We start from the raw sequence: 112,827 nt of genomic DNA, 5'->3' as shown, positions 1-112,827 counted from the left end.
CCTCCGCCTCGCTCGACGATCTCGCCGAGCCGGTCGATCTGCGGCAGACGCCGGCGGATATCGTGGCCCTGTCCTTTACAGACAGCGACCTTGCTGGCCTTGCGGCCGCATGGAAGGCGGATGCCGCCCGCCTGCCCTCGATGCGGCTGGCGGCGCTGCGCGACCTGCGCCATCCCATGTCGGTCGACCTCTGGATCGACCGTGTGGCGCGCCACGCCAAAATCATCCTTGTCCGCATCCTCGGCGGCTACGACTGGTGGCGCTACGGCTGCGACCAGCTTGCCTCGACAGCCCGCGAACGCGGCATCAAGCTGGCTTTGCTTCCGGGTGAAAGCCACGACGAGGACCTCAGACTGATCGAAGCCTCAACGCTGCCGCGTGAGGAATTGGACGCGCTGCTCGGCTATTTCCGCGAGGGTGGCCCGGCCAATATGAGCGCGCTGGTTCAGCGATTGGCAGGCTTGGCTGGAGGGGAAGCAACGGTTTCGGCGCCGGTTGCAGTGCCGAAGGCCGGATTTTACGAGCCTGGGCGCGGAGTTGTGGAACGACTGGATCTTTCAAACGCCGGCGTTGACAACGTCAACGCTCGTGTTATCCCCATCCTGTTCTATCGCTCGATGCTGCTCGCCGCCGACGTCGCGCCCATCGACGCGCTTTTTGAAGCGCTCCGCCAGCGCGGCATCGCCCCGATCCCCATCTTCGTCTCCAGCCTGAAAGACCCGACCTCCCTCGCCTTCGTCGAAACCGCGCTGGCCACGCTAAACCCCGCCGCCATCATCACCGCGACCGCCTTCGCCTCCGGCGCCGAGCCCGGCGTCGAAACCCTGTTCGACCGCGCCGGCGTGCCCGTCTTCCAGGTCATCGTCGCCACCACCCGCCGCGATGTCTGGGAAAACAATCAGCGCGGCCTGGCACCCGCCGACCTTGCCATGCATGTCGTGCTGCCCGAACTTGATGGCCGCATCCTCGCCGGAGCGATTTCCTTCAAGGGCGAGAGCGAGGTTGATCCCGCGCTCGGCCATCGCGCTTTCTCCAACCGGCCCGAACCGGATCGTGTGGCGCAGGTGGCAGACCGTGTCGCTGCGTTCATTCGCCTGCAGGAGACGCCCCGCGCCGGGCGCAAGCTCGCCATCCTGATCCCGGATTATCCAAGCGCGCCTGGCCGCACCGGCTATGCCGTCGGTCTCGACGTGCCGTCCAGTGTGCTTGCCATGCTGCATGACCTCAGCGAACAGGGCTATGTGGTTGAGGGGATTCCGCAATCGCCGCGCGAGTTGTTGGATTTACTGGAGCGGGGCGATGGTGGGTTGGGGCTGGACGACTATCTGAGCTTCTCGAAGGAATTGCCGGTTGAGGCAATGACTGCCGTCGAAGCTGCGTGGGGGAAGGCAAAAGACGAGACAGGGTTGCGCGAGGCCCCCCTCTCTGTCCTGCCGGACTCGGCCCTTCGCTGTCGCTCCGGGCGTTCGTCGCTCGGAAAGCCAAGCAATTGGCTTTCCGTCCGCTGCGCGGACCGTTCCTCACCCCCCTCAAGGGGGGAGATTGGCAGTTCCGCTGCAGGCTCTCTTCTTACAACGCTTGAGATTGGCGAAGGCGCAGATAACAGCTCAATCTCCCCCCTTGTGGGGGGTGAGGAACGGTCCGCGCAGCGGACGGAAAGCCAATTGCTTGGCTTTCCGAGCGACGAACGCCCGGAGCGACAGCGAAGGGCCGAGTCCGGCAGGACAGAGGGGGGCGCCTCGCGCCAGCCTTCGCTATCATGCAAGAAACACTTCCCCTTCCGCGCCGCCACCTTCGGCAACATCACCGTCGCCCTCGCCCCCGATCGCGGCCGCTCCGCCGACCGCCGCGCGGACTACCACGACCCGACGCTCCCCCCGCGCCATGCCCTGCTCGCTTTCGGCCTGTGGCTGCGCAAGTCCCTCGGCATCCACGCCCTGATCCATGTCGGTGCGCACGGCACACTGGAATGGCTGCCTGGCAAGACGGTTGCCCTCTCGCAAAGCTGCTTCCCCGAGATCGTCACCGGTGGATTACCCGTCATCTATCCCTTCATCGTCTCCAATCCTGGCGAGGCCGCGCAGGCCAAGCGGCGCATCGCCGCCGTCACGCTTGGCCATCTGCCACCACCGCTGACCGGCGCTGGGCTGGACGAAAACCAGCACAAACTTGAACGCCTGGTCGACGAATACGCCCAGGCCGACGGCCTCGACCGCCGCCGCCGCGACCGACTGGCGAAACTGATTGTCGAGACTGCGCAAAAGACAGGCCTCGCTTCTGAAGCCGGCGTCGCCACGACCGACGCGCCCGACGAAGCGCTGCGCCGCATCGATGCCTGGCTCTGCGACCTCAAGGATTTCGCCGTCAAGGATGGGCTGCACATCTATGGCCGGGCGCCCGATGACGAACCCGACGCAATGCGTCGGCAAAGCGCCGAGGCTGAAAAGTCGGCCCTGCTGGCCGCGCTCGATGGACGCCACGTCAAGGCCGGTCCGGCCGGCGCGCCGGCGCGTGGCCGCTCCGATGTGCTGCCCACCGGCCGCAATCTATTCACCTCGGACCCGCGCACCATGCCGACGCCGACCGCCTATGATCTGGGCAAGGCAGCGGCGGAAGAAGTGGTGCGCGGCTATATGCAATCGCATGGCGACTGGCCACGCTCGCTGGTCATCGACCTCTGGGGCTCGGCCTCGCTGCGCACCGGCGGCGAGGAGATCGCGCAAGGCTTGGCGCTGATGGGGTGCCGGCCGCAATGGGATGCCGCCACCGGCCGCATCACCGGCATCGAGGTGCTACCGCCGGCCACGCTCGGCCGCCCGCGCGTCGATGTCACCTGGCGCATTTCGGGCCTGTTCCGCGATATGTTCCCGACCCAGATCGCGCTGATCGATACCGCCGCCAACGCCGTTGCCGCGCGCGACGAGGAGGATTCGGAAAACCCGCTCGCGGCCAAAACCCGCGCCGACGGCAAGATCAGCCCGCGCATCTTCGGCACCTCGCCCGGCACTTACGGCGCCGGCGTCGAGGATCTTTTGTCGAGCGGCGACTGGGCCGCGCGCGAAGAGATCGGCCGCGCCTATCTCGACGCCACCTCGCACGCCTATGGCGGTGCTGGCGGCGAAGGAATCGCCTCCCCCGGCGCCTTTGAAACCCGCATCGCCGAGGCCGATCTGCTCGTCCACACCGGCGACGATCCTGGCCGCGATATCCTGGAAGGCTCCGCCGACGTCGCTTTCATAGGCGGCTTTTCGGCCGCTCTTGCGGCGCTGGGCCGGAATGCCGACGTCATCGTGCTCGACACGACGGACCCGCAAAAGCCCAAGCCACGCTCGGTCAGCGAAGCCGTATCGCGGGTGGTGCGGGCGCGCGCGGTCAATGCCCGCTTCATATCTGGCCAGATGCGGCACGGCCCGCGCGGCGCCTCTGAATTCGCCGAAACGGTCGACCGGCTCATCGGCTTCGCCGAAACCACCCATGCCATATCGGGCACACTGATCGAGGCCGTGCACGACGCCTATGTCGGCGATCCCCTGGTCCGCGCCTTCATCCTGCGCGAGAATCCTGCCGCGGCGAAAGTCATTGCCGAGCGTTTCCTGTCGGCGCGCCGACGCGGCCTGTGGCATCCCCTACGCAATTCCATCGACGACGATCTTGCCGCGCTGATTGCCGAAGCCGAGGCGCTCGGGGTCGCGGCATGAACGCCGTTTCAAGGCGCGGCGCCTGCCCGGCTTTGTCGGCGCCGATGCAGACGGGCGATGGCCTGCTGGTGCGGCTCAACCCGGTCGCCGGAGGCTTATCGCCCAAGCTTTTGATCGGACTGGCCGAATCCGCCTTGCGCCATGGCAACGGCATCATGGAGGTGACCGCACGTGGCAGCCTGCAGATACGCGGGCTGACCGGGGAAAGTGCCCCGCTGCTGGCCGCGGAGGTCGATGCGCTGGGCATTGCCGTGCGCACCGGCGTGCCGGTCGAGACCGGGCCGCTGGCGGGCATTGACCCGCAGGAGATCGCCGATCCGCGGCCGCTGGCTGAGCGGATCAGGGTGGCGGTCGAGGAAGGCGGGCTGGTGCAACGGCTCGGGCCGAAGGTTTCGGTTGTTGTGGATGGTGGCGGGCAGCTGACGCTGGATGCGGTGACGGCCGATATCAGGCTGAAGGCGGCGCAGAGCGACGAAGGCGTTCTGTGGATTGTATCTGTCGCCGGTGACGGCCAAAGCGCGAAACGGCTTACGACGGTTGAGGACGATGCAGCGCGCGATATCACTGTCGCTGCTCTTCGAATGGTTGCCGAGAAGGGCCGCGATGCCCATGCGCGTGATTTGCCCGAGAGGCAACTGGCGTCTCTCGCAGGATGGCTTTTGACAGGTTTGCGCGAGGCGCCCCCCTCTGTCCTGCCGGACATCTCCCCCACTTGGGGGGAGATTGCTCATTCACGCTCGGCCTCGCCAATTTCCACTGCTGAAGAGAGAAAGCTGAGGCCAGAACTGCCAATCTCCCCCCTTGTGGGGGAGATGTCCGGCAGGACAGAGGGGGGCGCCTCGCGCAACCCTATCGGCCTTTTCCCCTTAGCCGGCGACACTTTCACCCTCGGCATCGCTCTCCCCTACGGTAGCATGCCGGCCGAAAACATCATCGGCCTCGCGCAGAGCGCCCTCACCCTTGGCACAACTGAAATCCGCCTCGCCCCAGGTCGCGCCCTGCTTTTCCTTGGCCAACCTGCCTCCGCAAACTACCCCCTCCAACACACCGCCACCACCCTCGGCTTCGTCACCTCCCCCGCCGACCCGCGCACCCGCATTGCCGCCTGCCCCGGCACCCCTGCCTGCGCCTCCGGCCACATCGCCACGCGCGACGTCGCCGAAACGATCGCTGTCGAAAACGCCGACATTCTCGACTTCACCCTGCACATTTCCGGCTGTGCCAAGGGCTGCGCACACCCCGGCCCGGCAGCGCTCACAATCGTCGGCGGCGAAAATGGAGCCGGACTTGTCGTGAACGCGACGGCAAAGGCCCTTCCTGCCGGCTACAGGCCGGGCTATGACGCCGCGCGCGGTGTCAGTCGCGTCGCGGCGGTGATCCGCAGCGCACGATATCAAGGCGAGACCGCAGCCCACTGCCTGACAAGGCTCGGGCCGGAGGCCATCGCCGAGGCTTACCGACAGGCCCAAACCGAAAAACGGAAATGAGCATGGCCGCCTACGACTACATCCACGACGGCACGGCGATCTACGAGCGCTCCTTCGCCATCATCCGCGCCGAGGCCGACCTCTCGCGTTTCTCGGAAGCCGAAGCCGATGTCGCCATCCGCATGATCCATGCTTGCGGCCAGGTCGAAGCATCAAGCCATTTCGTGTTCTCCCCCGATTTCGTTGCTGCCGCCCGCACCGCTTTGGCGGCCGGCGCGCCGATCTTCTGCGACGCCGAAATGGTCTCGCATGGCGTCACCCGCGCCCGCCTGACGGCCGGCAACGAGGTGATCTGCACCTTACGCGACCCGCGCACGTCTGAAATCGCCAAAGCGATCGGCAACACCCGCTCCGCCGCAGCGATCGACCTGTGGGGCGAGCGCATGGCTGGCTCCGTCGTCGCCATTGGCAACGCGCCGACAGCACTGTTCTATCTCTTGGAAAAGCTGCGTGACGGCGCGCCGAAACCGGCGGCCATCATCGGCATGCCGGTCGGGTTCGTCGGCGCTGCCGAATCCAAGGATGCGCTGGCCGAGAATTCCTACGGCGTGCCCTATGCCATCGTGCGTGGCCGGCTTGGCGGCAGCGCGATGACCGCCGCCGCGCTCAATTCCCTGGCGAGGCCGGGCCTGTGAACGCGCTTCCGAAAGGCCGCCTCGTCGGCGTCGGCACTGGTCCCGGCGACCCCGAACTGTTGACGCTGAAGGCCGCACGGGCCCTGGCCGAGGCCGATGTCGTTGCCTATTTCGCCAAGCGCGGCAACAACAGCAATGCGCGCGCCATCGTCGAAGCACGCTTCCGGTCGGACATGCTGGAATTGCCGCTGCTCTACCCCGTCACGACCGAAATCGACAAGGATCACGACGACTACCGCTCGCAGATAACCGGTTTCTATGAAGAGTCGGCCGAGAGGGTGGCCGAACACCTCGAAGCCGGCAGGATGGTTGCCGTCCTGTCCGAGGGCGACCCGCTTTTCTATGGCTCCTACATGCATCTGCATGTCCGCCTCGCCCATCGTTTCCCGACCGAAGTCATTCCCGGCGTCACCGCCATGTCGGGCTGCTGGTCGCAGACCGGTGTGCCGATCGTCCAGGGCGACGACGTGCTGACGGTTTTGCCCGGCACGATGAGCGAGTTCGAGCTGACGCGGCGGCTCGCCGATACCGATGCCGCCGTCATCATGAAGGTCGGCCGCAACCTGCCCAAGATCAGGCGGGCCTTGGAGGCCACCGGCAAGCTGGCGCGCGCCGTCTATGTCGAGCGCGGCACCATGGCCGGCAGCGTCTCGATGAAGCTCGCCGACAAGCCGGACGACAAGGCGCCCTACTTCGCCATCGTGCTGGTCGCCGGCTGGTCCGGCCGGCCGGGCGTGCTGGGAGCGCCGGCATGAGCGGCCGCCTCACAGTCATTGGGCTTGGGCCTGGCAATGCCGATCAGGTCACGCCGGAAGCCAGCCGGGCTGTTGCGGAAGCAAAGTTCTTCTATGGCTACAAGCCCTATCTTGACCGGCTTGAACTGCGTCCAGACCAGACTCGCGTCGCCTCGGACAATCGCGAGGAACTCGCCCGTTCCAAGGACGCGCTGACAAAGGCAGCCGAGGGCCATGACGTCGCCGTCGTCTCCGGTGGTGATCCCGGTGTCTTCGCCATGGCGGCGGCGGTTTGTGAGGCAATCGAGGCCGGTCCGGCCGAATGGCGCGCGGTCGATGTCGCTGTTGTGCCCGGCATCACCGCCATGCTGGCAGTCGCTGCCCGCATCGGCGCGCCGCTCGGCCATGATTTCTGCGCCATCTCGCTGTCCGACAATCTGAAGCCGTGGGATTTGATCGAGTTGCGCCTCTTGGCAGCGGCCGGTGCCGGCTTCGTCATCGCGCTCTACAACCCGATCAGCAAGGCACGGCCCTGGCAGCTTGGCCGTGCCTTCGAATGCCTGACCGCGATCCTGCCCGGCACCACGCCGGTCATCTTCGGCCGCGCCGCCGGCCGTCCGGACGAACGCATCGAAATCTATCTGCTGGCCGATGTCGATGCTGAAAAGGCCGACATGGCGACCTGCATCATCATCGGTTCTCCGGAAACCCGGATCATCAAGCGTGGCGACAGACCGGCACTGGTCTACACGCCGCGCTCGGCGGCGGGCTCGGCGAAATGATCGACCATCGCGGCCAGCGCATCGACGGTTTCAGCCGAGGGCACGTCCGGCAGATCGGGCCTGCGGACCATGATCAGGTCGATGCCAAGCGCCCGCGCAGCTGCAATCTTGCCGTAGGTCGCCGCGCCGCCGCTGTTCTTGGACACGACGACATCGATGCGGTGGTTTTCGAGCAGCGTGCGTTCGTCGTCCTCGCGAAACGGCCCGCGCGACAGCAGATAGTCGGCATCGGGCACCGCCACCTTCGGCTCGACAGGATCGACGCTGCGAATGAGATAATGGTGCTGCGGTGCGGCTTCGAACGCGGCGACCTCTTGCCGTCCCAGTGCCAGGAAAACGCGGCGCGGCACCGCTCCAAGCGCCTGCACGGCCTCGCCTGTTGTGTCGACTTCAGTCCAGCGATCCCCTTCGACGGGCTCCCAGCCGGGGCGCCGCAAGGCGAAAATCGGCGCGCCCGCCATGCGCGCGGCTTGCGCCGCATTGGCCGATATTCGCGCCGCATAGGGATGCGTGGCGTCGATCAGCAGGTCGATGCGCATGTCGTTGAGATAGGCCGCCAGCCCGCCAGCACCGCCAAAGCCGCCGACCCTTGTCGGCACGTTCTGGGCGATCGGGTTTTCCGTACGACCGGCCAGCGACAGCGTAACCGAGCAATCGGCACGCGCGGCCAACCTTCCAGCAAGTTGCCGGGCTTCCGTGGTGCCGCCGAGGATCAGAATGCGGTGGGTCATCATGCCTGCTGAGGGTCCGCGCAGCGCCAACCAGAGATGGCTCACCATCGTCGGCATCGGCGAGGACGGTTTAGCCGGTCTCGGCGACGAGGCCAAGCAACGGATCGCCGAAGCGGAGTTCATCTTCGGTGGCAAGCGGCATCTGGCGCTCGTCGCGTCCTTCGCCAAGGGTAAGCCCTGTCCCTGGCCGGTCCCTTTCGATGCCGAGATGCGCGGTGTATTGGCGCTTGCCGGCAGCAAAGTCTGCGTGCTCGCCTCCGGCGATCCCTTCTTCCACGGCGTCGGCACCACCCTCGCCCGCAAGGTCAAGCCGCGGGACATGCATGTCATCCCGGCACCATCAGCCGTCTCGCTGGCGGCGGCCCGCCTGGGTTGGGCGCTACAGGATATCGAGATCGTCTCGCTGCATGGCCGTCCGCTCGATCTGATCCGGCCCCTGCTGCAGCCGAATGCGCGCATCCTGGCCCTGACATCCGATGCTGAAGCACCCGCAGCAATTGCCCACCTGCTCACCGAACTCGACTTTGGCGCGTCGCGGCTGACGATCCTTGAGGCCCTTGGCGGCCCAAAAGAGAACCAGCGCTCCGCCCGCGCCGACGCCTTCGATTTCGAAAACATCAATCCGCTCAACGTGCTGGCGATAGAAATTGATTCTAGCCCGCAGGCACGGGTGCTGCCGCTCACGGCAGGACTTGCCGACCACCTCTTCGACCATGACGGCCAGATCACCAAGCGCGAAATACGCGCCGTCACGCTTTCGGCGCTGGCCCCGAGGCGCGGCGAGTTGCTGTGGGATATCGGCGCCGGCTCCGGCTCCATCGGCATCGAATGGATGCTCGCCCACCCCTCGATGCGCACGATTGCCATCGAGGCCGATCCAACCCGTGCTACCCGCATCAGTCACAACGCTTCAACCTGTGGCGTTCCCGGCCTTGTGGTGGTGGAAGGCAGCGCGCCCAAGGCGCTCGCCGGGTTGGACACGCCGGATGCGATCTTCATCGGCGGCGGCGGCGGCGACACCGGCGTGTTGAAGGCCGCCATCAAGGCGCTGCGCCCTGGTGGCCGTCTCGTCGCCAATGCGGTGACGCTGGAGATGGAAGGCCTGCTTCTCGCCCAGCATACGAAACTGGGCGGTGATCTCACGCGGATAAACATCTCCCGCGCTTCGCCGGTTGGTTCGATGCAGGCCTGGCGGCCTGCTATGCCGATCACCCAATGGACATGGGTGAAGCCATGATGGTGGCTGGCATCGGCAGCCGAAAGGGTGTGAGCGTTGAAGACGTGCTCGTGGCAATAGAAACCGCGCTCGAAGCGCATGGGCTGGCGATGACGGCGCTTTCAGCCCTGGCTACCGCCACGCTCAAGAAGGATGAGGAAGCGATCGCCGCGGCTGGCCGCACGCTGAACCTTCCCGTCATCATCGTCGATGACGCAGCGCTTCAGGCCGCCTCGCCGCGCACGCTCAGCAGCTCCAACCTCTCACAGAAACGGGCAGGCACACCATCGGTTTCCGAAGCATCCGCCCTTGCAGTCGCTGGCGCCGGTGCAAAACTGCTTGGCCCGCGCACCGTACTCGGTCCGGTCACCTGCGCCATCGCCATCAGCGGAGATGCCGAATGACTGTCCATTTCATCGGCGCCGGTCCGGGCGCCGCCGACCTCATCACGCTGCGCGGCGCCAGGCTTCTGGCAAGCTGCCCGGTCTGTCTCCATGCCGGTTCGATCGTCGCGCCCGAATTGCTGCAACATTGCGCGCCGGGAACAAAATTGATTGACACCGCGCCGATGTCGCTCGACGAGATCGAAGCCGCATATCTGGACGCTCATAAGGCTGGCCATGATGTCGCGCGCCTGCATTCCGGCGACCTGTCGGTGTGGAGCGCGGTTGCCGAGCAGATCCGCCGGCTGGAAAAGCATGGGATTCCCTACACGCTGACGCCGGGCGTGCCTTCTTTTGCCGCCGCGGCCGCAGCCCTTCGCCGCGAACTGACCATTCCCGAGGTCGCTCAGAGCCTGGTGCTGACCCGAATCTCCGGACGTGCTTCAAAAATGCCGCCCGGCGAAACGCTGGCCGGCTTCGGCCGCACCGGCGCCACGCTTGCCATTCATCTGGCCATCCACGCCATCGACCGCGTCGTTGCCGAGCTGACGCCGCACTATGGCAGCGATTGCCCAGTGGCGATCGTCTTCCGCGCCTCCTGGCCGGATGAGCGCGTGCTGACCGGCACGCTGGCGACCATCGAGGCGTTGTTGGCCGCCGACCCGATGGAGCGCACGGCGATCATCTTCGTCGGCCGTTCGCTGGCCGCGGAAGATTTTGGCGAGAGTTCATTGTACGACGCCCACTATCAGCGGCGTTTTCGCGGACGGGACGGATTGTGAGCGGCAGCACCACAAACAAAGGCGAAAACGCCACGCTCGAACGGGCTCTGTCGCGGCTGAACTTCAAACCGCGCCGGCTTGAGTCGGGCCATGTCTGGCTGGCCGGCGCCGGTCCCGGCGACCCCGGCTGCCTGACGCTCGAAGTACTGGCGGCGCTGACTGAGGCGGACGCGCTGGTCTACGACGCGCTGGTCTCGCCGGATGTCGTCGCCGTTGCCGAAAATGCCGAGCTGTTCTTTGCCGGCAAGCGCGGCGGAAAGCCGTCGATGAAGCAGGACGACATCACCGCGCTGCTGGTCCGGCTGGCGCGAGACGGCCGCCGCGTCATCAGGCTGAAGGGCGGCGACCCCTATATTTTCGGCCGTGGCGGTGAAGAGGCCTTGGCGCTGGCGCGTGAAGCTATTCCGTTTCGCGTGCTGCCCGGCCTGACCTCGGGGCTCAGCGCGCTCGCCGCCACCGGTATCCCGGCTACCATGCGCGGCATCAACAAAGCGGTGATCCTGGCGACCGGCCATGCCGCCGGCACCGATGACGACATCGACTGGGGCGCGATCGCCCGCACAGGCCAGCCCGTCGTGGTCTATATGGGCATGGCCAACCTTCCCCTGATTGCCACGGCATTGCTCGACGGCGGGCTGGCGTCATCGACGCCTGCAGCGGTCATCGTCGCCGCGACCACGCCGCAGGAACGAATCGTCGTCGCCACGCTCGCCACTATTGCCGGGGAGGCTGCAGCAGCAGGCCTCGCCTCACCAGCACTGATCGTCGTCGGCGGCATTGTGGCCATGCGCGCGGCACTGGCGGGGGAGGCATGACCGCCCGCGCGATCATCATCGGCGCGCCGCGCTCCGGCTCGGGCAAGACCAGCGTCACCATCGGCATTTTGCGCGCGCTCACCCGGCGCGGGTTAAAGGTGCGCGGCGCCAAATCGGGTCCCGACTATATCGATCCCGGCTTCCACACCGCCGCCACCGGCCTGTCCGGCGTCAATCTCGACAGCTGGGCGATGCCGCCATCGCTGCTCAACGCACTCGCCGCCCAACAGGCAGACGACACCGATTTCGTCATCCTCGAAAGCGCCATGGGCCTGTTCGACGGCATTCCCTCGGCTCCCGGCCGCACAGGCTCTGCCGCCGACCTCGCCCGGCTCTACGGCCTGCCGGTGCTGCTGGTGCTCGACGTATCAGGCCAATCGACCACGGCGGCCGCCGTCGCCAAGGGTTTTGCCACTTACGATCCGGATGTGCGCATGGCCGGCGTCGTGCTCAACCGGCTGGGCAGCGAGCGCCACCGCCGGCTGTCTGGCGACGCCATCGAGGCGATCGGCCTGCCCGTCGTCGGCGCCATCCTGCGTGACCCCACCCTGAACCTGCCCGAGCGCCATCTCGGCCTTGTCCAGGCCGGCGAATATGATGACCTCATGGCGCATCTCGACCGGCTGGCCGACATGGCGGAAAAGTCGCTCGACCTCGATGCCATCATGGCACTGGGGACGCCCCTCGCTCCGGCGGCAGGCGGCTTCGCCGACGCGCTGCAACCACCGGGTCAACGCATCGCATTGGCCGAGGATGCCGCCTTCACCTTCCTCTACCCGCATGTCACCGCTTACTGGCGCAAGGCCGGCGCGGAACTTGTCCCGTTCTCACCCATCGCCGATGAAACGCCCGACCAGGATTGCGATGTCTGCTGGCTGCCCGGCGGCTATCCCGAGCTTCACGCCGGCAAGCTCGCCGCCGCTGCGAATTTCCATGCCGGAATGGGGAATTTCGCCGCGACGAAACCGATCCATGGCGAGTGCGGCGGCTTCATGGTGCTTGGCGAAGCGTTGGAGGATGCCTCTGGCGAAACGCATCGCATGCTCGGCCTGCTCGGTCATTCCACAAGCTTTGCCAAGCGCAAGATGAATCTCGGCTATCGCGAGGCACGGCTGCGCGCCGACTGCCCGCTGGGCCTGCAGGGCGCGCTCATTCGCGGCCATGAATTCCACTATGCGCAGATGACAGCCACCGGCAATGACGAGCCGCTGGCCGACCTCGCCGATGGCCAGGGCAATCCGATCGGCGCTTCCGGCTACCGGCGCGGCCATGTTAGTGGCACTTTCTTCCATGCCATTGCGAGGGGCTAGAGCTAGATGCCGAAAACTGGCAATCGATTTTCGGAGATCATGCTCAAGCTCCGGAGCTTGACCCTTTCGCCTCGCCAAATCCTCGACGATGTGGCGCTCTGCCTCGTGTTCTTCACCACGCTGCCGCTCCCCGTCTTCGATTTTCGCGGCCGCAGCCTCGCCGCCGCGATCTGGGCGGCACCCATCGCCGGTCTTCTCGTCGGCCTGATCGGCGCCATCGTCTTTGCCACGGCGGAACGGTTTGGCCTTGCCATGGCGCCGGCCGCCGCCCTTGCCCTTGTGGCAACCGTGCTCACCACCGGCTGCCTGCATGAGGACGGACTGTCCGATGTCGCCGACGGTTTTGGCGGCGGCAAATCACGTGGCCGCAAGCTAGACATCATGCGCGACAGCCGCATCGGCGCCTATGGCGCCATGGCGCTGGCGCTGTCGCTGCTGATCCGCTGGAGCGCGCTGTCGCAACTGGTCGACCCGACGCAAGCCCTTTTCGCTCTCGTAGCCGCCCACACGGCTTCGCGTGGCGCGCTCGGCGCCTTCATGCATCTCTTGCCTCCGGCGCGCGACGACGGCCTCTCGGCCGGCGCCGGCACCGTCTCGCTTGAAACGGCAATCGCCGGCGCCGTGCTTGGCGCGATACCGCTCCTCCTGCTTGGGCCCGGCGGCGCAATCGCCGCGCTCATCCTGCTTGGCCTGCTGTTTGCCGCCTACCATGCCCTTTGCCTCAACCAGATCGGTGGCCAGACTGGCGACACGATCGGCGCCTTGCAGCAAGTGAGCGAAATCGCCGTGCTGCTCGTCGCTACAGTCGCGCTTTCCTAACCCACTTGACCTGATTCCCTTCCGGAGACCTTGCCCCCATGCCCTTCAAATCCCTTGATGAACTGCGCGCCGCGTGCCTCGATCTGCCCGCCGGCAGCGATACCGCTGCAAAGGCGGTTGCCAACCGCCAGGACACGTTGACCAAGCCGCAAGGCAGCCTCGGCCGGCTGGAGACCATCGCCGCCTGGCTGGCGCGCTGGCAGGGCCGCGACATGCCCAAACTCGACCGGGTGAAAGTGTTCGTCTTCGCCGGTAACCACGGCGTCACCGCGCAAGGCGTGTCGGCCTTCCCCTCCGAAGTCACCGTGCAGATGGTGGCGAATTTCGCCGGTGGCGGTGCGGCCATCAACCAGCTCGCCCGCATCGCCGGCGCCGAACTGGACGTTATCCCGCTCGACCTCGACCATCCCACGGGCGATTTCACCCAAGTGCCGGCGATGGATGAAAAGGCCTTCCTCGCCGCTGTCTCGGCCGGCTATGACGCCGTGACTGATGATCTCGACCTGATCTGCTTTGGCGAAATGGGCATCGGCAACACCACGCCGGCTGCGGCCATTTCAGCAGCGCTGTTTGGCGGTGGCGCGGAAAAATGGACCGGCCGCGGCACCGGCGTCGACGATGCCGGCCTGAAGCGCAAGGTGGTCGCCATTGAAGCCGGTCTCAAGCGCCATGCCGCTGCCCTTGCCGATCCGCTGGGCATTGCCGCTGCCCTCGGCGGCCGCGAACTCGCCGCCATTTTCGGCGCGACGCTCGCCGCCCGTCATCTTGGGATACCCGTGCTGCTCGACGGCTTCGTCTGCACCGCCGCCGCCGCACCGCTGGCCAAGCTGCACCCGACCGGCCTCGCCCACACCATCGCGGCCCATGTCTCGGCCGAATCGGGCCATCGCGGCCTGCTCGAAGCGCTTGGCATGCCGCCGCTGCTCGATCTCGGCATGCGGCTCGGCGAAGGCTCCGGCGCCTGCCTCGCCGTCAACATCGTCCGCTCGGCGCTGGAGTGCCACACACGTATGGCAAGTTTTGCCGAGGCTGGGGTGTCGGATAAGTAATCAGGGGATTTTCCGGCGGTGCAGTGGAAAAAGACTGCCCCTCAAAGACGATAGCTATTGTTTCCCCCGATCCTCCAATAGACTTGCGGGATGAGAAAGCTTCAGCCAGTCGCTGCTGCCGTAAGTATAGCTACAATATGTGCCGGTGCACTCTGGCGCAGCGGATACTCCACCTACGGGCCGATCGACACCGGGATCCTGGTCCTTTTCCTGATTTTCTTCTGGTGGCTCATCAGCGATTTTTCAGCAGGAAAGGCCGGCGGCGACGTCGACGGACGCCGCAGCGCAAACGATGGCATCGCTTTTCGATTCGGCAGGTTTCTGGGCCGCGTTTTTGGGCGCGGAAACAGCCGCCTTTGAACGCCGATGGCTCACCTCGAATGAGCCGCATCGGTTTCCCGATTTCAGGGTCTTTCCACCAATTTTCGAAGAATTTGGTGGGTGCGCACAGGATTGAACTGTGGACCCGCTGATTAAGAGTCAGCTGCTCTACCAACTGAGCTACGCACCCACTCGGCCGGCAAAAACCGGCGTTGGCGGGCATATAGCCGCCACCATCCGTCATGTCTAGCCCTGCCAGAGTCATTTCCCGACAAATCGCTTTCAGCCCATCGCGATCAGACGAAAAGCTTGCCTTCCGCCACCTTCACCGCGTGGCCGCCAATGCGCGCCGAGGCCAGTTTTCCGCCCTGAACGGTCAGTTCGAGGCGAATGCGCGACGGCCGGCCCATCTCCAGGCCCTGTTCGATCCACAGCTGTGAAATGCCATCGGTCGGGCCATCGAAATGCATGATGGCGCCGGCAAAGGCGGCCGCAGCCGAACCCGTCGCCGGATCCTCATAGGACGGCGTGCCGGGCACGATCATGCGGACATGGAACGCGCTTTCGTGGTTCACTGTCTCGCGGCAATAGACATAGGGGCTGGCGAAGGCCCATTCGCTCTTGCGCGGCGCCAATTCCGACCACGCCTGGTTGTCCAGCCGGATGCGGCTTGCTGCTTCAAGATTGGCGACCGGAATCGTCACATAGGGCACGCCGGCCGACCAGAATGACACGCGGTGATTCTCGAAACCGATTTCGTGTGGCGCCAGGCCAAGGGCTGCACCGATTGCCTGCGGATCGGCCTCCAGCTTCAGCGGCTCCGGCAGTTTCGCCAGATCGAATTCGGCGAAGGTGGCGCCATCGTGTTTGCTGACGGCGCAACGCACAGGCCCGATGTTTTCCTCCAGCACGAAGATGCCGGCGGCGCCCTCTTCCGCAAGCTCGGCCAGCGCAATAGCCGCGCCGACGGTCGGATGGCCAGCGAACGGCATTTCATAGTCGGGCGTGAAGATGCGGATGCGGTTTTTATGCTTGGGATTGTCCGGCGGCAGCACAAAGACCGATTCGGACAGGTTGAATTCGCGTGCAATGGCTTGCATCGCGGCCGTGTCCAATCCATCGCAATCCAACACCACGGCCAGTGGGTTTCCGGCCAGTCGCTCGGTCGTAAACACATCGTAAAGCAAGTAATTCCGGGTTTTCATTCCTGCCTCAATCTCAACATGGGCGAAATTTAATTTGATATTCGAACCATCAAGCCTGATCTGTGCACAGATAGGGACATTGCGCATCATAGGGGTCTGGCGTGGACCAGATTGTCAATCTGCCAAAGACGGAATCGGATTCCGCCATCGAGACGGCGCTCGGCCTCGATAAACAGGGGCGGAGCAAGACGCGCCGCCGTGGCTGGTTCTATGCATTGCTGACCCTGATCGTGCTTGCTACCGGTCTAGGCCTCTATCAGTGGTATGCGGGCACGCCCGCCAGGATCGATTACACCACAACGCCGGCCGCCAAGGCCGACCTCACCGTCCAGGTCTCGGCGACCGGCACGCTGCAGCCGCTCACCCAGGTCGACATATCAAGCGAACTGTCCGGCATCATCCGCTCGGTCTCCGCCGAAGAGAACCAGCAGGTCAAGAAGGGCGACGTGCTGGCGACGCTTGATACGGTGAAACTCGAGGTCCAGATCGAACGCGCCGAGGCATCCGCCAAGGGCGCCGCTGCCAATGTCGAAGACGCGACGGTGACGCTGGCCGAGAACGAAAGCGCGCTGGTACGCGCGGCGGCCCTGACCAAGCGCGGCATGGCGACTGACCAGTCGCTCGAAGCGGCGACCGCGACGCGTGACCGCGCCAAGGCGGCGCTCGACAGTGCGCAGGCCAATCTCGCCATCGCCCAGGCCGACCTCAAGGCGCAGCAGACCGACCTTGCCAAGAGCACGATCTATGCACCGATCGACGGCATCGTTTTGACCCGTTCGGTCGACCCCGGCCAGACGGTCGCCTCCTCGCTGCAGGCGCCGGTGCTGTTCATCATCGCGGCGGATCTGAGGAACATGGAACTGGTGGCGGCGGTCGACGAAGCCGACATCGGTGCGGTCAAATCAGGCCAGCACGCCCGCTTCACCGTCGACGCCTTCCCGGAGCGGCCGTTCGATGCCGAGATCCGCGACATCTCCTATGCCTCGGTCACGACAGACGGCGTCGTCACCTACAATGCGCGGCTGGAGGTCGACAACAACGAGCTCTTGCTGCGGCCCGGTATGACCGCGACGGTTGCGGTCGTCACGAGGGAAGCCAAGGGCGTGCTCACGGTCCCCTCCTCCGCCTTCCGCTACCGCCCGGCACAGCAGGCGGCGCGCGGCTGGAGCTTGAGCGACCTGTTCACGGGCCGCATGGGCCGTCCCAATCGCCAGCGCCCGGTCGCGCCACCAACCGATGGCTCGCGCACGCTCTATGTGCTGGAGAACGGCCGGCCGCATCCGGTCAACGTCAAGGTCGGCTCGACCGATGGCGAGCTGACCGAGATCACCTCCGGTCTCGACGAAGGCGCACAGGTCATCACGGCCTCGCAGCTGCGGAGCTGAGGCCGTGGCTGCGGGCGCGCCTCTCATTACCTTCGACAAGGTCTGGAAGAGCTACGGCCAGGGCGAGGCCCGGGTTCATGCTCTGGCCGGCGTCGACCTTACCATCAAGCGCGGCGAATTCGTCGCCATCATGGGCCCGTCCGGCTCGGGAAAATCGACGGCGATGAACATCATCGGCTGCCTCGACACGCCGACGGCCGGAACCTATTCCTTCATGGGCATCGATGCCGGCAGGCTCGACCGCAACCGCCGCGCAATGCTGCGCAATCTCTATGTCGGCTTCGTCTTCCAGGGCTACAATCTGCTGGCACGCACCACGGCGGCCGAAAATGTCGAACTGCCGCTGATCTATCGTGGCGTGGCGAGCCGCGAGCGCCGCGACCTCGCCATGCAGGCGCTCGCCCAGGTCGGTCTTGTCGGCCGCGAGCATCATACGCCCGCAGAACTCTCCGGCGGCCAGCAGCAGCGCGTGGCGATCGCGCGCGCCATCGTCACCCGGCCGACGCTGCTTGTTGCCGACGAGCCGACCGGTAATCTCGACACTGCCCGGACCCACGAGATCATGGAGTTGCTGACAAAGCTCAACACCGAGCTTGGCCTGACCATCGCCATGGTCACGCATGAGGCCGACGTCGCCTTCTATGCCGAGCGCACCATTCGCTTCCTCGACGGCCACGTCGCCTCGGACACCATGAAGGTAGAGCTGGCATGATCTGGGAAACCGTCCGCCTTTCTCTGCGTTCCATCCGCCGCAACGTGCTGCGCTCGTTCCTGACGCTGCTCGGCATCGTCATCGGCGTTGCCGCCGTCATTGCCATGCTCACCATCGGCTCCGGCACGACAGAAAAGGTCAAGGCCGACATTTCCAAGCTTGGCAGCAATTTGCTGGTTGTCAGGTCAGGCCGCCCGGCCGGCCCCGGTGGTCCAGGCGGACTTGATCAGGTGGTGCGGCCGCTGGCCGAAAAAGACCTCGAAGCCCTGGTTGCGCATCTGACCGGGGCGCGCGCCATTTCGCCGGCTTCGCAAAAGCAGGTGCGCGTCATCTTCGGCACCGAGAGCCTGACCTCGGGCGTCACCGGCACCGACAGCGCCTATCTCGACGCGCGCGACTGGAAGCTGGTTTCGGGCCGCCCGTTCAGCGATTCCGAAACCCGCTCGGGCACCGGCGTGTGCCTGATCGGCGAGACGGTGCGCCAGCAATTCTTCGGTGCCGGCGATCCCGAAGGCGAAATCATCCGCGTCAACCGCACCTCCTGCAAGATCATCGGTCTGCTCGAGCCCAAGGGCTATACCGGCTTCGGCCAGGACCAGGACAATGTCGTCTTGATGCCGCTGCACGCCTATCAGCGGCGCATCGCCGGCAACCGCGACATCGACAACATCTACATCGCCGCCGACGACCGCACGCCGACCAGCGAATTGCAGCCACGCGTCGAGGACATTTTGCGCGATGCACGCCGTATAACGCCGGACCGCGAGAGCGATTTCGGCATCCGCGACATGACCCAGATCGCCGACGCCATGGCCAGCGCCACCACCACCATGACCGGCATGCTGGGCGCGGTCGCCGGCGTCAGCCTTTTGGTCGGCGGCATCGGCATCATGAACATCATGCTGGTCTCGGTCACCGAGCGCACCCGCGAGATCGGCATCCGGCTCGCCATCGGCGCGCATGAAAAGCACATCCTTATCCAGTTCCTGGTCGAGGCGACGGTGCTGTCGCTGCTCGGCGGCATCATCGGCATCCTGATCGGTCTGGCGCTGGCCGGCCTCGCCTCGCTGACGCTGACGATACCCTTTGCGCCGAGCCCGGCCGTCATTCTGCTGGCCGTCGGCTTCTCCGCGCTGATCGGCATGGTGTTCGGCTTCTTCCCGGCAATGCGTGGCGCCAGGCTCAACCCGATCGACGCGCTGCGGCACGAGTGATGCCAGCAAAGCTAGCGACTGGACAAACAGACGTGTGAGCTCACGTGATTGATCATACGTCACCCCTGGTGGACTCGAGATTGAAAAGAACCCGCTCGAGTACAAATTCATCGTTTTCGACGACGAAATTTGCGCTATCAGATCCAAAACCCCAGTGCTCTGGTGCGCCAGCTACCAACTCTTGGCCATCGACGGTCGTGAACGCCGGTAAAGCCCACACCGTGTCCCTCGGCATGCCTCTGAGAGCTTCGCCACTGTAGCAATAGGCGAAGCCGCGGTTTCGTCCGTCATCAATATCGATATTTGTTGTGTTTATTGACCGAAGAGCCTCATAAGCCGCCAGCCTCGCGGTCTGCTCCAACGGCCATTTGTCCTGCCTTAAAGACGTGTCCGCCGGATAGAAAGCGGCCGCCCCCTCAATACTGCCTCTCAGCCCTACCAATTGTGTCCCGTCGCGGCGCAGTGCGCCGAAATCTGGCTGCCAAAAGCCACCATTCAACCCTAGTGTCAGTCCGTCGTCGCGCGTCTGCTTCTGCGCCTTTTTCCGCGCTTCGCGGATTTCGCTCGCGTAGGCGGCTTGGGTGGTCTCGTCCAGGAGAGTCTGGGAGATAGTCCAGTATTGGACAGCGTTCGCTGGGCGGTATTTGCGCACAATCTCCCGCTCCGGCTCGGTCAGTTTCCAGCGGGAAAAAGCGTAACAGCTTCGTCCAAACGCCGGATAGGTCCTTGTGAGGCCAAGAAGTGCGAGCTGATGGTCATTCTGCACCGAATGATACTGGCTGCGCGTGATGATGTTCTGCGGACCAGTGGCACGGAAGGTGTCGAACTCGGCGCGCGTCGCTCGCTCGACCGTCGCTTTGTCGAAGCGCAGCACCGATTTCGGACTGCGATAGGCGTCGTCCGTCATATAGCCAATACCGAACGCCACGGTGTCGGCATTGTCATAAACAACCATCACCGGCAGGAAATCCGCGGGCACGCCTCCATTCTCCGTCGTGTCACCGCGGCAGGCGTCGGGGGCACGCACCACTACTGCCTTGCCGTCGCTCATGCGCTGACCCCACACAGTCGGGATCAGTCCAGCCTCATAGGTTGAGGAATTGTCCTTGTAGTGAACGTTGAGGACGTTGCAGCCGACGACGACGTCGTAGTGCTGCTGTTCGCCCTCATAGGCAAAGTCTACCTTCAGCCGGAAATAGGTGCCTCGATCGACAATGACCTTGTCCGTGTTGGACGGGAGGCGACCGGTCAGAAGCTGACCACTCGTCGTCAAGGTCGCCCAGAGGACGCCAAGCACCACAAGACCACCAAAGACTAAGGCAAGCTTTCGCAACGCACCCCTCGCAACCGCCGCATGGTTCGCGATAGTTCGCCTCTTCTCGTTAATTCCCTGTGAGCAGCACTGCCAAAAGTGGCAAGCCGTATCTGTGGCAGTCATTCTGCAGGCCGTCGGCTTATGCGCGCTTTATCCTGGCGGGGATCAGGGACCCTTGCCACCGGCCCCGGCGGGGAAGGATTTGTCCGCCAGGCAACCACTCATCCAATCGGCATCGGCAACGGTTTCCGACGCCTCCGGGTCAAGTTTCAGCTCCGGCTTGCCGGGCGCTTCGCCCTTGGTGGCATCCTGCGTCATGTCCCAGCCTCCATCGGCGGCTGTCTTGTCGATAGTCTCGTCGGGGCATGTTTTGACTCCGTCATTGCCGAAGCCACATTTTGCGCGCGTCTGCGCCCGGCCGTCGACGATATCGACCACGGTGCGGGTGGTCTGCGACGTGTAGGAGGCAAAATCGTTGGTCTCGGTGCAGACCCTGTCGCCATTTTGCCGGCTCATGCTGCCGAAGCAGTTGTAGGTATAGTCGTTCGGGTGCTGCCGGTCGGGAATGAAAGTGCAACTGGACGAGAACCCAGCCAAAGGTCCCGTCCCGCTGGCGCCGAGCGCCTTGCGCTGCGCGAGCGCGCCGGCGACGAAGGCGGGCTTACCCTCAGACGTCTTCTTGAGGAAGGCTGTGCGGTCCTGCGTCACGCCGGTCAGCACTTTGGCCCAGCTCGGCGGGGCGGAATCGTCATCGGTGCCTCCGCCTTCGAGAGTGGCCGGATCATTGATGCCGCTGTCCCGCGCCTTGATCCAGCGGCGCTGGCTCTCGATCAGCGCGGCGTGGATTTCCGGATCGTCGACGGCACGCAACAGTTTCGCATAGGCCGCGCTCATGTCGTCATCGGCCCGGCGCAAGGCCTTGCTGCCGCAGATCTGGTGTTCGACCCGCCGTGGTTGCCTTGGTGCAGTCGAACGCAAAGGCCGGTGCCGTCAGGGCACACAGAGCGGCGGTCGCAAGCAGAAGCAATCTCATGGGCGATATCCAGCAATCAACGGGGTGGCTGGCGGTGTTTCACATGGCCGGTGCAGGCCCTGCAAGGCCAGCGGGTTTACCTTGGGAATACAACCGTCATTTTTGTGGTAGAGCAGGCGAAACCACGCGCGTTGAAACGGGACCGAACCGCCAGCCCAGATTCACGGCAAGTCCCGCAAAGACGATCAGCACCAGCCCGCGCCTGGCCCGCAACGTCAGGCAATCAAGTCACCGTAGCCGGGATTATTCCATTCCCGCAAAATGCCACTCGACCAGCGGCTTCATATGCGGCGCCAGACCGTCCGGCAGGTCTGTGACATGGCGGATGATCACAGGCGCCTCGATCTCCGGATCGACCTCCGCCGCGACGAAGGCGATGATGCGTTGCGCAATCTCATCGGCCGTTCCATCGACTTGATAGCGGCGGAAGATGACGGTGCCGGTCGTGGTCGAGAGCGCATGCCAGTGCGGGCCGCGCCTGACCGCGGACAGGTCAAGGCCTGTCTCTTCGCGCACCTCGCGGATCATGTTGAAATCGACATCGACCAGACCGTCGCGGAAATCGATCGGTTCGAAGGAGCCGGCGGCGAAATAGACGCTGCCGGCACCCACCGTGTGGGAGCCCATGCGGATCGCCACCAGCGCGTTGTCGCCAGCCACCAGCATGGCATGGCCATAGGCATGTTCGGCGCCTGAATTTGCGCGCTGCTTACGCCACAGCATGAAGGTGGAGTAGCTAACGGCGTGGCAGCGACCAACCAGGCGCCGGTCGCGCCAGGCAAGTGCGGACAACAGCACCACGGTACCGTCAAACAGCGCCGGATTGACTGCGATCTCCTGCCGCCAGTTCTCGGCGATCGCTTCCGCATTATCTAGCGCGAAAGGATGCGGGCCGGGATCGAGCCGGACGTCGATGGCATCGACCGGCAGGATGACATTGCGCGGCAGGTCGAAGCTCATGCGCGTCAAGCCATGTCCAGCGTGATCGCCACCGGGCAATGGTCGGATGCCTTCGGCCGGTCCCAGCCGGCGCGCGGGAAACGCTCGACCTCCTGGCCCGGCGGAAAGATCGTCCGCCAGGGCTGGCCGTTGCGGATGATGTCGGGAACGGCGGTGGCATTCCTGGCCGCCAGCCCCTTGGACAACAGGATGTAGTCGAGCTGGCACAGATGCCGCTCTTGCGGCCCGCGCGTGTGATAAAAACTCCAGCGGTTCATTTCCGGTCGCCGCTCGACGACGTTTTCGCAGAAGCCGCCCGCCGTCAGCACGTTGATGCAGGACTGGGCTTCGTCGACCACCTCGAAACGGTAACCATCGAATTCGTCGCCGGCGACCTTCACGCGCTGCCGGTAATCGTTCATGTCGCCGCAGATCGCCCAGCTTTTGTCGGCGGCATGCTCCCCGCCGAAGCGCTCCTCGATGATGCGGCGCACGGCCTGTGCCTCGGCGTTGCGGACCGGCATCGTCGCCTCGCGTCCGTCGAGCCCGTTGCGGGGAGAACCCATCGACTTGAAATGCACGAGGTAAAGCGTCAGCGGCACGCCGCCGACGGTGATGTCGACTTCCAGGCAGTCGCGCCGGAAGATGCGTTCATTGGACTGGTTGCCGAGCGCCTCGAGTTCCGGCGTGTGCAGCCCTAACTGCTCGTAGGTGACGTAGGCATGGCTGGTCATGCGCACGAATTCGATCGGCTGTCCCTGCGCCGTCTCGTTGCGCATCATCACGGCAACGTCGATGCCGCGCGAATCATTGCCTGACGTGGTGTATTTCTGCCGGTAGCCCTGCCCCACCATCTTGAACAGATAGCCGTACTCGAAGGCCTTCAGGGCCTCGATGTTGTCGACCTCCTGCATGCAGATGATGTCGGCCCGGGTGGCGGCGATCGCCAGCGCCGTCAATTGCCGCGTGTCGTCGGACTGCGCGATGGCGCGGGCCTGCTCCAGCATCTTGTACTCGGCCTCGCTCTGGATATCGAACAGCGCCAGCGTGCGATCCTCGTTGAGCTGGTTGCGATAGCCAGAAAAATCGAACCTGTTCATCAGGTTCTCGACATTGAAGGTGGCAAGGCGCAGCGACATGTCCCGACCTTTGCCCGCATGCGCGTGAGAACACAAGATCGCAGGACCACACGCTGAGATCAACTGGTCCTGACGGTGTTCGCGTCATGGTTGACGGAACCTTTCCGTTCATCCGTCGTTCAGATGCAAACCCCCACAGTGAGCCCATTCCAGGGTAGGCGTGGGGCCCGTAACTCTTGGAGAGTGCAAATGAACTCGCTCTTTTCTTCCACTATAAAGTCCGGGCTGATAGCGCTTGGCATCGTCTCCGGGATCACGGCACCGTCCGCCGCCGGGCCGATCATGCAGCCAAACCTGTCGGTTCCCGCCAGCACTGCGGCACTAACGGTCACGCCGGTGCGCGATGGATGGGCTGGTGGCAATAACCGCCCGGCCAACAATGACGACTGGAGATGGCGCCGGTCAGGCAACTGGAACGGTGGTCGGCACTGGAATGGTGGGGGCAACTGGAACGGCGGGGGAGACAACTGGCGCTGGCGCCATGGCCGCCGCCACTATCACGGTGGCTATGACGATGGTGCCGCCGCAGTCCTGGGCCTTGGGCTGGGGCTCGGTCTTGGCAGCATGTACAATAACAACTACTACAATGACGGCTACTATGCGCCGCCGCCGCGCCGCTATTATCGCGCCGGGCGCATTTCGAGCGCCCATGTTCAGTGGTGCTACAATCGTTACCGGTCGTATCGGTCCTGGGACAACACGTTCCAGCCTTACAACGGTCCGCGTCAGCAGTGCTATTCGCCTTACAGCTGAGCGATGGCCGACTGATCGAAATGAAAACGGCGCCACGTGGCGCCGTTTTTGTTGCTGGTTGTCGAGAGCGAACTTCGCTTAGTTCTTGGCCTTGTCGACCAGCTTGTTCTTGGAAATCCACGGCATCATGGCGCGCAGCTTGGCGCCGACTTCCTCGATCTGGTGGCTGTCATTGTTGCGCCGGATGCCCTTGAAGCGCGACATGCCGGCGCGGTATTCCTGCATCCATTCCGAGGTGAACTTGCCCGTCTGGATGTCCTTCAGCACGCGCTTCATCTCGGCCTTGGTCTCGGCGGTGATAATGCGCGGGCCCGAGACATACTCGCCCCATTCGGCGGTGTTCGAGATCGAGTAGTTCATGTTGGCGATGCCGCCTTCATAGATCAGGTCGACGATCAGCTTGACCTCGTGCAGGCACTCGAAATAGGCCATTTCGGGCGCGTAGCCGGCTTCCACCAGCGTCTCGAAACCGGCGCGGATCAGTTCGACCAGGCCGCCGCACAGCACGACCTGCTCGCCGAACAGGTCGGTCTCGCATTCCTCACGGAAATTGGTCTCGATGATGCCCGAACGACCGCCGCCGACGCCGCAGGCGTAGGACAGCGCCAGATCGAGCGCATTGCCCGAGGCGTCCTGGTTGACGGCGACCAGGCACGGCACGCCGCCGCCCTTCTGGTATTCGCCGCGCACCGTGTGGCCCGGGCCCTTCGGCGCGATCATGACGACGTCGACCGTCGACTTCGGCTCGATCAGGCCGAAATGCACGTTGAGGCCGTGCGCGAAGGCAATCGCTGCACCATCGCGAATGTTCGGCGCGATTTCATTCTTGTAGATGTCGGCCTGCAATTCGTCGGGCGTCGCCATCATCATCAGGTCGGCCCATTTGGCGGCATCCGCCACGCTCATCACCTTGAGGCCGTCAGCCTCGACCTTCTTGGCGGTCGCCGAGCCGGCCTTGAGACCGATGGCGATCTCCTTGGCGCCGGAATCCTTGAGGTTGAGCGCATGCGCCCTGCCCTGGCTGCCATAGCCGATGATGGCGACCTTCTTGCCCTTGATCAGGTTGAGATCGGCATCACGATCGTAATAGACGCGCATTTTACTTCCTTCCCGTTTTATGAATCAGAGGCCTTGCGGCCGGTTTTTGCTCCGTAAAGAGCGAGAAACTGCTGCGTCGCGCGGACGGCATCGCCGCCGATCGTCGCCTCAGTCAATTCCAGCCGGTCACCCAACAGCAGACGGATCTGCACGTCGCGGGCGACCAGCCCGAAAAAGCTACGGAACGCCGTCTCGGCATCCGTAAAGTCCAGGAGCCCGGCATGGCGTCCGGCCTCGAGCACCGGCTTCAGCCGCCTCGCCAGCGCGAAACGGCCATTCTCCAGCACGACGGCGCCAAGGTTGTCCTTGCCCGATCCGGCATGGCCGATCGCTACCCGGTTCAGCGCGATCGAGGTGTCGCTCGAAATCACTTTCAGCCAGTCGGAAGCGAAGCCTTCAAGGCTGGCCGTCAGTGAGGCAAGATCGAGGCCCTTGCCATCGACAGGCACCACACGAACCTTGGAGGCCTGCCACTGCACCGTGGCCGTCAGCAGCCCGTCGCGGTCGCCGAACCATTTGTAGAGCGTTTCCTTCGAGCAGCTGGCCCGACGCGCCACGGCGGTCATGGTCAGCTGATCGCCCTCCTCGACCAGCAGTCGCAGCACTGCGTCCAGAACGGCCTTCTGCCGCTCCGTAAGCGCTTCGCTGTTGTCGATATCGGCGTTGGCCTGCAACACGCTCGGTTCCTGTTCGATGGATACAGTCGCCGTCCATTGGAAGCGTACCGTACGTTACGGTTCGGCATATTGCGCAATCTGACAACCGGCGCAAGGGGAAAAGTAGAAATATGTGGCGGCAGAAGGCGACGGTGCGCAACAGACGCTCAGTGCTGATCAGCCTCAATCGCCCGCAGGCGGATGGCGCAGCCGGCCGAGCAGCGCCGACACCGTGTTCAGCTCAGCCGTTGAAAGTTTGGCGCCAACCAATTCCGCGATCGACCTTCCATAGACGGCCCACATCCGGCGGCGAGTCTCTCGTCCCTTGGCCGAGATGCGGATGGTCTGGCCGCGACCGTCATCGGCCACCCGCAATTTTTCGACCAGTCCGTCGGCCTCGAGCCGGGCCAGCAGCCGCGAGATGTTGTATTGCGCAAACAAGGTGCGCTCGGTCAGTTGAAACGGGCGCAACCCGCCCTCGCCCGCCTCGGCAAGCTCGTGCAGCACATCATACCAGGCAAGCGGCGGCAGGCCGCCCTGCTTCAATGCATCTTCGGCACTCTCCACCATTTGGCGCGACACGCGCATCAGGCGGGCCCAGGCCTTGATGGCTTCCGGCGAAGGCGTGGCTTTTTCGGTCATGGCTTACCCTAGGCGATAGATGCAGATGCATCAAGCTTGACGATCAATGCACATGCATCTACATAGATGCAATTGCATCAATAACCGAAAGGCAAAACCATGAAACATGAAATCTGCAAGGTTGCCGATATCCCGCAAACGGGCAGCCTGATCGCCCCGTTCTTCGGCCGAGAGATCCATGTCTATCGCAGTGGCGAGCGCATCCGCGCCGCCGCCAATGTCTGCCTGCATTTCGGTGGGCCGCTCGACTGCAAGGACGGCAGACTGGTCTGCCAATGGCACGGCGCCGCTTTCGACATGGCATCGGGCGATCGTCTCGACGGCCCGGCTCCCAAGGGTTCTCGCCTGATGTTCCTGTCGACGCGCGTCGATGACGGCGCGTTGAACTATGTCTGGGGAGAGTGAGATGACCGACAAGCTCATCCTCGTCAGCCATCCGCTCTGCCCCTATGTCCAGCGCGCGGCGATCTCGCTGACCGAGAAAGGCGTGCCGTTCGAGCGCGTCGACATCGACCTCGCCAACAAGCCTGTGTGGTTCAAGGCCATTTCGCCGCTTGGCAAGGTGCCGCTGCTGCGCGTCCAGCGAGACGGCGAGGAAACGACGATCTTTGAATCCGCGGTCATCCTCGAATTCCTTGAAGAGACACAGGCCAATCCGCTCCATCCTGCCGATCCCTATGCCCGCGCCCGGCATCGCGCCTGGATCGAGTTCGGCTCGGCCACCCTCAATGCCATCGGCCGCTTCTATTCGGCGTCGTCGGAGGCGGCCTTCCTCGCCGAGTCCAGCGCGCTGGCGGACATGTTTGGCCGCCTTGAGGCGCAACTGGCGGACGATGCCCTGCCGGGCGGTCCATGGTTCGGCGGCGACAGCTTCTCGCTCGTCGATGCGGTGTTCGGGCCTGTTTTCAGATATCTCGACGCCTTCGACAAGATCGGCGATTTCTCCATCCTGGACGGCAAGCCGCGCGTCCAGGCCTGGCGGAAAGCGTTGAATGATCGTGCGTCGATCAGTGATGCCGTGCGGCCCGATTATCCGCAGCGCCTGCATGCTTTCCTGCAAGCGAAGGCATCATTTGTGTCGAGCCTCATCCGCGATCAAGCAGGACCATCTGCATTGGCACGAACAGCTTGAACTCAGATAGCGGGCGAACACCCGCTTTGAGGGGTCTCAGTTCTCGAACATGACAAAGGCTGCCCAGACCCGCGGGTCCTGGGCGCCTGATATCTTGCCGTCACGAGCATCGCGGCGGGTCTGGCGCAACGCCTCCGGATAGGTCTGGCCGGCGGCAAGACGCCTGTAGAAGCCGACCATGAAGGCTGCGGTTCCGGCATCGTCCACCGGCCATAATGTCAGCAGCGAGCGCTTCGCGCCGGCAATGTCGATGGCCGTCGGCAGGCCGCGCAAACCACCGACGAATGTCTCCTGGCCGCGGGCTGTCTCGCAGGCGGACAGGACAAGCAGGTCGAGGCCCGACAGCTTCCAGCTCATCAGTTCCATGCCGTAGAGCCGGCCGTCATCATCATCGCGTTTCATCGACTGCCGGTCTCCCGACTGCGACAGCACGACCTGGCTCTGCCAAAGCGCATTCACCGCGCCCACACCACCCTCTTTCTCATCACGGTAGGCGCCATGGGTGGCCAGATGCGCAATCGTCGCCTGCTCCATATCCATTCGCAGCGTTCGCTCGCTGGCCGCCTTTCCGGTCAGCATTTCGACCGAATAGTCATCGCCGCGCAGGATCGAGGCGATGGCGTCGACCTCCTTGGCTGTGCCCGGCAGCGGCTCCGCCCCCTTTTCCGAACCTCGCGCATAGTCCAGGCCGCCGGCCAGCAAGGCTTTGCCGGTCTTGGGAAAACTCTGATCGACGCCCGCATTCAACAGCGATTCCGGCCGCGTCAGCATACGCACGACGAAACGGTCATCGAGCGTCGCGCCCTTGTCGTCCTGCAGCAAAGGGAATGGCACTGAAAACAATTTGCCGTCCGGCACCACGAACAGCGTGTCGGCGCCACCAAGCGACGGTTCCAGCGGTGCGATCAGACCGGCATAAAGCCCGGAGAATGTGGCGTTCAGATCGATCAATGTCACGGCGCCGCGTTCCTGCGCGGAACGCGTCGACCTCAGATTTGCCATGCGTGTTTCGTGCGCAGCCGGGATGAGCCGGCGCGGATCGCCGAGATCGTAGAGACGCGGCTCCTGGTCCTTGCGTGTGACGGTCGCATAGAGCCGTTCGTCTTCCAGCGGATCGTCACTCTCGCGGTCCGCGCGCCATTTGCGGGTGATGAAGTAGTCGATCAGCGCCTCGTTGGGCTTCAGCAGCAGGCTGGCCGAGGGCAGCGGCTTGTCCACCACGCTCTGGCTGAAACTGTATTTGGCCATGACTCTGGCGGTCGCCTTTTCGTATGCCGCCTGAACCTGTTCCGGCTGCACCACACCTGGATCATCGGAACTGTCACCGCTGGAAGCCGCCTCCTGATAGGCCAATGACAGCCGGATCCCGGTCTGGATCAAATTCCGTGTCTCCGTGTCGTTCGGAGCGATCAGGCGGGACAGTCTGCGCAACAGATCGCGTTTCTCATTCTCAAGCGTCGGCCAGCGGCGCACGGCTTCGGCAAACGCCGGCACCACCGAAGCATTGTCTTTTGCGAGGCGCGCATAGTCGTACAGCATGTCGTCTGCCAGGGCGCGGCTGGCCTCGGCGACAACAGGGTTACCGGCCGTGCTGACCTGGAACCAATTCCAGCGCAGCATGTCATCGTCGAGAGCCACGAAATCGGCGGCCGCTGCCGCCGGATTTGTCTTCGCCTTGAGATTGGCCATTGCCTGACGTGCTGCAAAGGTCAGCGGGTGCACCACGCCGTATGTTGTTTCGGCGATGCTCTGGGCTCGCTCGAGTTGGCTCATGCTATTTTTGGTGTCGCCTCCGGCTGCGAAATGCGCGGCGAGCACGTTGGCGATCTTGATTGCCAGTATTTCGGGATAGCTGGGATCGTTGGTCAGTTGTTGCAGCCGTGCCAACGTCGGGTCGTCGAGGGGTTGAGAACCGGAGACAACCTTCGTGTAGAGCAGCCAAGCGTCTGCTTGCTCGACCAGATTGCCTTCCTGTTTCAGGACAACGGCAATGTCGCGGTTCTGTTGGAAGTGGCGCAAGGCCTCATCATATTTCCCCAGGTCCAGATAGTCCTGCGCCGTGTTGTTGGCGCTGACCAAAACGTTGAAGTGGTTTGGCCCGTAATAGCCGATCCGCTTTTCCAGAACGGCCAGATCATACTGCAAGGCGCGTGTCGGAGCCCCCATCTGGCGCAGCATGTCGGCCAGATTGTTCTGCAGCTTCCAGATGAAACGATCGTCGGCACCGGTTACCTGCCCGGCCAATTTCAGATTGCGCTGCTCGATATTGATAGCCGAAGCGATTTGACCGAATGCGGCGACCCCGGTCGCCAGCACATCGTTGGCATACATGAGTTCGTGGGAATCCTTGCCATGGTAATGGGCGTACAGATTGGTTGCTGTCGCACACATGGACACGAAGCCCTGATAGTCCTTCTCGGCCTGCTTCAGCATCGCGTAGTTGAGGTAGAAATCGCCGCGCTTCTCGATATCCTGCTGCATCGCCCTGGTTTTCAGGCCTTCGGCAAAAATCTCCTCGGCGTTGTCGAGGATTTGATTGTTGAGGAAAGTTGCGCCGGCGTTCGAGTAGCTTTCCACGGTAAACTCGTAGAGGTCGCTTCTGGCGGCGTCGAGCAGCGTTGCCCGCAATTGCGCGTAGCCTTCATCGAAGCGTCCGGCATCCATCATCAGCTTGTAGGCCGCATCGATGCGAGCTTTCAGCGCTGCTTCACTTTCCACCGGCTGCTGCTGTCCTGCCCGGCTGGTCGTCTGGGCCTGTGCCTTCGCCAGGGGAAGGGCGACAACCAAGGTCGCCAGCGCCAAAGCCGCGACGCGCGTCAGGCCTCGCGGTCTTCTGGCTATGGGCATAACTGCGTTCACGCGGATGGGTCCAAGACGAATGCTCTACGATGCGGTCGTATCATGACCCTGATCTTGTCCGAAATCCCACCGCGCTTCCCGAAGTCCTGCTCGTCTGAACGGATCGATCACCGTGCCGGCGACCATCGAGGCGAGAAACTGCGGGGTTGGCGGAATTTTCGCGATGGTCGCCACCAGCCTGTCGCGCATGAAGGGTAGTGCCACCGAATCCGACTGGTAGAACGGCGTGAACGCCAGCGACAGCGTCTGGAAGACACGCACGTGCCACCGCCGTGCCTTCGCATAGGTTTCAAGCGCTGCCTCGACACTTTGCGTGCGCGCCAGCGCATGGCTGAGCGCCGCGGCGTCGAGCAGCGCCATATTCGCCCCTTGCCCGAGCTGCGGGCTGGTCGAATGCGCGGCATCGCCGATGACGGCCAGTCTCCGGCCAATTGGCAGCTTCATCGTATGGTGACCGTAACGCGCCAGCGAAAGCTGGTCGAAACTGTCGATCTGGTTGACGAACGCCTCGCTTTGCGGCCACAGCCGGACAACGCGCGCCTTCCAGGCGTCGATACGTTGGGCGCGAACCGCCTCGGCATCATCAGGCTTGAGGCTCCAGAAGAAGGCCGCCATTTTCTCGGCACCGGGCTCCGGCCGGCCGATCGGCAGCACGCCGATCATCACGCTGGCCTTGTCGTAGCGCTGCGAAAGCGCGTGCTCGTCAAAGCCCTCGCCGCGCCAATCGAGCGATGCCCAGAACGCGCCATAGGTGAGCGGGCGCGGTGCACCAGCGCCGATCACACATTGCCGCAGTTTCGAGCGCGAACCGCTGGCGTCGACGACCAGATCGAACGGCCCTGCCCTTCGTCCGTTGCCACAAATCAGCGTCGCGCGCTCGCCGGCCTCCATGGTCTCGATCTCGACGCCGGTCTCGATGGCGATCGCCTCACGTTGCGCGGCGCGAAAGAGCACACCGAACAGAGCCGCCCGGTGCACCGCCAGGCCAAAGCGGTTGCCGCGTTGCGCATCATAGCGGACGTCGAGCACGGTGCGCCCGGTCGAGGCATCGGCGCCATGCAGGCGATCGATGCGCGCGCCCAGCGCCAGTATGTCGGCGAGCAGGCCGAGATCGGCCAGCACCGTCAGCCCGGTCGGTTGCAGGATCAGCCCTGAGCCGACCGGCTTGGGCTCCTCGAAACGTTCGAACACGGTGACGTTGTGCCCGGCGCGCTTGAGATAAAGCGCCATGGCCAAGCCCGCCGGGCCAGCGCCAGCAATCGCGATGTCGTAGGAAATGCGCATGCCCCCAAAGCCGAACTGGCCGGGACAATCCTTCAGCACTGGGACAAAATCAAGCCGTGGCCATAGCCGCGTCCGGCCTATGCCTGCACGGCGTCAAAACTGGCTCTTGCGGCGCGTACCGAGGCATGGTTGTTCTCCGCCCATTGCAGGAGATGCTGCAAGGCGCTGAACATCGAGCGCCCGAGGTCGGTCAGGCTGTATTCGACGCTCGGCGGCTTGGTCGGGAACACTTCGCGATGCACATAGCCGTCGCGCTGCAGGTCGTAGAGCGTCTGGGTCAGCATGCGTTGTGAGATGTCGGGGACCAGCCGACGCAATTCGCCGAAGCGATAGGGCTGCTCGGCCAGCGCCGCCATCAGCAGCGAACTCCATTTGCCGCTGAAGCCTTGGATGACATCGCGGACCGGACAATCGGAAAGGTTGCCGCCATCGGTCATGGCTTTGTAGACCTCAAGCTTGGATCTCAGTTTGACGATCGAGCTGTCCATGGCTGGTTCCCTGCCTGTGCCTACCTCCCGAAAAACTGCCTCCTTTACGGCATCGGGTCAATTCCTATTTTAGTGCTGGTCTCTTTTTGAGACCGCCGCCCGAACCGCCTTTCCCCGTAACGTCAGGATCTTCCATGACCGCAACTCTTCTCGTCACCGGTGCATCCGGCCAGCTCGGCCGCAGCGTCATCAACCATTTGCTGGACACCTTCAAAGTGCCGGCCGCGAAGATCATCGCCACCACCCGCACGCCGGCCAACCTGGCCGACCTCGCGGCGCGCGGCGTCACCGTCCGCGAGGCCGATTTCGACGACCAGGCTTCACTTGCCAAAGCCTTCGCCGGCGCCGAGCGCGTGCTGATCATCTCGACCAATGAACTGGCGATCCAGGGCAAGCGGCGCCAGCAGCAGCTGGCCGCGGTCGCGGCTGCCAAGCAGGCGGGTGTTGGCCATATCCACTACACTTCGATGCCCAACACCGAGCCGGGTTCGGCGGTTGCCTTCGCTCCCGATCACTACGACACCGAACAGGCGATCAAGGCGAGCGGCATTCCCTACACGATCTTCCGCAATGGCTGGTACGACGAGAACCTGTTCATGGCCGTGCCGCAGATCCTCGCATCGGGCCATTGGTATACGTCGGCGGGCGACGGCGCCATTTCGTATGGCGCGCGTGACGACTACGCAGCGGCCATAGCCGCGGGGCTGGCCTCGGACGCCAGCGACAGTACGACCTACACGCTGACTGGCCCCAAGGCCTACACGACAGCCGAAGTCGCGGCACTCATCACCGAGGTCACCGGCAAGTCGATCCAGATCGTCCAGCTTTCCGACGAAGCTCTGACTGAAGGGATCAAGGCAGCTGGGCTTCCCGAGCCGATCGCCAAGGTTCTGGTATCCTTCGATGCCGCAACGCGCGCCGGCGACCTTGGCATGGTGACGGATTCTGTCGAAAAGCTCTCCGGCCGCAAGTCGGTGCAGTTGAAGCAGTTCCTCGAAACCAACAAGGCGGCCCTGCTGGGCTGAAATCCGCGCGGCGGGCAGTCTTCTTCCCGCCGCGCTACTTCTTGAGCAGGCCGAGCCTCACCAGGCTTTCGCCGGTGGCAGCCAGCGCATCTTCGCGCGATCGCGGCGCCCAGCCGAGCATGCGCACCGCCTTGGCGTTGGTGGCGTTCTTGACCTTGCCCAGTTCCGGCACGAGCTGCGCGACTTCCGGGTTGAACAATCCGACGATCCGCACCAGCCAATCGGGAAGCTGCCGCAGCTTGACGCGCGCCGCCGCATCGCCGAGCCGCGTTTTCAAGGCCTGGGCGATCTCCCGCACCGTCATGAAATCACCTGACACCGCCAGGAAACGCTCGCCTTTGGCGGCCGGATTGGTCATGGCGCGCACATGCAAATCGGCCACGTCGCGTGCATCGACGACGCCGAAGGACAGGCGCGGCAGGCCCGGCATGGCGCCATTCATCATGCGCTGGACAAATTCGGTGGAGGTCGAATGGTCGGACCCGAGCACCGGCCCGAAGATGCCGACCGGATTGACGACCGCCAACTCCAGCGCACCGCCTTCGGCGGCAATGAAGTCCCAGGCGGCGCGCTCGGCAAGCGTCTTCGACTTGACGTACGCACTGACCCTGGCCGTCGGATCGGTCCAGCTCTCCTCGGTGAACGGCCGTCCGTCCGGCGGCATCTTGCCATAGCCGATGGCCGCGAAGGACGAGGTCAGCACGACGCGCTTGACCTTGGCGTCTCGTGCGGCTCGAAGCACCCGCAACGCACCCTCACGGGCCGGGACGATCAGGTCGTCCTCATGCTTGGGCACGCCGGGCGGAAATGGCGAGGCGACATGCAGGACATAGTCACAGCCGGCGACCGCTTGCGGCCAGCCGGCGTCGCTCATCAGATCGGCGATGGCAAAGGACAGCCTGTCGCCAGGTTCCACACCGCCGGCCTTCAGCATGGCCAGGACATCGGCTTCACGTTTGGCCGAGCGCACCGTCGTGCGCACCCGAAAACCCGCCTTCAAGAGCTCGAGGATACAGTGGGCGCCGAGGAAGCCCGATCCGCCAGTGACAAGCACCAATTCGCTGCTCATGCCCGCCTCCTGCTAAGTCGAGGCGATCAAGCCGATCAAATCGCCACCTGCGTGCCGATTTCTACCACACGCCCGGTCGGTATCTGGAAATATTCGGTCGCGTCCGACGCGGTACGCGCCAGGCCGATGAACAGCTTGTCCTGCCACACTGGCATGCCTGAATTGGGCGATGCCTTGAGCGAGCGCCGCGACAGGAAGAACGATGTCGTCATGATGTCGAACTTCCAGCCCTGCTTGCGGCAGATCGCCAGCGCACGCGGTATGTTGGGCTGTTCCATGTAGCCGAAGGTCAGCGTCACCCGCATGAACAGCTCGTTGACCGTCTCCATCTTGACCCGTTCGCTGTCCGGCACCACCGGCTGCGGCGCCGTCACCACGGAGAGGATGACGTTCTGCTCGTGCAGCACCTTGTAGTGCTTCAGGCTGTGCATCAGCGCGGTTGGTGCACTCAAGGGATCGCTGGTCAGGAACACCGCGGTGCCGGACACCAGCTGCGGCTTCTTCTTCAACAGATTGGCGGCGAGGAAATCGAGCGGGATCTCGTTGCGGCGGGTCTTGTCAAAGAGGTAGCGGCTGCCGCGCACCCAGGTCCACATGCCGAGCACGATGGTGAAGGCCACCGCCAGCGACGCCCAGCCGCCTTCGAACACCTTGACGATGTTGGAGGCGAAGAAGCCGATATCGATGAACGTGAATAGCGCGGTGAGCGGGATCGCCACCGACAGCTTCCATTTCCAGATACGTGTCATGACGACATAGAGCAGTACCGTGGTCACCAGCATGTTGCCGGTCACCGAGATCCCGTAGGCGGAGGCGAGCTTGCTGGACTCTCCGAAGCCGACCACCAGCATCATCACCACCAGCGCCAGCAACAGGTTGACGCGTGGCATGTAGATCTGGCCGGACTGTTTTTCGGACGTATGCAGAATCTCAAGCCGCGGCAGCATGTTGAGCTGCACCGCCTGGCGGGTCAGCGAAAAGGCACCCGAGATCACCGCCTGGCTGGCGATGACGGTCGCCGCGGTCGCCAGCACGACCATCGGGATCAGCGCCCAGCCCTCGTTCATCTCGAAGAACGGATGGCCGACCACGCCGTTCTTGGCCAGAACGAAGGCACCTTGTCCGGCATAGTTCAAAAGCAGACAGGGAAACACGATCGACAGCCAGGCCAGCACGATCGGCTTGCGGCCGAAATGGCCGAGGTCGGCATAGAGCGCCTCCGCACCGGTCACTGCAAGGAAGATGGCGCCGATGGTGACGAAGGCGACGTCGGGCGAATGGATCAGGAATGCGACGATATAGTGCGGGCTGATCGCCCACAGGATTTCCGGATCAGCGATGATGTGCTTGAGACCGGAGAGGCCGATGGCCAGGAACCAGATCGCGGTCACCGGACCGAAGACCAGCCCCACCCCGCCCGTGCCGAAGCGCTGCACAGCAAACACCATGGCGAGAATGACCAGGGTCAGCGGCACGACATAGGGCTGGAAGGCAGGGGTGACGACATTCATGCCCTCGACCGCCGACAACACCGAAATCGCCGGCGTGATGACCGCATCGCCGAAAAACAGCGAAGCGCCGACGATGCCGATGCCCAGGATGATCGCCGAGCGCTTTGGGAAACTGCCCCGCGCCAACGCCATCAGCGACAGCACGCCGCCCTCGCCACGGTTGTCGGCGCGCAACACGAACATGATGTATTTAATGGTGACGATGATCGTCAGCGACCAGATGATCAGCGACAGCACGCCGAGGATATCGCCGCGATCCGCGACGGTGCCATGGGACGACGCCACCAGCGCCTCGCGAAAGGCATAGATCGGGCTGGTGCCGATATCCCCATAGACCACACCGAGCGCGCCCAGCATCAGCACCTTGGTGCTATGCTGTTCGATTTCCGGATGGCTCGATTGTTCGACGGGTTCTGCCTCACTACCAGCATTGGCAAGGGCCATGGACGACACTCCGATAAGCGCGCGGTGCTCTACGCTTGCTGCAATGCAATATCAAGTGCCGTCGCGTGATGGCTCCCATGCCGGCAACGCTAGGCTCCTTGGGAAATGGCCTTTATCCAACGGCTGCAGGGCTGAATTAACCGCTACGGCAGCCTGACAACACCCGTGAGACTGCCGTATCCACCTTAAATAGCAACTTGCGTACCGATTTCCACGACACGCCCGGTCGGGATCTGGAAATATTCTGTCGCGTCGGCCGCGGTGCGGGCCAGGCCGATGAACAGCCGATCCTGCCACACCGGCATGCCGGAATTGGGCGATGCCTTGAGCGAGCGCCGCGACAGGAAGAACGATGTCGTCATGATGTCGAACTTCCAGCCCTGCTTGCGGCAGATCGCCAGCGCGCGCGGTATGTTGGGCTGCTCCATGTAGCCGAAGGTCAGCGTCACCCGCATGAACAGCTCGTTGACCGTCTCCATCTTGACCCGCTCGCTGTCCGGCACCACCGGCTGCGGCGCGGTCACAACGGAGAGGATGACGTTCTGCTCGTGCAGCACCTTGTAGTGCTTGAGGCTGTGCATCAGCGCAGTCGGCGCGCTCAAGGGATCGCTGGTCAGGAACACCGCGGTGCCGGAAACCAAATGCGGCTTCTTCTTCAGCAGATTGGCGGCGAGGAAATCGAGCGGGATCTCGTTGCGGCGGGTCTTGTCGAAGAGATAGCGGGTGCCGCGTATCCAGGTTCCCATGATCAGCCCCATAAGGCAGGCAACGGTGATCGATACCCAGCCGCCTTCGAAGATCTTCACGATGTTTGCCAGGAAGAAGCCGCTGTCGATGACGCCAAACAGCAAGGTCAGCGGCAGAGCGAGCGCCAGGCTCCATTTCCACAATTTGCGCATGACCACGAACAGCAGGATGGTGGTCATCAGCATCTCGCCCGTCACCGAGATGCCATAAGCGGACGCCAGCGAGCTCGAACTGCCGAAACCGACGACCAGCAGCATCACCCCCAGGGCGATGAGCAGGTTGACGCGCGGCATGTAGATCTGGCCGAGTTGCATTTCGGACGTATGCTGCACTTCGATGCGTGGCAGAAGGTTCAGCTGCACCGCCTGGCGGGTCAGCGAAAAAGCGCCCGAGATGACCGCCTGGCTGGCGATGACGGTCGCGGCCGTTGCCAGTCCCACCATCGGCATCAGCGCCCAGTCGGGCAGCATCTGGAAGAATGGATTGGTTGGCCTGCCGTCATTGGCGAGCACAAAGGCGCCCTGCCCGAAATAGTTGAGCAACAGGCAGGGAAACACCACTGAAAACCAGGCCAGCACGATCGGCTTGCGTCCAAAATGGCCGAGATCGACATAGAGCGCCTCGGCACCGGTCACCGCCAGAAACACAGCGCCGACAGTGACAAAAGCGGCCGTGGGTGTGCTGGCGAGATAGGCGACCGCGTAATAGGGGTTGATGGCAGCAGGATCGATGGGTCGTCCATCAGGTGGTAGAGCCCCGCGACGCCGATGGCCAGGAACCAAAGCGCCGTCACCGGCCCGAACACCGCCGCCACCTTTCCCGTACCGAAGCGTTGCACCGAAAACAGGACGGCCAGGATGATCAGCGTGATCGGCACGACATAGGCGTCCAGTGTCGGGGTCACCACCTTGAGGCCTTCGACCGCCGACAGCACCGAGATGGCCGGTGTTATGATCGAATCACCGAAAAAAAGGGCCGCGCCGCAAAGGCCGATCGCCAGGATGAGGCGCGCGCCTCTGGGATAGGCGCTGCGCGCCAGCGACATCAGCGACAGCGTACCGCCTTCGCCCTTGTTGTCAGCACGAAGCACGAAGGCGACATATTTTACGGTCACGATGATCGTCAGCGCCCAGACAATCAGCGACAGCACGCCAAGCACGTGAATGCGCGTATCGATGCCGGGCGAAGCATGAAGCGCTTCGCGGAAGGCATAGATCGGGCTGGTGCCGATGTCGCCATAAACGACACCGAGCGCGCCCAGCATCAGAACCTTGGTGCTCTGTTGTTCGGCTCTGGAATGGCTTGATTGCTCGACGGTTTCTGCCTCGCTAACGCGACTGGCAAGGTCCATGGACCACTCCCCGGCAAGCGCGCGGTGCTTCATGCATGCTGCGATGCGGTATCAATTGCACGCTATGGCCGCCATACCTGCAAAGCGAAGCTATACCCCCTACCAGCCGCACGCCTTGAGAAACCGACGCACCGTGCCGGCCATGCCATACTCCAACGCGTCGGCTGTCAACCCATGTCCGATCGACACTTCGGCCAATGCCGGAATGCGCTTCGCCAGATCGGGCAGATTGCCCACCGTCAGATCGTGCCCGGCATTGACCTGGAGGCCGAAGGCAAATGCCGCATCGGCCGTTTTCCCCAATCTTTCCAGTTCCTTGGCGGCTTTTGCGGAATCGGAATGATAGCTCCCATAAGGGCCGGTATAGAGTTCGATCCGGTCGGCCCCTGTGTCGCGCGCGGCCGCCATGCCGGCAGGATCGGCATCGGAAAACAGTGACACGCGAAAACCACCCTTCTTCAGACGCTTGACGATCGGTGTCAGGAACGCCGCGTCAGTGATGAAGTTCCAGCCATGGTCGGAGGTTGCCTGTGCCGGATCATCTGGCACCAGCGTCACCTGCTCGGGCTGATGCCTTTCCACAAGCGCCAGAAAATCCTCGCTTGGGTAGCCCTCGATGTTGAATTCCGCCTGCGGAAATTCATCGTCGATCAGCGCCCGGATCAAGGGCAGGTCGGAATGCCGGGTGTGACGCTCATCGGGGCGCGGATGGACGGTCAGCCCATGCGCTCCGGCGGCAAGTGCAAGGCGGCCGACACCGATCACATCGGGCCATGGCAGGTCACGCCGGTTACGCAACATGGCAATGGCGTTGAGGTTGACGGAAAGCTTTGCGGGCATGGGCTGGTGTCCGTGAAACAGGCGGGTTAACGGCGCGCCACAGCCATCCGTTCAGCCGCGGCGCGCTTGAGATCGGGCATCTATAGCGCCTTTGATGGGAACAGATAGCGCTTTCCAGTGTTCCAGAAGGGCAACGCTATTTCGCGACAAGGAGGCCCCGCCGTGAATTTCCTGCAATCCGTGCCAGCGATCCGTCGCCTCGACACCGCGCGCGACGACCTGTTCGCCATCGATGTCGTCGGGCATGTCTCGGCGGCCGATGCAGAAAACCTGTTTGGCCTGTTGGAGGCGGCCTATGCGCTCCACCAGCGAATCGACGTGGCGGTACGCATGGTCGATCACGATGGCGTCGACTGGACCGACATCTCCGACGAAACCCTCAAACAGGGCGCCGTCCACGCACTGGAACATGTTGGCCGGTGCGCGGCGATCGGCACGCCGGACTGGACGCCGGACGTGCGACACGCCCTGCCCGCGTCGTCGCCCATCGAATTCAGGCATTTCAAGGCCGAGGACGAAGACGAGGCCTGGAAGTGGCTCGGCGTCCAGCAAGTCGGCGCGCGCGAAAAGCCATCGTCATAACTCTACCTCACGATCGTCAGCCGCTCGGCGGCCCGGGTGATGGCGGTATAAAGCCAGCGCTGGCGGGTTTCCTTGAAGGCCCAGCTTTCGTCGAACAGCACGATCTCGTTCCACTGCGAACCCTGCGCCTTGTGCACTGTCAAGGCATAGCCGTAGTCGAAATCGTCGAAGCGCTTCTTCTGCTGCCAGGGGATATCGGCGTCCGGATCCTCGAACGCCGCCTTGAGCAGCTTGATCTTGGCGACGCCGCGGTCCGGATCATCCTCTTCGGGCGAAACCAGCAGGTTGATGCCGGGCTTCACCGTTTCGCGCGATGATGTCATCACCTTCCACAGCGAACCATTGAGCAGCCCCTTGGCCGCGTCGTTGCGCAGACAAACCAGCTTGTCGCCGGCCTGCGGATAGTCGGCATTGAAGCCTTTGAGCTCGCGCAGGCGCTGGTTGTAGCGTCGGCGCGTGCGGTTGGTGCCGACCAGAACCTGGTCCGCCTTCAGCACCAACTCCTGGGTGACGTCTTCCTTGCCGATCACCTGCGCCGTGCCATAGTCGCCGCGCATGAATTCGCGGCCCTCGCGCACATCCAGCGCCAGCCGCAGGATCGGATTGTCGCGCGCCTGCCGGTGGATTTCGGTTAGGAGATAGTCCGGCTCATGGTCGGTGAAAAAGCCGCCGCCCGAAATCGGCGGCAACTGGCCGGGATCGCCCAGCACCAGGATCGGCGTGCCGAAACTCATCAGGTCGCGGCCAAGCTGCTCGTCGACCATCGAGCATTCGTCGATGACGACCAGCTTGGCCCGCGAGATCGGGCTTTGCCGGTTGAGCGAGAAGGTCGGCGACATCGAGGTCTTGCCGGTCACCTCGTCCTCGACCGACTCCTCGCCCTTGGCTCTGTAGATCAGCGAATGGATGGTGCGGGCATTGACCGCACCCTTGGAGCGCAGCACTTGTGCGGCCTTGCCGGTGAAGGCGGCGAACTGCACCTGGCCATCGACATGTTCTGCGAAATAGCGCGCCAGCGTCGTCTTGCCAGTGCCGGCATAGCCGAACAGCCGGAACAACTGCGGCTGGCCGGCCTTCAGCCAGCGGGCAACCGCCTGCAGCGCCTCGTCCTGTTGGGGGGAGAATTCCATCAGTGCGACAGACCGGATTCGCAAGGGAAAGACAAGACAGCCGCCATATCGACTGCCGTCGTGACGCACCGAGCGCCTTCGACGGTTCAGGCTATCAGGCCACGAAAAGAACGTAAAGAGAACAAAGACGCGCGCGCCCGGTTGATCGCTGCTATCAGCCGGCCGCGATGAGAGATGTGCCGGCAAAGGCGAGCACCGCGCCGGCCCAGGCCGGTGCCGATGGTCTGTAGCCGGTGCGCAGCCACACCAGGGGCAACACCAGAACCGGCGACAGCGACGACAATGTTGAGACGATGCCGACCTTTCCACCGGCCAGCGCGGCCATGATCAGCGACATGCCCATGCCCGTGCCGATCAACGCGCCACAGATGCCGATGCCCAGCGTTCGTGCCGACGGCCGGAGACGCCTGGCAGCGCTGCGCCGGGGAACCAGCAAGAGCAAAAGGAAGAGCACCGCCGACACACCGGTCCGGATCGCCATTGCCGTGAACGGATTGACGCCCGATGCCATCACGGGGCGCGCCACCAACGCGCCGGCAGCCTGCCCGAGTGCAGCGATCAGCCCGAAGGCGAGACCGACAGGCAATGTCATTTGCTTTGCTGGCAGCACCGCCACCTCGATCGGCGGGGTCGGAAAAATGCCTTCCGGCTGGACCTTGGCGGGGCGTCCAAACAGGATGGCCAGGACAATGCCGGTGATGACCAGCGCCACACCAGCCAGCTTGACCGGGCCGACCGTCTCTCCCAGAAACAAATAGCCCATGATCAGGGCAAAGGGCGAGGTCAGCGAGAACACCAGCAGCGCCAGGCGCGGCCCGAGCGCGAATATCGACGAGATATAGGCCGACGAGGCAATGAAGATCCCGAACACGCCAGAGGCCGAGAGATAGCCCACCTGCCAAGGCAGCAGCCCGGCCCAGCCGCCCAGCAGCGTGGCTGCGATGGTGGTGGCAATTGTCACCGCGAGTGTTTGCAGCCGGGTCAGGGTCAACGCATCGATGCGGCCGACCAGTTCACCAGCCAGCATGCCACTGGTGGCGATGCACAATGCGGCGCCGATCGAGAGAATTTCCGACAGATACATTCATTCTCTCTTGGGTAGAGGGCCGGCTTTTCGCGCGAGATGGTTGCCAGCATTCTGGCGGGCGTAGGGATTTGGACGGTCCGAAGGATATCCGCCTTATCAGGTGGAGTGGGACTCCGGATCGTTTTCCAGCAGGATCGGCTTGCCGTGTGGGGTCGCATGCGCGGCGCGTTCCCAGGCTTGCGCCATCGCGTCGACATCGGGCTTTTCGGCCAGGCCCTTGGCGGCAAGCAGGCTTTCCAGTGCCGCCAACCAGTGCTCGTAATAGTCATGACCGTCAGCTGCGGCGCCCGGCTTCTTCACCTGTGCCGACAGGGCTTGCGCCCATTCGCCCCACGAGAACAGGCCCTTGTCATGCAGCGCCACCGTCATAGCGAATGCTTCGGCCTGCCATGGCTCGGCAAACACCGGCGCATCCAGGCTGTCAGGCAAATCGACCGCCGGTCCGTTCGCCTCAAGCCGGCTCAAGATAGCTCTCCCAGGCATCAATCGAGACCGTCAGTGTCGGGTCGGCGCCCTCGCCCCAGATCTCGGTGCCGTCGAAGACCACCGTATAGACCCATTGTGGGTTCTCGCCTTGCCCATGCGCGTTGCTGTCGGGAAAGACGTAGCCGTCATGCACCGCCTCGATCGTGCCACGCTTGTCACGCGCATAGCGCGGCAGCCTGGTGTGGCCGGTCGGGTTGAAATTCTTCGTCTGTACGGCGTCGCCGGCCTTGAAGCGCGGCGCTGTTGCGACCGGCCGGTCGCAAGGACCGCCCTTGGCAAGCACGGCCGGAACGTTTTCCGCCTTCAGCACCCGCTTCGGCGTCGCCGCCGCATCGATCGCCTCACCCGCCTTGAGATCGCGCTCGCTGACGAAGCCATGCCGCTTGAGCAAGGTCTCCAACGCCTTGATCCAGATCTGGTAGTAGCTGGAGCTATAATAGTCGGCCGGATGCAGCGATTCCCGCGCGTGCCGGCTCTCGTCGATGGTCCAGGCGCCCATGGCGCTGGCGCAAAGCGTCACGCCGAGCGCCCGCCTCTCCCAGGCAGCATGGAAATAGGGTTCATCCTTTTCGGGCGCGACGGGCCCGAATCCCATCTGTCCGCCAAGATCCTGGGGGCCATTCATGCTGGCTGCCCCGTCTGTTGCGGTTCCTGGGCGAGTGCCGTGCCGATCATCGCATCGCGGCTCACCAGATCGGCCAGCCGCTCCTCGCTCCAGCCATCGGTGCCATCAGGCCGCATCGGCACGACGAGATAGCGCAGCTCGGCGGTCGAATCCCAGACCCTGATCTTCTTGGTCATCGGCAGCGTCAGCCCGAATTCTTCCAGCACCCCGCGCGGATCGATGACGGCGCGCGATCTGTAGGGCGGCGCCTTGTACCAGACCGGCGGCAGGCCGAGCACCGACCACGGATAGCAGGAGCACAGCGTGCAGACGACGAGATTGTGGGTGTCCCCAGTGTTGAAGACGGCCTGCATGTGCTCGCCTTGTCGGCCGGTATAGCTCAGCGATTCGATCGCCGCCGTCGCATCGCGTTTGAGCCAGTCCGCATAGGCTGGATCGCTCCAGGCCTTGGCCACCACCCTGGCGCCGTTGCGCGGGCCGATCTTGGTCTCGTAGGTGTCGACGATGACGTCGATCGCCGCCGGATCGATCAGCCCCTTGCGGGTCAGGATGGTTTCCAGCGCCCGCACGCGCGTGGCAAACGGATCGAGTTCATTGTCGTGGTCATGATCATGGGACATGGCCGCAAATTACGGCTCTGATCTGCCGGCCGCAAGCACGACGGCTTGGGCCAGTTCCTATCCTTGCCGTGTCAGCCTGTCATTCGGCGGCTGTCTTTTGCGCGTCCGCCGGGATGTCGTCATTGGTGCCGAACAGCGAAGGCTGATCACCACTCTCCTTGACCACCTGCGGTTTGGCCTTGCCCCTCGACCAGAGTCCGACCAGCCAGCCCGAGAAATTCTCCATGTAGACGTAGATCACCGGTGTCACGAACAGGGTCAGCGCCTGCGAAGCCAAGAGGCCGCCGACAACGGCAACGCCCAGCGGCTGGCGCAGTTCCGCGCTGGCGCCGGTGCCGAGCGCGATCGGGAACGTGCCCATCAATGCCGCCAAAGTCGTCATCATGATCGGCCTGAAACGCATCAGGCAGGCCTTGTGGATGGAGTCCTTGGCGGACATGCCTTCTCGTCGCAGTTCGAGCGCGACGTCGACCATCATGATGCCGTTCTTCTTGACGATGCCGATCAGCATCAGGATGCCGATCACCGCAATGACAGACAGATCCATGCCGGCAAAACGCAAGGCAACGACCGCGCCCAGCACCGCCGACGGCAGGCCGGTGAGGATGGTGAGCGGGTGGATGAAGCTCTCGTAGAGAATGCCGAGCACGATATAGATGGTCAGGATCGCGCCGCCGACCAGAAGCCCCTGGTTGGCAAGGGAATCCTGGAAGGTCTTGGCTGTGCCGGCGAAGGTCGTCGAGATCACCGTCGGCATGCCGATCTGTTCTTTGAGTGCATTGATGCGCGTGACGCTGTCGCCCAGCGCGACACCTTGCGGCAGATTGTAGGAGATGGTCACGGCTGGAAGCTGGCCGAGCTGGTTGACGGTCAGGGCGCCGGCCGTGCGGTCGACCCGGGCGAAGGCGCCGAGCGGAACCAGGGAGCCGCTCGCCGTCCTCATCTGGATGGCGAGCATCCGCTCAGGCGACCATTCGATCTTGGGGTCTAGTTCGGTGATGACCTCATAGCTGTCAGCCGAACCGAAGATCGTTGAAACCTGGTCGGTACCAAATCCGCCGTAGAGGGCGGAGCGCAGCGTGTCGGTATCGATGCCGAGCTGGGCGGCCTTGTCGCGATCAATGACCAGCGATGCCTGCAGAGCGTTGTTCTGCAGGTCGCTGGTGACGTCGGTGAAGGTCGTATGGTCGGCCGCCATCGCGTCATTCAGTTTCTGCGCCCACTGGTCGGTCAGGCCGGTATCGAGGCCCTGAACCACGAGCTGGTAGGCACTGGCCGATGAGCGCGAACCGAGCCGCAGGTTCTGCACCGGCTGCATGTAGGTCTCAATGCCCGCGACCCCGGCCAGTTGCTTTCGCAGATCCGCCTGCACCTTCTCGATGTCGGGTCGCAGGCTCTTGTCCTTCAACTGCACATAGAGCTGGCCCTGGTTCAATGCATTGTTACCGCTGCCTGCCGACCATGCCACATGCGAAACATAGGGCGAATGGGAAAACACACTTGCCACCTGCCCCTGCAGCTTCACCATGGCGTCAAAAGAAATGTCCTGGCGCGCGATGGTCGTCACCGAGATCTGGCTGATATCCTCCTGCGGGAAGAAGCCCTTCGGCGAGATCTCGATCAGCCACACCGACGCTGCCGCAGTGCCGACAAAGACGAGGAACACCAGGAAGGTGTGCCGCAGGCAGAAGGTCAGGACCCGGTCGTAGCCACGTGTGACGAGGTCCTGATTATGGCCAGGGCCATGCTTGTCGCGATCGGCCGTGGTCACCGACAGCAATCGCGAACACAGCATCGGCGTCAGCGTCAGCGACACGAACATCGAGGCCAGGATGGCGACCGTCACCACGACGGCGAACTCGTTGAAGATGCGCCCGATGACGCCACCCATCAGAAGCACGGGGATGAACACCGCCACCAGCGAGATCGAGATCGAGATGATGGTGAAGCCGATCTCGCGCGCGCCCTTCAGCGATGCATCGAAGGCCGACAACCCGTCCTCTTCCATGTGGCGGAAGATGTTTTCGAGCATGACGATGGCATCGTCGACGACGAGGCCGACGGCGAGCGTAAGGCCCATCAGCGATATGTTGTCGATGGAAAAACCGAACAGGAACATCGCGCCAAGCGTGGCGATCAGCGAGATCGGCACCGCCACGGCCGGGATGATGGTCGCCGTCACACGGCGCAGGAACACGAAGATCACCAGGATCACCAGGGCAATGGTGAGCAGCAGGGTGAACTGTACGTCGCTGACGGCCTGGCGGATCGAGCTGGAGCGGTCGTTGAGCAGCTTGATGTCGGCGGCGGCCGGCATTTGGTCCTTGAACGACGGCAGCATAGCCTTGACCTTGTCGACGACGTCGACAGTGTTGGCATCGGGCTGCCGCTGCACGGCCATGATGATCGCGCGCGTACCGTCGTACCAGCTTGCGGTCGTGGTCGTCTGTACAGAATCGACGACGCGGGTCACCTCGCCCAGCCGTACCGGGTGGCCGTTCTTGGTGGCGATGATGATGTTGGAGAAACCGGCGGCGTCGGTCAGCTGGGTGTTGGCGGTGATGGTCAGCTGCTGCTTGTTGTTCTGGAGCACGCCGAGCGGCGTGTTGCTGTTGGCCGATGCGACCGCCGCCTGCAACTGATCGATCGAGATGCCGCGTGCGGCAAGCGCTGTCGGATCGATCTGTATGCGCACGGCATATTTCTGCTGGCCGAAGATCGAGACCTGCGCCACCCCGTCGATCGTCGACAGCGACGGCGAGATGACGTTTTCCGCGAAAGCATCGAGGTCGGTCAGCGGAACCGTATCGCTGACCAGCGACATCAAGAGGATCGGCGCGTCGGCCGGATTGACCTTGCGGTAGCTCGGCGGTGACGTCATCTGCGGCGGCAGCGATTTCTGCGTGCGCGCGATCGCCGCCTGAACGTCGGCCGCTGCCGCGTCGATGTCGCGGTTGAGCACGAACTGGATGGCGATCGAGGTCTGGCCAAGCGAGTTGGTGGTCGAAATGGAATCGATGCCGGCGATGGTGGCGAACTGCTTGATCAGCGGCGTCGCCACCGATGTCGCCATGGTTTCCGGCGAGGCGCCCGGCAGCGAGGCCGAGACGTTGACCACCGGGAATTCGGCGCTGGGCAGCGCCGCCACCGGCAGGAACTTGTAGGCAAACAGTCCGCCCAGCACGAGGGCGAACGACATCAGAAGGGTGGCGACAGGCCTGCGAATACAGAATTCGGAGATCATTGGGCCGCCTCGCCCGTGTTTGTCGCCTGAGCTACCTTGGGCGCAGCCGCGGCGCCCTCATGCACGGCGGCGCCGTTCTTCAGCCTCGTCTGCCCTTCCGTGACCACTTTCTCACCCGCCTTCACACCCTGGCTGATGGCGCTGTTTTGGCCCTCGGTCAGGGCTACCTGGACGGGCCGCAGCTCGACCGTGCTGTCTGACTTGACCACATAGACGAAAGGCCCTTTCTGGCTGGGCTGCACCGCCACGGTGGGGACGGAAGTCATCTGCGGCATGACGCCGGCGTCGAGCACAACATTCACATACTGGCCGGGCCACAACGAAAGATCGGCATTCGGAATGCTTGCTCGCGTGGCGATGGTACCCGACGCGGTGTCGACACTGGAATCGACGAAATCGAGCGTGCCCTTGCCGATCGGCGTTGGGTCGCCATCCTTGGTCAACGTCACCGCCCCTTGCTGCGGATTGGCAAGCGCCTTGTGCAGCAGCGCCAAATTGCTTTCCGGCAGATTGAAGTTGACCTGCAACGGGTCCATCTGGGTGATGGTCACCAGCGGGGTCGACGTGCTGCTGTTGCCATTGCTGACGGTGACGAGGTCGCCCATGGCAACACTGACGGCACCCAGCCTGCCGGCAATCGGCGCCGTGATGGTGGCAAAGCCAAGCTGGACATTGTCGGCGTCGATCGTCGCCTTGTCGGCATCGACGGTCGCCGCCGCTGCCTTCTGCGCGGCAACGGCCTGGTCGTAGGTCTGCTGCGTGCCGGCCTGCTTGGCGACCAGATCCTTGGCCCGCTGAAGATCGGAGCTTGAGCTGGCAAGCATCGCCTGGTCCTTGGCGAGTGTCGCCTGATCCTTGGCGAGCTGCGCCTTGAGCGCCCGGTCGTCGAGCGAGAACAGCGTGTCGCCGGCCTTCACCGTCTGCCCGTCCTTGACGTCGATCGAGACGATCTGGCTGGAGACCCGCGCATTGATGTTGACCACTGCCGGAGAGGAGACGAAGCCGATGGCATAGCGCCGGATCGGAAAATCAGCCGTCGTTGCCGTCGCCGACACAATCGAGGCCGAGCGAGCGCCGTTGCCTCCGGCTGCTTGCTTGTCTCCTGCCGCCTTGTCACCGGCTGGTTTGTCCGTCGCCGCGACCTGCTTCATGCCGACGAGCTGCTGAGCCTTGCTCCGTGCATCAGGCGAAAGGTAAAGGTACAGCCAGGCCGCGCCCGCACAGGCAACTGCCAGCAATGAAAGAATGAGTTTTCCACGTATCGTCAAAGTACCCTCTCCGTCCGACACGCCGTTGCCTTGGTGGTCGTATTCTAGCGCAATTCACGGCTGATTGCCGCGATTTAGCCGAATAGATAGGACAGGCGTTTGTTGGAAAAGGGCCAAAACACGGCATTACGAAGATTTAATGTGCACTGCACAATGGATGGGCAGCCGGCTATGGTCGCTGGCGGAAGCCCGTCATAGGCCTCAAAAGCTGGGCTCTAAGCCTTGCCCAGATGCTTCGGCCAGAACTCCTGATGGACTTCGGCCGCTTCGTCTTCGAGGGTCGGGCCAACCACGGTGACGATGCGCGCGCCGGTCTGCAGCACCGCCCGGCTCGGCACGTTCAACCCGATCCCGGCGATCTCGCCTAGCCGCGCTTCGGAGCACGCAAACACCATGCGCCCGATGCCTGACCAGTAAATCGCCCCGGAGCACATCGCGCATGGCTCCGTGCTGGTGTAGAGCGTGCAGTCGGCGAGAAAGGTGGTGTCGTAGTGCTGCGCCGCCAGTTTAACCAGGTTCATCTCGGCGTGGTTCGTCATATCGTGGCCGGTGAAGACGCTGTTTTCGGCGCGCAGGATGACTTCATCGTCCTTCACCAGCACCGAGCCAAAAGGTTCGTCGCCGCGTTCCACTGCGGATTTCGAGAGCGCAATCGCCTCGCGCAAAAACGGCTCGTGGCTTTCCATCAGAGTTTCCCCAAGAGGCTAGAGTCGGATGATCTTGTCTTGAAGCGCAGGGATTTCCAAGAGCCGCAGATTCAAGTCGGCGATCTGCATCGCTGCAACCGAGTCCTGGTCCTAGCGCAGCATCGGCCACAGCGTCGCCGCCAGCAGCACGCCCATGGCGATGTTGAACCATTTGAGCCGCGCCGGATCCGACAGGAATCCACGCAGCGCGGTGCCGAAGCCGGCCCAGACTGACACGCTCGGCAGATTGACGACGGTGAAGGCGACGGCAATCAGCACCACCGACAGAAAGGGATGCTCGGGATTGGCATAGACCGCCATAGCGGTGATCGCCATCACCCAAGCCTTGGGATTAACCCACTGGAATGCCGCCGCGTCGATGAAACGCATTGGCCGCCCTTCGGTATCGCCCTTGCCGCTGAGCGAGCGCGACATCGCAATCTTCCAGGCAAGATAGAGCAGATAGGCACCACCCGCGATCTTCAATCCCGTGTGCAATGCCGGAAACGCTGTCAAAACCGCACCCAGGCCGAGACCGACGGCGAGCAGCAGCACCAGGAATCCCATGCTGATGCCGAACATGTGGGGAATCGTTCTGACGATGCCGAAATTGACGCCGGAGGCCAGCAGCATGAGGTTGTTCGGCCCCGGCGTGATCGAGGTCACGAAGGCATAGACAAGCAGTGCGAGGAATGCGTCGAGTGACATGATATCCTCCCGGATACGCCAGCACTATTGGCTCTTTCCGCCCACCGCAAAGGCCAGCGTCGGCAGTTGGCCACGCCAGTCCTTACGCTCTTGGAAAATTCGGATTGTAGACCGGCCTACATCGCCTGCGGGCCGCGGTTCAACGCCGCCACGCCGGTGCGGCAGATTTCAACGAGGCCGAGCGGCTTCATGATGGCGATGAACTGGTCGATCTTGGTGCCCTTGCCGGTGATCTCGAAGATGAAATGCTCGGTGTTGGCGTCGATGACACTGGCGCGGAACGCGTCGGCCAGCCGCAGCGCCTCGACGCGAGCTTCGCCGGTGCCGGCAACCTTGACCAGCGCCAGTTCCCGCTCCAGCGCCCGCTCCTGGCCGGATTCCTGCGAACGCACCGTGAGATCGACCACGCGATGCACCGGCACGATACGCTCCAGCTGATGTTTGATCTGCTCCAGCACATGCGGCGTGCCGCGCGTCACGATGGTGATGCGCGACAGATGCTTTTCGTGCTCGGTCTCGGAAACGGTAAGGCTCTCGATGTTGTAGCCGCGCCCTGAAAACAGGCCGATGACCCGGGCAAGCACGCCCGGCTCGTTGTCGACCAGCACGGAAAGCGTGTGGTTCTCCGGCTTCTCGGTTTCCTTGGCGATGAAATAGGCCGAACCGGTCGGTTGTAGCTGTGCGTTCATGACATGAATCTCGATTTCAAACTCTTGATCTAACTCTCTGTTCCCGCACGGCTTCTCGCGAAAACCCTGCCTCGGTCTGTCTGCTAGACCAGTTCCCTGCCCTTGGCGTCGATGGCGTTGGCCACGGCTTCATCGGTGGCTTCGTCCGGCAGCAGCATCTCGTTATGTGCCTTGCCCGACGGGATCATCGGGAAGCAGTTGGCGAGGTTCGCCACGCGGCAATCGAACAGCACCGGCTTCCTGACCGAGATCATCTCCTTGATCGCGTCATCCAGCTCGTCCGGCTTCTCGCAGCGTATGCCGTGGCCGCCATAGGCCTCGGCCAGCTTGACGAAGTCCGGCATCGCTTCGGTGTAGGAATGCGACAGCCGGTTGCCGTGCAGCAGCTGCTGCCACTGGCGCACCATGCCCATATACTGGTTGTTGAGGATGAAGATCTTGATCGGCGCATTGTGCTGCACCGCCGCGCTCATCTCCTGCATCGTCATCTGCACCGAGGCGTCGCCGGCGATGTCGATGACCAGCGCATCGGGGTGCGCGATCTGCACGCCGAGTGCGGCCGGCAGGCCATAGCCCATCGTGCCCAGCCCGCCCGATGTCATCCAGCGGTTCGGCTTCTCGAAATGATAATGCTGCGCCGCCCACATCTGGTGCTGGCCGACCTCGGTGGTGATGTAGGTGTCCATGCCCTTGGTCAGTTCGTAGAGCCGCTGGATAGCGTATTGCGGCATGATCACGTCGTGGTTCATCTTGTAGGCGAGTGAATCGCGACCGCGCCACTTGGCGATCTGCTCCCACCAGGGGTAGAGCGCCTTCTTGTCGGCCTTGGCGGTTGCCCGCCACAGCCGCACCATATCCTCCAGGACGCGGCCGACATCGCCGATGATCGGCACTTCGGTGTGCACGTTCTTGTTGATCGACGACGGATCGATGTCGATGTGGATCTTGCGCGAGTTTGGCGAGAACGCCGTCAGCCGGCCGGTGATGCGGTCGTCGAAGCGCGCGCCGATGCAGATCATCACGTCGCAATCATGCATGGCCATGTTGGCTTCATAGGTGCCATGCATGCCCAACATGCCCATCCAGTTCTTGCCCGATGCCGGATAGGCGCCGAGACCCATCAGCGTCGAGGTGATCGGGAAGCCGGTGAGGTCGACCAGTTCGCGCAGCAGATGGCTCGCTTCCGGGCCGGAATTGATGACACCGCCACCCGAATAGATGATCGGCCTCTTGGCGCCGGCCATCAGCTCGACGGCTGCCTTGATCTTCTCGAGGTCACCCTGGACCTTGGGCTGATAGCTGGTGCGCGGCGCAATCTGCGGCGGCACATAAAATCCCTTGGCGAACTGCACGTCCTTGGGGATGTCGACCACCACCGGACCGGGACGACCGGTCGTCGCGACATGGAAGGCTTCGTGGATGGTCGCGGCGAGCTCGTTGACGTCCTTCACCAGCCAGTTGTGCTTGGTGCAGGGGCGCGTGATGCCAACGGTGTCGCATTCCTGGAACGCGTCGGAGCCAATCAGCGAGGTCGGCACTTGCCCGGTGAGACACACCAGCGGGATCGAATCCATCAGCGCGTCCTGCAGCGGCGTCACCGCATTGGTGGCGCCGGGGCCTGATGTCACCAGCATGACGCCGGCCTTGCCGGTCGAGCGGGCATAGCCCTCGGCCGCGTGGCCGGCGCCCTGCTCGTGCCGCACCAAAATGTGCTCGACCTCGTCCTGCTGGAAGATCTCGTCATAGATCGGAAGGACGGCACCGCCGGGATAACCGAAGACATGCTTGACGCCATTGTCCTTCAGCGCCTGCACCACCATTTCGGCGCCCGTCATCTCGCGCCGCTCACTCTGTCCGTTGCTCATCGGTCTGGTCCCGTACTGTCCGCCATCTGGCGTTTGCTGGTCGTTTAGTCGTGTTTCAGGCAATAAAAAAGGCCCCCGAGGGAGCCTGTGTGTTGCGCATGGGAGGTTTTCGCCCGGCGGTTACACCGCCTTGCCCACGCGCCTTCCTACGAGAATGAGTGCCGTTTTCATGGTCACGGACACTAAGGGCGGGCAAGGCAGCCTGTCAACGGCAAAAATCGCGCCGGCGCTGAAGGTATTTCTCAATTCGACAAATGGCCGTCACGATTTCGCGACCGACGCCATATCGTACCGACATCACGCAAACCGCAACGTCCCTTCCATCGCCCTCCGCAAAGCACTCCCAGACCAGTTCCGGAGCGTCGTTGCCCGGATAAGTCCTTGAAGCCACGCGAAACTATGGTGGGGCGTGACGAACGCCGTGCTCTCTGCCGATACTTGATCGTCCGGCTCGGGAGGAGCCACCATGACGGCCTGGATTTCACGGAGGAAGACTTATGCTCGACAAGGCCCCAAGCAAGAAACTGTCCGACCTGCTCGACCTATTCGGCGGCGCGCTCGCCGCCAATGACATCGAGAAGGCGGTTGGTTGTTTCCAGGAGGACTGCTACTGGCGCGACCTCGTCACCTTCACCTGGAACATCAAGACCATGGAAGGCAAGGACCAGATCCGCGACATGCTGAAAAGCCAGTTGTCGCGGACAAAGCCGTCACATTTTGCCATCGCCAAGGGTGAGGACGCCACCGAGAGCGGCGGGCTGATCGAGGGCTGGATCAGTTTCGAGACCGAACTGGCGCGCGGCTTTGGCCACATCAGGCTGAAGGACGGCAAGATCTGGACGCTGCTGACCACCATGGCCGAATTGAAAGGTCATGAGGAGAAGGCCGGCTTCGCGCGGCCGATGGGCGCCAGACATGGCTCGGGCAAGAACCGTCCGACATGGAAGGAAGAGCGCGAGAAGGAAGCAGCCGAACTCGGCTTCAAGACGCAGCCAGACACGCTCATCATCGGCGGAGGCCAGGGTGGCATCGCGCTCGGCGCAAGGCTGCGGCAGCTCGGCGTACCGACCATCATCATCGAGAAGAACGAGCGGGCCGGCGACAGCTGGCGCAAACGCTACAAGTCACTCTGCCTGCATGATCCAGTCTGGTACGACCATCTGCCCTATATCGATTTCCCGAAGAACTGGCCGGTCTTCTCGCCCAAGGACAAGATCGGCGACTGGCTGGAAATGTACACCAAGGTGATGGAGCTCAACTACTGGTCGTCGACCGAGGCCAAGAGCGCTTCCTATGACGACAAGAAGAAGGAATGGACCGTCGTCGTCCACCGCGACGGCAAGGATATCACCCTGAAGCCAAAGCAATTGGTGCTGGCCACCGGACAGTCCGGCAAGGCCAATCTGCCGAAATTCAAGGGCATGGAAAACTTCAAGGGCGACCAGCATCACTCCTCGAAGCATCCCGGCCCCGACGCCTATGCCGGCAAGAAGGCCGTCGTCATCGGCTCCAACAATTCCGCCCACGACATCGCGGCCGCACTTTGGGAAGCCGGTGCCGACGTCACCATGGTGCAGCGGTCGAGCACCCATATCTCCAGATCCGACACGTTGATGGAAATCGGACTTGGTTCGCTCTATTCGGAGCAGGCGCTGCAGAACGGCATCACCACGGCCAAGGCCGATCTCATCTTTGCGTCCCTGCCCTACAAGATCCTGCACGAGTTCCAGATCCCGGCCTATGCCGAGATGAAGAAACGCGACGCGGCGTTCTACAAGGGGCTGGAAAAGGCCGGTTTCATGCTCGACTGGGGCGACGACGAGTCCGGCCTGTTCATGAAATACCTCAGGCGTGGCTCCGGCTATTATATCGATGTCGGCGCCTCCCAACTGGTCATCGATGGTTCGATCAAGCTGAAGAGCGGCGTCGACGTCGACGAGATCAAGCAGCATTCGGTTCTGCTCAGCGACGGGTCGGAACTTCCTGCGGACCTCATCGTCTACGCCACCGGCTATGGCTCGATGAACGGCTGGGCCGCCGATCTGATCTCTCGCGAGATCGCTGACAAGGTCGGCAAATGCTGGGGCCTCGGCTCCAACACCACCAAGGATCCCGGCCCTTGGGAAGGCGAGTTGCGCAACATGTGGAAGCCGACGCAACAGGAAGCGCTGTGGTTCCATGGCGGCAACCTCCACCAGTCGCGCCACTATTCGCAGTTCCTGGCGCTGCAATTGAAGGCGAGACAGGCAGGTCTGCCGACGCCGGTCTACGGACTTCAGCAAGTCCATCACAAGGGATAGCCAGCCCCGACAAGGAAACCCATGGTGCGGCGAATGCCGCACCAGAGCTACACCGTCGTCAACTGCTCAAGCGCGAGGCTCGACCGGTTCGGACTTACCGGCCACGTCGAGACGCCCCGTCAGGTCAAGAGGAGTGTCTCGCCAAGAGGAGCGCGCGGCGGCCCCTCAGGGGTGTCTGCAGCACGTTCCCGACACTTGTCGGGCCTGTCTGACCTCACAGCACCTTCACCATCGAAGCAGAAACACATGGCTGTCCCTCCCGGTGATGAATCGGTGTCAGAGGCGATTGGCGAAATCGCGCACGACCCGCTGCAGCAAAGGCACATAATCGCGAAACGCCCGCGTCTTCATGTTGGCGATCTTGCCGGCTTCGTCCCATCTGCGGACCCGCACCGCTTCCTCATGGAACGGGTTCTCGCGGAACTCGGCCACTTCCTCGGCGGTCATCGGCCCGCCCTGCAGCGACAGCGTATGCACCGAGGCCTGCGAAAGCTTGCCGAAATAGGTCGGGTCGGTGGCGCAGAGGTAGCGTTTTGCCGAAACATGCAGCCGGACGCATTCGACGATGACCGGCGGAAAGAACGGCGCCAGCACCTCACCGCCGGCTTCGTCGTGATGCTTGTCCTCGACATCATCGGGCGAATAGGTGCCGAACTCGCTGGTGTAATGGCCGATGTCGTGCAGCAGGGCCGCCGCCACCAGCACCTCCGGCGCGCCATCCTGCTCGGCGAACCAGGCGCCCTGCAGCATGTGCTCCGACATGGTGACGGGTTCGCCGAGATAGGATTCGGCGCCCCGGCGCTCAAAGATGTCGGCGATGAACTCGACGACGTTGTCCGCGTTCAGATCCTGGCCGCTCATTCCGCGGCCTCTTTGAACTGGTGTTCGATCACCGCAAGCGTCGACAGCAGGCCGTCTTTGTCGGCATAGCAACCCTGCAGCCAGCGCTTGCCGGTGCCTGAAAATTCCTTGCGCGCATGCATGACGCGGGTGTTGTCGACGATGAAGGCCTGCCCTGCTTCGAGCTTGAAGGTCACCTCGAAGGAGGGATCCTCGATCAGTTCGGCGAACCGGCGATAGGCCGCATAATATTTGCCCATCTCGGCGAACGGCACGTCCACCGTCGGCGCCAGCGAGCGGTTGTTGAAGCGGATTGAGATCAACTCGCCATCGGGGCCAAGCTCGATCATCGGCCGCTTGGCCTGCAGCCGCACCCCCGAGGAGCCGGCATATTCGAACCGAGCCGGGTAGGAACTCAACAGCCGGAAACCTTCGGGGTTTTCGGCCTGCAGCGCGGCGGCGACGGCAAAACCGTCGACGACGCTGGATTCGCCGCCGTCCACGGTGTTCTCGATGCAGGACAGGATCTGCAGCGTCGGCACCGGATCGCGATAGGGATTGTCTGTATGCGCCTGGAGGCCGAGATTGGTGTAGGCGAGATTGGTCGGATTGACCTCGGCGCGGACTTCGAACCAGCGGCCGTAATTGGTCTCCCTGATATAGCCAAACAGGTCGGACACCTTGCATAGCGCTCCGGATTCGGTTGGCAGGTCGTCCATCACCGCAAAACCGTAGGTTTTCACCGCCGCCAGCCACTGCCCCAAGACGGCGCGGTCGCGGCTGGCGACTATATAGCCGGCGCGCGGTACCGAATCCTGCATCGTGGCCTTGGTCCATCGAACGGTGTCGTTGCCGGTCCATCCAGCCTGGCGATCGGTGTCGAGGTCATAGGCGTTCGCGCTCAGCCATGCCGAGGGAAAACTGACCGTCTTTCCTTCCGGCACGAAGGTGAGTTCGAGGGCATCGTCCTTGACCGAGGCTGCATCGATCTTCGTATCGGCCGGAATGTCGAGAATGGTGATCAGCCGTTGGCCATTGCCGGCACTGCGCGTCTTGTCGTCGAGTGCGTTATCGCGCAGCCATATGGCGTGAAAGCGGGTGCGCGTCCCGTCCTTCCAGCCAAGTTCTATTGTCCTGCCTTCGTCGCCGATCAGCGCGTGGGTGAGCATGGGATCCGTTCCTGTCCGCTTGGTGCCCACGGCTCTGTCCGTGGGTTTCGATTGCATGCTGATCCCACAGAAGGCATAATTCAAATTATCATTTTTTGGTCAATGGCATTAAATTACTAATGGCTCAAAGAACCATCACGACATTGCCTCCCCTCGACTGGCTGCGCAGTTTCGAGGCCGCGGCGCGGCTGTCGAATTTTACGGCCGCGGCAGCCGAACTCGGCCTGACCCAGGCGGCCGTCAGCCAGCATATCCGGCTTCTCGAGGGGCGGCTGAAGACGCGTCTGTTCACCCGGCTGGCGCGCGGGGTCGCACTATCGCCGGAAGGCGCTGCCTATCTGCCCCACATCCAGTCGGCCTTCGCCACCATTGGCAGCAGCACGGCGCAACTGTTCGAGCCGCGCGCCGTCCAGACGGTGACCATCCGCGTACCGATTTCGTTTGCCTTGCTGATGCTCGTTCCAGCACTGCCCGATCTTGCCAGGGCGCTGCCTCGCATCCAACTCGACCTGGTGACGATCCATCGCCCCGCCGACTACGATTTGCCAGGCTCGGCGCTCGACATCCGCTTCGGCAACGGATCCTTCCCCGGCCGCGAAGCAGACAGGCTGACCACCGAGCGGCTGGTGCCGGTAGCAAGTCCGGCCCTGGCGAGAGCTGCCGACTGGACATCGCTGCCACTGCTTCTGGTCGCGGGCGCGCGCGAAATGTGGGCGGAATGGTTTGTCGCCGCCGGATTGGCCGGCCACCCGCAACGGTCACATCGCTTCGACAGCTTCGTCGCGGCGATGGAAGCGGCAAGCGCCGGAGCCGGTGTGCTTCTGGGTTCGCGGCCGCTGGTCGACTCAGCACTCAGGAGCAGGACCCTCGTGCCGCTTTCCGATTTCGAGCTCTCCAGCACCTCGGGCCATTTTCTGACCAGGCCGCCGACCGCGCGGCTGACCAGTGCCGAGCAGGATTTCCGCCAATGGCTGCTGAGGCGCCTCTCGGGGATCGACTCGGCCTGACCGGCGCGGCCTATTTCGGCGAGGCGCCGATACGCTTCCAGTAGATCAGCGTGCCGGTCAGGCCGCCATGCGGCTTCAGGGCGTAGTCCGGCACTTCTCCGGCCAAGGTGAAGCCGAGTTTTTCGTAGAGGCCTGAAGCGCCCTCTTCCGTCGCCGTATCCAGAACCAGCAATGTGCGACCCTTCTCGACAGCGAGACGCTCGGCTGCCCGCATCAGGCGCGTTCCGACACCCCTGCCCCGGTATTCGACAGATGTCATCAGTTTAGCGATCTCGGCCCGGTGCGGCTGGTTGGGCGGGAAGCCGAGCAGCAGCGTGACAGTGCCGACAAGGGCCTTGCCGTCCCATGCGCCAAGCACCACTCGTTCCCCTCTTGCCGCTGCGGCCAGCGACTTCTCCCAGAACGCGCTTGCCGATTTCGGTGCCAGCGGATGCATGAAACTGACCGATCCGCCTGCGGCAACTGTTTCGACCAGCAGATCAGCCAGGACTGCCAGTGTTTCCGCACTGGCGCTCAGGGCTTCGATATCAATGGAATTCATGACCAGTCCTCTGGAAACGATGAAATGGGGCCGACAGCGTGCCGGCATCAGTCGAGACGGGTCACGCGGCGTCGCTTGCGTGCGGCCTTGATGGCGCTGATGCGCTCGGTGTCTTCTTCCCTGAGATGCCGCCCGCGCTCGAGGATTTCGAGCGTGTACTCCTCATAGGTCAGGCCCAGCCGTTCGGCCTTGTCCATGCGCATCAGCATGATTTCGCGGCTCGGCGCCTTCCATGCCTTGGCGTGCGCGGCCTGCCAGGCGAGGAAGATGTAGGGATCGCCCTTGCCCCATGGCGGCCCCTTGTACTCATCAAGCGGCGGCCCCCCATTGTGGGAGCGTTTGGGACGTCTCGCCATGATGTCAGCCCCTGACCAGCGCGACGAGATAGTCGGCGCCCGCCTCCGGGGCGTGGAAGATGCAGTCCGACGGCGCGCCCAGCGCCAGGCAGTCGCCGGGCTCCAGCCTGTGCACCACATCGCCCTCGCTGAAGTCGAGCCGCCCCGAAATCAGCCAGATCTGCTGCTTGATGAAGGCATAGGAGGCCGCCGGCAAGCTGACGCTGGCGCCCGCCGGCAGATGCACCTTGATCAGTTCGAGCGGCATGTCGGTGGCCGGCGACAAATGTCGCCTGACATAGCCCGTATCGGGATCGCGCCACACCGGCTGGTGGGCCTCGCGCAGCAATCCGCCGCCTTGCAGTTCCGCCCGCGCGATGAGGGTCGACAGCGTCATGCCGAAGGCCGCCGCGATGCGCACCAGAAGGGCCGCCGTCGGGCTGGTCATGCCGCGCTCGATCGTGCTCAGCATCGCCTTGGAAACGCCGGACCGCTCGGCGAGATCGGCCAGCGACCAGTCCCGCATGCCTCTTTCAGTGTGGATCCGCTTGCCGATGGTCGAGGAAATATCGTTCGCTATATCATCCATTCGTCCATTATAACGAAAGGACACCATTCGAAAAGAGCCATCTTGTGACAATTTTCGCCGGGCTTTTAATCTTCTCTACACCATCCGACCTCATCCGACCTTAACCCCATTCCTGTAGGGTCTGACTTCAGGGAAATGGGGATTGGCCTGTCCATGTATGTCGAACGCGAAGCTTCCGTCGGAGAACCGACATCGCAGGAGCGCCGCAACGCAGAACAGAACGACCGGCGCATCCTGGGCAATGTCGTGCAATGCGACGGCGCGCGCGCCACAATCGCCGCCTATGCCGACGACATCGACGGGTCTGTCACCGGCCTGTGGACGGTCGGCAAGATGATCTCGATCAATCTGGGCACGACGCGGACCGTGGGTCTCGTTTACGCGATCGGCAAATCGAACCGCGCCTGGAGCAATGAGGGCCAGAACCCCATCGAGGTCAGCATCGAGTTGGTCGGTGAAGTGCGCGACGGCGCCGAGCCCGGTGCCAGGCCTATGTTCGACCGCGGCATCACCACCTATCCGCATATCGGTGCGGTCGCGCACCGCATCCGTACCCGCGACCTGCAGGCAGTCTATGATCTCGCCGGCCGCCATTCCATTACCATCGGCTCGCTGGCACAGGACGAGACGATCGCCGCCAACATCGCCATTGACGACACGCTGGCGCGCCATTTCGCCGTTGTCGGCACCACCGGCGTCGGCAAGTCCACCGCCGTGTCGCTGCTGCTGCGCAAATCGATCGCAGCGCGGCCAGATCTGCGCATCCTGATCCTCGACCCGCACAATGAATTCGCGGCCTCGCTGCCGGAATACTGCGTCAGGGTCGATTCCAAGACGCTCGACCTGCCGTTCTGGATGTTCAAGCTCGAGGAATTCGCCGAGGTGCTGTTTCGCGGCCGTGAAACGGTCCCTGAAGAGATCGACGCCCTGCGCGACCTCATTCCGCTCGCCAAGAACCTCTACCGCAACCCGAATTCAGGCGCTTATCTCAGGCGCGGCAATGATGCGCTGACCGCCGATACGCCGGTTCCTTACCGCGTCGCCGACCTGCTCAAGCAGATCGACGAGCGCATGGGCATGCTCGAAAGCAAGAACGAGCGCCCGACCCTCAAATCGCTGAAGACACGCATCGAATCGGCCGCCGCCGATCCGCGCTACCGCTTCATGTTCAATTCGCGCCTGATCGAGGACACCATCCACGAGACGATCGGCAATATTTTCCGCGTACCGCATCACGGCCGCCCGGTGACCTGCTTCGAGATGGCCGGTATGCCTTCCGAAGTGGTCAATTCCGTCTGTTCGGTGCTGGCGCGCCTGGCCTTCGACCTCGCGCTGTGGAGCGAGGGCAAGCTGCAACTCCTGTTGCTGTGCGAGGAAGCGCATCGCTACATGCCGGCCGATCCGCGTCTCGGCTTCGCGCCGACGAGGCATGCGCTGTCGCGCATCGCCAAGGAAGGCCGCAAATATGGCTGCTATCTCGGCGTTGTCACCCAGCGTCCGGGCGAGCTTGACCCGACCATCCTGTCGCAATGCTCGACCTTCTTTGCCATGCGGCTCGCCAACGAGCAGGACCAGGCGATCATCCGTTCGGCCATCGCCGACTCGTCCGCCTCGAGCCTTGCCTTCCTGTCGTCCATGGGCCAGCGCGAAGCGATAGCCTTCGGCGAAGGCGTGGCGACGACCATGCGGCTGAAATTCGAGAGACTGCCCAGCCACCTGCTTCCCGGCACGGCCAAGCGCGAAGAGACCGAGGCGCCAAAGGCCAACGACGATGTCGACCTGGTGGCGATCGTCGAGCGGCTGCGCAACGTGCCGAAACCGACGCAGCAGGCGATGGCCTTCGCCGAAGTGGTCGATTCCGGCCGCCAGGCCGGCGACCCCGACTACCGCAAGCCGGCAGCCGGCCGCGCGCAACCCGAAGACGATTTCGACATGCGCTACGGCCTGAAGCCCGCCACCTTCGGCATGCGCCCCCAGAACGATTGAGGCTGGGCGCTACGCCAATCTGCCAACAGTTCTCAGAATCCCGCACAAGCGGACTTTGTCCCTGTCTTCGTTGGCCAGCCTGGGTAAATCCCGTCAGGGAATTCGTCAGGCTGGGTCGGCTGGTGCTGTTTTCGAGAACCGGAGCGGAGCGGACTTTTGGTCCGTGAGCACCGGAAGCGCAGAAAACAGCGGCAGACGGCCAGCCTGACGAATTCAATGATGGGATTTTAGGCGCAGACGCGGTTGCGGCCCTGCCGTTTGGCTTCATAGAGCTGGCGGTCGGCGCGGCGATAGAACTCTTCCGCCGTTTCCTTGCGGTCCCAGACGGCAAGGCCGACGCTGGTGGTGATCTTGAGCCGGACATTGCCTGAAAGGACCGACATGTTGGCGATCGCCTTGCGGATGCGCTCGGCGAATTTGGCCAGCAACTCCGCTTCCATATTGGGCGTGACGACCGCAAACTCCTCGCCGCCCAGCCGCGCCACCACATCGTGGAAACGTGTCATGTCCTTGAGGCAGTTGGCGACAGCCTTGAGCACCTCGTCGCCGACATCATGGCCGTGCGTGTCGTTGACCTGCTTGAAATGATCGAGATCGAGGATCATCAGCCCAACCGGCTTCTCGATGCGCCGGAACTCCTCAAGATATTCCTTCAGCGCATCGTCGAAATAGCGCCGGTTCTGCATGCCGGTCAGGCCATCGGTCAGGGCGGCGTGCTCAAGCGTTTCGGAGCGGGCGCTGAGCGAAACCGTCATGGCGCGCAGCTTGCCTTCTTCCGTCGCCTGTCTGCGGATCAGCGGGTAGATGAAGAAGATGCCGAAAAACAGCGCGGTCGCCAGCAGCACGCCGGTCGCGAACAACAGCTTGTTGAGATAGATGACCTTGTCCATGCCGGACTGCGTGGTGAGTTCCGTGGCGAAGGATTGCAAGAGCCCATAGGCATGCAGTGTCACCAGGCCAGCGGCAAGGATCACGAAAATAAAGACGAAAAAAGCGGATTCCGCCTTATGGAAACGCATCTGCTCCCCGATCGAAAGTGCCCACCGATCTTATGGCACGGACCGCCTTACGGAGCGTTAATTACAACAACTTCGGCGCGAACCCTTCCCTCAAGGTCAACTTTTTAAGTTGCATTAGCAGCAAGTGTTTGGATCGTGGTTTCGAGATCGTCACCGGGGCGCAATCTTTGCCATTCCGGCCCCAGTTGATGGCGAAACCAGGTCGCTTGCCGCTTGGCATATTGCCGGGTCGCGATCTTGGCGCGCTCGATCGCTTCGGGAAAGCTGGATTCTCCAGCCATCGCCGCCTGCAGTTCGCGAACACCGATCGCCTTCATCGCCGGCAGGTCCGGATCGAGGTGAAGGGCCGCAATTTGCCGGACTTCCTCCAGCGCGCCCTTGTCCAGCATCTGGTCGAAGCGCCTTTCAATGCGATCAACAAGCGCCGCCCGGTCCGGCTCGATGACGAGGAAGTGCGCGGTCTGCCTGTCGATGAGCGGCCGGCCTCGCTCTGCCTGCCATTCCAGGATCGATCGGCCGGAGGCGTCGAGCACTTCGAGCGCCCGCACCACGCGCTGGCTGTCGGTCGGCTTCAACTGCATGGCGGCTTTCGAATCCTCACGCAGCAGCAGCGCGTGCAGCTTGACCGCGCCTTGCTCCTTCAGCTCATAGCGCCAGCGATCGCGGATGCGCGGCGGAATATCAGGCATTTCCGAAATGCCCTCGGCCAGCGCCCGAAAATAAAGCCCGGTGCCGCCGACGAAGACTGGCCGCCGCGACAGCATTCCGTCGTCGATGAGTTTCATCACATCGCGCAGCCACGCACCCGTCGAATAGGCGGTACCGGGGTGGACATGGCCGTAGAGAAAATGCTGCGCCCGTGCGAGGTCGGCCGGCTCCGGCCTGGCGGTCAGCACGTCGAGAACCGAATAGCCTTGCATGGAATCGGTGTTGACGATGACGCCGCCCGTGCGTTCGGCCAAATCGAGCGCCAGTGCCGACTTGCCGCTGGCGGTCGGCCCGGCTATCAGGATCGCGTTCTTCACGCGGCCTTCGCCCGCATCCGTGCCGGAATTCTCGATGCCGCTCATTGCCACGCTTGTTTCCCGTCCCGCCGACCGCGCTCTGTCGCCGTCGCTTGCGAATATGGCCTCACGGTCGGTGGGCGCAAGCGCTGTCTCCTGGCTGGCCGAAGGCATTGCCTGCGATCTTGCCTTGCCGCAAGAGGCTGACCGTGCCGATATCACTGACGCCCTGCGCGCCGCGCTGGCCGCGGAACCGGTCGATGTGATCGTCCAGCAGGCCGAGACGCGCCGCAAGCAAATCCTCATCGCCGACATGGATTCGACCATGATCGACCAGGAATGCATCGACGAACTGGCCGACGAGATCGGCGTCAAGGAGCGCGTTGCCACTATTACCGCGCGGTCGATGAACGGTGAGATCGCCTTCGAGCCGGCGCTGCGCGAGCGCGTTGCGTTGCTGAAGGGTCTCGATGCCGCCGTCGTCGACCGTATCGTCGCCAATCGGCTGACATTGGCCTCTGGCGGCGGCGCGCTGGTCCAGACCATGCGCGCCAATGGCGCCTGGACGGCACTTGTCTCGGGCGGCTTCGAAGTGTTCACGACGCGCATCGCTTCCATGCTCGGCTTCCAGGAAAACCGTGCCAACCGCCTGCTCGAACAGGACGGACACTTCACCGGTCTGGTCGGTGAACCGATCCTCGGCCGCGCCGCCAAGGCCGACGCCCTGATCGAAATCTCGGCGCGCCTTGGACTGACGCCGGCCGACGCCATCGCCGTCGGTGATGGCGCCAATGATCTCGACATGATCCGCCTGGCCGGCACCGGTGTGGCGCTGCATGCCAAACCGACAGTGGCTGCGCAGGCGAAGGTTCGCATCGACCACGGCGACCTGACCGCACTGCTCTATCTGCAGGGTTATCGCCAGGAAGAGTTCGCTAGATGAAACCAATGCGCACCGAGCGCCTGATCCTGCGCAATTGGGGAGAGCGTGACCATGAGCTCTTCCATCGCATCAACTCCGACGAGCGCGTCATGGAATTCTTCCCGTTTCGCCGGGACCGTGCGCAGGCCGACGCCAAGATGGATGAATTGCGGGCCGCCATCGAGCGGGACGGCTACGGCTTCGCCGCGGCCGAGATTGCCGCGACTGGCGAATGCATCGGTTTCGTCGGCCTCCTCGCTACCGATCATGTCCCATCGCTGCCGGCCGACACAATCGAGATCGGCTGGCGGCTAGCCCCCGAATTCTGGGGCAAGGGCTATGTCACCGAGGCCTCCGAAGCATGGCTGGCCTACGGTTTTGAGACATTGGCCGTCGACGAGATCGTTTCCTTCGCCGTAGCCGGAAACCACCGCTCGACCGCCGTCATGAAACGCCTCGGCATGACAGCCGATCCCATAGCCGATTTCGATCTCCCCAGCATTCCCGACAGCCATCCCGCGCTGAAGCGGCATGTGCTCTACCGGCTGTCGCACCGGGACTGGCAGGCAAGAAAAAAGGCGGCTGGATAGCCGCCCTTTTCTAAATTGCGGGATTGAAACCTCAATCCATCCGGATCGTCACGAAGCGCAATTCGCCGGTCTTGGACGCCAGCATCAGGAGCGCGTTCTTGCGCCCCTGCTCTTTCAGCGCGCCGATCCGGTCCATGACGTCCTTGGGCGTGGCGACCGATTCCTGCGCGATCTCGGTGATCACTTCGCCGGGCTGGATGCCGCGCTCGGCCGCGGCCGAGTCCCTGGCCACATCGGTTATGACGACGCCGGAAACATCGGCCGCGATGCCGAACTTCTTGCGCGTTTCGTCATTGATCTCGCCGACGGTCATGCCGAGCACCGAGGCGGTCGAAACGGCCGGAGCCTTGTCGCCCTTGTCCTGGTCGGTGTTACCATTCTCACCACTGGCGAGCTTCTCGCCATCCTCGAGCCGGCCGAGCGTCACCTTCACCGTCTGCTCGACGCCCTTGCGCACGATCAGCACGTCGACCGCCTTGCCGACCGGGCTTTCGGCGACGACGCGCGGCAGGTCACGCATTTCATGGATGTCCTTGCCGTCGAACTTGATGATGACGTCGCCAGCCTGGATGGTGCCGTTGTCGACAGGTCCGCCCTTGATGACGCCGGCCACCAGCGCACCCTTGGCTGTCGCCATGCCGAGGCTTTCGGCGATATCGTCCGTCACCGGCTGGATACGTACGCCGAGCCAGCCGCGCCGTGTCTCGCCATACTGACGCAGTTGATCGACGACGCCCGAGGCAAGCTGCGAGGGAATCGAGAAACCGATGCCGATCGAACCGCCGGACGGCGAAATGATCGCGGTGTTCATGCCGATGACCTCGCCGGCGCTGTTGAACAGCGGGCCGCCCGAATTGCCGCGATTGATCGCGGCATCGGTCTGGATGAAGTCGTCATAGGGGCCGGAATTGATGTCGCGGTTGCGGGCCGAGACGATGCCGACCGTGACCGTTCCGCCGAGGCCGAAGGGATTGCCGACCGCCATCACCCAATCGCCGACGCGCATCTTGGTGGAATCGCCGAACTTCACCGCGGTCAGCTTGTGACCCTTGGGATCGACCTTGAGCACCGCGACATCGGTCTTGGTGTCGGTGCCGACCAGCGTCGCCTTCAAAGTGATGCCATCGGAGAAATTGACCTCGATGTCGTCGGCATCGGCGATCACGTGGTTGTTGGTGACGACGATGCCTTGCTCGGCGTCGATGACGAAGCCGGAGCCCAGCGACTGGACCTTCTGCGAGCCCGCGTCCTTGTCACCGCCTTTGTTTTTGAAAAAATCGTCGAAGAAATCCTGGAAAGGCGAACCTTCAGGCAGCTGCGGCATCGGCACCACGCCCGGACCTTCCGTGCCCTTCACCGTCTGCGAGGTCGAGATGTTGACCACCGCGCCGAGAACACGGTCCGCCAGATCGGCCACCGAAGCAGGCCCATCTGCGGCGAAGGCCGGCGGCGTGAAGGAAGGAACAGCTACCGCACCGACAAGAAGCGCCGCCGTGCCGGCGATGAGCGTGCGCCGTGCTGCGCGCAAAAGGGATGTGGATGTCATCGAGAAGCCTCCCGGAATTCTAAAAAGAGAAAAGCGCTTCGACGAAAACGCCGCGTCGCGCCATGATGGCAAGAAATACGGCACGTTTGCGGCTGTGGCTATCGGCAGAGTGCAAATCGCGCGTTATTCCGCGACCACGTGCGCCTCATCCGCCCCGCACCAGCCAGACGATGCCGACACCGATGGCGATCGCCGCCAGCCCGGCGATGCGCAAGGCATTTTCCGGCAGCGACAGCACTTCGGTGGCAAGTTTCCTGGCAAGGCCGGGAAAGCCGCCATAGACCAGCCCTTCAATCACGAGGACGAGGCCCATGGCGGCGAGAAAATCCTGCACCGGCTATTGCTGGCCGGTGCTGGGTTGTGTCGCCGGCGCGGCAGGTGCCGTCGCCGGTGCGGCGGGAGCCGCCGGTGTCGGTTTCGCCGGCCCTTCCTTGCCGTCCGGATCCCGGAAGAAGCGGAAGAACTCAGAGCTCGGCGACAGCACCATGGTGGTCCCGGTGTTGTCCAGCGCCGTGCCATAGGCATTCATCGACCGGTAGAAGTCGAAGAAGGCGGGATCGCGCTGATAGGCTCCGGCGAAGGTGGCGCTGCGCTGGGCTTCGCCCTCGCCGCGCAGGATCTCCAACTCCTTTTGCGCTTCGGCAACGATCTCGACCACTTCACGGTCGGCGCGCGCCGTGATGCGCTGTGCCGCTTCGTTGCCGCGTGCCCTAAGCCGCGCCGCTTCCGCCAGGCGTTCCGCCTTCATGCGGTCGTAGGTCTGCTGTGAAACCTCGGCCGTGAGGTCGGTACGGCGGATGCGGACATCCTCGATCTGCAACCCAAGCGAGGTGGCGTCGGGCCGGAGCTGATCGCGCACTTCGCGCATCATCACCGCACGCTCTTCCGAGAGCGCCGCCTCGAAGTCGCGCAGACCGTAGACGCGGCGCAAGGCAGCGTCGAGACGGGTCCGCAGCCGCGCTTCGGCCAGTTCGATCTGACCGGACACGGCGGCACGGAAGACGCGCGGATCCGAGATGCGATAGGCGATGAAGGCATCGACCTCATAGAACTTGCCGCCCGACACCTGGACGCGGATGTTGTCGAGATCGAAGCGCAGCACCCGGTTCTCGATCAGCTGCACGGTGTCGGCGTCGAAGAACGAGAACGGCGCCTTGAAATAGATGCCGGGCTCGCTCTTGACGTCGACGATCTCGCCGAAGCGAAGCACAAGCGCCTGCTGGCGGGCATTGACCACGAAGACCGAGGAATAGATCAGGAACAGGATGACCGCCGCCACGACGACGAAGATGGGAAGACGGTTGCTCATCATTGGGAAGCTCCCGTGTTCGCGGCGGGCGCGGCCGGTGCCGGCGGTTTCGGCTGCAATGCCGGCAGCGGCAGATAAGGCACGACACCTTGTCCGTTGCCCTGCTCGACGATGACCTTGCTCGAATCCTTCAGAACCTTCTCCATGGTTTCCAGATAGAGGCGCTTGCGCGTGACATCGGGTGCTTTGACGTATTCGTCATAGACCGAGATGAAGCGCTGGGCCTCACCTTCGGCTTCCTGCACCACACGGTTCTTGTAGGCGGCCGCGTCTTCGCGGACCTGTGCCGCCTCGCCGCGCGCCTGGCCGAGCTTCTGGTTGGAATATTGGTTGGCCTGCTCGACGAACTTGTCCTCGTCCTGCTCGGCGCGCTGCACTTCGTCGAACGCATCGGCCACTTCGCGTGGCGGTGCCGCATCCTCGATGGAGACGGCGTTGACGTTGAGACCAGCCTTGTAGCCGTCCAGCGTCGTCTGGATGATTTCGCGCACCGACGCCGCTATGCCCTGGCGGTCATCGCGAAAGATGTCCTGTGCCGGCCGGCGGCCGACGGCTTCGCGCATGGCGCTTTCGGCGACCTGCCGCAGCATGCCGTCAGGATCGGAGACGTCGAACAGGTAGGCGCGGGGATCGGACACCTGATAAGCGACCGAAAACTGCACGTTGACGATGTTCTGGTCGCCCGACAGCATCAGCCCGTTGCCGCTGGTGTTGCCGCCGCCAATGTCGACGAGCTGCTCGGAAATCTTGGCCGTCTCGACGGTTTCTAGCGGCCACCAATGGAAATGCAGGCCGGGCTGGGAGAGTTCGGGCTTCGGCTTGCCGAAGCGCAGTTCGACCGCGACCTCATCGGGCTGCACCGTATAGACCGCCTGGAAGGCCCACAGAACGACCAGCACCGCGGCGATCAAGCCGAACACGGCCGGACTGGCACCGCCGCCACCGGGCAGCGCGCGGCGCAACCGGTCCTGGCCACGGCGGATGATGTCTTCGAGATCAGGAGGCGACCCCTGCGGGCCACTTGGCCCCTTCGGCCCCTGTCCCCAGGGCCCTTGATTGTTACCGCCGCCGCCGCCGCCCCATGGGCCGCCGCCACCGCCGCTCTTGTCGTTCCAGGGCATGAATGTCCTTTCGCTTGGAATTCCCTCAAGCGCCGGAGTTACGGCGCAAAATCCAGTGTTGTTCTTCTATAGGGATGTGGCAGCACGCTTTCAACGCGATGCCCCGCCGACATCATCCGTTTTGGGCCGGTCGCGACCCTTTGTCGTCTTTCAATACCTTTTTTGTCTTTCAATGTATCTCGCGGCGGGCCTCATAAACCGAATAGCGCGTCGCGTGGCTGTCCTTTTCCCCGGCCGGAACCTCCTGCGAACTGACCAGGCGCCATGTCTGAGGGTCGATCGGCGGGAAATGCGCGTCGCCATCGACGGCTGCCAGCACATGGGTGACGTGCAGCCGGTCGGCCAGCGGCAGCGCCTGGGCATAGATCTCGCCGCCGCCGATGACGCAGACCTCGTCCACGCCAGCCATGCAGCGTCCGCGCACCGTTGCCAGCTGGATGGCGGCCTCCAGCGTATGCGCCACCTCGACGCCCTCGGCGCGCCAGGCCTTGTCGCGGGTGACGACGATGTTCAGCCTTCCCGGCAGCGGCCGGCCGATGCCTTCATAGGTCTTGCGGCCCATGATGATGGGCTTGCCCATCGTATCGGCCTTGAAACGCTTGAGATCGGTGGAGAGCCGCCAAGGCAATCCGCCGTCGCGCCCGATCACGCCATTCTCGGCAATGGCGACATAGATCGCGACATGCATCAGTTCGCGTCCCCGCCATTGCTGTCCGACGGTTCGAGCAAGAGGATGTCGATGTTGTGCTCGGGATAGAAATCGTCCGCAGTCATCTGAAAGGTTGTCGGCCCGACCTTTTTGACGTTGTCGCCGCAGAACGAAACCATGGCTTTCGGATTGCCCTTGTCGATGGTCAGCTTGAACTTGCCGATGGTGCCGGCTGCCCAATTGCCGCCGGTGGTCAGGATATAGGCGATGCGGTTTTCGTAGAATTTCGGATAGCCGTCGGCCTTCGCAGCCTGGCGCACCGCATTTTCGAACGTATCGTCTAGGCAGTAGCGTGTCTTGTATGATGCATATTGTCCCTGGAACTTGCCGTCGTAGAAGAAACTGACCGAGGACGTGCCGCCGACGCTCGGTTTGTAGCGGTGCGAAACATGGACGTCCTTGTTGGCCGGAAAGGTCGAGCGCCACCAATAGGTAGAGCGAAGCTGCCACCATGGCGCATAGGACGGTGTGGCGCTTTGGTCGCCTTCCGGATCCTCGATGATGATGCCGCGGTTCACCCAGTCATCGGCCACTGCCTTTGGCAGCTTCGCCAATGCCGCCTTGGCCGCATCGCCGAAGGGGTTGAACGGCACATTCTGGGCCTTGAGGTCGGCGCTGATGTCGATGCCGAGCGCGAACACCTTCTGTTCGAGCTGCGGCTTTGCCGGCGCGCCGTCGATCGTCACCTCGAAGCCGAGGAAATTGTCGCTCTGGTTTTCGGGGATCGCCGGCATCTCCTCGGGGTCGCCCGAAATGTCGGGCATTGGGAAAGCGACGATCGCGCTGACGTCCTTGTCTGTGTTGTTGTGGAAGACGTAGTCGACCGTCACTTTCTCGGGCGAAATGAAGAGGTCCTCACTCTGCATCGCCACCGCATCGTTACGCGACAGAATGAGGCCACCGGTGCCGAGTTCGGCAGTCGAAGTCATTGGCCAGTGCCGGCGCGGCCGAAAGCGCCAACGCCACAGTCAGAACATATCGCAACATCGAAGCCCCCTCGGCTGGAATGCCTGAATGACCCTAGCCGTTTCAATGTGGCGTTTCAAAGCCCTTCCGCATGCACAGGCGCGGTCTGGACACGCGAGCGGTCTGGACTAACAAGTTCCGATCGGGCAGGAGTTCGCCCATGCGCAAGCTTCTCGTCATCGGCATCGGCGCCGGCAATCCCGACCACATTACGGTTCAGGCCATATCAGGCTTGAACCGCGCCGATGTGCTGTTCATCCCCGACAAAGGTGCTGGGAAAAACGACCTTGCCGAATTGCGGCGCGAGATCTGCGACCGCTTCGTCACCAACCCGAAGTCGCGCCGCGTCGAGTTCGACGTGCCGGTGCGCGCCGAACCAGCGCCCTCCTATCGCTCGACCGTCGACGACTGGCACGAAGCCATCGCCGCCATTTACGAAGGCCTGATCCGCGACGAGATTGCGGAAGACGGTTGCGGCGCTTTCCTGATCTGGGGCGACCCCTCGCTCTACGACAGCGCGCTGCGCATCCTCGAGCGGGTGCGGCTGAGGGGCAATGTTGGCTTCGAGCTCGAGGTCATCCCCGGCATCACAGCCATCCAGGCGTTGGCCGCCGGCCATAAAATGGCGCTGAACCGCATTGGCGATTCCATCCTGGTCACCACGGGCCGCAGGCTGACCGAGGAAGGTTTGGCCGAGAATGCCGGCAGCACGGTCGTCATGCTGGACGGCAAATGCGCCTTCAACACGCTGGATGACAAGGATGTCACCATCCATTGGGGCGCCTATCTCGGCACGCCGGACGAGATCCTTGTCTCGGGCCGCATCAGTGATGTCGGTGCAGAGATTGAAAAGGTCCGCGAGGAAGCCCGCCGAAAAAAGGGCTGGATCATGGACACCTACCTGCTGCGCAAACATGGCGAGCCGGAGGAGAATTAATCCCTTGTGGCGCCAACGCTGAGATGGGCTCGAAACTCGTCGCGCTAGTCGCCCGTCGGGATAGAGTTTCCAGTCGATCTCATCCCGCATCGATCTCCGCCTGCAGTGCATCCATATGTGTTGTGGCGGCAGCGCTCGCCGCCCGCTCGATGGCACGAAAGCGGCTGACCACGGCCAGGCCGACCGTCGTCAACTGCGCGCCACCGCCCTTGCGGCCTCCGGTCTGCGCCGCGACCAGCGGCTTGCCGAACACCCGGTTCATGTCCTCGACCAGATCCCAGGCGTGCTTGTAGGACATCTCCATGCCGCGCGCTGCGGCGGAGATCGAGCCGAAGGTGGCGATGTGCTCCAGCAGCTCGATCTTGCCCGGACCTATGCGCCCGTCGGGATCGAGATTTATCCGCAAGCTCAGCGACGGCATTTTTGCTCCTCCGCGGTCACGCCCGATCTCATACTAGAAGCTCTTCGGCAAAACCGCTATTCCAAAAAGACATAGCGATTGTCATCCATCCGCCTCGACGGGCAGGCCGGCGCCGGTGTTCGCCCGGTCAAAGCTCACAGTCTTGATGACCGCGAAAACCTTGCCGCCAAGCTGAAGCTTCAGCACCTGTCGCGATTGTTCGGTGATGCGAGCCAGCACGGTTGCGCCATTGCAACTGATGCCAACCTCGACCGCCGGCCCCTCGCCCGGGCTGATCGCGACGATCGTGCCGGGCAGGATGTTGAGCGCGCTGAGCCCCGTGGGCTTCACGGTGGCGATCATCACATCGCGGGCACGGATGCGGATGCGCACGGGAGCGCCGGTCGCGATTGCAAGGCGCGGCACGCGGATTTCGCCGGCGGCCGAGGCGAGCACGGTCATGCCATACACCTCGTCGTGGCGCAGCACCTTGGTGTCGAGCACCGCACCACCCTCGCCGCGCTCTTCGGCCGGCAAGAGATCGAGCCTTTGCATCACCGCCTTGGTCGGACCGCTGGCGACGACCTTGCCTTGCGCCAGCGTCACCACGTCGCTCGCCAGCCGCGCCACCTCGGCGACCGAATGGCTGACATAGACGATCGGAATCTTCGTCTCGTCGCGCAGCCGCTCGATATAGGGCAGGATCTCGGCCTTTCGCGCTTCGTCGAGCGAGGCCAGCGGCTCGTCCATGAGCAGCAATCTCGGGCTGGCCAGCAGTGCCCGGCCGATCGCCACGCGCTGCTTCTCGCCACCCGAGAGCTTTGCCGGGCGCCGCCCGAGCAGCGGAGCGATGCCGAGCAAGTCGACAACAGCATCCATGTCGGAATAGCGCTCGGCGGCCGGAGTGAAGAAGCGGCCGTAGCGCAGATTGCTGGCGACACTCATATGCGGAAACAGCCGCGCGTCCTGGAACACCATGCCGATGCGGCGCTTGTGCTTCGGTATGAAAACCCCGGCGTCGGTATCGACCAGCACGCGACCATCGACCTCGATGCGGCCCTTGTCGGGCCGGATCAGGCCGGCGATCATGTTGATCAGCGTCGTCTTGCCAGAACCTGACGGCCCGAACAGTGCCGTCAGCCGTCCAGCACTCTCGAAGCGGACGTCGATGGCAAAATCGCCGAGCCGATGGCTGATGTCGACGAGGACGCTCATTCGATGTCCATCCGCCGCCCGACCCGCCGCGCCAGCACTTCCGAGGCGACCAGTGCCGCCATCGAAATGATGATGGAAATCAGCGTCAGCCGCAGCGCACCCTCATCGCCGCCCGGCACCTGCGTAAAGGTGTAGATCGCCGAGGGCAGCGTCTGAGTCTCGCCGGGAATGTTGGAGACGAAGGTGATGGTGGCGCCGAATTCCCCCATTGCCTTGGCGAAAGCCAGGATGGCGCCGGCGATCAGCCCGGGCAGGATCAACGGCAGCGTGATGGTCGCAAACACCCACAAAGGATTGGCGCCAAGCGTTCCCGCCGCCGCCTCCATCTTGCGGTCCACCACCTCGATCGACAGCCGGATCGCCCGCACCATGAGGGGAAAGCCCATGATGCCGCAGGCAAGTGCCGCACCTGTCCAGCGAAACGAGAAGACAATGCCGAAATGCTCGGCCAGGAAGGCGCCGGCCAAGCCCCGCTTGCCGAAGGTCAAAAGCAAGAGATATCCGGTCACGACAGGCGGCAGGATCAACGGCAGATGAACCAAGCCGTTGAGCAGCGTCTTGCCCCAGAACTGGCCTCGGGCCAGCAGCAGCGCGATCAGGATGCCCGGTGGCAGGCTGAAAAGCATCGCCACCGTCGCCACCTTGATGGACAGCCGGACCGCATTCCATTCGTCGGGACTGAGGTCCAGCAGCCAGTTCATAGTGCGAGGTAAAGCCCCTTGGACCTCAGTTGCTCGGCGTCAGCACCGTGAAGCCCTGATCCTTGAAAAGTGCCCCGGCCTTTACCGACTGCAGGCATTTCAGGAAAGCCGCCGTATCCTTGTCCTTCGAATCGGCGGTTTGGGCAACCGGGTAGATGATCGGCGGATGCGAATCCTCCGGGAAGGTGCCGACCACCTTGACGCCCTTTTCGGCATGCGCGTCGGTGGCATAAACGATGCCGAGCGCTGCCTCGCCTGTCGAAACCAGTTTCAGTGCCGCGCGAACATTCTCGGACTGCGCCACCTTGCCTTCGACAGACGACCAGACGCCGAGCGATTCAAGCGCCGCCTTTCCGTATTTGCCGGCCGGTACTGCCTTGAAATCGCCCATGGCGAGCCTGCCGTCGCCGATCAGCTTGGCGAGGTCAAAACCCTTCTCGATCTTGGTCTCGACTTTCGAATCTTTCGGCGCCACCAGCACGATCTCGTTGCCGAGCAGCTTCACTTCAGTGTCCGGCTTGGTCAGCTTCTTGTCGGAGAGATATTTCATCCAGTCGAGGTCGGCCGAGATGAAGACATCAGCCGGTGCCCCGCCCTCGATCTGTTTGGCCAGCGCGGAGCTGGCGGCATAGGAGACGGTCGCGGCCTCACCGACATCGGCCTCGCATACCTTGTTCACGGCATCGAGCGCGTCTTTCAGGCTGGCCGCGGCAAAAACGACGACCTTGTCCTCAGCGCGAGCGACCGGCGCCGCGGCCATCAAGGCTGCCGCAAAACCGCCAAGGGCGATCGCCCTCAATCCGAACCCTTTTCGCGTCATGAAAATTCTCCCTGGGTTTAAAATCCGACCGGCTCGAGCCTACCAACCGATATATCCATATGAACATAACAAGGGAAGACTTTTTGCCCGACGCCGGCATTGTATCTGGAAGTCATCGCGGCCTACGATGAACCAGGCTGGCTACAGCGAAAGATAAAAGGAGACGTACAATGAAGATCAGCGCCCGCAACATCCTCAAGGGAACGGTCACCGAGATCGTCAAGGGAGCCACCACTTCGCATGTCAGGATCGACATCGGTGGCGGCACCGTCGTCACCGCCTCGATCACCAACGAGGCCGTCGCCGACCTGAAGCTCGAAAAGGGCAAACAGGCCTATGCCGTGGTCAAGGCTTCGGACGTGATGATCGGCATCGACTGAAGCTTGCCGCTCTAGACGGCAATAGGCGCCTTGATCGAAGCATCGGCGACGTAGTTTTCCAGCCGGAAATCGTCGAAGCGGAACGCAAAGAGGTCTTTGACCTCCGGATTGATCCACATCGTCGGCAGCGCCCTTGGCGTGCGCTTCAGCTGCTCGCGGGCCTGCTCGAAATGATTTGAGTAGAGATGCGCGTCGCCCAGCGTGTGGACGAAATCGCCCGGCTTCAGCCCGGTCACCTGCGCCACCATCAGCGTCAGCAGCGCGTAGGACGCGATGTTGAACGGCACGCCAAGGAAGATGTCGGCCGAACGCTGATAGAGCTGGCAGGAAAGCTTGCCTTCCGACACGTAGAACTGGAACAGGCAGTGGCAAGGCGGCAGCGCCATCGCCTCCACCTCGGCTGGATTCCACGCCGAAACGATCAGCCGCCGCGATTGAGGATTGCGGCGTATCTCCTTGAGAAGGCCAGCGATCTGGTCGATCGAGCCGCCATGACCATCCGGCCAGGAGCGCCACTGCTTGCCATAGACCGGGCCGAGGTCACCATTCTCGTCGGCCCATTCGTCCCAGATCGAAACGCCGTGGTCGGTCAGGTACTTGATGTTGGTGTCGCCGGCCAGGAACCACAGCAATTCATGGATGATCGACTTCAGGTGGAGCTTCTTGGTGGTGGTGACCGGAAAGCCGCGCGCCAGATCAAAACGCATCTGGTAGCCGAAGACAGAGCGCGTGCCGGTGCCGGTGCGGTCACCGCGATCGGCGCCGTTGTCCAGTACATGCTGCAAGAGGTCGAGATATTGGCGCATCGGCTCCGGCTCGATTCGAGATTTCACCGATCATAGCGCATGTACGCGCTGACGCCATGCCTGTCTGAAGTCTTCCCCACCCGGATAGGGAGCGGGCCCCTCGTCACAACTCGCTCCAGCAAGCCGAAGGCGCGGAAAACCGCGCTAGTCGACCGCCAGAGTAGAAATTATGAGGGGTCTCAGAGGGAGCCGAGTTTGCCCAGATCCTTGGCCACCAGGTAATAGAAGGTCACGCGGCTCTTGGTATTGTCGGCGTGCATCGCCTTGCAGGTCTTCTGGATCGAGGCATCGGCTTTCGCCCCGTCGCTGACGCCGAGCTTCTTGGCGACCCAACTCTCCTTGACCCGCTCCAGTTCCTTCGGGTCCGTGCAGGACACCAGCGAGGAGTCGCGGTTCCTGAGCGCGATGCCCAGATGCTTGACGATCTTTTCGACTACGCCGGCACTTGCCGAGGCATCGTACTTCTTCACGTCTGCAAGATAGTCGGCCATCAAAATTCCCCTCGTCGGCGCCACGGATCCGGTCGATGAGGGTTGTGGCGCGCTGCTGCAACTTGTGCGCTAGTCGGTAACTCCTCACCGCACGCAAAGCTTCGGTTGAGACCGCGCCCAAGTCAACCCTTTGGCGTCGCGATTTGACACGGGGACAAAGCCCGATTGCGGCCTTTCAATTTCCATGATCGCCCCCTATATTCGTTTTGTCGGCTTGACCGACTATGGCGATAAATGGGCGATGAAATAAGCCGTTCGGACCCGGGGGCGGTACCCGGCGCCTCCACCAAAAGCCGCTGTTGACGACAGAGCGGTTTTTGATGGGGGCGAAATAGGATCGACGAAGGTGTAAAGATCGTACTTTTGCCCGGCATGGTACCACCGTCATCGGGCTAAACCTGTAGTTGCAAATGACAACTATGCGGAAGCACGTCTCGCCGCGTAAGCGGTGCGATAGCTTCAAATCAAGCCCTAGAGGTTCGCACTTCTAGGCGGGGTTCGGAGGTACCTGGCAACAGAAACCTCCACTTCTCCCCCTTTTCAATATTCGTCACGCGCAACGGCAGTCCTCTGCCAGATTTCGCACGGCCGGCAGGCCGCGAAACCCCTGCGCCGCGAACCTCCCTTTCCATGGATAAAAATGCAAAACGATTCCGATCGATTCTTCGTGCTGACCGGCGGTCCCGGTTCCGGCAAGACCACCCTAATCGAGGCGTTGAAACAGGCAGGCTTCGCAACGGCGCCGGAGGCCGGACGCGGCATCATCCGCGACCAGATGGCGATCGGCGGCCCTGCCCTTCCCTGGCAGGACCGAGCGCTCTTCGCCGAACTGATGCTGTCCTGGGAGCTTCGCTCCTGGCACGCGGCCCAAGCTGAGTCCGGTCCAGTCTTCTTCGATCGCGGCGTGCCGGACACGATCGGCTACCTCAAGCTTTGCGGCCTGCCGGTGCCGGATCACGCCGCCAACGCAGCGGAGAAATTCCGCTATGCGCGTCGGGTCTTCATCGCGCCGCCCTGGCCGAAAATCTTTGCACAGGATGAAGAACGCAAGCAGACGCTTGACGAAGCCAGACGCACCCATGGTGCGGTGGCCGGCGTCTATGTTGAGCTCGACTACGAGCTGGTGCCCCTGCCACTGGCGCCAGTCGAGGAGCGCGTCCGGTTCATCCTCGAAGAGACCGGCCTGCGCGCATGAAATATCTGCGGGCATGAAAAAGACCGGGAAAACCCGGCCTTTATCACATATTGGTCGTGCTTATTCCGCTGGCGCCTCGACGGCTTCACGCGAGCGGCCGAGCGTGAACTTGGCCAGCGTGAACGAGATCACAGCGCACAGCGTGATGCCGGCGACCATCGGCAGCGGCGTGCCGTCGAAGAACACGCCGGCGACGCCCATGGCGAGCGCGCCGATGGCGAAGTGCAGCGTGCCCATCAGCGCCGAGGCGGTGCCGGCGATTTCGCCATGCTCTTCCATGGCCAGCACCGAAGTGGTCGGGATAACCAGGCCAAGGAAGCCGTAGCCGACGAACAGCAGGGCCGCCATCACGTCCAGCCGGTCGACGCCCGTCGCCATGATCGCGAACAGCACCACCATCGTGGTCGCATAGCCTGTCACCGCCACCCAGACGACACGCTTCAGCCCGAAGCGCCCGGCCAGCAGTCCCGTCAACTGCGACATGCCGATGAAGGCCACCGCGTTGATCGAGAAGAACACGCTGTAGACCGAAGGCGACAGCCCATAATGGTCGATCAGGATGAAGGACGAGCTCGACAGATAGACGAAGAAGCTCGCAATGCCGAAGCCGGCGATCGCCACCAGGCCGAGGAAGTTGCGGTCACCCATAAGCAAGCGATAGGCCGACAGGGCGGTGCCGAACGAGGAACCAACGCGTTCTTCCGCCGGCCGCGTCTCCTTGAGCGCGGTCGCAAGCAGAATGCTGGCAAGGGCTGCCGCACCGGTCACCGTCCAGAACACAGCGCGCCAGCCGAAAGCCTCGATAATCTGGCTGCCGGTCAGCGGCGCCAGGATCGGCGACACCGAAAACACCAGCATCAGCAAGGACATCAGCTTGGCCGCCTCATTGCCGGTGTGCAAGTCGCGCACGATGGCGCGCGGCACAGCCATGCCGGCGCTGGCGCCAAGGCCCTGCAGGAAGCGGAAGGCGATCAGCCACTCGATGGTCGGCGCCATTGCCGAGCCGATGCCACCGACCATGAACAGCGCAAGGCCGCCATAGAGCGGCAGCTTGCGGCCGACCATGTCGGAGATCGGCCCGACGACGATCTGGCCAAAACCCATCGACAGGAAGAATATCAGCAGGCTCATCTGCACAGCCGCCGTGCCGGCGTGCAGATCCGCGCCGATCGACGGCAAAGCGGGAAGATACATGTCGATGGCAAACGGGCCGATGGCGGACAACAGGCCGAGCACGACCGCGATGCGGAGGAATTTGGGACTCATGATAGTGGCTTCTTTCGAATTCTGGTTGCCGCCGCCAGGCGACGTCTAACCCTAGGACGTTCCATCCCGCGAGATCCCGACTCCCCAAGAGCGAATTCTATTCGTCTCTCCAGCGCGAAATCTCTTTGTATCGTGTCCACAAATTTAGACACTCTTGTCTAAATCGTCAATCACCTCTATATGGATTTTCATGAGACCGGGCTTTTCTCCTGACATTTTTCCGCCACGCGGCCATGAGGCCAAACGTCTGTCGATCGTTGACGCCGCAGCCGGCGTTTTCTGCCGGGAAGGTTTTGCCGGCGCCAATATCGACCTGATATCGGCGGAGGCCGGTGTCTCGCGCCAAACCGTCTATAATCATCATGGCGACAAGGAAAAGCTCTTTATCGCCGTCGTGCGCGACCTCACCGAGCGCTGCAATGTAGGCATCTTCGCCACCATTGCCACCTTTCCGGACCAGCCAGGCGATCTCGAAGCCGACCTGATCGGCTTTGCCGTGCGCCTCAACCAGAACTGCATCTGCAACCGCGATGGAAAATTCCTGCGCACGCTGATCCAGACCGAGGGCGAACGCTATCCCGAACTGTTTGCCGAATGGCGCGAACAGGGCCCGGGCAGGACATGGCCGGCAATCGCCGCCCGCTTCGCCCGCCTCGCCTATGGCGGCCACCTCACCATAGATGATCCCGACGTCGCGGCCCGCCAGTTCCTCAGCCTGGTCAACGCCGACCTGCAGACGACTTTTATGCTCGGCGGTACGCCGAGCGAGGACGAAGTCCTGCAATCGGCAACCAATGGTGTGCGCACCTTCCTGCGCGCCTTCGGCAAGCACCCTTCCCCCGGCAGCGTCAAAAAGCACGTTGCGCTGGCTAACGCATAAAATTTGCGCTTGCCCGAAGCCGGCTTGGCGATCAAATCATTCGCAATAGTCCTCGTCTCAGTGCGGCGGCGGCCTATATCAGGTTTACGCCGCCCTCAAGCTTGATTACAGCTATGCGGACGATTCAACGGAACCCGACCAGCACATGGCCGACGACCACATCCGCTACGACATTCTGGCCCAGGAGGCATTGCGCGGCGTCATGCGCAAGGTCCTGGCCGAGGTCGCACGCACCGGCCTCCCCGGCAACCATCACTTCTTCATCACCTTCCTGACCGGCGCGCCCGGCGTGCGCGTCTCGTCGCGGCTGCGCGAACGCTACCCCGAGCAGATGACCATCGTCATCCAGTTCCAGTATTGGGACCTGAAAGTGACCGACACCGGCTTCGAAGTCGGCCTGTCCTTCTCCGACGTGCCGGAGAAACTGGAAATCCCGTTCTCGGCCGTGCGTGGTTTCTATGACCCATCGGTCAATTTCGAGCTCGAGTTCGACGTCAAGACCGACGCGCCGGCCGAAGAGGAACCGGCCCAGTCGGCGCCCGAGCCTCTGACCATCGTCTCCGAAAAGAAGCCGAAGGCCGAAAAGAAAGCCGCGGCCGCCGAAGCCGAGAAAAAGCCCGCTGCGGCCGAGGCCGGCGCCAAGGGCGCCGAAGTGGTCTCGCTCGACGCCTTCCGCAAGAAATAAGCCAGGCGGTCCGCGCCATGGCCGATATCGTCAATCTCCGCCAGGCTCGCAAGCAGAAGGCGCGGGACGAGAAGGCGCGCGCCGCCGACCAGAACTGGGCCCTGCACGGCCGTTCCAAGGCTGAGAAGCAACGCGACCAGCTGATCGCCGACAAGGCCGAGAACTTTGTCGCCGGCCATCGCCTTGAGCCGTCCAGCAAGCCCGGCAAGGACAAGCAATGAGTGTTCGGCAATGAGCGTTTGGCCGTGAGCGCCGTCGAAAAGCGCTCGGTGACCATTCGCGGCCATCGCACCAGCTATTCCCTCGAAAAGCCCTTCTATGACGATCTCGTCGCCATCGCGGCGGTGAGAAAACTGACGCTCGCCGCACTCGTGGCCGAAGTCGACGAGACGCGGCCCCGCGACACCAACCTGTCCTCGGCGCTGCGGCTGCATGTGCTGGAGTGGGCGAAGCGCGGGGCATACGTTTAAGCCCGGCGCTCCGGCTCGTCCGACCACCCTACTGCAACGACTTCAAGAGATTGTCGATCGTGAACGGATTGGCCTTTGGCTTTGCTGGCGGGTTGTCGCTGGCTTCGGGCAGCGGGGCGCGCTCGACCTTCGGCTCGGCGGCCTTGCGCTCAGCCTCTAGTCGCGCTTTTTCCTGCGAAGCGATACGCTTCGCCTCCTCGGCCTTCTGCCGCTGGTCTTCATCGGCCTGCGCCTTGGCTGCGTCGTCGGCGGCCTGCTGCTCGGCCGCAGCCTTTGCATCGGCATCAGCCTTGGCCTTCGCGTCGGCATCAGCCTTGGCTTTGGCCTCGGCATCGGCCTTGGCTTTGGCGTCCGCGTCGGCCTGAGCCTTGGAGTCGGCTTCGGCCTTTGCCTGCGCGTCTGCCTCGGCTTTCGCCTTGGCGTCGGCTTCAGCTTTCAGCCGCGCCGCTTCCTCCTGCTGGCGCAATTCTTCCGCCGCCTTCTCGCGCGCATCCTGCAGCGCCGCGTAGTAGCGCACCTCACGCCGCAGCCGCTGCTTTTCGAGCAGCGCCGCCTGCATCGCCTCGACGCGCTGCTGCTCTTTTTCCAGCGCGCGCTGGGTCAGGAACTGCGCCAGCGGTTCGCTGTCGAACTGCCGCTTGACAGCGCCGAACGGCCCTGCGGCGGTGAAATTGACGACCGGCTCGGAGCCGACCAGCGCCTCGTCGCCGGGCTTGTAGGTGATCGCGCCCTTGGCGGAAACCGTGCTGGTGTTGAGGTCCGCCGTGATATCCGCCAACAAGGTCGCCGCCGGATTTTCAAGGCTGACTGGCGGCGCTCGCAGCGTACCGCCAGCAATCGTGAAGGCGATGTCGGCATCCTTGGCGGCGAAATTGCCGGCGGCGGCGATCTCAGGCGCAAAGCCCGCGGTCTTGGCCGCGTCGATGTCGCGCCCGATCGCGTCCGCCTTGGCGAGGAGCGCGCTGAATGCGTCGGGGTTGACGCCGGCGACCTGCAACCCCTTGAGCGTCGCTGTACCGGAACCGGACAGGGCAGCCACCATCGCATCGACCGACTTGCCGCTGGTCGACAGCGTCGTCGAGAAATCGCCGCTGCCGGTGATGCCTGCATCCGGCAACACATTGGCGAGATCCGCACCCGCCAGTTTCATCTGGCCAGTGAAGAGCCCTGTGCCCTCATTGTTCTTCAACTCGAACAGGCCGGTCAGCGCCCCGCCAAGGAGTTTCGCCTTGAGGTCCGAAACCCGGATGCCCTCCTTGTCGAGCTTGAGCGAAAAGGCAGCACCATAGGCGGTGGCGAACGGGCCGGCGGCAAGGGCTGCCGTCGTCAGGTCGAGATCGGCGGTGAACGGCAGGCTGGATTTCTGGCTGAAGGGTGCCGCCGGCCAGGCGCCGCCCTTGTCAGCCCCATTTTTGTCCGCAAGGAACGCGGAATCGCCGAAAAGCGCTACGGCCATCGGATCGAGGTCGAGCTCGTCGAGCGCCAGCGCGCCGGCCAGATGCGGCACGCCGTCCTTGGCGTCGACATTGATGTCGCCGGAAACGGCCGCCTCGTTGATGGCGCCGCTGACATTGTCCAGCACCAGCAGGCCGTTGCCATAGTCGCCTTGTGCCGAGAGCGACGTCGACATGCCCGCCCCCATGCCGGGCAGACCGATGCCCGATGTCATCAGCCAGGGTTCGATGTCGGCGGCATCGAGGTTGATCTTGCCCTTGGCAGTAGGCCCTTGCGGCGTGTCCGCAACGGTTCCGTCGAAGCTCGCCTTGAAGTCGGCGCCTGTGAGATTGAAACTTGTCGCCAGGCCACCGCCAAATGTGCCCTTGGCCGAAATATCCGTCGTTGCCTCGCCCAGCATGCCGAGCGGCAGCGCCGGCAGGCCGTAAAGTGCCAAAAGGGCGGTGGCGTCCGCATTTTTGGCATTGAAGGTCAGCGTCACCGGCGCGTCGAGCAGCCTGTCCGGCGCCCCCTTCCCCGACAGCGACGCCGAAAAGGCCGAGCCGCCGGCCTTGCCCTGGCCGCTCACCGCCAGCCCGGTCGTGCCATCCCCATTGTCGGCGGCACTTGCCACAAGGTCGACGCGTGCATCCTGGAACAGGTCGGGATAGGCGGCGGCACGGCTCGCCAGCCCTTTCAGCACCGCACTGTCTGGATAATGCTGCGCGGCAACGTCGATCAGCGGCTTCAGGTCGACAGCGACGACCGAGGCGTCGAGCTTGCCGGTCGGGCTCGCCGGGAAATCCTTGATCCGGCCCGTAGCGCTGATCGAGGCGCCGGCCAGCCCGCCGACCGAGAGCCGGTCGACTTCGAGCAACCCGTCACGCAGCCTGAGCGCGGTATCGACCGTGTCGGCGGTCAGGCCGCCTGCGCTCACCGGACCGGCCTTGATCTGGAAATCGAGGTCGCTGTTGGCAAAGCGGTTGGCGCCCTTGTCGCTGACGAAAATCGAGGCAAACGCGGCCAGCCCATCGACATCGAGCTCGCCGCCTTCCAGCCGCATCAGCACCGACGGTCTGGCGTCGGCGGGTTGGCTGGAATCGATGCGGCCGGAGAACTTGGCCTTGCCCAGGATCAATTCGAGATCGCTGAACGCCTGGTGGTTTTCCGAAAGGTCGACCTTGGCCTTGAAGCCGGCGGCCGGCAGACGGCGGATCGCCTCGTCGACATCCTTCGACAGCCAGGCGGCAAAGCCCGAGGGTTGCGCCACGGCCAGCAGCAACGAGCCGGTGAAGCCGAAATGGCCCTGCACATTGAGCGCAAGCATGCCATCGGCTTCCAGCGTCGTCCGGCCCGGCAAGGTCGCGGCTAGGGACTTCACCTTCCATCCGCTTTCAACCGGTTCGGCCGACAGATGCACGTCGCGCACGGTGGTGTCACCGGCCACCACCGCCGGAAGTTTGACCTCGACGGTGCCGGGGATGGCCGGCTTCGGCAGGTCGAGCAATGCCTGCTCCAGCCCGGCAATGCGCTGGTCCAGCGTCAGGCCGGTGCCGGCCTGAGCTCCCACCGCCTCGTCGAGCTTCACCTGCGCGCCATTGGCCTCAATGGCGAAGCTCGGCTTCAGGCCGAGATCGACCGAAGCCTTGCCGTCGGCGGTGTAGGGATTGTCCAGCGGTCCCGTCTCGAAACGGAATTCGTCGACGCCAAGCTTCTGGTGGTCGAGCGCGAACTTGCCGTTCAGCCGGAAGCCCGGGTCGGGCTTGCCGGCGCTGACGTTCACCGTCTCGCCATCGGTGCCGCGCAGTTCAGCGCTGTTCTTGTCGGCACCTGAGATCTTGAAGTCGCCGGAATAGACGGCGGCGCCATTGACGATGCCGGCATTGCCGTCGGTCTCGATGACCAGCGGATAGGCATCCGGATCGGCTTTCACCCGCAATCGCATCTGCCCGGAGCCTTCAGCCTTGCCGGTCGACGCTGCGACCGTGGTACGAAGCCCGTCAAGCCGCAGCGTGCCGTCCATGCGCCAAGGGCCGGCCAGCGACTTGGCCGAAATGGTCGAATTGATCTCGGAGATGAAATGGCTGCGACCGCCGGCGGCATGGCGCAGCTCGATCTGCCCCTCCGTCACCGTCAGCTTCTCGATCGAGATCTGGTTGAGGTCGAAGGGCGAGGATGGTCGCATCGCCCAGTCGACAGTGCCATCATTGGCGATGTCGATGGTCGCCTTCGGCCGCACCAGCCGCATGTCGAAGATCAGCACCTCGCCGCGCAGGAACGGCGCCAACTCCGCATCCATCGAAAACGTCTCGACGGTCATGGCCGGCTGGCCATTCGGGCCGCCGGCGACGGCGACATTGGAAAAGGTGACCGAGGGGAACGGCAACAGCCTTGCCGTTGCGTCGCCCTGCACGGTCACCTTGCGGCCGAGGATGGCGCTCGCCTCGCGCTCGAATTCAGCGCGGTAGCCGGTCCAGTCGACAAAATACGGCACCACCAGCGCCGCACACAGCACCAGCACAAACAAACCACCGAAGATCACGAACAGGCGTGCGAGCATCAGCTCCGAACAGGTTGATTGAAATCTGCCGCACTCTACCCGCATCCGCGTGTCGATAAAGAGGCAATTCATCCAGTATTGCGTCATCCCAAGCGATCTGAAACAAATCCGGGAAAAGCGGAGATTTTCGGATGTCGGGCAAGAACTGGGACCGCGTGCCAATCGACGCGCAGAGCATCGATGCGCCGCTTTCGCAGTCGGCGATTTTCCTCGTCGTCACCGTCGCCGGCGACCAACCGGCGCTGGCCAAGGTCTGCTCGGTGCTCGGCGAACTTGACGACCTGGTCAAGAATGTCGGGTTCCGCGACCTTGGCGGCCGCCTGTCGTGCATCGCCGGCATCGGCCGCGATCTCTGGGACCGGCTCAGCCCGGATCGGCGGCCGCTGGAGCTGAAACCATTCGCGCCGATCAAGGGAGCGGTCCATTCGGCGCCATCGACGCCGGGCGACCTTCTCTTCCACATCCGGGCCGAACGATCAGACATGTGCTTCGAGTTCGAGCGTATCCTGCTTGACCGACTCGGTTCCGGCGTCACGGTCGTCGACGAAGTGACGGGCTTTCGCTATTTCGATGCCCGTGACCTGCTCGGCTTTGTCGACGGCACCGCCAACCCGACCGGCCTCGACCTGCCCGCCTCGGCGCTGGTCGGCGATGAGGATGCCGACTTTGGCGGCGGCTCCTATGTCGTCGTCCAGAAATATCTGCACGACATGCAGGCCTGGGCGCGCATTCCAACGCCCGAGCAAGAGGCGATCATCGGACGGACCAAGATCGACAACATCGAAATCGACGATGACGACGCGCCGCGCAAATCGCACAAGTCGCTGGCCACCATCGAGGATGCCGACGGCAACGAGTATAATATTTTGCGCGACAACATGCCGTTCGGCAGGCCCGGGCAGAATGAATTCGGCACCTACTTCATCGGCTATTCCAGGTATCTCTGGGTCACCGAGAAAATGCTGCAGCGCATGTATGTCGGCGACCCGCCGGGCGCTTACGACCGGCTGCTCGATTTCTCCACGCCGCACACGGGCACGACATTCTTCGCACCGACCCGGCCCATGCTGCAGGCCCTTGTCGAGGGCGCGCAACAGCAAGGTCCAGCCGCACGGTAAAGCGGCGGGCTGACAGTTACAGATCCGCGAGGATCAGCGTGCGTCGCGCTTGGCTTGTGCCACCTTGCCCGCCTTGCGCTGCCGGCCGAGTTCCGCCGGCCGCACCAGCTTCGGCGCCCGCTCGTTGGCCACGGCCCGCATCCCCTTGCGGGCCGTCCGCGAATTGAGCGCGGGACCGTCCGCCGGCGCACTTTGCTTCATGGCCAGCGCCTTGCGTGCATTCCCGACCAGCGAAACGCGAGCCGCCAGTTGGCGCCGCCGTTCGGCCTCGCCATTCAGCCGCCGCATTGCGTTCGCCAGAACCGCCAGCTTCACCTGAGAGCCGCCATCGACCTTCGAGGGCGTCGCCCCTTTAGGCGCGCCCTTGCCGCGTATTTCACGCCGACGACGGTGCGCTTCGGTCTGCGCTTTGTCGCGCCGCTCCCGCAGCAGCTTGACCAGGCCGGAAAGGTCGGCATCGGAGAGATCCTGCACCGCCGGATGGTGCGACTTCTCCACCAGGTCCTTTTCATCGGCGCTCAGCGCGCGCGCTTCTTCCTTGCGTGAAATGGCCATGACAATCCTCCTCGGTTGGCGCGCCTGTGCTTTCAGGCGTGCCGCTCAAGGAGACTCGACCCGAATGGTGGCACGGTCAAGACGACTGTTTCCGTTGCCTCTTCAGTCGGAAAATTGTCTGCTGGCGATCCATGACGACGGGTGGACTAGCTCTATAGCGGTCAAGTGACTGGGGGGAGGATCGAAGTTGGCGAAACGGTTGCCATATCGCGAGGGCTCGGTCTTTCGGATTCCCCTGCCCGATGGAGGCTTTGCGAAGGGAGTGGTGGCAAGAATGGCTCCGGGAGGACGAATAGTTCTGGGCTATTTTTTCGGGCCGAGGATGTTTTCAGCTGGTATCAGCGCGAGCGATCTTCTTCCTACCGAAGCCATTCTCGTCGGGCGATTTGGCGATCTGCATCTCATAGACGGCAAGTGGGAGATATTTGGAGTGATTGAAGCCTGGAACCGGGCCGATTGGCCTATCCCAGAATTCATCCATCACGACGCGCTAGGCATCTTGCCAGACACGATCGTCCGATATTCAGACGACGATATCGTCCGGGGAACCAGAGAACGGAGACCTGCGACTCTAGCAGACCTTGCGGAAGACGGACTGATGGGTGCTGAGTTGGTCGAAATCAGATTGAGCAGGCGGCTGGCGGAAAGACCATAAATGCGAGCAGTTGGCTTGCACATCTACCGCCCTCAATCCTCACCTGATCTATCCTACAGCCGGCAATATCTTGCCAGGATTCATGATGTTTTGCGGGTCGAGCGCCTGCTTGATGGAACGCATGATGTCGACGCCGTGGCCGAGTTCGCGGCGCATGAAGCCGATCTTGCCCTGGCCGATGCCATGCTCACCCGTGCAGGTGCCGTCCATGGCGATTGCCCGCATGTTGAGCCGCGCGACGAACTTTTCCGACAGCGCGATCTCCTTGGGATCATTCACATCCATCAGCACCAGCACGTGGAAATTGCCGTCGCCGGCATGGCCGACGATCGGCGCGATCAGCCCCATTTCGGCGATGTCCGCCTCGGTTTCCATGACGCATTCGGCGAAGCGCGAGATCGGCACGCAGACATCGGTCGACAGCCCCTTGGCGCCGGGCCGCAGCGTCAGCGAGGCCCAATAGGCGTCGTGCCTGGCTTTCCATAATTTGGTGCGTTCCTCGGCGACGCTGGTCCACAGGAACGGCCCGCCGCCATTTTCTTCCGCGATCATGCCAAAGGTCTCGGCCTGCTCGGCCACGCCGGCATCGCTCCCATGGAATTCGACGAACAGGCACGGGCTCTCGGGATAGTCGAGCTTGGAATAGGTCTTCATCGCCCGCATCTGCAGCGCATTGACCAGTTCGATGCGCGCCACCGGGATGCCCATCTGGATCGTGGCGATGACGGCGTTGCAGGCCGCCTCGACGCTCGGAAACGGACAGACGCCGCCGGAGATTGCCTGCGGAATGCCTTGCAGCTTCAATGTCAGCGAGGTGATGATGCCGAGCGTGCCTTCCGAGCCGACCAGCAGCCGCGTAAGGTCGTAGCCGGCCGAACTCTTCTTCGCCCGCGCGCCTGTCGTCACCGTCTCGCCATCGGCCATGACGGCGGTCAAAGACAGCACGTTCTCGCGCATCGTGCCATAGCGCACCGCATTGGTGCCGGACGCCCGCGTCGCCGCCATGCCGCCGAGCGAGGCATTGGCGCCGGGGTCGATCGGGAAGAACAGGCCGGTGTCGCGCAGGTGACGGTTCAAATCCTCGCGCGTCACGCCGGGCTCGACCGTGCAGTCGAGATCCTGCGGATTGACCGCAAGGATGCGGTTCATCCGCGACGTATCGACCGAAATGCCGCCGCCCGGTGCATTGGTGTGCCCCTCCAGCGAGGAACCGACGCCAAAGGCGATCACCGGCACGCGGTGCGCGGCGCAGGCGCGCACGATCTCCTGCACCTCGGCCGCCGTCTCCGGAAAAGCGACGCCATCGGGCGCCTGTGTCGGGATATAGGTGGTCGTGTGCGCGTGCTGCGAACGGATAGCCTGGCCCGTCTGAAAACGCTCGCCCAGCTGTTGCTTGAGGATGCCAAGCACCGCGGCGATGCCCTCCTCGTTGCGTTCGACCGGATTGAGGTCGCTCAGAGCCATGAATTCCTCCGCGAATGGACCAGCGTCCACGCTTGTTCTGCGATTATGGATGCTTAGTCTCCGCAGCTAGGCTCTGTCCAGCACCAGCACAAGGAAGTTTCGATGCCCATCCCCGCCCCCTTCGTCTCCAGGCCCATGGACATCGAGAAGGACTGGATCGATTACAACGGCCATCTCAACATGGCCTATTACAACGTGCTGTTCGATCGCTGCTCGGACGAGGCCTTCAAGGCGATGGGCATGGGGCTGGATTATGTGAAGGACCGCCGCCTCACCATCTACACCGCCGAGGTCCATGTCTGCTACGTCCAGGAACTGCATCTCGACCACAAGGTCACGGTCTCCTTCCAGCTCATCGACCATGACGCGAAGCGACTGCGGGCGTACCAGGAAATCCGCCATGTCGACGGCTGGCTCGCGGCCACCTCCGAGACGCTGTCGCTGCATGTCGACATGTCCGGGCCGAAGGTCGCGCCCTTCCCGGCCGATGTGCTGGCCAAGGTCGAAGCCATGCGCGCCGCTCATTCGGTGCTGCCGATGCCGGAGCGCGCCGGCCGCTCGATCGGCATCAAACGCAAATAGATCGAGCTGGCACCGTTCCCCCAACAGCCCACCGGACTTCAAAGCCACACCGGCAATCCAAAATCGCGAAACCCTAGAATCGGCTTGCACCAGTGCTTGAAGCAGCCTCGCGCCCGCGTTAACCTTACCAAGGTTTTAACGGGAACAAGCCATTTGAGCCGTTGAACAACTCAGCGGAGCGGTCGAAAACGCTCCGCACAGGGTTGCTATACGGGCGGCGGGGCGAAGCCGGTTCGAGGGACGTGCATGAAAACCGACATCAAGGTCGAGGTGGACAGGCTGGCCGCTGATCCGCGCATATCGGACTATGATTTCTGGCGTTCGCTCAAGAACGTCGACAATGAGATCTTCCACATCGCCAACAACAACGAACCGATCCCGTTCGACATGATCCGCTGGCGCAGCATCTTGAAACGCGCCCGCCTGAAGCGCGGCCACGCCTGACGAGACGGCCTGCGAAACCATCGAGCAACCAATCAAATCAAGGCGATCGCCTGATCGCCGCCAGCGGCGAGCGCGCCGCCACCGGTGACGACTGGATGATGGCCGTGTTGGTCATCGCATAGGGAATGATCCGGTCGATCACCCGTTCGAGGTCGGTCACCGACCCGACATGCGCCAGCGCAATGAAGCAATCCTCGCCGGTCACCCGGTCGCATTGCGCGATCTCCGGCAGGTCACGGATGATATCGGCGACGACAGCCAGTTGCCCCGGCACCGGCCGGATGCGCAGCCATGCCGACAGCTTCAGGCCAAGCGCGGCCGGATTGATCCTGACCGAATAGGCTTCGATCACGCCATTCTCCTGCAGCCGCTTGATGCGCTCGGCGACACTCGGCGCCGACAGGCCGACGGAGCGCGCAAGCTCGGCCATGCTGACGCGAGCGTCCTCTTCCAGCAGGCGCAGGATCTTCATATCCGCGACGTCGAGATCCACATTTTCGGTTCGAAGGCGTTTCATGGAGAACTCCTTGCTTCCGGGAAGCACATCGACCAACAGACCGATCATCACCCATATATCCAACCAAAATCGCCTGCGATACTGATCCCATGGATGATCAAGCGCAAGCTCCCGCTGCCCGCCCTGCCCTCGCCAGCCTGGCGACAAAACTGCCGCCGCATGTCTGGTTCGGCATCAGCGCCGTCTTCCACTATCTCGGGCCCGCCTTCGCCGTGCTGCTGTTCCCGGATGTCGGCGTGCTCGGCATGGCGTGGCTGCGCATCGCCACCGCAGCGCTGATCTTCGCGCCGCTGACTCGCCCCTGGCGAACCTTTGCCGGCGCCGATCGCTCGACACGGCTGCTGTTGCTGGCCTTCGGCGCCTGCCTGGCGGTGATGAACTGTTCGTTCTACCTGGCGCTCGACCGTTTGCCGATCTCGCTGGTGGCGGCGATCGAATTCGTCGGCACCATCGGTGTCGCGGTGATCGGGCTCAGAAGCCAGCGCAATCTTGCTGCCCTTGCCGTGGCCGTCACCGGCACCTTGCTGCTCATCGACGTCAAATGGTCCAGCGATCCGGTCGGGCTGTTCTGGGCTTTCCTCAACGGCGCACTCTTTGTCGGCTACATCGTGCTCGGCCACCGCGTCGCACGCACCAGTGCGGGTGGCGGCATCGCCGGGCTGGGCGCGGCCATGACGATCGCCTTCATTGTCGTGCTGCCGATCGGCTTCGCACAGGCGCTTCCGGCGTTCTCGGCACCGCAATTGTTGCTCGCCGCCATCGGCGTCGGCATCTGCTCCTCGGTCATTCCCTACGTCTGCGACCAACTAGCCATGTCGCGGTTGCCGCGCTCGAGCTTCGCCCTGATGCTGTCGTTACTGCCGGTCACCGCAACGCTGATCGGCGTCATCGTGCTGCGCCAGATTCCAAACCTCAGCGATTGCCTGGGGATCGCGCTGGTGGTCGCCGGTGTCGCTTTCCACAAGCCGGCATCGGCATCCTAGACGCCAGGAAAACCTTTATCATCAATTACTTGCAGGAATGCCGAGTCGGTTCCAGATCTCGCGCAACTGCGACAACACGTCCAGGATTGAACCAATTCCTCCCTTGAGCCGTTGTCCCCCACGAAAAAAGCTTGGAGTGACAGCATGGACTGGAAACGGACCAGGGAGTCCGCCGACGCTTGGCACATGACGGACGACCTTCATGCCGAGCACGGCAAGGGCGACCCGTTCGCGGCGGCCATCCGCGCCACCCGCATGTCGATGATCATCACCGATCCCCGGCGGCCCGACAATCCGATCGTCTTTGCCAATGACGCCTTCCTGCGGTTGTCCGGCTATGGGCGCGACGAGGTCATCGGCAAGAATTGCCGATTCCTGCAAGGGCCGAAGACCGACAAGGACGCAATTGCGGAGATCCGCACGGCGATCGCCGATAAAACCGACATCGCCGTCGACATCCTGAACTATCGCAAGGATGGGTCGACCTTCTGGAACGCGCTCTACATCAGCCCCGTCTCCAATGACAAAGGCGAAGTGCAGTTCTTCTTCGCCTCGCAGCTCGATGTCTCTGATCGCAAGCAATCGGAGCATCGCATCACCGCCGACAAGGACCGTTTCGAGAAGGCGGTGAAGGAGCGCACGGCGGAACTGGAAGCAGCCCTTGAGGCGCAGACCACCTTGCTGCACGAGGTCGATCATCGGGTGAAAAACAATCTGCAGATGATCTCGTCGCTCATCATCATGCAGAGCCGCGCCATAAAGTGCGAGGCAACCAAACATTCCCTGAAGACTATGCTGGAGCGCATCGAGGCGCTGAGCACCGTGCACCGCCGGCTCTACCAGTCGAAGGATGTCAGCCGGTTCGACGTCTCGGATTTCGCCAAGGACCTGGTGACCGATCTGCTGACGGCGTCGGGGCGCTCCGGGATCGAGTCGAAACTCGAACTCGAACCCGTTGTCATATCAGCCGAAAAGGCGACGCCTGTCGCGCTGATGGTCAATGAACTCGTCACCAATGCCTTGAAGCACGCCTTCAAGGAAGGACCCGACGGGACGACGGCGGGGCGCATCGGCATCAAGATGAGCCAGCCCGACGGCCACTTCAACATCGAGGTCTCCGACGATGGTGTCGGCATGGCCGATGCCGGTGGCGACGCGTCCTTCGGCATGCGGCTCATCAAGTCGCTCGCCCGCCAGTTGCGCGCCAACATCGAATGGCACGACGCCGGCCCCGGAACCAAGGTCGTGATCTCGATGCCGAACGAACCGCAGCAAAAAGGGAATGTGTCATGATTGAACCGCTCAAGGTCCTGATCATCGAGGACGAAGCGCTGCTGGCCATGGAACTGGAGAGCCTTGTCGAAGAGGCGGGCCACAGCGTCGTCGGCTGGGCGACGTCCTCGTCTGAAGCAAAAAACATGGTTGAGTCCACAGACGCCGACATCGCCTTTGTCGACATCCACCTTACAGACGGTCCGACTGGCGTCGAAGTCGCCGAATATATCGGCCAGAAGAAGACTTCGGTGGTGGTGTTCATGACCGCCAACCCGAAGCGCATTCCCGATCATTTCGCCGGTGCGATCGGCGTCATTGCCAAGCCCTATACGATGAACGGGCTGACGTCTGCTTTGCGATACCTGCAAGAGGGTGTGCGACGCCCGCCGCCCGTCTCCACACGGCCGGCCGGCTTCACCCTGTCGCCGGCTTTCGAGGCCGTCTGGGCGCCCTCGGTCGCCTGACCGCCTATTTCAGTCTGTCCTTCAGGAAAGCGATCGTCCTGCCCCAGGCGAGATCGGCCGCCTTCTTGTCGTAGCGCGCCGCCGAGGTATCATTGTTGAAGGCATGGTTGGCGCCTTCATAGATGTAGACGGTGTATTCGACATGGTCGGCGTCGAGTTCCTTCTTGAAGGCGTCGATGCCGGCATTGGTGCGATCGTCGAGCCCGGCATAGTGCAGCAGCAGCGCGGCCTTGATCTTCGATACATCGGCGCCCTTTGGCTGCATGCCGTAATAGGCGACGCTGGCAGCGAGATCGGGCGCGTTGACGGCCAGCATGTTGGCCGTGCCGCCGCCCCAGCAGAAGCCGACGGCGCCGACCTTGCCGTTGCCGTCCTTGTCACCTCTGAGGAACGCGACGGTCGCCACGCCGTTGGCGATTGTCTGCGCCGGGTCCAGCTTGGTGAACATGTCGCGCGCCTTGTCCTCGTCATCGGGCGTGCCACCGAGCGGCGACAGGAAATCCGGCGCAAGCGCCACAAACCCTTCCAACGCCACACGCCGGGCAACGTCGCGGATATGCGGGTTGAGCCCCCGGTTTTCATGGATGACGATGACGGTGCCGAGCTTGCCGGCCTGGTTTGCCGGCTTGACCACATAGCCCTTCATCTCGCCGCTGCCGCCGGGATAGGTGATGTCCTCGCCTTTCACGCGGGCATCGTTTTCGGCGACGATCGCCGCCTGGGCGGAATTCGCCGCCAGCATTGGCGCGATCGCGGCCGCCGCCGCACCTGTTCCGGCGAGCCTGGTCAATTGTTCCATGAAGCGGCGACGATCGAGCGTCAGATGCGTGTATTCGTCATAGACGTCGATCATTGCCTGGGTGATGACAGGCTTTTCAGTGGATTTCGACATGGCGCACTCCTCGATCTCGGTATCTCGACTTCTGTATCCTTGCCCGCTCGCAAGATAGGGGCGAGCCTCGCATCGTCCAGTCACAGGCCGGTGACGTTCCCGGTTCGCGCAGCGACGTGCGAGCAATGCAGTGATCATCACAATTTGGTCATCGGTGACAAATCTTGATGGCGCTGCCACAATAGTGGGAGAAACTGAAGTCCGGTCGCCCCATGGCGCGGCCACGGTCCTGAAGGGCTCGATCTGAAAGGAAAACTGATGACGATGACCTCGCCGATCCTGGCAACCGCCTTCATGATTGCCGCAGCCGCCATTATGGCGATGCGCGCAACCGTTGTCGCGGCGAGCCGAAAGTCCATGGTCAAGGTTCCCAGGCGCCAGCAGCGCCATCCGGGAAACACGAAAACTCAGGGTTGAGGTGAAGTCATGGACGTACAGGACATCGTGAACACCGTTTCGCAGAAGGCCGGCCTCGATCAGGCCACGACCGAAAAAGTCGTCGGCACCATTTTCTCGGTGCTCGAGCATGAAGCCGACGGCACCAGCGCCTCAGCCTTCTTCGCCAAGATTCCGGGCGCCGATGCGCTGGCGCAGAAATATGACGTCATGGCCGCCGCCCCTGCCGGAGGCGGTGGCGGTTTCCTGTCCTCGCTTCAGGGCGCGCTTGGCGGCGTTCTGGGCGAGAAGGCCGGCGCGCTGGTCAACGGCCTCGCCGCGCTGAAGGCATCCGGCCTCGACCTGGCGCAGATCGAGAAGGCTGGTCAGACACTGGTTCAGCAAGCCCAAGCCGCGGCCGGTCCGGATCTGACCAACCAAGTGCTCGGCCAGGTGCCCAGCCTGAAGAGCCACCTCGGACTGGGCTGACGTCTATTCGCCAAGCCTGATTCCAGGCAGCGCCGCCTCTACTTCGGCAGCGCGTAAGCCATCACATAGTCGCCCGGCTTGGTGCCGACCGAGCCATGGCCGCCGGCAACGATGACCACGAACTGGCGCCCGTCGGCGACCGTATAGGTCATCGGCGTCGATTGTCCGCCAGCCGGCAACCGCGCCTGCCAGAGCTGCTTGCCCGATGTCAGATCGTAGGCGCGCAGATAGTCGTCGACCGCGGCACCAAGGAAGGCGACCCCGCCGGCGGTGATCATCGGTCCGCCAATGCCCGGCACCCCGACCTTCAGCGGCAGCGGCAGCGGCGTCATGTCGTAGATGGTGCCGTTGCGATGCTTGTAGGCGACATTACCGGTCCTGAGATCGACGCCTGCGACATAGCCCCAGGGCGGCGCCTGGCAGGGAATGCCGAGCGGCGACAGGAACGGTCCCATCACCACCGCATAGGGCGCACCGTCATTGCGGTTCAGCCCCTGTTCACTGCCCTTGGTGTTGTCGCCGGGCGCCGGCACATCCGCGCGCGGAATGAGTTTCGACGTGAAGGCAAGATAGGTCGGCATGCCGAACATCACCTGCCGCACAGGATCGACCGCCACCCCACCCCAGTTGAAGGTGCCGAAATTGCCGGGATAGATCAGCGATCCCTGCAGCGAGGGCGGTGTATAGCGGCCCTCATAGCGCAATTTGTGGAAGGCGATCCGGCAAGCCAGCTGGTCGAACATGGTGATGCCCCACATATCGGCATCGGTCAGCGGCTTCGGGTTGAACGAGAGATCGGACGAAGGCTGCGTCGGCGAGGCCTTGTCGCCCTCGATAGCGCCACCGGGCGCCGGCACTTCCTTGACCGCGATCACCGGTTCTCCGGTGCGCCGGTCAAGCACATAGAGGTCGCCCTGCTTGGTCGGCCCGACCAGCGCCGGCACGATCGTGCCGTCGGCCTTGGTGATGTCGATCAGGCTCGGCTGCGCCGGCACGTCCATGTCCCAGAGGTCGTGATGCACGGTCTGGCGCACCCATTTCAACTGCCCGGTGTTGAGGTCGAGCGCGGTGATGGAGGAGGAGAATTTCTCGACATTGGCGCTGCGCCCGGCGCCGAGCTGATCCGGAGTCTTGTTGCCGAGCGGCACATAGAGCAGGCCAAGCTTCTCGTCGGCGCTCGGTGTCGACCACATGTTTGGCGAGTTAGCGGTATAGGTCTGACCGGCCGGCAGCGGCGTCGTTTGGTCCGGATTGCCGGAATCCCAGTTCCAAACGAGTTTACCGGTGGCCGCATCAAAAGCGCGGATGACGCCGGACGGCTCCTGGGTCGAATAATTGTCGTTGACCGCGCCGCCGACGATGATTTTTCCGCCCGCGATCAGCGGCGCCGAGGTCGAGTAATAATAGCCCGACTTCGGATAGGGCATGCCAGTCAAAAGGCTCAGCGTGCCGGCCTCGGCAAAGGCAGGACAGACCTGGCCATTGGCGGCATCGAGCGCGATCAGCCGCGCATCCGAGGTCGGCAAATAGACGCGGGTGGCGCAGGGCTGGCCTACGGTGCCGGCGGCATCGGCATAATAGGCCACGCCACGGCAGGTCTGGTGCTGGCGGTCCTTGTCGAGCTTGATCTTGGGGTCGTAGCGCCACTTTTCCTTGCCGGTCGCGGCGTCGACCGCGATGGCGAAATTGTGCGGCGTGCAGATGTACAGCGTGTCGCCAACTTTAAGCGGCGTCACCTGATAGGTAGTCTCGGTGATGTCATCAGGCCCCTTCACATCACCGGTGCGGTAGGTCCAGGCCGGCTGCAGATTGGCGACATTGTCCGGCGTGATCTGGTCGAGCGGCGAATAGCGCTGGCCGAATTGCGTGCGGCCATAGAAGTGCCATTCGCCCGCCGGCACATCGTTGCCGAGATTGGCATTGGGGATCACCTTGTCGGTATCAAGCGCGCCGGAAATGTCCTTGGGGTCCGTTGTCATCGAATAGCCGGCCACGGCCAGCGAAGCCAGCACGGCCAGGATCAGCGGCGCACGAGCGTCAGGACCGGCGAGGCCCCGCCGCGCCCATGGCGTCAGCAGCCACACCGCGAGCAGCACGATGATGCCGCCGCGCGGGCCGAGCTCCCACCAGTCGAAGCCGGTTTCCCACACCGCCCAGGCCAGCGTTCCCAGCACGATCGCCGCGTAGAGCCAGAGTGCAGTGGAGCGGCGCCGATGGAGCAGCCAGGCGGCGATCAGGAAGGCCAGACCGACAATGATGTAGTACCAACTGCCGCCCAGCGAGGCCAACCAGATGCCACCCGCGCCGAGCGCCAGGCCGATGAGGAAGAGAATGAGGGAGGTGATGGTGACAGCCAAGATGATACTCCTTCGACTGTTGCGCGCTCATGAAGCGGCCATGGCGACAGGATACCTCCCTGCCTTGCCCCAGCTTTCTCCCGACCGCATCGCCTGTCAAGCTGGTGTACACGCCAAGGTGGCAACCCATCTTGCCTGTATGCCGGTTTTCCAGCAGTCTCAATCATCTCTCCGCAGGAGCAAGCAAATGACGTCATTCGTTCGGTCACTGACGCGGTTGGCGCTTGCGCTCTGCTGCCTCGTCTCCCTCACCCTGGCCGCGCCGGCGCAGACCATCAGCGACATCAACAAGGCGAACGGCTTTCATGAGATGCTGATGGGCATTGGCCCGGGTTTCACCGCAGCGGTGAAATCGGCGCCGGGAATGCCGCCGCAAAAAGTCAGGGATGCGCTTGCCGCTGCCATGGAAGGCGCCTTTGATCCGGCCAAGATGGAGGCGGCCATCGAAACGCGGATGGCCGACAAGCTCACCGCCAAGGAGCTGTCCGACCTGGCCTCGTTCTATGCTTCGCCCTTGGGCAAACAGGTCACGGCGCTCGAGATCCAGGCTGCGGCGCCGCAGGCCAGGGAGGCCAAGAAGATCGAGGGGGCCAAAATCCTCGGCGAACTTCCCTCCAGGGATCCGGCCCGGCTAGCACTGTACAAAAAGATCATGGACGATCTCAGTGCCGTCGATACCGGCGAAGCCGTCGCCTTGAACATGGGCTATGCGATGCTTTCCGAAATGCTGGGGGCCGCGGGAAAACCGCTGCCCGACGACCAGATCATGGCCTTGCTGCGCAAGCAGACCGAAGGGCTTCGCCGCAACATTGATAAGGACGTCATGGAATCGGCAGCCTATATCTACCGGGATCTGCCTTTGGCCGATCTCAAGCTTTACGAGGCCTTCCTCGCCTCACCCGCCGGCAACCATTATTACGACCAGATGCAGGTCGCGCTGGGCGCCGTGATGACGGACGAGGCGCGCTCGTTCGGGCATCGATTCTTCGTTGCCCTCGGTTACCGCAAGGCCTGAACCCCGGCAGTCGCTTCTGCCAGATATCAGGTGATGCTATGCTTTGCTGATGAAAGCTGATGCCGCCTCGTTGCTCGAAAAAGCCCGCCATGCCTATGCGCAGAGGGCATGGGCGGATGCGTTCGAGCTTCTGCAGGCGACCGACGAAATCACAGCGCTCGCCCCGGAAGACCTTGAGCGGCTGATGTGGTCGGCTGGCATGCTCGACCGCGACCCCGACATCTTCGCCGCCGCCGAACGTCTCTTCAACACACACGCCGAGGCCGGCCGCGACGACCAGGCGGCGTACTGGGCGTTCTTCCATGGCTTCCGGCTGATGGCTTTGCGTGAGGAAGGCCGTGGCATGGCCTGGCTGCAAAGGGCTCAGCGCCATGCCGAAGGCTTTGGCCGCGAATGCGCGGCGCAAGGCTTCCTGATCATGCTTTCGGCGCACAAGGAACTCAGGGGTGGCAACAATCAGGCTGCCGCAGCGCTGGCGGCGCAGTCGCTGGCGATCGGCGAACGCTGTTGCGACCTCGACCTGATCGCCTTCTCCCGCTGCTATCTCGGCCGCGCGCTGCTGCGCCAGGGCCGGATCGAGGAAGGCATAGTCTCGCTCGACGAAGCCATGCTGCCCGTCGTCGACGGCAAGCTTTCGCCTGTTGTCACCGGCCTCATCTATTGCAATCTCATCGATGCCTGCCGGCAAATCTACGCCTTCGATCGTTCGCGCGAATGGACCGACGCGATGTCGAACTGGTGCGGATCGCAGCCACAACTGGTTCAGTTCAACGGCCTATGCCGGCTGCACCGGGCAGAGATCATGGAGGTGAACGGCGCCTGGCAGGATGCTGTTGCCGAAGCGCGGCGCGCGACATCATCATTGGCCCGTAATGTCAGCAACGAGACGACCGCAGGTGCGGCCTATCAGGAAGCCGAAATCCATCGGCTGCGAGGCGAATTCGCTGCCGCCGAAGAGCTCTACCGCACCGCCAGCCGTCTTGGGCTCGAACCGCAGCCCGGCATGGCGCTGCTGCGTCTCATGCAAGGCCGCGCCGAGCAAGCGGCCGCAACAATGCGCCGCGTGCTTGCCACGACCACGACCCCGCTCGGCCGCGCCCGCCTGCTGCCGGCGCTGGTCGAGATCATGATCGCGGCGGGCGCAATCGACGAGGCGCGCGAAGCGGCCCTGGAATTGCAGGCGACAGCCGACCGTTTCGCGACCGACATTCTTGTTGCGATGGCTTCGCAGGCGCGAGGCGAAATCGAACTGAACGACGGCGACGCCGCGGTGGCACTCGGCCATTTCCGCGCTGCACTGGCGACATGGCAGCGCGCCGGCGCCCCCTATCTCGAAGCGCGCCTGCGCGTGCTGGCCGGGCGGGCCTGCCGCGCGCTTGGCGACGAGGACAGCGCCGAGCTTGAATTCGATGCCGCCCGGGCGGTTTTCACGGCCCTGGGCGCTGCGCCCGAACGCGCGCGGGTCTCGGCGCTGACCGCGTCGGACAAGGCGCGTCCGCACGGCTTGACGCGGCGCGAGATCGAAGTTCTCGGCCTTGTCGCCACCGGCAAGACGAACCGGCTGATCGCCACCGACCTAGGTCTCAGCGAAAAGACCGTCGACCGGCATCTCAGCAACATATTCGACAAGCTGGCGGTCAATTCGCGCGCTGCTGCGACTGCCTATGCCTTCCAGAACGGGCTGCTCTGAACCGACGACCCCAAAAGACCCGGGGTATGGGGGAAAATCCCCATCGCATTTTCCGGGTCTCGTGAGGTGTCTCCCCGAAGCGGCGCCGCGCCGGATCGCTATTTCTGGCTCCAGGCTGACGAAACCGGATGGAGCGATCATGAACCCGACCTCGACACTTCGCCCGACCTCTGGGCACGCAATGCGACGGCGCGGCCGCCGCGTCGGCATCACCGAGACCAAGGCGCGCGCCGGCGCATTGCTGGAACAGGGAGCGGCTTTCATGCAATTGGAGGCCAACGCACTGCTAGCAACCGGCGGCCCATCAAGCCAGGCATCATCAGCCGACGAAAAGCGGCCCGCGCTGGGGGAAGAGCATTTCGATGTCATCGTCATCGGCGCCGGCCAGAGCGGCTTGTCCGTCGGTTATCGCCTCGCCCGCAAGGGCATGAAATATGTCATCCTTGAAGGGCGCGAACGTGTCGGCGACGCCTGGCGTTCGCGCTGGGATTCGCTGCGCCTGTTCACGCCGGCGCGCTATGACGGGCTGGCTGGCATGCCCTTCCCCGCCGGCCGCCATGCCTTCCCGACCAAGGACGAGATGGCCGACTACCTCGAGGCCTATGCCAGGAAATTTTCCTTGCCGGTGCGCACCGGCGTCAAGGTCGACGAGGTAACCCGCATCGACGGCCGCTATGTCGTGACAGCTGGCCGGACGCGCTATAGCGCCGATCATGTCGTCATCGCCTCGGCGAGCTACCAGAAACCAAAAGCTCCGGATTTCGCTGCCTTGCTCGATCCGTCGATCGGGCAATTCCATTCGAGTGCCTACCAGAACCCGGCGCAGCTCAATCCGGGTGGCGTGCTTTTGGTCGGCGCCGGCAATTCCGGCGCCGAAATCGCCATGGATCTCGCGCCCACGCACCAGACCTGGCTGGCCGGGCGGCATCCCGGCAACATTCCGGTCGCCTATAACGGCTATTTCGCCATGCGCCTGGTGCTGCCGGTCGTGTTCCGCTTCGTCTTCCACCGGTTGTTGACGGTAGACACGCCGATGGGCCGCAAGGCCAAACTGGGGCAGCTGTCCCACGGCCTGCCGTTGATCCGGGTCAAGCCGCGCGATCTCGACGCTGCCGGCGTCCGCCGGGTCTCCCGCGTAGCCGGCGTGCGTGACGGCAAACCGCTGCTCGACGACGGCCGGACCCTCGACATCACGAACGTCATCTGGTGCACCGGCTTCATGGCCGGGCTGGATTGGATCAAGCTGCCGATCTTCGACGACAATGGCCGGGTAAAGCAGTATCGCGGCACAGTCGAGGGTGAACCCGGCCTCTATGTCTGCGGCCTGCACTTCCAGCACTCGCCCTCTTCGACCATGATCCACGGTGCGGCACGCGATGCCGGCTATGTGGCCGAAAAGATCGGCGAGCGGATGCGGGCGGCAGCCAGGTAAGCCTGATCGGAGCTTTGGAGAAGGATGTCGGCCGCTGGGAGCACAACAGTTGCACGGCGACCGCCAATCGTGCGTTAAAACCGGAACAAAACGTAGACAGTTCTGGTCTTTCCCTCCCGAATCACTACATTCGGGGGGAAGATGTCCGGCTTTTCCGAAGACATGCCCTTTTTCGATGAACCCAATGCGCGGCCCACGGCCCCGTCGGGCATTGCCGCGCGCGCCATGGCTGCCCGCAGCGGCCAGAACAACGCACCCGACTATCTCCGGGGCCTCAACCCGGAACAAAGGCTGGCGGTGGAAACCACCGAAGGCCCGGTTCTGGTGCTGGCCGGCGCCGGCACCGGCAAGACCCGCGTCTTGACCACCCGCATCGCCCACATCCTTGCCACCGGCAAGGCCTTCCCGTCGCAGATCCTCGCCGTCACCTTCACCAACAAGGCCGCGCGCGAGATGAAGATCCGCATCGGCGTGCTGATCGGCGAAGGCAATGTCGAAGGAATGCCCTGGCTCGGCACCTTCCACTCGATTGGCGTCAAGCTTCTGCGCCGGCACGCCGAGCTTGCCGGCCTGCGCTCCGATTTCACCATCCTCGACACCGACGACGTCGTGCGGCTGATCAAGCAGTTGATCCAGGCCGAGGGCCTGGACGACAAGCGCTGGCCGGCCAAGCAGTTCGCGCAGATGATCGACGGCTGGAAGAACAAGGGCCTGGGCCCCGCCGAAATCCCCGAAGGCGACGCGCGCAGCTTCGCCAACGGCAAGGGCCGCGAACTCTACAAGGCCTATCAGGAGCGGCTGAAGACGCTGAACGCCTGCGACTTCGGCGATCTCTTGTGCCACCCCATCCGCATCTTCCGCGCCAATCCGGATGTGCTGAAGGAATATCACAGGCGCTTCAAATACATCCTCGTCGACGAATATCAGGACACCAACACCGCCCAATACATGTGGCTGCGCCTGCTGGCGCAGCGGCCGGATAGCGGGCGCGTGTCAACATCGACGGATCTGCGAACGGCCGAAGGCCGCAAGCCCGACCGGGCGTCGGCCGGCCAGGCCGCCCCCGCGGAGGCCAGCGAGCGAAGCTCGCGTGCGGCCGTGAGCGACAACAAAGTCAACATCTGCTGCGTCGGCGACGACGACCAGTCGATCTATGGCTGGCGCGGCGCCGAGGTCGACAACATCCTGCGCTTCGACAAGGATTTTCCCGGCGCCACCATCATCAGGCTGGAGCGCAACTACCGCTCCACCGCGCACATCCTTGGCGCTGCCTCCCATCTCATCGCCCACAATGAAGGCCGCTTCGGCAAGACGCTGTTCACCGACCGCGACGAGCCGGACGACGGCAAGGTGCATGTCCACGCCGCCTGGGATTCCGAAGAGGAAGCCCGCGCCGTCGGCGAGACCATCGAGGCCTATCAGAGGCAAAAACACAAGCTCAACGACATGGCCATCCTTGTCCGCGCCTCCTTCCAGATGCGCGAATTCGAGGACCGTTTCGTCACGCTCGGCCTCAACTATCGCGTCATCGGCGGCCCACGCTTTTACGAGCGCATGGAAATCCGCGATGCGCTGGCCTTCTTCCGCGTCGTCGCGCAAGGCGCCGACGACCTCGCCTTCGAGCGCATCGTCAATGTGCCCAAGCGCGGCCTCGGCGAAACCACCATCCGCCAGATCCACGACACGGCGCGCGCACTGCGAGTGCCGATGCTGGAAGCCGCCGCCAAGCTCGCCGAAAGCGACGAGTTGAAGCCGAAGCCGCGCGCGTCCTTGCGCGAGGTCGCCGCCAATTTCGAGCGCTGGCAGAAGGCGCTGGAAACCACGCCGCACACCGAACTCGCCGAGACCATTCTCGAGGAGAGCGGCTACACCGACATGTGGAAGAACGACCGCTCGGTCGAGGCTCCCGGCCGGCTGGAAAACCTGAAAGAGTTGATCCGCTCGATGGAGGAGTACGAGTCGCTGCGCTCCTTCCTCGAACATGTCGCACTGGTCATGGATGCCGAGCAGAATGCCACGCTCGATGCCGTCAACATCATGACGCTGCATTCGGCCAAGGGCCTCGAATTCGAGACCGTTTTTCTGCCAGGCTGGGAAGAAGGCCTGTTTCCGCACCAGCGCGCGCTGGATGAAGGCGGCCGCTCCGGGCTGGAGGAAGAACGGCGCCTCGCCTATGTCGGCCTGACTCGCGCCAAGAAGAACCTGCATCTGTGGTTCGTCTCCAACCGCCGCATCCACGGCCTCTGGCAATCGACCATCCCGTCACGCTTCCTCGAGGAACTGCCGGAAGCTCATATCGAGGTCGCCGAAAGCGGCGGCAACAGCTATGGCGGCTATGGAAATTCCTATGGCGGCGGCTCTTTTGCATCGGGTCGCGGCGGCCGCCAGAACCCCTATGGCGCCTCGCGCTTCGACAATGTCGGCGCCGACACCGAAAAATCCGGCGCCTTCTCCAACACCTATGCGACGCCGGGCTGGCAGCGCGCACAAGCCAACCGAACCGAAGCGACCGACCGCAACTGGGGCTCGCGCTCAGGCCACCAGGTCGAGCGCATCGGCTATGGCGAGACCGACTCTGGCTACGGCGCCGGCCGCACCTCGGTCAAAGGCCGCACCATCGACGGCGAACTGGTCGCCAAATCCGTCTCCGACACGCCATCCGCCTTCAGCGTCGGCGACCGCGTCTTCCACCAGAAATTCGGCAACGGCAACATCTCCGCCATCGAAGGCAACAAGCTGACCATCGACTTCGACAAGGCCGGCCAGAAACGCGTGCTGGATGGGTTTGTCGCGGCGGTTTGAGCTGGACCCGACGGGCAGTTCAGCCCCTCACCTATACCTCGCCTGGTTCCACTTATGCCCGAGCAGCGAAAGGATGATGATCAGGCCGTTGAAGAACTGCACGTAGAAGCCGCTCAGGCCCGCCGCCACCACGCCGGTCTGGATGAACGACACGGTGACCGCGCCGATCGCGCCGCCGGCAACCGTGCCGATGCCGCCCCAGGTCGGGGTGCCGCCGACGAAGACCGAGGCCAGCACCGGCAGCAGATAGCCGTCGCCGGCCGTCGGCCACCAGGTGAAATTGATCATCACCGAAAACGTGCCGGCGATAGCGGCGCCGATGCCGACGAAGACGAACACTTTCACCCGCACGCGTTTGACGTCGATGCCCATCTGCTGGGCGCTGTCGGGATTGTCGCCGACCACCTTCACCTGCGCGCCGAAGCGGTGCCTGTTATAGAGCATCGCCGACAGCACGACGAAGGCGATGGCCCAGAAGATCTGCACCGGGATCCCAAAAACCTGGCTGGAGAAGATCTTGTAGGCCGGGGTGTCGGCAAGACCGGTCAGTGCCATCGACTTGCCTTCGTTGATGATCTGGATCAGCCCGCGCAGCAAAAAGTTCATGCCGAGCGTGGCGATCAGCGACGACAGCCCGCCATAGACCACCAGCGACCCGACGAGGAAGCCGAGCAGCATGCCGGTGACGAGTGCCGCCGCAATGCCGAGGAACGGATCGTAGCCAGCTTGCACCACCAGCGCGAAGACCCAGGAGGCAAACCCCATCGTCGCCGGAAACGACAGGTCGATCTCGCCGCAGGTGACGACGAAGACCAGCGGCACCACCACGAACAGCGCCACGGGAAGCGTCGTCAGCACCGAACTGTAGAGATACCAGGTGGTGAACACGGTCGGGTTGGCGACCATGAACACCGCCATCATGACTATGAACACGCCGAGCGTGCCGAGCGAGGCGCGATTGTCGAGGACGAAGCCGCGCAGCCAGTGGTCGGATGGGTGTTTCCACTCTTTGGGGGCGGATCCGGCATGCGCGCCGAGAGGACTTTCGAGATCGGGTTCCATGGTCTTACTCATCGCACTCGCTGCTCCGCTTCGCCGGCCTCGTGCAGTCCGGGCAATCCGCCGGGATGCGCGACGTCTTCCATGAAATTGATCAGCTCTTCCGCCGACTTGACCTGGCTGCGGTCCGCGGTCAGCGCCACCTTGCCGCGGTCCATCACCACGAAGCGGTCGGCAATGTCGAAGACGTGGTGGATGTTGTGGCCGATGAACAGGATCGAGCGCCCGCCCGCCCGCACCTGGCGCACGAAGTGGAAGACCTTGGCGGTCTCGGTCAGCGACAGCGCCGTGGTCGGCTCGTCGAGGATGATCAGCTCGGCCTGTTTGTAGATGGCGCGTGCGATCGCCACGCCCTGGCGTTCGCCACCCGACAGCTGGCCGACGATCGAATGCGGTGTGAACACTTTCGAGGTGAAGCCTATCTCGCGCATCAGCCGGCTTGCCTCCTCGATCTCCTTGTTGACCTTCAGCCAGCCCATGAAGCCGGTCAGCTCACGCCCCATGAAGATGTTGCGCACGATGGTCTGCTGCACCGCCAAAGCGCGGTCCTGGAACACTGTCTCGATGCCGGCGTCGCGCGAACGCGCCGCGCTCCAGCCGCTCACCGCTTTGTCGCGCACGAGGATCTCGCCGCTGGTCGGCCTGACGACGCCGGAGAGGATCTTGATCAGCGTCGACTTGCCGGCTCCATTGTCGCCGATCAGGCCGACCACCTCGCCGCGGTCGACGCTGAGATTGACGCCGCCCAGCGCATAGACCTGGCCGTAAGATTTCTTGATATCGCGCAGTTCGATGATGCGTTCGGCCATCGGATCCTCGCTTGTCATTGTCGCTTGCCGGCCTTCTCAACCGGCGGTCCTGCCGGCCGGGTCAACCCGGCCGGCAGCCTTGGGAGGTCAGCGCAGCGCCTGCTTGGCGAGCTCTGAGACGATCTCATAGTTCTGCGGCGTGACGAAGCCCGCGCCTGTGTCGACGTTCAGCGGCGCGAGACCCAGCACCACTTGCTGGCAGAGGCTGAGGATCGGCAGATAGCCCTGCAGGAATGGCTGCTGGTCCGCCGTCAGCTGCACCCAGCCGCCCTTGAAGCCCTCGACGATCTGCGGGCTGGTGTCGAAGCCGAAGTTGAAGACATCGCCGGGCTTCCGCCCCGCGGCCTGCATGTAGGTAGGCACATTGCCGAGCATCTGCCCGCCGGGGTAGCCGACCGCCTTGACGGTGGGATTGTTGAGCAACGCCGCGGTGATCACCGGGATGGCCAGATTTGGATCGGCTGCCCACTCGGGTACAGAATTGATTTGAACGACATCGACGCCCGCCTCTTTCAATGCGGCGACCGTCCCACGCTCGCGTGCGCCCCGGCTCTCATTGTCAAACGGGCCGATCATGATTGCCTTGTCGCCGGATTTCAGCCCGGCCAGCTTGAACGCCTCGGCACCGAGCGCGCGGCCCTGCTGCTCCTGCTGCGCGCCGACATAGCCACCGCCGAACGCCGCCGTCACCTTCGGCACCGGCACGTTCTGGTACATCATCTTGATGCCGTCCTTATGCGCCTGCTCGGCCAGCGGCATGATCGCGTCGTCGCCGGGATGGCCCATCATGGCGATGCCGCCGGGCTTGACGGCAACCGCCTCACGCAATTGCTGCACCATCTTCTCGACGTCCCAGCCGGAGAAGATGTAGTCGACCTTCGGCCCGAGATCGGCCGCAGCCTGCTTGGCGCCATTATAGACGATGGTGCCGAAAGCGTCGCCCTCGGCACCGCCGACGAAGAAGCGGATATGGACATCCTTGCACCACTGGGCGTCCAGCGCCCGCGCCGGCAAGGTCGAGATGGCGGCGCAGAGCGCCGTGGTGGCTGCCACGACGGTCGTGCGCAGAAATGTCGTTCTGATCGCGATGCTCATGCACTTGTCCTCCCATTGTTCCCCTCGGTAGCCGAGGGGCTTTGACGATTGCTACGGCAGTACGACTTGCTGGCCGGCTCCTCCCGCCGGCAAATCCTCACGCTGGATTTGGCAGGTAGTTCGCGCCTCCCCGGCATTGCTTGAGGTACTCCAGCGCCCGCACCTGCCCCGTGATTTCGAGATCGCCGCGATAGACCGGGTCGTGCCAGCCCTCAATGTCGATGGCGCCCTTGTAGCCGGCCAGCCGCAATTCGCTGATCACCCGCGTCCAGTCGCTGTCGCCAAAACCCGGCGTGCGCATCTGCACGAAGGGCAGCCGGCCGAACACGCCATGCTCACGGATGACATCCCAGCGCACCGTGGCGTCCTTGCCGTGGACATGGAAGATGCGCGGCGCCCATTTGCGGATCTGCGGGATCGGGTCGATGAGATAGACGAGCTGATGGCAGGGCTCCCATTCCAGCCCCAGATTGCCGTCGGGCACTTCGTTGAACATCAGCTCCCAGGCATCGGGATTGTGGGCGATGTTCCAGTCGCCGGCGGCCCAATTGCCGTCCATGGAGCAATTCTCGAAGGCGATGCGCACGCCCTTGTCGGCGGCACGCTTGGCGAGCGGTCCCCACACCTCGCGAAAGCGCGGCAGGCTGTCGGTCAGCTTCTTGCCGCGCAGGCGCCCGGTGAAGCCACTGACCATCGAGGCACCGAAAAGATGCGCATTGTCGATGACGGTCTCCCAGGCGGCGAGCACGCCACGGTCAACATCGCCATCCTCCAGCGGATTGCCGAACACGCCGATGGAGGAGATGGTGACATCGGCGTCGCCGATCGCCTCGCGGATCTGGCCGGCGAGCCGTGCCAGGTCCTTGCCACCCAGGGTCTGCCAGAAGAAGGGCTGGATGCTTTCGAAGCCGAGCGGCAGGATCTGCTCGATGTAGGCTGCCGGGTCGTCGAGATTGGCCCGCACCATGGTGCCGATGCGGATGTCGAGAAGTGGGTTTGGCATCACTGTGCTTCCTGCGCAATTGCCACGCGGCGTCCGGTCTCGGCGCTTTCGATGGCGCCGAAAACCATGGCCAGGCTTTTGATGTTGTCGGCGCCGCGCGTTTCCGGCTCGGTGCCGGTTTCGATCGCGTGCATGAAATCCCTGATGATGCCGAGATGACCGCCGATACGGTCCGACCCGTCGAGCGGCGGCACATCGATCGACTCGGTTTTGGCGAACAGGCCATCGCGGCCTGGCGCCACCACTTCCGCCTTCAAGCCGTCGTTGCCGTCCCAGATCAGGCTGCCGCGCTGGGCAACGATGCGCCAGCTGCCTTCCCAACTGGTGCGAAAACCGTCGGCGCACCAGGAGCCGGCATAGGTGAAGACCTTGCCGCCACCGAGATCGAAGACAGCGCTGGCCGACGAACCCTGCCGGTACCAGGAATTGGCCGGCTCCCATTCCTGGCAATAGACGCCGGCCGGCTCGCCGCCGACCATGTAGCGGGCGGCGTCGAAGGTGTGGATCGCCATGTCGAGCAGCAGCACATGCGCCATTTCCTCGCGAAAGCCGCCGAAATGCGGCGCGACGAAGAAGTCGGCATGAATCGAGGTCGGCGTCCCAATGGCGCCGGAGTCGAGAAAGCGGCGGATGCGCCTGACATTGGCGACATAGCGGCGGTTCTGCACCACGGCATGGATACGCCCTGCCCGACGTGCCGCCTCGATGATGGCGCGCGCATTCTCAGGACTGTCGGCCAGTGGCTTTTCGGTCAGGAGATGACAATTGTGCGCGAATGCGGTGAGCGCAACCTCGCGCCGGGCGGCGGGAACCACGACATCGAACACGGCTTGCGGCTTGGTCTGGTTGAGCACCGCGTCGAGGCTGGTGCCGATGACGGCACTGGTGAGGCCATATTCATGCGCCCTCGCCTTCGCCCGCTCGGCGTCGAGATCGACAAGGCCGACAATGGCGAGCCCGTCGATCTGCCTCGCAGCATCGAGCCACTGCCTGCTCATCGCACCACAGCCGACGAGGACGACATTCATCATCCGGCACTCCTCCCGTCCGGTCCCTCCAGACCGAATGTCACGGCATCCACGGCATCACCGTAAACGTTTTCCCGTAAACGTTTACGAGAACACACCCGATGGCGTAGAATGTCAATCGGCTGCCTGCGAAAATCATCCCGAAGCCTTGGCCTGAGCGGCAGCCGGTGCTAGCCAAGGCAGGGGGAGAATGATCTTTGGCGTCCAGCATCCACGACCTTGCGCGTCACCTGAACATTTCGATCGGCACCGTGTCGCGGGCGCTGAACGGCCGCGCCGACGTCAAGGCCGACACCCGCCAGCGCGTGCTCGAAGCGGCCAAAAAGCTCAACTATTCGCCGAACCAATCCGGCCGCAGCCTGCGCCAGGGCGCCACCCGTTCGATCGCCTTCATGCTGCAGCCGCATCCCGGCGACCAGCAATATGGCGAACCGTTCTTCATCCCGTTCCTGACCGGTCTGCAGGCGCGGCTCGCCGACTATGATCTGGATCTGATGGTCGTCATGGGTGAGCCCGGCCAATATCAGCAGGAGAGGCTGCGCCGTGTGGTTGAGACGCGCCGGGCCGACGCGGTCGTGTTGGCCAATACGCGGCGGGAAGACGATCGGATCGACTATCTCAGCAAGGCCGGCTTTCCCTTTGCCACGCTTGGCCGAAGTCAATCCGGCGGCGACACCTATCCTTCGCTCGATATCGATTTCGAGAGGGCGGGTGATGAAGCCGTCGACCGGCTGGTCGCGCGCGGCCATCGCCGCATCGCTGCCATCCGCCCTTCGCATGATCTCAACTTCGGCTACCTGTTCCTGGACGGCTATCGCAAGGCGCTGGAGCGGCACGGCATTGAAGTCGACCCCGGCCTGATCGCCGACGGCTTCATCAACGAGGCCGGCGGCTATCAGGTGACGGCGGACGTGATGCTCTCCAAGGATCGGCCCACCGCCATCATCTTCAACAACGACGCCATGGCGCTCGGCGGCGGCAAGGCGCTGGCCGAGATGGGCATCCGGCCCGGCCATGATATTGCAGTGATCGTCATCGTCGACACGCCGCTTTGCCGCTATTTTTCCCCGGCGCTGACCGCCTTCCGTCCGGCGCTGGAGCCGATGGGCCGGCGGCTGGCCGAAATGCTGCTGGCCTCGCTACCGGCCTTCGCCGGCCCCGAAGGCCCGCGCATCATCCGCGAAGTCTGGCCGCTGGAACTGATCGCGCGCGACAGCGATTGATGAGAGAGCCGGCTAAGGCGCTCAATCCACCTTCTTCTCGCCCCGCTCGCCGGCCTTGACGATGTCGCCCGTGGTGAACAGGATTTCCTTCAATTCCGCGCGCCAGTCCTTCTTCTGGCGCAGCAGAAATTCAAGATCCATGCCGAAATGCTTGAACTCCTCGGCTTGCGCATTCTTCATGATCGCCTTGGCTTGCGGGTCTTTCTCCACCGAGATGCGCTGTTCGTACCAACCGATCGCTTCCGCCTCCTCGATCAGCGAGGTGATCATGCGGGCAAAGGTACGCACCTTCTGCGTCAGTTCCTCAGGCGGTTCGTGATACTGGTCGAAACCCATGTCGTCCTCCCTCAACGGCCGGCAAACCTGGCCGTATCCATGAATGCGCTGGACCGCCGCCGGTTCCGTCTCATTGCTGCAATTCAGCCAAGGCCCTCTGCAGGGGTGCCGGCGAGATCTGGATCGGGCCGGAGAACGGCACGTCCATGTCGAGGATCAGGTAGAGTGCGCCAGCAATTAGCACCGCCGAGACAACGAAGGTCGAGACGGTGATCGCATTGCGCGGCGCTCTGAACCCGAAACTGGCGAAGATCAGAGCCAACCAAGCAACCAGCATGGCGATCAGCGGTCCGGGAATAGCGCCCTCGGACTGTTCGATCAGCACCCAGCGCAGTTCCAACACTTTCTGCAGGCGCTGACGGGCATCCTGCAACAGCAGGCCATGCGCCGCATCTGGCGGCGCCAGCGCGTTCAGCTGAATGCGGATCTCCGTCAACAGATGTTCGGACAAGCGGTTGGCAACGACTGGTTTTTCCTCGGTTTGCGACCAGTTGCCTGCCACCCTCTGCACATAGGCAACCAGCGGTTGGCGGGCTGCGTCGGCTTCAGGGCCATATTGGCGCAGTGTCCTGTCGAGGAGGATCATCTCCGTCGCATAGGCATGCACATTGTGGTCGATCGATTCGAAGGTGTTCTTGGCCGAGTTGATCATCAAGCCGAGCACCAGCGAGGTCATGACGCCAAACAGATTGGCGGCGAGCCGCACGACGTTGTTGGTATCGTCGTCGCGGTGTCTGGCCGGCAGCCTCGGCCAGATTGCCATGCTGGCCAGCGGTGCCGCCGCAAGGCACAGGAAAATCACCACTGCGATCAAGGTTTCGCGCATGCAGCTCATTTCTGCACAGCATGCGCAAATTGCCAATGGCAAGGCGTAGCTCTCGCGTCAGCAATCCGGATCATGCCGCCTTGCCCGGCCAAAAGGCCGCGCGGTATATCTTCGGCGTTTTGCCATTGAAGAGGGTCGGCTTGTCCCCAAGATCATTTCTGCCGTTGCTTGGGCGCCGGCCGCTACTGCCGGCCCTGCTCGTGCTGCTGGCGGCAGCGATCTTCCTTGCCGACACAATCACGAATCTCGAGATCGCGGTCGCCGTCTTCTATGTCGCCATCGTCCTGATTTCGGTCCGCTATCTCGACAGGCGGCGCGTGACCATGGTGGCCGCCGCCTGCATGGCGCTTACCGTGCTGAGTTTTTTCCTGACGCGGGCCGGCTCGATGCCAGCCGGCCTGATCAACTGCGCCATCAGCCTGGTGGCGATCGCCGTCACGACCTATCTGGCGCAGCGCGCCGCCGCTGCCGAGGCGTCCGCGCGCGAGGCGCAGGCGCAGCTCGCCCATATCACGCGGGTGACGATGCTGGGCGAATTGACGGCCTCGATCGCCCACGAGCTTAACCAGCCGCTGGCGGCGATCGTGCTCAACGGCAATGCCGCACAGCACTGGCTGGCTGGCGGCAACCCGGATGAGGCCGGCAAGGCCGCCGAGCGCATCGTCAGGGATGCCGAACGTGCAAGCGCGCTGATCAAGCGCCTGCGCGGCCTCACCCGCAAGGCGGCCGGCAAAGTCGTCTGGCTGGATGTCAATCAGCTGATATCCGATACGCTGACCCTGGTGGAGAACGAAGCCGGCAGAACCCATGTCGCCTTGCGGACCGAACTCTCCGGCAAGCTGCCTCCGGTCCAGGCCGACCCGGTGCAGATCCAGCAGGTCATCCTCAATCTCATCCTCAACGCGCTTGAAGCGGTCAGCGGCAAGCAGGAGCGCGATGTGACAATCGTGACCGGCTCCGGCAAGCCAGGTGAGATCGTCGTCGAGGTCCGCGATACCGGCCGTGGCCTGGACGGCGTTCAGCTCGATCACCCCTTCGACGCCTTCTACACCACCAAGTCAGAAGGGTTGGGCATGGGGCTTGCCATCAGCCGCTCGATCGTCGAGAGCCATGGCGGGCGCATCTGGGCGGAGCCAACCGTTTCCGGAGGCGCCGTCTTCTCCTTCTCGCTGCCGGCCGGCAAGGAGCGCCGATGAACGAGCCAAAGCCAGTCGTTTTCGTCATCGATGACGATCCCGCCATCCGCGAGGCGCTCGACAGCCTGCTGCGATCGGTTGGGCTGGAGGTGCGCTGCTTCGGTTCGGTCGCCGAATTCCTTTGCACGCCGAGGCCGGATATCCCCTCTTGCCTGGTGCTGGACGTGCGCCTGCCCGGCAAGAGCGGTATGGATTTCCACAAGGAGCTCGCTCATTCCCATGCCTCGCTGCCAGTCATCATCATGACCGGCCATGGCGACATCGCCATGTCGGTGCAGGCGATGAAGACCGGCGCCGTCGATTTTCTGCCAAAACCGTTCCGCGAGCAGGACCTGCTCGACGCCATCGCCGCCGCCC

Annotated in this window: 106 protein-coding genes, 1 tRNA gene, 1 other RNA gene and 2 pseudogenes (2 of these 110 cut by a window edge); 49 read left to right on the top strand and 61 right to left on the bottom strand. The window is 63.4% G+C overall.

Annotated features, from left to right (window positions below):
• The 5 genes in view from ACZYHG_RS19620 to ACZYHG_RS19600 are tightly spaced (at most 2 nt apart) and all read left to right on the top strand, a layout consistent with a single transcriptional unit that may run on beyond the window.
• A protein-coding gene (locus ACZYHG_RS19620) for a cobaltochelatase subunit CobN (protein ID WP_464609976.1) crosses the window boundary here: on the top strand, positions 1–3,698 show its 3' portion. It extends 19 nt beyond the left edge of the window; the window shows 3,698 of its 3,717 coding nt (coding positions 20–3,717); the start codon falls outside the window, past its left edge; its stop codon occupies positions 3,696–3,698.
• On the top strand, positions 3,695–5,185 hold the full coding sequence (gene cobG, locus ACZYHG_RS19615; protein WP_464609975.1) for a precorrin-3B synthase: 1,491 nt from the start codon (positions 3,695–3,697) through the stop codon (positions 5,183–5,185). Before ACZYHG_RS19620 ends, cobG begins: the two co-directional genes overlap by 4 nt.
• A 2-nt stretch (positions 5,186–5,187) precedes the next feature.
• Complete coding sequence (locus tag ACZYHG_RS19610) at positions 5,188–5,820, top strand: precorrin-8X methylmutase (protein ID WP_464609974.1); 633 nt, start codon at positions 5,188–5,190, stop codon at positions 5,818–5,820.
• Positions 5,817–6,575, top strand: coding sequence for a precorrin-2 C(20)-methyltransferase (locus ACZYHG_RS19605; protein ID WP_464609973.1), 759 nt, complete (start codon positions 5,817–5,819; stop codon positions 6,573–6,575). Before ACZYHG_RS19610 ends, ACZYHG_RS19605 begins: the two co-directional genes overlap by 4 nt.
• Positions 6,572–7,336, top strand: coding sequence for a precorrin-3B C(17)-methyltransferase (locus ACZYHG_RS19600; RefSeq protein ID WP_464609972.1), 765 nt, complete (start codon positions 6,572–6,574; stop codon positions 7,334–7,336). The genes ACZYHG_RS19605 and ACZYHG_RS19600 overlap by 4 nt, the downstream gene beginning before the upstream one ends.
• Here ACZYHG_RS19600 and ACZYHG_RS19595 read toward each other — a convergent pair.
• The gene (locus tag ACZYHG_RS19595; protein ID WP_464609971.1) at positions 7,300–8,067 is read right to left on the bottom strand and encodes a cobalt-precorrin-6A reductase; all 768 of its coding nucleotides are present in this window, start codon (positions 8,065–8,067) and stop codon (positions 7,300–7,302) included. The two genes, ACZYHG_RS19600 and ACZYHG_RS19595, sit on opposite strands and share 37 nt — an antisense overlap.
• Position 8,068: 1 nt before the next feature.
• Here ACZYHG_RS19595 and cbiE point away from each other — a divergent pair, with 1 nt between their 5' ends.
• From cbiE to cobT, 7 genes are read left to right on the top strand one after another with little or no spacing between them, the layout of a single operon-like run.
• The gene (gene cbiE, locus ACZYHG_RS19590) at positions 8,069–9,304 is read left to right on the top strand and encodes a precorrin-6y C5,15-methyltransferase (decarboxylating) subunit CbiE (protein WP_464609970.1); all 1,236 of its coding nucleotides are present in this window, start codon (positions 8,069–8,071) and stop codon (positions 9,302–9,304) included.
• The gene (locus tag ACZYHG_RS19585) at positions 9,301–9,687 is read left to right on the top strand and encodes a cobalamin biosynthesis protein (protein ID WP_464614740.1); all 387 of its coding nucleotides are present in this window, start codon (positions 9,301–9,303) and stop codon (positions 9,685–9,687) included. Before cbiE ends, ACZYHG_RS19585 begins: the two co-directional genes overlap by 4 nt.
• Entirely contained in the window at positions 9,684–10,448 is a 765-nt protein-coding gene (gene cobM / locus ACZYHG_RS19580) for a precorrin-4 C(11)-methyltransferase (protein ID WP_464609969.1), read from the top strand. The genes ACZYHG_RS19585 and cobM overlap by 4 nt, the downstream gene beginning before the upstream one ends.
• Positions 10,445–11,263 (top strand): uroporphyrinogen-III C-methyltransferase, encoded by an 819-nt coding sequence (gene cobA, locus ACZYHG_RS19575; protein WP_464609968.1) that lies wholly within the window; start codon positions 10,445–10,447, stop codon positions 11,261–11,263. Before cobM ends, cobA begins: the two co-directional genes overlap by 4 nt.
• Positions 11,260–12,573 carry a cobyrinate a,c-diamide synthase gene (locus tag ACZYHG_RS19570; protein WP_464609967.1) on the top strand — a complete coding sequence of 438 codons (1,314 nt, stop codon included), beginning with the start codon at positions 11,260–11,262 and terminating at the stop codon, positions 12,571–12,573. The genes cobA and ACZYHG_RS19570 overlap by 4 nt, the downstream gene beginning before the upstream one ends.
• Before the next feature lie 39 nt (positions 12,574–12,612).
• Complete coding sequence (gene cobS / locus ACZYHG_RS19565; RefSeq protein ID WP_464609966.1) at positions 12,613–13,392, top strand: adenosylcobinamide-GDP ribazoletransferase; 780 nt, start codon at positions 12,613–12,615, stop codon at positions 13,390–13,392.
• Positions 13,393–13,430: 38 nt separating this feature from the next.
• A complete protein-coding gene (gene cobT, locus ACZYHG_RS19560; RefSeq protein ID WP_464609965.1) occupies positions 13,431–14,441 on the top strand; it encodes a nicotinate-nucleotide--dimethylbenzimidazole phosphoribosyltransferase in 1,011 nt (336 codons plus the stop codon).
• Between the two features lie 435 nt (positions 14,442–14,876).
• On the opposite strand, the gene ACZYHG_RS19555 is transcribed toward cobT, so the two are convergent.
• Together ACZYHG_RS19555 and ACZYHG_RS19550 are read right to left on the bottom strand one after the other, a co-directional pair.
• Positions 14,877–14,952, bottom strand: a tRNA-Lys gene (locus ACZYHG_RS19555).
• A gap of 106 nt (positions 14,953–15,058) precedes the next feature.
• A complete protein-coding gene (locus ACZYHG_RS19550; protein WP_464609964.1) occupies positions 15,059–15,967 on the bottom strand; it encodes a PhzF family phenazine biosynthesis protein in 909 nt (302 codons plus the stop codon).
• Positions 15,968–16,068: 101 nt separating this feature from the next.
• On the opposite strand from ACZYHG_RS19550, the gene ACZYHG_RS19545 reads away from it, so the two are divergent.
• The 3 genes from ACZYHG_RS19545 to ACZYHG_RS19535 are packed head-to-tail and all read left to right on the top strand — an operon-like array spanning position 16,069 to position 19,278.
• Positions 16,069–17,352, top strand: coding sequence for an efflux RND transporter periplasmic adaptor subunit (locus ACZYHG_RS19545; protein ID WP_464609963.1), 1,284 nt, complete (start codon positions 16,069–16,071; stop codon positions 17,350–17,352).
• A 4-nt stretch (positions 17,353–17,356) separates the two neighbouring features.
• Positions 17,357–18,064 (top strand): ABC transporter ATP-binding protein, encoded by a 708-nt coding sequence (locus ACZYHG_RS19540; RefSeq protein WP_464609962.1) that lies wholly within the window; start codon positions 17,357–17,359, stop codon positions 18,062–18,064.
• A complete protein-coding gene (locus tag ACZYHG_RS19535) occupies positions 18,061–19,278 on the top strand; it encodes an ABC transporter permease (protein WP_464609961.1) in 1,218 nt (405 codons plus the stop codon). Before ACZYHG_RS19540 ends, ACZYHG_RS19535 begins: the two co-directional genes overlap by 4 nt.
• Positions 19,279–19,330: 52 nt before the next feature.
• On the opposite strand, the gene ACZYHG_RS19530 is transcribed toward ACZYHG_RS19535, so the two are convergent.
• The 4 genes from ACZYHG_RS19530 to ACZYHG_RS19515 all read right to left on the bottom strand — a co-directional run bounded on the left by ACZYHG_RS19530 (position 19,331) and on the right by ACZYHG_RS19515 (position 23,704).
• Positions 19,331–20,611 carry a hypothetical protein gene (locus tag ACZYHG_RS19530; protein WP_464609960.1) on the bottom strand — a complete coding sequence of 427 codons (1,281 nt, stop codon included), beginning with the start codon at positions 20,609–20,611 and terminating at the stop codon, positions 19,331–19,333.
• A 147-nt stretch (positions 20,612–20,758) separates the two neighbouring features.
• Positions 20,759–21,571, bottom strand: coding sequence for a lysozyme inhibitor LprI family protein (locus ACZYHG_RS19525; protein ID WP_464609959.1), 813 nt, complete (start codon positions 21,569–21,571; stop codon positions 20,759–20,761).
• A 298-nt stretch (positions 21,572–21,869) separates the two neighbouring features.
• Positions 21,870–22,586 carry a hypothetical protein gene (locus tag ACZYHG_RS19520; RefSeq protein ID WP_464614739.1) on the bottom strand — a complete coding sequence of 239 codons (717 nt, stop codon included), beginning with the start codon at positions 22,584–22,586 and terminating at the stop codon, positions 21,870–21,872.
• A 5-nt stretch (positions 22,587–22,591) separates the two neighbouring features.
• Positions 22,592–23,704 (bottom strand): endonuclease/exonuclease/phosphatase family protein, encoded by a 1,113-nt coding sequence (locus ACZYHG_RS19515; RefSeq protein ID WP_464609958.1) that lies wholly within the window; start codon positions 23,702–23,704, stop codon positions 22,592–22,594.
• Positions 23,705–23,893: 189 nt separating this feature from the next.
• On the opposite strand from ACZYHG_RS19515, the gene ACZYHG_RS19510 reads away from it, so the two are divergent.
• Positions 23,894–24,457 (top strand): BA14K family protein, encoded by a 564-nt coding sequence (locus tag ACZYHG_RS19510; protein ID WP_464609957.1) that lies wholly within the window; start codon positions 23,894–23,896, stop codon positions 24,455–24,457.
• Between the two features lie 78 nt (positions 24,458–24,535).
• Here the strand turns inward: ACZYHG_RS19510 and ilvC are convergent, their stop codons facing one another.
• From ilvC to ACZYHG_RS19495, 3 genes are all read right to left on the bottom strand, one after another.
• Entirely contained in the window at positions 24,536–25,555 is a 1,020-nt protein-coding gene (gene ilvC / locus ACZYHG_RS19505; protein WP_013531065.1) for a ketol-acid reductoisomerase, read from the bottom strand.
• A gap of 17 nt (positions 25,556–25,572) precedes the next feature.
• Positions 25,573–26,232: a TetR/AcrR family transcriptional regulator gene (locus ACZYHG_RS19500; protein WP_464609956.1), complete on the bottom strand. Its 660-nt coding sequence runs from the start codon at positions 26,230–26,232 to the stop codon at positions 25,573–25,575.
• Between the two features lie 162 nt (positions 26,233–26,394).
• Positions 26,395–26,853, bottom strand: coding sequence for a MarR family winged helix-turn-helix transcriptional regulator (locus tag ACZYHG_RS19495; protein WP_464609955.1), 459 nt, complete (start codon positions 26,851–26,853; stop codon positions 26,395–26,397).
• A 99-nt stretch (positions 26,854–26,952) separates the two neighbouring features.
• Between ACZYHG_RS19495 and ACZYHG_RS19490 the strand changes: the two genes are divergently transcribed.
• Both ACZYHG_RS19490 and ACZYHG_RS19485 read left to right on the top strand, forming a co-directional pair.
• Positions 26,953–27,258, top strand: coding sequence for a Rieske (2Fe-2S) protein (locus tag ACZYHG_RS19490; RefSeq protein ID WP_464609954.1), 306 nt, complete (start codon positions 26,953–26,955; stop codon positions 27,256–27,258).
• Position 27,259: 1 nt separating this feature from the next.
• Positions 27,260–27,985, top strand: coding sequence for a glutathione S-transferase family protein (locus ACZYHG_RS19485; RefSeq protein WP_464609953.1), 726 nt, complete (start codon positions 27,260–27,262; stop codon positions 27,983–27,985).
• 36 nt (positions 27,986–28,021) lie between these two features.
• On the opposite strand, the gene ACZYHG_RS19480 is transcribed toward ACZYHG_RS19485, so the two are convergent.
• From ACZYHG_RS19480 to ACZYHG_RS19470, 3 genes are all read right to left on the bottom strand, one after another.
• Positions 28,022–30,844, bottom strand: a complete 2,823-nt coding sequence (locus ACZYHG_RS19480; RefSeq protein WP_464609952.1) for a CHAT domain-containing protein — start codon at positions 30,842–30,844, stop codon at positions 28,022–28,024.
• Positions 30,845–30,868: 24 nt separating this feature from the next.
• The gene (locus ACZYHG_RS19475; RefSeq protein WP_464609951.1) at positions 30,869–32,128 is read right to left on the bottom strand and encodes an FAD-dependent oxidoreductase; all 1,260 of its coding nucleotides are present in this window, start codon (positions 32,126–32,128) and stop codon (positions 30,869–30,871) included.
• A 77-nt stretch (positions 32,129–32,205) separates the two neighbouring features.
• Positions 32,206–32,616: a winged helix-turn-helix transcriptional regulator gene (locus tag ACZYHG_RS19470; protein WP_464609950.1), complete on the bottom strand. Its 411-nt coding sequence runs from the start codon at positions 32,614–32,616 to the stop codon at positions 32,206–32,208.
• 134 nt (positions 32,617–32,750) lie between these two features.
• On the opposite strand from ACZYHG_RS19470, the gene ACZYHG_RS19465 reads away from it, so the two are divergent.
• Positions 32,751–33,641 (top strand): SDR family oxidoreductase, encoded by an 891-nt coding sequence (locus ACZYHG_RS19465; RefSeq protein ID WP_464609949.1) that lies wholly within the window; start codon positions 32,751–32,753, stop codon positions 33,639–33,641.
• 34 nt (positions 33,642–33,675) lie between these two features.
• On the opposite strand, the gene ACZYHG_RS19460 is transcribed toward ACZYHG_RS19465, so the two are convergent.
• The 4 genes and pseudogenes from ACZYHG_RS19460 to ACZYHG_RS19445 all read right to left on the bottom strand — a co-directional run bounded on the left by ACZYHG_RS19460 (position 33,676) and on the right by ACZYHG_RS19445 (position 39,603).
• Positions 33,676–34,710: an SDR family oxidoreductase gene (locus tag ACZYHG_RS19460; RefSeq protein WP_464609948.1), complete on the bottom strand. Its 1,035-nt coding sequence runs from the start codon at positions 34,708–34,710 to the stop codon at positions 33,676–33,678.
• Positions 34,711–34,745: 35 nt separating this feature from the next.
• Positions 34,746–36,665 (bottom strand): potassium transporter Kup, encoded by a 1,920-nt coding sequence (locus ACZYHG_RS19455; protein ID WP_027029607.1) that lies wholly within the window; start codon positions 36,663–36,665, stop codon positions 34,746–34,748.
• Positions 36,666–36,850: 185 nt separating this feature from the next.
• A pseudogene (locus tag ACZYHG_RS19450) lies at positions 36,851–38,763 on the bottom strand (potassium transporter Kup).
• A 99-nt stretch (positions 38,764–38,862) separates the two neighbouring features.
• A complete protein-coding gene (locus ACZYHG_RS19445; RefSeq protein WP_464609947.1) occupies positions 38,863–39,603 on the bottom strand; it encodes a pyridoxine 5'-phosphate synthase in 741 nt (246 codons plus the stop codon).
• A 162-nt stretch (positions 39,604–39,765) separates the two neighbouring features.
• Here ACZYHG_RS19445 and ACZYHG_RS19440 point away from each other — a divergent pair, with 162 nt between their 5' ends.
• Positions 39,766–40,185, top strand: a complete 420-nt coding sequence (locus tag ACZYHG_RS19440) for a SpoIIAA family protein (protein ID WP_464609946.1) — start codon at positions 39,766–39,768, stop codon at positions 40,183–40,185.
• A gap of 2 nt (positions 40,186–40,187) precedes the next feature.
• Here the strand turns inward: ACZYHG_RS19440 and ACZYHG_RS19435 are convergent, their stop codons facing one another.
• The 11 genes from ACZYHG_RS19435 to ACZYHG_RS19385 form a co-directional block, all read right to left on the bottom strand.
• On the bottom strand, positions 40,188–41,315 hold the full coding sequence (locus tag ACZYHG_RS19435; RefSeq protein ID WP_464609945.1) for an ATP-dependent DNA helicase: 1,128 nt from the start codon (positions 41,313–41,315) through the stop codon (positions 40,188–40,190).
• 154 nt (positions 41,316–41,469) lie between these two features.
• Complete coding sequence (locus tag ACZYHG_RS19430) at positions 41,470–42,399, bottom strand: EamA family transporter (protein ID WP_464609944.1); 930 nt, start codon at positions 42,397–42,399, stop codon at positions 41,470–41,472.
• Between the two features lie 99 nt (positions 42,400–42,498).
• Positions 42,499–42,867, bottom strand: a complete 369-nt coding sequence (locus ACZYHG_RS19425; protein ID WP_464609943.1) for a nitrile hydratase accessory protein — start codon at positions 42,865–42,867, stop codon at positions 42,499–42,501.
• Positions 42,854–43,513 (bottom strand): nitrile hydratase subunit beta, encoded by a 660-nt coding sequence (gene nthB, locus ACZYHG_RS19420; RefSeq protein WP_464609942.1) that lies wholly within the window; start codon positions 43,511–43,513, stop codon positions 42,854–42,856. Before nthB ends, ACZYHG_RS19425 begins: the two co-directional genes overlap by 14 nt.
• Positions 43,510–44,133: a nitrile hydratase subunit alpha gene (gene nthA, locus ACZYHG_RS19415; RefSeq protein WP_464609941.1), complete on the bottom strand. Its 624-nt coding sequence runs from the start codon at positions 44,131–44,133 to the stop codon at positions 43,510–43,512. Before nthA ends, nthB begins: the two co-directional genes overlap by 4 nt.
• 79 nt (positions 44,134–44,212) lie before the next feature.
• Positions 44,213–47,377 (bottom strand): efflux RND transporter permease subunit, encoded by a 3,165-nt coding sequence (locus tag ACZYHG_RS19410; protein ID WP_464609940.1) that lies wholly within the window; start codon positions 47,375–47,377, stop codon positions 44,213–44,215.
• Positions 47,374–48,639 (bottom strand): efflux RND transporter periplasmic adaptor subunit, encoded by a 1,266-nt coding sequence (locus ACZYHG_RS19405; RefSeq protein WP_464614738.1) that lies wholly within the window; start codon positions 48,637–48,639, stop codon positions 47,374–47,376. Before ACZYHG_RS19405 ends, ACZYHG_RS19410 begins: the two co-directional genes overlap by 4 nt.
• Before the next feature lie 221 nt (positions 48,640–48,860).
• Positions 48,861–49,331: a nucleoside deaminase gene (locus ACZYHG_RS19400; protein ID WP_464609939.1), complete on the bottom strand. Its 471-nt coding sequence runs from the start codon at positions 49,329–49,331 to the stop codon at positions 48,861–48,863.
• 111 nt (positions 49,332–49,442) lie between these two features.
• The gene (locus tag ACZYHG_RS19395; protein WP_464609938.1) at positions 49,443–50,039 is read right to left on the bottom strand and encodes a LysE family translocator; all 597 of its coding nucleotides are present in this window, start codon (positions 50,037–50,039) and stop codon (positions 49,443–49,445) included.
• 116 nt (positions 50,040–50,155) lie between these two features.
• A complete protein-coding gene (gene ilvN / locus ACZYHG_RS19390; protein ID WP_464609937.1) occupies positions 50,156–50,728 on the bottom strand; it encodes an acetolactate synthase small subunit in 573 nt (190 codons plus the stop codon).
• Between the two features lie 83 nt (positions 50,729–50,811).
• Positions 50,812–52,593, bottom strand: a complete 1,782-nt coding sequence (locus ACZYHG_RS19385; RefSeq protein WP_464609936.1) for an acetolactate synthase 3 large subunit — start codon at positions 52,591–52,593, stop codon at positions 50,812–50,814.
• A gap of 497 nt (positions 52,594–53,090) precedes the next feature.
• Between ACZYHG_RS19385 and ACZYHG_RS19380 the strand changes: the two genes are divergently transcribed.
• Entirely contained in the window at positions 53,091–54,893 is a 1,803-nt protein-coding gene (locus tag ACZYHG_RS19380; protein ID WP_464609935.1) for an NAD(P)/FAD-dependent oxidoreductase, read from the top strand.
• A 276-nt stretch (positions 54,894–55,169) separates the two neighbouring features.
• On the opposite strand, the gene tmpB is transcribed toward ACZYHG_RS19380, so the two are convergent.
• On the bottom strand, positions 55,170–55,754 hold the full coding sequence (gene tmpB / locus ACZYHG_RS19375) for a (R)-1-hydroxy-2-trimethylaminoethylphosphonate oxygenase (RefSeq protein WP_464609934.1): 585 nt from the start codon (positions 55,752–55,754) through the stop codon (positions 55,170–55,172).
• Positions 55,751–56,902: a 2-trimethylaminoethylphosphonate dioxygenase gene (tmpA, locus tag ACZYHG_RS19370; RefSeq protein WP_464609933.1), complete on the bottom strand. Its 1,152-nt coding sequence runs from the start codon at positions 56,900–56,902 to the stop codon at positions 55,751–55,753. Before tmpA ends, tmpB begins: the two co-directional genes overlap by 4 nt.
• Before the next feature lie 119 nt (positions 56,903–57,021).
• Here tmpA and ACZYHG_RS19365 point away from each other — a divergent pair, with 119 nt between their 5' ends.
• Positions 57,022–57,909: a LysR substrate-binding domain-containing protein gene (locus ACZYHG_RS19365; RefSeq protein ID WP_464609932.1), complete on the top strand. Its 888-nt coding sequence runs from the start codon at positions 57,022–57,024 to the stop codon at positions 57,907–57,909.
• Positions 57,910–57,919: 10 nt separating this feature from the next.
• Here ACZYHG_RS19365 and ACZYHG_RS19360 read toward each other — a convergent pair whose 3' ends face one another.
• From ACZYHG_RS19360 to ACZYHG_RS19350, 3 genes are read right to left on the bottom strand one after another with little or no spacing between them, the layout of a single operon-like run.
• Positions 57,920–58,450 carry a GNAT family N-acetyltransferase gene (locus ACZYHG_RS19360; protein WP_464609931.1) on the bottom strand — a complete coding sequence of 177 codons (531 nt, stop codon included), beginning with the start codon at positions 58,448–58,450 and terminating at the stop codon, positions 57,920–57,922.
• Positions 58,451–58,497: 47 nt separating this feature from the next.
• Entirely contained in the window at positions 58,498–58,806 is a 309-nt protein-coding gene (locus tag ACZYHG_RS19355) for a hypothetical protein (RefSeq protein ID WP_464609930.1), read from the bottom strand.
• Positions 58,807–58,810: 4 nt separating this feature from the next.
• Complete coding sequence (locus tag ACZYHG_RS19350; protein WP_464609929.1) at positions 58,811–59,374, bottom strand: helix-turn-helix domain-containing protein; 564 nt, start codon at positions 59,372–59,374, stop codon at positions 58,811–58,813.
• 153 nt (positions 59,375–59,527) lie between these two features.
• On the opposite strand from ACZYHG_RS19350, the gene ACZYHG_RS19345 reads away from it, so the two are divergent.
• Complete coding sequence (locus tag ACZYHG_RS19345; protein WP_464609928.1) at positions 59,528–61,360, top strand: ATP-binding protein; 1,833 nt, start codon at positions 59,528–59,530, stop codon at positions 61,358–61,360.
• A 227-nt stretch (positions 61,361–61,587) separates the two neighbouring features.
• On the opposite strand, the gene ACZYHG_RS19340 is transcribed toward ACZYHG_RS19345, so the two are convergent.
• Both ACZYHG_RS19340 and miaA read right to left on the bottom strand, forming a co-directional pair.
• Entirely contained in the window at positions 61,588–62,379 is a 792-nt protein-coding gene (locus tag ACZYHG_RS19340; RefSeq protein WP_464609927.1) for a GGDEF domain-containing protein, read from the bottom strand.
• 104 nt (positions 62,380–62,483) lie between these two features.
• The gene (gene miaA / locus ACZYHG_RS19335) at positions 62,484–63,449 is read right to left on the bottom strand and encodes a tRNA (adenosine(37)-N6)-dimethylallyltransferase MiaA (RefSeq protein ID WP_464609926.1); all 966 of its coding nucleotides are present in this window, start codon (positions 63,447–63,449) and stop codon (positions 62,484–62,486) included.
• Here miaA and serB point away from each other — a divergent pair.
• On the top strand, positions 63,439–64,326 hold the full coding sequence (gene serB / locus ACZYHG_RS19330) for a phosphoserine phosphatase SerB (protein WP_464609925.1): 888 nt from the start codon (positions 63,439–63,441) through the stop codon (positions 64,324–64,326). The genes miaA and serB overlap by 11 nt on opposite strands.
• On the top strand, positions 64,323–64,895 hold the full coding sequence (locus tag ACZYHG_RS19325) for a GNAT family N-acetyltransferase (protein ID WP_464609924.1): 573 nt from the start codon (positions 64,323–64,325) through the stop codon (positions 64,893–64,895). Before serB ends, ACZYHG_RS19325 begins: the two co-directional genes overlap by 4 nt.
• Before the next feature lie 31 nt (positions 64,896–64,926).
• Here the strand turns inward: ACZYHG_RS19325 and ACZYHG_RS19320 are convergent, their stop codons facing one another.
• The 6 genes and pseudogenes from ACZYHG_RS19320 to ACZYHG_RS19295 all read right to left on the bottom strand — a co-directional run bounded on the left by ACZYHG_RS19320 (position 64,927) and on the right by ACZYHG_RS19295 (position 70,567).
• Complete coding sequence (locus ACZYHG_RS19320) at positions 64,927–66,441, bottom strand: DegQ family serine endoprotease (RefSeq protein WP_464609923.1); 1,515 nt, start codon at positions 66,439–66,441, stop codon at positions 64,927–64,929.
• Positions 66,442–66,586: 145 nt separating this feature from the next.
• The gene (locus ACZYHG_RS19315) at positions 66,587–66,775 is read right to left on the bottom strand and encodes a DUF2065 domain-containing protein (RefSeq protein WP_109668107.1); all 189 of its coding nucleotides are present in this window, start codon (positions 66,773–66,775) and stop codon (positions 66,587–66,589) included.
• A gap of 3 nt (positions 66,776–66,778) precedes the next feature.
• Complete coding sequence (gene hflC / locus ACZYHG_RS19310; RefSeq protein ID WP_464614737.1) at positions 66,779–67,750, bottom strand: protease modulator HflC; 972 nt, start codon at positions 67,748–67,750, stop codon at positions 66,779–66,781.
• Complete coding sequence (hflK, locus tag ACZYHG_RS19305; RefSeq protein ID WP_464609922.1) at positions 67,750–68,871, bottom strand: FtsH protease activity modulator HflK; 1,122 nt, start codon at positions 68,869–68,871, stop codon at positions 67,750–67,752. The genes hflC and hflK overlap by 1 nt, the downstream gene beginning before the upstream one ends.
• A gap of 169 nt (positions 68,872–69,040) precedes the next feature.
• On the bottom strand, positions 69,041–69,559 hold the full coding sequence (locus ACZYHG_RS19300) for a dihydrofolate reductase (protein WP_464609921.1): 519 nt from the start codon (positions 69,557–69,559) through the stop codon (positions 69,041–69,043).
• Positions 69,559–70,567, bottom strand: a pseudogene (locus tag ACZYHG_RS19295) (DUF4424 domain-containing protein). Before ACZYHG_RS19295 ends, ACZYHG_RS19300 begins: the two are co-directional and overlap by 1 nt.
• A gap of 139 nt (positions 70,568–70,706) precedes the next feature.
• On the opposite strand from ACZYHG_RS19295, the gene cobF reads away from it, so the two are divergent.
• Positions 70,707–71,483: a precorrin-6A synthase (deacetylating) gene (cobF, locus tag ACZYHG_RS19290; RefSeq protein ID WP_464609920.1), complete on the top strand. Its 777-nt coding sequence runs from the start codon at positions 70,707–70,709 to the stop codon at positions 71,481–71,483.
• 79 nt (positions 71,484–71,562) lie between these two features.
• On the opposite strand, the gene ACZYHG_RS19285 is transcribed toward cobF, so the two are convergent.
• The 4 genes from ACZYHG_RS19285 to modA all read right to left on the bottom strand — a co-directional run bounded on the left by ACZYHG_RS19285 (position 71,563) and on the right by modA (position 74,619).
• Complete coding sequence (locus ACZYHG_RS19285; protein ID WP_027058014.1) at positions 71,563–71,904, bottom strand: winged helix-turn-helix domain-containing protein; 342 nt, start codon at positions 71,902–71,904, stop codon at positions 71,563–71,565.
• A gap of 81 nt (positions 71,905–71,985) precedes the next feature.
• Positions 71,986–73,098 carry a molybdenum ABC transporter ATP-binding protein gene (modC, locus tag ACZYHG_RS19280; protein WP_464609919.1) on the bottom strand — a complete coding sequence of 371 codons (1,113 nt, stop codon included), beginning with the start codon at positions 73,096–73,098 and terminating at the stop codon, positions 71,986–71,988.
• Positions 73,095–73,799, bottom strand: coding sequence for a molybdate ABC transporter permease subunit (modB, locus tag ACZYHG_RS19275; RefSeq protein WP_464609918.1), 705 nt, complete (start codon positions 73,797–73,799; stop codon positions 73,095–73,097). Before modB ends, modC begins: the two co-directional genes overlap by 4 nt.
• A gap of 25 nt (positions 73,800–73,824) precedes the next feature.
• Positions 73,825–74,619 (bottom strand): molybdate ABC transporter substrate-binding protein, encoded by a 795-nt coding sequence (modA, locus tag ACZYHG_RS19270; RefSeq protein ID WP_464609917.1) that lies wholly within the window; start codon positions 74,617–74,619, stop codon positions 73,825–73,827.
• Between the two features lie 170 nt (positions 74,620–74,789).
• On the opposite strand from modA, the gene ACZYHG_RS19265 reads away from it, so the two are divergent.
• Positions 74,790–74,999 (top strand): TOBE domain-containing protein, encoded by a 210-nt coding sequence (locus tag ACZYHG_RS19265; protein ID WP_464609916.1) that lies wholly within the window; start codon positions 74,790–74,792, stop codon positions 74,997–74,999.
• A gap of 11 nt (positions 75,000–75,010) precedes the next feature.
• On the opposite strand, the gene ACZYHG_RS19260 is transcribed toward ACZYHG_RS19265, so the two are convergent.
• Both ACZYHG_RS19260 and ACZYHG_RS19255 read right to left on the bottom strand, forming a co-directional pair.
• Positions 75,011–75,805 (bottom strand): thymidylate synthase, encoded by a 795-nt coding sequence (locus ACZYHG_RS19260; RefSeq protein WP_464614736.1) that lies wholly within the window; start codon positions 75,803–75,805, stop codon positions 75,011–75,013.
• Positions 75,806–75,984: 179 nt separating this feature from the next.
• A complete protein-coding gene (locus ACZYHG_RS19255; protein ID WP_464609915.1) occupies positions 75,985–76,296 on the bottom strand; it encodes a DUF2853 family protein in 312 nt (103 codons plus the stop codon).
• A gap of 169 nt (positions 76,297–76,465) precedes the next feature.
• On the opposite strand from ACZYHG_RS19255, the gene ssrA reads away from it, so the two are divergent.
• Positions 76,466–76,825: a transfer-messenger RNA gene (gene ssrA / locus ACZYHG_RS19250) on the top strand.
• A gap of 111 nt (positions 76,826–76,936) precedes the next feature.
• Complete coding sequence (locus ACZYHG_RS19245) at positions 76,937–77,491, top strand: AAA family ATPase (RefSeq protein WP_464609914.1); 555 nt, start codon at positions 76,937–76,939, stop codon at positions 77,489–77,491.
• A gap of 60 nt (positions 77,492–77,551) precedes the next feature.
• Here ACZYHG_RS19245 and ACZYHG_RS19240 read toward each other — a convergent pair whose 3' ends face one another.
• Complete coding sequence (locus ACZYHG_RS19240) at positions 77,552–78,757, bottom strand: multidrug effflux MFS transporter (RefSeq protein WP_464609913.1); 1,206 nt, start codon at positions 78,755–78,757, stop codon at positions 77,552–77,554.
• A 190-nt stretch (positions 78,758–78,947) separates the two neighbouring features.
• Between ACZYHG_RS19240 and ACZYHG_RS19235 the strand changes: the two genes are divergently transcribed.
• From ACZYHG_RS19235 to ACZYHG_RS19220, 4 genes are all read left to right on the top strand, one after another.
• Complete coding sequence (locus ACZYHG_RS19235; RefSeq protein WP_464609912.1) at positions 78,948–79,637, top strand: TetR/AcrR family transcriptional regulator; 690 nt, start codon at positions 78,948–78,950, stop codon at positions 79,635–79,637.
• A 145-nt stretch (positions 79,638–79,782) separates the two neighbouring features.
• Positions 79,783–80,322, top strand: coding sequence for an SspB family protein (locus ACZYHG_RS19230; RefSeq protein ID WP_464609911.1), 540 nt, complete (start codon positions 79,783–79,785; stop codon positions 80,320–80,322).
• 17 nt (positions 80,323–80,339) lie between these two features.
• Positions 80,340–80,543, top strand: a complete 204-nt coding sequence (locus ACZYHG_RS19225; RefSeq protein WP_464609910.1) for a DUF4169 family protein — start codon at positions 80,340–80,342, stop codon at positions 80,541–80,543.
• Between the two features lie 24 nt (positions 80,544–80,567).
• Positions 80,568–80,792, top strand: coding sequence for a ribbon-helix-helix domain-containing protein (locus tag ACZYHG_RS19220; RefSeq protein WP_464609909.1), 225 nt, complete (start codon positions 80,568–80,570; stop codon positions 80,790–80,792).
• Positions 80,793–80,820: 28 nt separating this feature from the next.
• On the opposite strand, the gene ACZYHG_RS19215 is transcribed toward ACZYHG_RS19220, so the two are convergent.
• Positions 80,821–84,786: an AsmA family protein gene (locus tag ACZYHG_RS19215; RefSeq protein WP_464609908.1), complete on the bottom strand. Its 3,966-nt coding sequence runs from the start codon at positions 84,784–84,786 to the stop codon at positions 80,821–80,823.
• A 131-nt stretch (positions 84,787–84,917) separates the two neighbouring features.
• Between ACZYHG_RS19215 and ACZYHG_RS19210 the strand changes: the two genes are divergently transcribed.
• Complete coding sequence (locus tag ACZYHG_RS19210; RefSeq protein WP_464609907.1) at positions 84,918–85,904, top strand: Dyp-type peroxidase; 987 nt, start codon at positions 84,918–84,920, stop codon at positions 85,902–85,904.
• A 33-nt stretch (positions 85,905–85,937) separates the two neighbouring features.
• On the opposite strand, the gene ACZYHG_RS19205 is transcribed toward ACZYHG_RS19210, so the two are convergent.
• Positions 85,938–86,459: a hypothetical protein gene (locus ACZYHG_RS19205; RefSeq protein ID WP_464609906.1), complete on the bottom strand. Its 522-nt coding sequence runs from the start codon at positions 86,457–86,459 to the stop codon at positions 85,938–85,940.
• Positions 86,460–86,646: 187 nt separating this feature from the next.
• Between ACZYHG_RS19205 and ACZYHG_RS19200 the strand changes: the two genes are divergently transcribed.
• A complete protein-coding gene (locus ACZYHG_RS19200; RefSeq protein WP_464609905.1) occupies positions 86,647–87,114 on the top strand; it encodes an Imm26 family immunity protein in 468 nt (155 codons plus the stop codon).
• A 48-nt stretch (positions 87,115–87,162) separates the two neighbouring features.
• Here the strand turns inward: ACZYHG_RS19200 and ACZYHG_RS19195 are convergent, their stop codons facing one another.
• The gene (locus ACZYHG_RS19195; RefSeq protein ID WP_464609904.1) at positions 87,163–88,578 is read right to left on the bottom strand and encodes an FAD-binding oxidoreductase; all 1,416 of its coding nucleotides are present in this window, start codon (positions 88,576–88,578) and stop codon (positions 87,163–87,165) included.
• A gap of 102 nt (positions 88,579–88,680) precedes the next feature.
• Here ACZYHG_RS19195 and ACZYHG_RS19190 point away from each other — a divergent pair, with 102 nt between their 5' ends.
• Positions 88,681–89,160, top strand: coding sequence for a thioesterase family protein (locus ACZYHG_RS19190; RefSeq protein WP_464609903.1), 480 nt, complete (start codon positions 88,681–88,683; stop codon positions 89,158–89,160).
• Positions 89,161–89,406: 246 nt separating this feature from the next.
• On the top strand, positions 89,407–89,604 hold the full coding sequence (locus ACZYHG_RS19185; protein WP_015317249.1) for a hypothetical protein: 198 nt from the start codon (positions 89,407–89,409) through the stop codon (positions 89,602–89,604).
• Between the two features lie 37 nt (positions 89,605–89,641).
• Here the strand turns inward: ACZYHG_RS19185 and ACZYHG_RS19180 are convergent, their stop codons facing one another.
• Complete coding sequence (locus tag ACZYHG_RS19180) at positions 89,642–90,121, bottom strand: Lrp/AsnC family transcriptional regulator (protein ID WP_464609902.1); 480 nt, start codon at positions 90,119–90,121, stop codon at positions 89,642–89,644.
• 89 nt (positions 90,122–90,210) lie between these two features.
• On the opposite strand from ACZYHG_RS19180, the gene ACZYHG_RS19175 reads away from it, so the two are divergent.
• The 3 genes from ACZYHG_RS19175 (at position 90,211) to ACZYHG_RS19165 (ending at position 92,843) form a co-directional block, all read left to right on the top strand.
• Positions 90,211–91,104: an EamA family transporter gene (locus ACZYHG_RS19175; RefSeq protein ID WP_464609901.1), complete on the top strand. Its 894-nt coding sequence runs from the start codon at positions 90,211–90,213 to the stop codon at positions 91,102–91,104.
• 144 nt (positions 91,105–91,248) lie between these two features.
• Positions 91,249–92,397, top strand: a complete 1,149-nt coding sequence (locus tag ACZYHG_RS19170; RefSeq protein WP_464609900.1) for a histidine kinase dimerization/phosphoacceptor domain -containing protein — start codon at positions 91,249–91,251, stop codon at positions 92,395–92,397.
• Positions 92,394–92,843 (top strand): response regulator, encoded by a 450-nt coding sequence (locus ACZYHG_RS19165; protein WP_464609899.1) that lies wholly within the window; start codon positions 92,394–92,396, stop codon positions 92,841–92,843. Before ACZYHG_RS19170 ends, ACZYHG_RS19165 begins: the two co-directional genes overlap by 4 nt.
• A 4-nt stretch (positions 92,844–92,847) precedes the next feature.
• On the opposite strand, the gene ACZYHG_RS19160 is transcribed toward ACZYHG_RS19165, so the two are convergent.
• On the bottom strand, positions 92,848–93,735 hold the full coding sequence (locus tag ACZYHG_RS19160) for a dienelactone hydrolase family protein (protein WP_464609898.1): 888 nt from the start codon (positions 93,733–93,735) through the stop codon (positions 92,848–92,850).
• Between the two features lie 258 nt (positions 93,736–93,993).
• Here ACZYHG_RS19160 and ACZYHG_RS19155 point away from each other — a divergent pair, with 258 nt between their 5' ends.
• Complete coding sequence (locus ACZYHG_RS19155) at positions 93,994–94,152, top strand: hypothetical protein (protein ID WP_464609897.1); 159 nt, start codon at positions 93,994–93,996, stop codon at positions 94,150–94,152.
• 9 nt (positions 94,153–94,161) lie between these two features.
• Positions 94,162–94,599 (top strand): hypothetical protein, encoded by a 438-nt coding sequence (locus ACZYHG_RS19150; protein WP_027029668.1) that lies wholly within the window; start codon positions 94,162–94,164, stop codon positions 94,597–94,599.
• A gap of 38 nt (positions 94,600–94,637) precedes the next feature.
• Here ACZYHG_RS19150 and ACZYHG_RS19145 read toward each other — a convergent pair whose 3' ends face one another.
• Complete coding sequence (locus ACZYHG_RS19145; protein WP_464609896.1) at positions 94,638–96,956, bottom strand: glucose/quinate/shikimate family membrane-bound PQQ-dependent dehydrogenase; 2,319 nt, start codon at positions 96,954–96,956, stop codon at positions 94,638–94,640.
• Between the two features lie 187 nt (positions 96,957–97,143).
• On the opposite strand from ACZYHG_RS19145, the gene ACZYHG_RS19140 reads away from it, so the two are divergent.
• The 4 genes from ACZYHG_RS19140 (at position 97,144) to ACZYHG_RS19125 (ending at position 103,895) form a co-directional block, all read left to right on the top strand.
• Entirely contained in the window at positions 97,144–97,971 is an 828-nt protein-coding gene (locus ACZYHG_RS19140) for a DUF2059 domain-containing protein (protein WP_464609895.1), read from the top strand.
• Positions 97,972–98,020: 49 nt separating this feature from the next.
• Positions 98,021–99,661: a LuxR C-terminal-related transcriptional regulator gene (locus ACZYHG_RS19135; protein ID WP_464609894.1), complete on the top strand. Its 1,641-nt coding sequence runs from the start codon at positions 98,021–98,023 to the stop codon at positions 99,659–99,661.
• Positions 99,662–99,800: 139 nt separating this feature from the next.
• On the top strand, positions 99,801–101,093 hold the full coding sequence (locus ACZYHG_RS19130) for a flavin-containing monooxygenase (RefSeq protein WP_464609893.1): 1,293 nt from the start codon (positions 99,801–99,803) through the stop codon (positions 101,091–101,093).
• A gap of 141 nt (positions 101,094–101,234) precedes the next feature.
• Positions 101,235–103,895: an ATP-dependent helicase gene (locus tag ACZYHG_RS19125; protein WP_464609892.1), complete on the top strand. Its 2,661-nt coding sequence runs from the start codon at positions 101,235–101,237 to the stop codon at positions 103,893–103,895.
• A gap of 27 nt (positions 103,896–103,922) precedes the next feature.
• On the opposite strand, the gene ACZYHG_RS19120 is transcribed toward ACZYHG_RS19125, so the two are convergent.
• From ACZYHG_RS19120 to ACZYHG_RS19100, 5 genes are all read right to left on the bottom strand, one after another.
• A complete protein-coding gene (locus ACZYHG_RS19120; protein ID WP_464609891.1) occupies positions 103,923–104,969 on the bottom strand; it encodes an ABC transporter permease in 1,047 nt (348 codons plus the stop codon).
• The gene (locus tag ACZYHG_RS19115) at positions 104,966–105,763 is read right to left on the bottom strand and encodes an ATP-binding cassette domain-containing protein (protein WP_464614735.1); all 798 of its coding nucleotides are present in this window, start codon (positions 105,761–105,763) and stop codon (positions 104,966–104,968) included. Before ACZYHG_RS19115 ends, ACZYHG_RS19120 begins: the two co-directional genes overlap by 4 nt.
• An 87-nt stretch (positions 105,764–105,850) precedes the next feature.
• Positions 105,851–106,858, bottom strand: a complete 1,008-nt coding sequence (locus ACZYHG_RS19110) for a substrate-binding domain-containing protein (protein ID WP_464609890.1) — start codon at positions 106,856–106,858, stop codon at positions 105,851–105,853.
• 97 nt (positions 106,859–106,955) lie between these two features.
• The gene (locus ACZYHG_RS19105; RefSeq protein WP_464609889.1) at positions 106,956–107,861 is read right to left on the bottom strand and encodes a sugar phosphate isomerase/epimerase family protein; all 906 of its coding nucleotides are present in this window, start codon (positions 107,859–107,861) and stop codon (positions 106,956–106,958) included.
• Positions 107,861–108,892 (bottom strand): Gfo/Idh/MocA family protein, encoded by a 1,032-nt coding sequence (locus ACZYHG_RS19100; RefSeq protein WP_464609888.1) that lies wholly within the window; start codon positions 108,890–108,892, stop codon positions 107,861–107,863. Before ACZYHG_RS19100 ends, ACZYHG_RS19105 begins: the two co-directional genes overlap by 1 nt.
• A gap of 194 nt (positions 108,893–109,086) precedes the next feature.
• On the opposite strand from ACZYHG_RS19100, the gene ACZYHG_RS19095 reads away from it, so the two are divergent.
• Entirely contained in the window at positions 109,087–110,112 is a 1,026-nt protein-coding gene (locus ACZYHG_RS19095) for a LacI family DNA-binding transcriptional regulator (protein WP_464609887.1), read from the top strand.
• A gap of 21 nt (positions 110,113–110,133) precedes the next feature.
• Here the strand turns inward: ACZYHG_RS19095 and ACZYHG_RS19090 are convergent, their stop codons facing one another.
• Together ACZYHG_RS19090 and ACZYHG_RS19085 are read right to left on the bottom strand one after the other, a co-directional pair.
• Positions 110,134–110,448 (bottom strand): ferritin family protein, encoded by a 315-nt coding sequence (locus tag ACZYHG_RS19090; protein ID WP_464609886.1) that lies wholly within the window; start codon positions 110,446–110,448, stop codon positions 110,134–110,136.
• Between the two features lie 70 nt (positions 110,449–110,518).
• Positions 110,519–111,274, bottom strand: a complete 756-nt coding sequence (locus ACZYHG_RS19085; RefSeq protein WP_464609885.1) for a bestrophin-like domain — start codon at positions 111,272–111,274, stop codon at positions 110,519–110,521.
• Between the two features lie 140 nt (positions 111,275–111,414).
• Here ACZYHG_RS19085 and ACZYHG_RS19080 point away from each other — a divergent pair, with 140 nt between their 5' ends.
• Entirely contained in the window at positions 111,415–112,470 is a 1,056-nt protein-coding gene (locus tag ACZYHG_RS19080; RefSeq protein WP_464609884.1) for a sensor histidine kinase, read from the top strand.
• Positions 112,467–112,827 carry the 5' portion of a response regulator transcription factor gene (locus tag ACZYHG_RS19075; protein WP_464609883.1) on the top strand. Its footprint extends 251 nt past the window's final position, so the window shows 361 of its 612 coding nt (coding positions 1–361); the start codon lies at positions 112,467–112,469; its stop codon lies off the right edge, out of view. Before ACZYHG_RS19080 ends, ACZYHG_RS19075 begins: the two co-directional genes overlap by 4 nt.

Source organism: Mesorhizobium subarcticum (genome assembly GCF_055456085.1).
Note: the sequence above shows the minus strand (reverse complement) of the source record. Positions and strands in the feature narration are given on the sequence as shown.

Excerpts from the sequence above, each read along its gene's own strand:
- ACZYHG_RS19285 (WP_027058014.1), bottom strand. The coding sequence starts at position 71,904 with ATGCCGTCGCTGAGCTTGCGGATAAATCTCGATCCCGACGGGCGCATA.
- ACZYHG_RS19165 (WP_464609899.1), top strand. The coding sequence starts at position 92,394 with ATGATTGAACCGCTCAAGGTCCTGATCATCGAGGACGAAGCGCTGCTG.
- ACZYHG_RS19085 (WP_464609885.1), bottom strand. The coding sequence starts at position 111,274 with ATGCGCGAAACCTTGATCGCAGTGGTGATTTTCCTGTGCCTTGCGGCG.
- ACZYHG_RS19215 (WP_464609908.1), bottom strand. The coding sequence starts at position 84,786 with ATGCTCGCACGCCTGTTCGTGATCTTCGGTGGTTTGTTTGTGCTGGTG.
- ACZYHG_RS19140 (WP_464609895.1), top strand. The coding sequence starts at position 97,144 with ATGACGTCATTCGTTCGGTCACTGACGCGGTTGGCGCTTGCGCTCTGC.
- ACZYHG_RS19345 (WP_464609928.1), top strand. The coding sequence starts at position 59,528 with ATGTATGTCGAACGCGAAGCTTCCGTCGGAGAACCGACATCGCAGGAG.
- ilvC (WP_013531065.1), bottom strand. The coding sequence starts at position 25,555 with ATGCGCGTCTATTACGATCGTGATGCCGATCTCAACCTGATCAAGGGC.
- ACZYHG_RS19365 (WP_464609932.1), top strand. The coding sequence starts at position 57,022 with ATGGCTCAAAGAACCATCACGACATTGCCTCCCCTCGACTGGCTGCGC.
- ACZYHG_RS19510 (WP_464609957.1), top strand. The coding sequence starts at position 23,894 with ATGAACTCGCTCTTTTCTTCCACTATAAAGTCCGGGCTGATAGCGCTT.
- ACZYHG_RS19570 (WP_464609967.1), top strand. The coding sequence starts at position 11,260 with ATGACCGCCCGCGCGATCATCATCGGCGCGCCGCGCTCCGGCTCGGGC.
- ACZYHG_RS19495 (WP_464609955.1), bottom strand. The coding sequence starts at position 26,853 with ATGACCGAAAAAGCCACGCCTTCGCCGGAAGCCATCAAGGCCTGGGCC.
- ACZYHG_RS19460 (WP_464609948.1), bottom strand. The coding sequence starts at position 34,710 with ATGAGCAGCGAATTGGTGCTTGTCACTGGCGGATCGGGCTTCCTCGGC.
- ACZYHG_RS19125 (WP_464609892.1), top strand. The coding sequence starts at position 101,235 with ATGTCCGGCTTTTCCGAAGACATGCCCTTTTTCGATGAACCCAATGCG.
- tmpA (WP_464609933.1), bottom strand. The coding sequence starts at position 56,902 with ATGCTCACCCACGCGCTGATCGGCGACGAAGGCAGGACAATAGAACTT.
- ACZYHG_RS19355 (WP_464609930.1), bottom strand. The coding sequence starts at position 58,806 with ATGGCGAGACGTCCCAAACGCTCCCACAATGGGGGGCCGCCGCTTGAT.
- ACZYHG_RS19225 (WP_464609910.1), top strand. The coding sequence starts at position 80,340 with ATGGCCGATATCGTCAATCTCCGCCAGGCTCGCAAGCAGAAGGCGCGG.
- ACZYHG_RS19170 (WP_464609900.1), top strand. The coding sequence starts at position 91,249 with ATGGACTGGAAACGGACCAGGGAGTCCGCCGACGCTTGGCACATGACG.
- ACZYHG_RS19230 (WP_464609911.1), top strand. The coding sequence starts at position 79,783 with ATGGCCGACGACCACATCCGCTACGACATTCTGGCCCAGGAGGCATTG.
- ACZYHG_RS19155 (WP_464609897.1), top strand. The coding sequence starts at position 93,994 with ATGACGATGACCTCGCCGATCCTGGCAACCGCCTTCATGATTGCCGCA.
- ACZYHG_RS19260 (WP_464614736.1), bottom strand. The coding sequence starts at position 75,805 with ATGCGCCAATATCTCGACCTCTTGCAGCATGTACTGGACAACGGCGCC.
- ACZYHG_RS19180 (WP_464609902.1), bottom strand. The coding sequence starts at position 90,121 with ATGAAACGCCTTCGAACCGAAAATGTGGATCTCGACGTCGCGGATATG.
- tmpB (WP_464609934.1), bottom strand. The coding sequence starts at position 55,754 with ATGAGCGGCCAGGATCTGAACGCGGACAACGTCGTCGAGTTCATCGCC.
- ACZYHG_RS19105 (WP_464609889.1), bottom strand. The coding sequence starts at position 107,861 with ATGCCAAACCCACTTCTCGACATCCGCATCGGCACCATGGTGCGGGCC.
- ACZYHG_RS19115 (WP_464614735.1), bottom strand. The coding sequence starts at position 105,763 with ATGGCCGAACGCATCATCGAACTGCGCGATATCAAGAAATCTTACGGC.
- ACZYHG_RS19515 (WP_464609958.1), bottom strand. The coding sequence starts at position 23,704 with ATGTCGCTGCGCCTTGCCACCTTCAATGTCGAGAACCTGATGAACAGG.
- ACZYHG_RS19470 (WP_464609950.1), bottom strand. The coding sequence starts at position 32,616 with ATGGACAGCTCGATCGTCAAACTGAGATCCAAGCTTGAGGTCTACAAA.
- ACZYHG_RS19435 (WP_464609945.1), bottom strand. The coding sequence starts at position 41,315 with ATGGAATTCTCCCCCCAACAGGACGAGGCGCTGCAGGCGGTTGCCCGC.
- ACZYHG_RS19465 (WP_464609949.1), top strand. The coding sequence starts at position 32,751 with ATGACCGCAACTCTTCTCGTCACCGGTGCATCCGGCCAGCTCGGCCGC.
- cobG (WP_464609975.1), top strand. The coding sequence starts at position 3,695 with ATGAACGCCGTTTCAAGGCGCGGCGCCTGCCCGGCTTTGTCGGCGCCG.
- ACZYHG_RS19135 (WP_464609894.1), top strand. The coding sequence starts at position 98,021 with ATGAAAGCTGATGCCGCCTCGTTGCTCGAAAAAGCCCGCCATGCCTAT.
- ACZYHG_RS19150 (WP_027029668.1), top strand. The coding sequence starts at position 94,162 with ATGGACGTACAGGACATCGTGAACACCGTTTCGCAGAAGGCCGGCCTC.
- ACZYHG_RS19410 (WP_464609940.1), bottom strand. The coding sequence starts at position 47,377 with ATGATCTCCGAATTCTGTATTCGCAGGCCTGTCGCCACCCTTCTGATG.
- ACZYHG_RS19100 (WP_464609888.1), bottom strand. The coding sequence starts at position 108,892 with ATGATGAATGTCGTCCTCGTCGGCTGTGGTGCGATGAGCAGGCAGTGG.
- cbiE (WP_464609970.1), top strand. The coding sequence starts at position 8,069 with ATGCCTGCTGAGGGTCCGCGCAGCGCCAACCAGAGATGGCTCACCATC.
- nthA (WP_464609941.1), bottom strand. The coding sequence starts at position 44,133 with ATGTCCCATGATCATGACCACGACAATGAACTCGATCCGTTTGCCACG.
- ilvN (WP_464609937.1), bottom strand. The coding sequence starts at position 50,728 with ATGAACGCACAGCTACAACCGACCGGTTCGGCCTATTTCATCGCCAAG.
- ACZYHG_RS19120 (WP_464609891.1), bottom strand. The coding sequence starts at position 104,969 with ATGAGTAAGACCATGGAACCCGATCTCGAAAGTCCTCTCGGCGCGCAT.
- ACZYHG_RS19400 (WP_464609939.1), bottom strand. The coding sequence starts at position 49,331 with ATGGAAAGCCACGAGCCGTTTTTGCGCGAGGCGATTGCGCTCTCGAAA.
- hflC (WP_464614737.1), bottom strand. The coding sequence starts at position 67,750 with ATGAGCAACCGTCTTCCCATCTTCGTCGTCGTGGCGGCGGTCATCCTG.
- ACZYHG_RS19320 (WP_464609923.1), bottom strand. The coding sequence starts at position 66,441 with ATGACATCCACATCCCTTTTGCGCGCAGCACGGCGCACGCTCATCGCC.
- ACZYHG_RS19175 (WP_464609901.1), top strand. The coding sequence starts at position 90,211 with ATGGATGATCAAGCGCAAGCTCCCGCTGCCCGCCCTGCCCTCGCCAGC.
- ACZYHG_RS19550 (WP_464609964.1), bottom strand. The coding sequence starts at position 15,967 with ATGAAAACCCGGAATTACTTGCTTTACGATGTGTTTACGACCGAGCGA.
- cobS (WP_464609966.1), top strand. The coding sequence starts at position 12,613 with ATGCTCAAGCTCCGGAGCTTGACCCTTTCGCCTCGCCAAATCCTCGAC.
- modA (WP_464609917.1), bottom strand. The coding sequence starts at position 74,619 with ATGACGCGAAAAGGGTTCGGATTGAGGGCGATCGCCCTTGGCGGTTTT.
- ACZYHG_RS19585 (WP_464614740.1), top strand. The coding sequence starts at position 9,301 with ATGATGGTGGCTGGCATCGGCAGCCGAAAGGGTGTGAGCGTTGAAGAC.
- miaA (WP_464609926.1), bottom strand. The coding sequence starts at position 63,449 with ATGAGCGGCATCGAGAATTCCGGCACGGATGCGGGCGAAGGCCGCGTG.
- cobM (WP_464609969.1), top strand. The coding sequence starts at position 9,684 with ATGACTGTCCATTTCATCGGCGCCGGTCCGGGCGCCGCCGACCTCATC.
- ACZYHG_RS19535 (WP_464609961.1), top strand. The coding sequence starts at position 18,061 with ATGATCTGGGAAACCGTCCGCCTTTCTCTGCGTTCCATCCGCCGCAAC.
- ACZYHG_RS19385 (WP_464609936.1), bottom strand. The coding sequence starts at position 52,593 with ATGAGCAACGGACAGAGTGAGCGGCGCGAGATGACGGGCGCCGAAATG.
- ACZYHG_RS19445 (WP_464609947.1), bottom strand. The coding sequence starts at position 39,603 with ATGCCCGCAAAGCTTTCCGTCAACCTCAACGCCATTGCCATGTTGCGT.
- ACZYHG_RS19185 (WP_015317249.1), top strand. The coding sequence starts at position 89,407 with ATGAAAACCGACATCAAGGTCGAGGTGGACAGGCTGGCCGCTGATCCG.
- ACZYHG_RS19205 (WP_464609906.1), bottom strand. The coding sequence starts at position 86,459 with ATGGCCATTTCACGCAAGGAAGAAGCGCGCGCGCTGAGCGCCGATGAA.
- ACZYHG_RS19610 (WP_464609974.1), top strand. The coding sequence starts at position 5,188 with ATGGCCGCCTACGACTACATCCACGACGGCACGGCGATCTACGAGCGC.
- ACZYHG_RS19130 (WP_464609893.1), top strand. The coding sequence starts at position 99,801 with ATGAACCCGACCTCGACACTTCGCCCGACCTCTGGGCACGCAATGCGA.
- ACZYHG_RS19255 (WP_464609915.1), bottom strand. The coding sequence starts at position 76,296 with ATGGCCGACTATCTTGCAGACGTGAAGAAGTACGATGCCTCGGCAAGT.
- ACZYHG_RS19595 (WP_464609971.1), bottom strand. The coding sequence starts at position 8,067 with ATGACCCACCGCATTCTGATCCTCGGCGGCACCACGGAAGCCCGGCAA.
- ACZYHG_RS19475 (WP_464609951.1), bottom strand. The coding sequence starts at position 32,128 with ATGCGCATTTCCTACGACATCGCGATTGCTGGCGCTGGCCCGGCGGGC.
- ACZYHG_RS19190 (WP_464609903.1), top strand. The coding sequence starts at position 88,681 with ATGCCCATCCCCGCCCCCTTCGTCTCCAGGCCCATGGACATCGAGAAG.
- ACZYHG_RS19195 (WP_464609904.1), bottom strand. The coding sequence starts at position 88,578 with ATGGCTCTGAGCGACCTCAATCCGGTCGAACGCAACGAGGAGGGCATC.
- ACZYHG_RS19395 (WP_464609938.1), bottom strand. The coding sequence starts at position 50,039 with ATGTCACTCGACGCATTCCTCGCACTGCTTGTCTATGCCTTCGTGACC.
- ACZYHG_RS19430 (WP_464609944.1), bottom strand. The coding sequence starts at position 42,399 with ATGTATCTGTCGGAAATTCTCTCGATCGGCGCCGCATTGTGCATCGCC.
- ACZYHG_RS19340 (WP_464609927.1), bottom strand. The coding sequence starts at position 62,379 with ATGCGTTTCCATAAGGCGGAATCCGCTTTTTTCGTCTTTATTTTCGTG.
- ACZYHG_RS19520 (WP_464614739.1), bottom strand. The coding sequence starts at position 22,586 with ATGAGCTTCGACCTGCCGCGCAATGTCATCCTGCCGGTCGATGCCATC.
- modB (WP_464609918.1), bottom strand. The coding sequence starts at position 73,799 with ATGAACTGGCTGCTGGACCTCAGTCCCGACGAATGGAATGCGGTCCGG.
- ACZYHG_RS19455 (WP_027029607.1), bottom strand. The coding sequence starts at position 36,665 with ATGGCCCTTGCCAATGCTGGTAGTGAGGCAGAACCCGTCGAACAATCG.
- serB (WP_464609925.1), top strand. The coding sequence starts at position 63,439 with ATGCCGCTCATTGCCACGCTTGTTTCCCGTCCCGCCGACCGCGCTCTG.
- ACZYHG_RS19235 (WP_464609912.1), top strand. The coding sequence starts at position 78,948 with ATGAGACCGGGCTTTTCTCCTGACATTTTTCCGCCACGCGGCCATGAG.
- ACZYHG_RS19490 (WP_464609954.1), top strand. The coding sequence starts at position 26,953 with ATGAAACATGAAATCTGCAAGGTTGCCGATATCCCGCAAACGGGCAGC.
- ACZYHG_RS19360 (WP_464609931.1), bottom strand. The coding sequence starts at position 58,450 with ATGAATTCCATTGATATCGAAGCCCTGAGCGCCAGTGCGGAAACACTG.
- cobT (WP_464609965.1), top strand. The coding sequence starts at position 13,431 with ATGCCCTTCAAATCCCTTGATGAACTGCGCGCCGCGTGCCTCGATCTG.
- ACZYHG_RS19210 (WP_464609907.1), top strand. The coding sequence starts at position 84,918 with ATGTCGGGCAAGAACTGGGACCGCGTGCCAATCGACGCGCAGAGCATC.
- ACZYHG_RS19300 (WP_464609921.1), bottom strand. The coding sequence starts at position 69,559 with ATGCATGTCGCGATCTATGTCGCCATTGCCGAGAATGGCGTGATCGGG.
- hflK (WP_464609922.1), bottom strand. The coding sequence starts at position 68,871 with ATGCCCTGGAACGACAAGAGCGGCGGTGGCGGCGGCCCATGGGGCGGC.
- ACZYHG_RS19265 (WP_464609916.1), top strand. The coding sequence starts at position 74,790 with ATGAAGATCAGCGCCCGCAACATCCTCAAGGGAACGGTCACCGAGATC.
- modC (WP_464609919.1), bottom strand. The coding sequence starts at position 73,098 with ATGAGCGTCCTCGTCGACATCAGCCATCGGCTCGGCGATTTTGCCATC.
- ACZYHG_RS19600 (WP_464609972.1), top strand. The coding sequence starts at position 6,572 with ATGAGCGGCCGCCTCACAGTCATTGGGCTTGGGCCTGGCAATGCCGAT.
- ACZYHG_RS19380 (WP_464609935.1), top strand. The coding sequence starts at position 53,091 with ATGCTCGACAAGGCCCCAAGCAAGAAACTGTCCGACCTGCTCGACCTA.
- ACZYHG_RS19090 (WP_464609886.1), bottom strand. The coding sequence starts at position 110,448 with ATGGGTTTCGACCAGTATCACGAACCGCCTGAGGAACTGACGCAGAAG.
- cobF (WP_464609920.1), top strand. The coding sequence starts at position 70,707 with ATGCGCAAGCTTCTCGTCATCGGCATCGGCGCCGGCAATCCCGACCAC.
- ACZYHG_RS19350 (WP_464609929.1), bottom strand. The coding sequence starts at position 59,374 with ATGGATGATATAGCGAACGATATTTCCTCGACCATCGGCAAGCGGATC.
- ACZYHG_RS19245 (WP_464609914.1), top strand. The coding sequence starts at position 76,937 with ATGCAAAACGATTCCGATCGATTCTTCGTGCTGACCGGCGGTCCCGGT.
- ACZYHG_RS19240 (WP_464609913.1), bottom strand. The coding sequence starts at position 78,757 with ATGAGTCCCAAATTCCTCCGCATCGCGGTCGTGCTCGGCCTGTTGTCC.
- nthB (WP_464609942.1), bottom strand. The coding sequence starts at position 43,513 with ATGAATGGCCCCCAGGATCTTGGCGGACAGATGGGATTCGGGCCCGTC.
- ACZYHG_RS19325 (WP_464609924.1), top strand. The coding sequence starts at position 64,323 with ATGAAACCAATGCGCACCGAGCGCCTGATCCTGCGCAATTGGGGAGAG.
- ACZYHG_RS19110 (WP_464609890.1), bottom strand. The coding sequence starts at position 106,858 with ATGAGCATCGCGATCAGAACGACATTTCTGCGCACGACCGTCGTGGCA.
- ACZYHG_RS19160 (WP_464609898.1), bottom strand. The coding sequence starts at position 93,735 with ATGTCGAAATCCACTGAAAAGCCTGTCATCACCCAGGCAATGATCGAC.
- ACZYHG_RS19485 (WP_464609953.1), top strand. The coding sequence starts at position 27,260 with ATGACCGACAAGCTCATCCTCGTCAGCCATCCGCTCTGCCCCTATGTC.